The sequence below is a fragment of the Oceanospirillum sp. genome, assembly GCF_048265165.1.
GTDB lineage: Bacteria > Pseudomonadota > Gammaproteobacteria > Pseudomonadales > Halomonadaceae > Oceanospirillum.
This window is the reverse complement of the sequence record NZ_JBLXCD010000007.1, coordinates 57,672-173,014: the sequence shown is the minus strand read 5'-3', so window position 1 is coordinate 173,014 and position 115,343 is coordinate 57,672. Positions and strand designations below refer to the sequence as shown.

Annotated in this window: 105 protein-coding genes and 4 tRNA genes (2 of these 109 cut by a window edge); 66 read left to right on the top strand and 43 right to left on the bottom strand. The window is 48.5% G+C overall.

Translation table 11 applies throughout. The features are described from left to right. Positions 1-261, bottom strand: partial view of a protein kinase domain-containing protein gene (locus tag ACN0R8_RS13795; RefSeq protein WP_417598387.1) — the start only. The gene continues 1,464 nt to the left of window position 1, outside the view; the window shows 261 of its 1,725 coding nt (coding positions 1-261); the start codon lies at positions 259-261; the stop codon falls past the left edge of the window. A 361-nt stretch (positions 262-622) separates the two neighbouring features. Here ACN0R8_RS13795 and ppa point away from each other — a divergent pair, with 361 nt between their 5' ends. Next, complete coding sequence (gene ppa, locus ACN0R8_RS13790) at positions 623-1,156, top strand: inorganic diphosphatase (protein WP_417598386.1); 534 nt, start codon at positions 623-625, stop codon at positions 1,154-1,156. A 108-nt stretch (positions 1,157-1,264) separates the two neighbouring features. Here ppa and ACN0R8_RS13785 read toward each other — a convergent pair whose 3' ends face one another. Continuing rightward, a complete protein-coding gene (locus ACN0R8_RS13785; protein ID WP_417598384.1) occupies positions 1,265-2,335 on the bottom strand; it encodes an AraC family transcriptional regulator in 1,071 nt (356 codons plus the stop codon). A 224-nt stretch (positions 2,336-2,559) separates the two neighbouring features. Between ACN0R8_RS13785 and ACN0R8_RS13780 the strand changes: the two genes are divergently transcribed. Both ACN0R8_RS13780 and bktB read left to right on the top strand, forming a co-directional pair. After that, complete coding sequence (locus tag ACN0R8_RS13780; RefSeq protein WP_417598381.1) at positions 2,560-4,200, top strand: fatty acid--CoA ligase; 1,641 nt, start codon at positions 2,560-2,562, stop codon at positions 4,198-4,200. A 130-nt stretch (positions 4,201-4,330) separates the two neighbouring features. Next, the gene (gene bktB, locus ACN0R8_RS13775) at positions 4,331-5,509 is read left to right on the top strand and encodes a beta-ketothiolase BktB (RefSeq protein WP_417598379.1); all 1,179 of its coding nucleotides are present in this window, start codon (positions 4,331-4,333) and stop codon (positions 5,507-5,509) included. Positions 5,510-5,616: 107 nt separating this feature from the next. On the opposite strand, the gene ACN0R8_RS13770 is transcribed toward bktB, so the two are convergent. After that, complete coding sequence (locus tag ACN0R8_RS13770; RefSeq protein ID WP_417598376.1) at positions 5,617-5,997, bottom strand: hypothetical protein; 381 nt, start codon at positions 5,995-5,997, stop codon at positions 5,617-5,619. Between the two features lie 163 nt (positions 5,998-6,160). Continuing rightward, positions 6,161-7,219 (bottom strand): DUF2333 family protein, encoded by a 1,059-nt coding sequence (locus tag ACN0R8_RS13765; protein ID WP_417598374.1) that lies wholly within the window; start codon positions 7,217-7,219, stop codon positions 6,161-6,163. Positions 7,220-7,407: 188 nt separating this feature from the next. On the opposite strand from ACN0R8_RS13765, the gene ACN0R8_RS13760 reads away from it, so the two are divergent. From ACN0R8_RS13760 to ACN0R8_RS13700, 13 genes are all read left to right on the top strand, one after another. Beyond that, a complete protein-coding gene (locus tag ACN0R8_RS13760; protein ID WP_417598372.1) occupies positions 7,408-7,896 on the top strand; it encodes a protein-disulfide reductase DsbD domain-containing protein in 489 nt (162 codons plus the stop codon). A gap of 374 nt (positions 7,897-8,270) precedes the next feature. Next, positions 8,271-8,729, top strand: coding sequence for a type II 3-dehydroquinate dehydratase (aroQ, locus tag ACN0R8_RS13755; RefSeq protein ID WP_417598370.1), 459 nt, complete (start codon positions 8,271-8,273; stop codon positions 8,727-8,729). A gap of 109 nt (positions 8,730-8,838) precedes the next feature. Further along, positions 8,839-9,282, top strand: a complete 444-nt coding sequence (gene accB / locus ACN0R8_RS13750) for an acetyl-CoA carboxylase biotin carboxyl carrier protein (RefSeq protein ID WP_417598368.1) — start codon at positions 8,839-8,841, stop codon at positions 9,280-9,282. Between the two features lie 57 nt (positions 9,283-9,339). Further along, positions 9,340-10,680: an acetyl-CoA carboxylase biotin carboxylase subunit gene (gene accC / locus ACN0R8_RS13745; RefSeq protein ID WP_417598366.1), complete on the top strand. Its 1,341-nt coding sequence runs from the start codon at positions 9,340-9,342 to the stop codon at positions 10,678-10,680. A gap of 233 nt (positions 10,681-10,913) precedes the next feature. Beyond that, positions 10,914-11,813 carry a 50S ribosomal protein L11 methyltransferase gene (prmA, locus tag ACN0R8_RS13740; protein WP_417598364.1) on the top strand — a complete coding sequence of 300 codons (900 nt, stop codon included), beginning with the start codon at positions 10,914-10,916 and terminating at the stop codon, positions 11,811-11,813. A gap of 151 nt (positions 11,814-11,964) precedes the next feature. Beyond that, positions 11,965-12,918 (top strand): DUF3426 domain-containing protein, encoded by a 954-nt coding sequence (locus ACN0R8_RS13735; protein WP_417598362.1) that lies wholly within the window; start codon positions 11,965-11,967, stop codon positions 12,916-12,918. Positions 12,919-13,227: 309 nt separating this feature from the next. Beyond that, complete coding sequence (gene gdhA / locus ACN0R8_RS13730) at positions 13,228-14,580, top strand: NADP-specific glutamate dehydrogenase (RefSeq protein ID WP_417598361.1); 1,353 nt, start codon at positions 13,228-13,230, stop codon at positions 14,578-14,580. Positions 14,581-14,849: 269 nt separating this feature from the next. Further along, complete coding sequence (gene dusB, locus ACN0R8_RS13725) at positions 14,850-15,860, top strand: tRNA dihydrouridine synthase DusB (RefSeq protein WP_417598359.1); 1,011 nt, start codon at positions 14,850-14,852, stop codon at positions 15,858-15,860. Beyond that, the gene (fis, locus tag ACN0R8_RS13720) at positions 15,857-16,171 is read left to right on the top strand and encodes a DNA-binding transcriptional regulator Fis (protein ID WP_417598357.1); all 315 of its coding nucleotides are present in this window, start codon (positions 15,857-15,859) and stop codon (positions 16,169-16,171) included. Before dusB ends, fis begins: the two co-directional genes overlap by 4 nt. An 87-nt stretch (positions 16,172-16,258) precedes the next feature. Further along, positions 16,259-17,842, top strand: coding sequence for a bifunctional phosphoribosylaminoimidazolecarboxamide formyltransferase/IMP cyclohydrolase (gene purH, locus ACN0R8_RS13715; RefSeq protein WP_417598355.1), 1,584 nt, complete (start codon positions 16,259-16,261; stop codon positions 17,840-17,842). 182 nt (positions 17,843-18,024) lie between these two features. Next, positions 18,025-19,905 carry an ATP-binding protein gene (locus tag ACN0R8_RS13710; protein WP_417598353.1) on the top strand — a complete coding sequence of 627 codons (1,881 nt, stop codon included), beginning with the start codon at positions 18,025-18,027 and terminating at the stop codon, positions 19,903-19,905. 9 nt (positions 19,906-19,914) lie between these two features. After that, positions 19,915-20,655 (top strand): AraC family transcriptional regulator, encoded by a 741-nt coding sequence (locus ACN0R8_RS13705; RefSeq protein ID WP_417598351.1) that lies wholly within the window; start codon positions 19,915-19,917, stop codon positions 20,653-20,655. Positions 20,656-20,797: 142 nt separating this feature from the next. Continuing rightward, positions 20,798-21,682, top strand: a complete 885-nt coding sequence (locus ACN0R8_RS13700; RefSeq protein WP_417598349.1) for an EamA family transporter — start codon at positions 20,798-20,800, stop codon at positions 21,680-21,682. Between the two features lie 76 nt (positions 21,683-21,758). Here ACN0R8_RS13700 and hisD read toward each other — a convergent pair whose 3' ends face one another. The 9 genes from hisD to ACN0R8_RS13655 all read right to left on the bottom strand — a co-directional run bounded on the left by hisD (position 21,759) and on the right by ACN0R8_RS13655 (position 28,691). After that, a complete protein-coding gene (gene hisD, locus ACN0R8_RS13695) occupies positions 21,759-23,075 on the bottom strand; it encodes a histidinol dehydrogenase (protein WP_417598347.1) in 1,317 nt (438 codons plus the stop codon). A 108-nt stretch (positions 23,076-23,183) separates the two neighbouring features. Next, positions 23,184-23,831, bottom strand: a complete 648-nt coding sequence (gene hisG / locus ACN0R8_RS13690) for an ATP phosphoribosyltransferase (RefSeq protein ID WP_417598345.1) — start codon at positions 23,829-23,831, stop codon at positions 23,184-23,186. A gap of 18 nt (positions 23,832-23,849) precedes the next feature. Then, the gene (gene murA, locus ACN0R8_RS13685; RefSeq protein WP_417598343.1) at positions 23,850-25,112 is read right to left on the bottom strand and encodes a UDP-N-acetylglucosamine 1-carboxyvinyltransferase; all 1,263 of its coding nucleotides are present in this window, start codon (positions 25,110-25,112) and stop codon (positions 23,850-23,852) included. A gap of 28 nt (positions 25,113-25,140) precedes the next feature. Beyond that, a complete protein-coding gene (locus ACN0R8_RS13680) occupies positions 25,141-25,398 on the bottom strand; it encodes a BolA family protein (protein WP_417598341.1) in 258 nt (85 codons plus the stop codon). Positions 25,399-25,541: 143 nt separating this feature from the next. Continuing rightward, a complete protein-coding gene (locus ACN0R8_RS13675) occupies positions 25,542-25,886 on the bottom strand; it encodes an STAS domain-containing protein (RefSeq protein WP_417598339.1) in 345 nt (114 codons plus the stop codon). A gap of 2 nt (positions 25,887-25,888) precedes the next feature. Continuing rightward, complete coding sequence (locus ACN0R8_RS13670; RefSeq protein ID WP_417598337.1) at positions 25,889-26,554, bottom strand: MlaC/ttg2D family ABC transporter substrate-binding protein; 666 nt, start codon at positions 26,552-26,554, stop codon at positions 25,889-25,891. Positions 26,555-26,618: 64 nt separating this feature from the next. Next, on the bottom strand, positions 26,619-27,083 hold the full coding sequence (gene mlaD, locus ACN0R8_RS13665; protein WP_417598336.1) for an outer membrane lipid asymmetry maintenance protein MlaD: 465 nt from the start codon (positions 27,081-27,083) through the stop codon (positions 26,619-26,621). Between the two features lies 1 nt (position 27,084). After that, a complete protein-coding gene (mlaE, locus tag ACN0R8_RS13660) occupies positions 27,085-27,867 on the bottom strand; it encodes a lipid asymmetry maintenance ABC transporter permease subunit MlaE (RefSeq protein ID WP_417598334.1) in 783 nt (260 codons plus the stop codon). Then, the gene (locus tag ACN0R8_RS13655) at positions 27,867-28,691 is read right to left on the bottom strand and encodes an ATP-binding cassette domain-containing protein (RefSeq protein WP_417598332.1); all 825 of its coding nucleotides are present in this window, start codon (positions 28,689-28,691) and stop codon (positions 27,867-27,869) included. Before ACN0R8_RS13655 ends, mlaE begins: the two co-directional genes overlap by 1 nt. A 236-nt stretch (positions 28,692-28,927) precedes the next feature. Here ACN0R8_RS13655 and ACN0R8_RS13650 point away from each other — a divergent pair, with 236 nt between their 5' ends. The 12 genes from ACN0R8_RS13650 (at position 28,928) to mgtE (ending at position 38,875) form a co-directional block, all read left to right on the top strand. Next, complete coding sequence (locus ACN0R8_RS13650) at positions 28,928-29,887, top strand: calcium/sodium antiporter (protein ID WP_417598330.1); 960 nt, start codon at positions 28,928-28,930, stop codon at positions 29,885-29,887. 13 nt (positions 29,888-29,900) lie between these two features. Then, positions 29,901-30,866, top strand: a complete 966-nt coding sequence (locus ACN0R8_RS13645; protein ID WP_417598328.1) for a KpsF/GutQ family sugar-phosphate isomerase — start codon at positions 29,901-29,903, stop codon at positions 30,864-30,866. 110 nt (positions 30,867-30,976) lie between these two features. After that, positions 30,977-31,516, top strand: a complete 540-nt coding sequence (locus ACN0R8_RS13640; RefSeq protein WP_417598326.1) for a KdsC family phosphatase — start codon at positions 30,977-30,979, stop codon at positions 31,514-31,516. Positions 31,517-31,518: 2 nt separating this feature from the next. Next, positions 31,519-32,181, top strand: coding sequence for an LPS export ABC transporter periplasmic protein LptC (gene lptC, locus ACN0R8_RS13635; protein WP_417598324.1), 663 nt, complete (start codon positions 31,519-31,521; stop codon positions 32,179-32,181). Between the two features lie 2 nt (positions 32,182-32,183). Next, on the top strand, positions 32,184-32,756 hold the full coding sequence (lptA, locus tag ACN0R8_RS13630) for a lipopolysaccharide transport periplasmic protein LptA (RefSeq protein WP_417598322.1): 573 nt from the start codon (positions 32,184-32,186) through the stop codon (positions 32,754-32,756). Then, positions 32,753-33,478 carry an LPS export ABC transporter ATP-binding protein gene (gene lptB / locus ACN0R8_RS13625; RefSeq protein ID WP_417598320.1) on the top strand — a complete coding sequence of 242 codons (726 nt, stop codon included), beginning with the start codon at positions 32,753-32,755 and terminating at the stop codon, positions 33,476-33,478. Before lptA ends, lptB begins: the two co-directional genes overlap by 4 nt. A 25-nt stretch (positions 33,479-33,503) precedes the next feature. Next, on the top strand, positions 33,504-35,039 hold the full coding sequence (locus ACN0R8_RS13620; protein ID WP_417598317.1) for an RNA polymerase factor sigma-54: 1,536 nt from the start codon (positions 33,504-33,506) through the stop codon (positions 35,037-35,039). A gap of 84 nt (positions 35,040-35,123) precedes the next feature. Then, complete coding sequence (hpf, locus tag ACN0R8_RS13615) at positions 35,124-35,432, top strand: ribosome hibernation promoting factor (RefSeq protein WP_078320299.1); 309 nt, start codon at positions 35,124-35,126, stop codon at positions 35,430-35,432. Positions 35,433-35,454: 22 nt separating this feature from the next. Continuing rightward, positions 35,455-35,904: a PTS IIA-like nitrogen regulatory protein PtsN gene (gene ptsN / locus ACN0R8_RS13610; protein ID WP_417598314.1), complete on the top strand. Its 450-nt coding sequence runs from the start codon at positions 35,455-35,457 to the stop codon at positions 35,902-35,904. A 211-nt stretch (positions 35,905-36,115) separates the two neighbouring features. Next, positions 36,116-36,979, top strand: a complete 864-nt coding sequence (gene rapZ / locus ACN0R8_RS13605; RefSeq protein ID WP_417598312.1) for an RNase adapter RapZ — start codon at positions 36,116-36,118, stop codon at positions 36,977-36,979. A gap of 5 nt (positions 36,980-36,984) precedes the next feature. Beyond that, positions 36,985-37,269: an HPr family phosphocarrier protein gene (locus ACN0R8_RS13600; protein WP_417598310.1), complete on the top strand. Its 285-nt coding sequence runs from the start codon at positions 36,985-36,987 to the stop codon at positions 37,267-37,269. A gap of 250 nt (positions 37,270-37,519) precedes the next feature. Continuing rightward, positions 37,520-38,875: a magnesium transporter gene (gene mgtE / locus ACN0R8_RS13595; protein ID WP_078320295.1), complete on the top strand. Its 1,356-nt coding sequence runs from the start codon at positions 37,520-37,522 to the stop codon at positions 38,873-38,875. A gap of 152 nt (positions 38,876-39,027) precedes the next feature. On the opposite strand, the gene pmbA is transcribed toward mgtE, so the two are convergent. Beyond that, positions 39,028-40,416 (bottom strand): metalloprotease PmbA, encoded by a 1,389-nt coding sequence (pmbA, locus tag ACN0R8_RS13590; protein ID WP_417598308.1) that lies wholly within the window; start codon positions 40,414-40,416, stop codon positions 39,028-39,030. Positions 40,417-40,546: 130 nt separating this feature from the next. On the opposite strand from pmbA, the gene yjgA reads away from it, so the two are divergent. Next, positions 40,547-41,062 (top strand): ribosome biogenesis factor YjgA, encoded by a 516-nt coding sequence (yjgA, locus tag ACN0R8_RS13585; protein WP_417598306.1) that lies wholly within the window; start codon positions 40,547-40,549, stop codon positions 41,060-41,062. 105 nt (positions 41,063-41,167) lie between these two features. On the opposite strand, the gene tldD is transcribed toward yjgA, so the two are convergent. From tldD to ACN0R8_RS13550, 7 genes are all read right to left on the bottom strand, one after another. Continuing rightward, positions 41,168-42,601: a metalloprotease TldD gene (gene tldD, locus ACN0R8_RS13580; protein ID WP_417598304.1), complete on the bottom strand. Its 1,434-nt coding sequence runs from the start codon at positions 42,599-42,601 to the stop codon at positions 41,168-41,170. 20 nt (positions 42,602-42,621) lie between these two features. Further along, positions 42,622-46,593, bottom strand: coding sequence for a YhdP family protein (locus ACN0R8_RS13575; RefSeq protein WP_417598302.1), 3,972 nt, complete (start codon positions 46,591-46,593; stop codon positions 42,622-42,624). Positions 46,594-46,724: 131 nt separating this feature from the next. Further along, complete coding sequence (gene rng / locus ACN0R8_RS13570) at positions 46,725-48,200, bottom strand: ribonuclease G (protein WP_417598300.1); 1,476 nt, start codon at positions 48,198-48,200, stop codon at positions 46,725-46,727. 51 nt (positions 48,201-48,251) lie between these two features. Beyond that, complete coding sequence (locus ACN0R8_RS13565) at positions 48,252-48,851, bottom strand: Maf family protein (protein WP_417598298.1); 600 nt, start codon at positions 48,849-48,851, stop codon at positions 48,252-48,254. Between the two features lie 77 nt (positions 48,852-48,928). After that, complete coding sequence (gene mreD / locus ACN0R8_RS13560; RefSeq protein ID WP_417598296.1) at positions 48,929-49,393, bottom strand: rod shape-determining protein MreD; 465 nt, start codon at positions 49,391-49,393, stop codon at positions 48,929-48,931. Positions 49,394-49,395: 2 nt separating this feature from the next. After that, positions 49,396-50,271, bottom strand: coding sequence for a rod shape-determining protein MreC (gene mreC / locus ACN0R8_RS13555; RefSeq protein ID WP_417598294.1), 876 nt, complete (start codon positions 50,269-50,271; stop codon positions 49,396-49,398). Positions 50,272-50,455: 184 nt separating this feature from the next. Continuing rightward, entirely contained in the window at positions 50,456-51,496 is a 1,041-nt protein-coding gene (locus ACN0R8_RS13550; protein ID WP_078320287.1) for a rod shape-determining protein, read from the bottom strand. Positions 51,497-51,738: 242 nt separating this feature from the next. On the opposite strand from ACN0R8_RS13550, the gene gatC reads away from it, so the two are divergent. The 13 genes from gatC (at position 51,739) to ACN0R8_RS13485 (ending at position 65,795) form a co-directional block, all read left to right on the top strand. Next, a complete protein-coding gene (gatC, locus tag ACN0R8_RS13545; RefSeq protein ID WP_078320286.1) occupies positions 51,739-52,026 on the top strand; it encodes an Asp-tRNA(Asn)/Glu-tRNA(Gln) amidotransferase subunit GatC in 288 nt (95 codons plus the stop codon). 201 nt (positions 52,027-52,227) lie between these two features. Continuing rightward, complete coding sequence (gatA, locus tag ACN0R8_RS13540) at positions 52,228-53,682, top strand: Asp-tRNA(Asn)/Glu-tRNA(Gln) amidotransferase subunit GatA (RefSeq protein WP_417598291.1); 1,455 nt, start codon at positions 52,228-52,230, stop codon at positions 53,680-53,682. 73 nt (positions 53,683-53,755) lie between these two features. Continuing rightward, positions 53,756-55,216, top strand: a complete 1,461-nt coding sequence (gatB, locus tag ACN0R8_RS13535; protein WP_417598289.1) for an Asp-tRNA(Asn)/Glu-tRNA(Gln) amidotransferase subunit GatB — start codon at positions 53,756-53,758, stop codon at positions 55,214-55,216. 377 nt (positions 55,217-55,593) lie between these two features. Further along, complete coding sequence (gene proV, locus ACN0R8_RS13530; RefSeq protein ID WP_417598287.1) at positions 55,594-56,784, top strand: glycine betaine/L-proline ABC transporter ATP-binding protein ProV; 1,191 nt, start codon at positions 55,594-55,596, stop codon at positions 56,782-56,784. Positions 56,785-56,786: 2 nt separating this feature from the next. Beyond that, positions 56,787-57,881 (top strand): glycine betaine/L-proline ABC transporter permease ProW, encoded by a 1,095-nt coding sequence (proW, locus tag ACN0R8_RS13525; RefSeq protein WP_417598285.1) that lies wholly within the window; start codon positions 56,787-56,789, stop codon positions 57,879-57,881. A gap of 113 nt (positions 57,882-57,994) precedes the next feature. Next, entirely contained in the window at positions 57,995-58,996 is a 1,002-nt protein-coding gene (gene proX, locus ACN0R8_RS13520) for a glycine betaine/L-proline ABC transporter substrate-binding protein ProX (RefSeq protein ID WP_417598283.1), read from the top strand. A 308-nt stretch (positions 58,997-59,304) separates the two neighbouring features. Beyond that, a complete protein-coding gene (locus ACN0R8_RS13515) occupies positions 59,305-60,093 on the top strand; it encodes a DeoR/GlpR family DNA-binding transcription regulator (RefSeq protein ID WP_417598281.1) in 789 nt (262 codons plus the stop codon). Beyond that, the gene (locus tag ACN0R8_RS13510) at positions 60,090-61,091 is read left to right on the top strand and encodes an ABC transporter ATP-binding protein (protein ID WP_417598279.1); all 1,002 of its coding nucleotides are present in this window, start codon (positions 60,090-60,092) and stop codon (positions 61,089-61,091) included. Before ACN0R8_RS13515 ends, ACN0R8_RS13510 begins: the two co-directional genes overlap by 4 nt. Positions 61,092-61,095: 4 nt before the next feature. Continuing rightward, positions 61,096-62,409, top strand: a complete 1,314-nt coding sequence (locus ACN0R8_RS13505) for an ABC transporter substrate-binding protein (RefSeq protein ID WP_417598277.1) — start codon at positions 61,096-61,098, stop codon at positions 62,407-62,409. 52 nt (positions 62,410-62,461) lie between these two features. Beyond that, complete coding sequence (locus ACN0R8_RS13500; protein WP_417598275.1) at positions 62,462-63,325, top strand: carbohydrate ABC transporter permease; 864 nt, start codon at positions 62,462-62,464, stop codon at positions 63,323-63,325. A gap of 23 nt (positions 63,326-63,348) precedes the next feature. Further along, positions 63,349-64,158: a carbohydrate ABC transporter permease gene (locus ACN0R8_RS13495; protein ID WP_417598273.1), complete on the top strand. Its 810-nt coding sequence runs from the start codon at positions 63,349-63,351 to the stop codon at positions 64,156-64,158. Then, positions 64,158-64,997 carry an endonuclease/exonuclease/phosphatase family protein gene (locus ACN0R8_RS13490; RefSeq protein WP_417598271.1) on the top strand — a complete coding sequence of 280 codons (840 nt, stop codon included), beginning with the start codon at positions 64,158-64,160 and terminating at the stop codon, positions 64,995-64,997. Before ACN0R8_RS13495 ends, ACN0R8_RS13490 begins: the two co-directional genes overlap by 1 nt. A 12-nt stretch (positions 64,998-65,009) precedes the next feature. Then, positions 65,010-65,795: an HAD family hydrolase gene (locus ACN0R8_RS13485; RefSeq protein ID WP_417598269.1), complete on the top strand. Its 786-nt coding sequence runs from the start codon at positions 65,010-65,012 to the stop codon at positions 65,793-65,795. 157 nt (positions 65,796-65,952) lie between these two features. Here the strand turns inward: ACN0R8_RS13485 and ACN0R8_RS13480 are convergent, their stop codons facing one another. After that, positions 65,953-66,606, bottom strand: coding sequence for a peroxiredoxin (locus ACN0R8_RS13480; protein ID WP_417598267.1), 654 nt, complete (start codon positions 66,604-66,606; stop codon positions 65,953-65,955). A 119-nt stretch (positions 66,607-66,725) separates the two neighbouring features. Beyond that, positions 66,726-67,718: a cytochrome-c peroxidase gene (locus ACN0R8_RS13475; protein ID WP_417598265.1), complete on the bottom strand. Its 993-nt coding sequence runs from the start codon at positions 67,716-67,718 to the stop codon at positions 66,726-66,728. A 389-nt stretch (positions 67,719-68,107) separates the two neighbouring features. Between ACN0R8_RS13475 and ACN0R8_RS13470 the strand changes: the two genes are divergently transcribed. After that, a complete protein-coding gene (locus ACN0R8_RS13470; RefSeq protein ID WP_417598263.1) occupies positions 68,108-69,298 on the top strand; it encodes an RsmB/NOP family class I SAM-dependent RNA methyltransferase in 1,191 nt (396 codons plus the stop codon). Between the two features lie 75 nt (positions 69,299-69,373). Beyond that, entirely contained in the window at positions 69,374-70,057 is a 684-nt protein-coding gene (locus tag ACN0R8_RS13465; protein ID WP_417598261.1) for a DNA-3-methyladenine glycosylase I, read from the top strand. An 87-nt stretch (positions 70,058-70,144) separates the two neighbouring features. Here ACN0R8_RS13465 and ACN0R8_RS13460 read toward each other — a convergent pair whose 3' ends face one another. Next, complete coding sequence (locus ACN0R8_RS13460) at positions 70,145-70,768, bottom strand: LysE family translocator (RefSeq protein ID WP_417598259.1); 624 nt, start codon at positions 70,766-70,768, stop codon at positions 70,145-70,147. 229 nt (positions 70,769-70,997) lie between these two features. Here ACN0R8_RS13460 and ACN0R8_RS13455 point away from each other — a divergent pair, with 229 nt between their 5' ends. Then, a complete protein-coding gene (locus ACN0R8_RS13455) occupies positions 70,998-72,383 on the top strand; it encodes a PLP-dependent aminotransferase family protein (protein WP_417598257.1) in 1,386 nt (461 codons plus the stop codon). Positions 72,384-72,404: 21 nt separating this feature from the next. On the opposite strand, the gene ACN0R8_RS13450 is transcribed toward ACN0R8_RS13455, so the two are convergent. The 5 genes from ACN0R8_RS13450 to hemA all read right to left on the bottom strand — a co-directional run bounded on the left by ACN0R8_RS13450 (position 72,405) and on the right by hemA (position 77,443). Further along, positions 72,405-73,148 carry a HesA/MoeB/ThiF family protein gene (locus ACN0R8_RS13450; RefSeq protein ID WP_417598255.1) on the bottom strand — a complete coding sequence of 248 codons (744 nt, stop codon included), beginning with the start codon at positions 73,146-73,148 and terminating at the stop codon, positions 72,405-72,407. Positions 73,149-73,257: 109 nt separating this feature from the next. Next, on the bottom strand, positions 73,258-73,770 hold the full coding sequence (locus tag ACN0R8_RS13445; protein WP_078320272.1) for an Lrp/AsnC ligand binding domain-containing protein: 513 nt from the start codon (positions 73,768-73,770) through the stop codon (positions 73,258-73,260). Positions 73,771-74,125: 355 nt separating this feature from the next. After that, complete coding sequence (gene prmC, locus ACN0R8_RS13440; protein ID WP_417598252.1) at positions 74,126-74,977, bottom strand: peptide chain release factor N(5)-glutamine methyltransferase; 852 nt, start codon at positions 74,975-74,977, stop codon at positions 74,126-74,128. Positions 74,978-74,979: 2 nt separating this feature from the next. Further along, positions 74,980-76,062 (bottom strand): peptide chain release factor 1, encoded by a 1,083-nt coding sequence (gene prfA, locus ACN0R8_RS13435; protein WP_078320270.1) that lies wholly within the window; start codon positions 76,060-76,062, stop codon positions 74,980-74,982. Between the two features lie 118 nt (positions 76,063-76,180). Further along, a complete protein-coding gene (gene hemA / locus ACN0R8_RS13430; protein ID WP_417598250.1) occupies positions 76,181-77,443 on the bottom strand; it encodes a glutamyl-tRNA reductase in 1,263 nt (420 codons plus the stop codon). Positions 77,444-77,776: 333 nt separating this feature from the next. Here hemA and ACN0R8_RS13425 point away from each other — a divergent pair, with 333 nt between their 5' ends. The 13 genes from ACN0R8_RS13425 to ACN0R8_RS13365 all read left to right on the top strand — a co-directional run bounded on the left by ACN0R8_RS13425 (position 77,777) and on the right by ACN0R8_RS13365 (position 91,194). Next, on the top strand, positions 77,777-80,740 hold the full coding sequence (locus tag ACN0R8_RS13425; protein ID WP_417598248.1) for a transporter substrate-binding domain-containing protein: 2,964 nt from the start codon (positions 77,777-77,779) through the stop codon (positions 80,738-80,740). 142 nt (positions 80,741-80,882) lie between these two features. Further along, positions 80,883-82,727, top strand: a complete 1,845-nt coding sequence (locus ACN0R8_RS13420; RefSeq protein WP_417598246.1) for a tetratricopeptide repeat protein — start codon at positions 80,883-80,885, stop codon at positions 82,725-82,727. 56 nt (positions 82,728-82,783) lie between these two features. Next, positions 82,784-83,392: a lipoprotein insertase outer membrane protein LolB gene (gene lolB, locus ACN0R8_RS13415; RefSeq protein ID WP_417598244.1), complete on the top strand. Its 609-nt coding sequence runs from the start codon at positions 82,784-82,786 to the stop codon at positions 83,390-83,392. A gap of 152 nt (positions 83,393-83,544) precedes the next feature. After that, entirely contained in the window at positions 83,545-84,432 is an 888-nt protein-coding gene (gene ispE, locus ACN0R8_RS13410) for a 4-(cytidine 5'-diphospho)-2-C-methyl-D-erythritol kinase (RefSeq protein ID WP_417598242.1), read from the top strand. Positions 84,433-84,445: 13 nt separating this feature from the next. Continuing rightward, a tRNA-Gln gene (locus ACN0R8_RS13405) sits at positions 84,446-84,520 on the top strand. An 81-nt stretch (positions 84,521-84,601) separates the two neighbouring features. Then, complete coding sequence (locus tag ACN0R8_RS13400) at positions 84,602-85,546, top strand: ribose-phosphate diphosphokinase (protein ID WP_202931261.1); 945 nt, start codon at positions 84,602-84,604, stop codon at positions 85,544-85,546. A gap of 92 nt (positions 85,547-85,638) precedes the next feature. Next, positions 85,639-86,268 carry a 50S ribosomal protein L25/general stress protein Ctc gene (locus ACN0R8_RS13395; protein ID WP_417598240.1) on the top strand — a complete coding sequence of 210 codons (630 nt, stop codon included), beginning with the start codon at positions 85,639-85,641 and terminating at the stop codon, positions 86,266-86,268. Positions 86,269-86,300: 32 nt separating this feature from the next. Beyond that, positions 86,301-86,891 carry an aminoacyl-tRNA hydrolase gene (gene pth / locus ACN0R8_RS13390; protein WP_417598238.1) on the top strand — a complete coding sequence of 197 codons (591 nt, stop codon included), beginning with the start codon at positions 86,301-86,303 and terminating at the stop codon, positions 86,889-86,891. A 96-nt stretch (positions 86,892-86,987) separates the two neighbouring features. Continuing rightward, the gene (gene ychF / locus ACN0R8_RS13385; RefSeq protein WP_417598236.1) at positions 86,988-88,079 is read left to right on the top strand and encodes a redox-regulated ATPase YchF; all 1,092 of its coding nucleotides are present in this window, start codon (positions 86,988-86,990) and stop codon (positions 88,077-88,079) included. A gap of 89 nt (positions 88,080-88,168) precedes the next feature. Beyond that, a tRNA-Met gene (locus ACN0R8_RS13380) sits at positions 88,169-88,245 on the top strand. A gap of 164 nt (positions 88,246-88,409) precedes the next feature. Beyond that, a tRNA-Met gene (locus ACN0R8_RS13375) sits at positions 88,410-88,486 on the top strand. Between the two features lie 224 nt (positions 88,487-88,710). Continuing rightward, on the top strand, positions 88,711-90,927 hold the full coding sequence (locus ACN0R8_RS13370) for a CHASE2 domain-containing protein (protein ID WP_417598234.1): 2,217 nt from the start codon (positions 88,711-88,713) through the stop codon (positions 90,925-90,927). 191 nt (positions 90,928-91,118) lie between these two features. After that, positions 91,119-91,194 (top strand) — tRNA-Asn (locus ACN0R8_RS13365). 227 nt (positions 91,195-91,421) lie between these two features. Here the strand turns inward: ACN0R8_RS13365 and ACN0R8_RS13360 are convergent. After that, entirely contained in the window at positions 91,422-92,717 is a 1,296-nt protein-coding gene (locus ACN0R8_RS13360; RefSeq protein ID WP_417598232.1) for a M18 family aminopeptidase, read from the bottom strand. Between the two features lie 299 nt (positions 92,718-93,016). Between ACN0R8_RS13360 and ACN0R8_RS13355 the strand changes: the two genes are divergently transcribed. Beyond that, positions 93,017-95,080, top strand: coding sequence for a carboxy terminal-processing peptidase (locus tag ACN0R8_RS13355; protein WP_417598230.1), 2,064 nt, complete (start codon positions 93,017-93,019; stop codon positions 95,078-95,080). Positions 95,081-95,140: 60 nt separating this feature from the next. Here ACN0R8_RS13355 and ACN0R8_RS13350 read toward each other — a convergent pair whose 3' ends face one another. Beyond that, positions 95,141-95,848: a thiopurine S-methyltransferase gene (locus tag ACN0R8_RS13350; protein WP_417598228.1), complete on the bottom strand. Its 708-nt coding sequence runs from the start codon at positions 95,846-95,848 to the stop codon at positions 95,141-95,143. A gap of 420 nt (positions 95,849-96,268) precedes the next feature. Between ACN0R8_RS13350 and miaB the strand changes: the two genes are divergently transcribed. The 5 genes from miaB (at position 96,269) to lnt (ending at position 102,018) form a co-directional block, all read left to right on the top strand. After that, positions 96,269-97,612: a tRNA (N6-isopentenyl adenosine(37)-C2)-methylthiotransferase MiaB gene (miaB, locus tag ACN0R8_RS13345; RefSeq protein WP_417598226.1), complete on the top strand. Its 1,344-nt coding sequence runs from the start codon at positions 96,269-96,271 to the stop codon at positions 97,610-97,612. Positions 97,613-97,778: 166 nt separating this feature from the next. Further along, entirely contained in the window at positions 97,779-98,909 is a 1,131-nt protein-coding gene (locus ACN0R8_RS13340; RefSeq protein WP_417598224.1) for a PhoH family protein, read from the top strand. A 10-nt stretch (positions 98,910-98,919) separates the two neighbouring features. Next, positions 98,920-99,381 carry an rRNA maturation RNase YbeY gene (gene ybeY / locus ACN0R8_RS13335; RefSeq protein WP_417598222.1) on the top strand — a complete coding sequence of 154 codons (462 nt, stop codon included), beginning with the start codon at positions 98,920-98,922 and terminating at the stop codon, positions 99,379-99,381. Between the two features lie 45 nt (positions 99,382-99,426). Next, positions 99,427-100,275 carry an HlyC/CorC family transporter gene (locus tag ACN0R8_RS13330; RefSeq protein ID WP_417598220.1) on the top strand — a complete coding sequence of 283 codons (849 nt, stop codon included), beginning with the start codon at positions 99,427-99,429 and terminating at the stop codon, positions 100,273-100,275. 180 nt (positions 100,276-100,455) lie between these two features. Further along, positions 100,456-102,018, top strand: a complete 1,563-nt coding sequence (lnt, locus tag ACN0R8_RS13325; protein ID WP_417598218.1) for an apolipoprotein N-acyltransferase — start codon at positions 100,456-100,458, stop codon at positions 102,016-102,018. A 115-nt stretch (positions 102,019-102,133) separates the two neighbouring features. Here lnt and ccoG read toward each other — a convergent pair whose 3' ends face one another. The 5 genes from ccoG to ACN0R8_RS13300 form a co-directional block, all read right to left on the bottom strand. Beyond that, positions 102,134-103,579: a cytochrome c oxidase accessory protein CcoG gene (gene ccoG, locus ACN0R8_RS13320; protein WP_417598216.1), complete on the bottom strand. Its 1,446-nt coding sequence runs from the start codon at positions 103,577-103,579 to the stop codon at positions 102,134-102,136. A 486-nt stretch (positions 103,580-104,065) separates the two neighbouring features. Next, positions 104,066-104,836: an MBL fold metallo-hydrolase gene (locus ACN0R8_RS13315; protein ID WP_417598445.1), complete on the bottom strand. Its 771-nt coding sequence runs from the start codon at positions 104,834-104,836 to the stop codon at positions 104,066-104,068. A 101-nt stretch (positions 104,837-104,937) separates the two neighbouring features. After that, positions 104,938-105,951: a hypothetical protein gene (locus tag ACN0R8_RS13310; RefSeq protein ID WP_417598213.1), complete on the bottom strand. Its 1,014-nt coding sequence runs from the start codon at positions 105,949-105,951 to the stop codon at positions 104,938-104,940. Between the two features lie 17 nt (positions 105,952-105,968). Then, positions 105,969-106,850 (bottom strand): 4-hydroxy-tetrahydrodipicolinate synthase, encoded by an 882-nt coding sequence (gene dapA / locus ACN0R8_RS13305; protein WP_417598211.1) that lies wholly within the window; start codon positions 106,848-106,850, stop codon positions 105,969-105,971. Positions 106,851-107,060: 210 nt separating this feature from the next. Beyond that, positions 107,061-108,128: an arginine N-succinyltransferase gene (locus tag ACN0R8_RS13300; RefSeq protein WP_417598209.1), complete on the bottom strand. Its 1,068-nt coding sequence runs from the start codon at positions 108,126-108,128 to the stop codon at positions 107,061-107,063. A 347-nt stretch (positions 108,129-108,475) separates the two neighbouring features. Between ACN0R8_RS13300 and ACN0R8_RS13295 the strand changes: the two genes are divergently transcribed. Together ACN0R8_RS13295 and ACN0R8_RS13290 are read left to right on the top strand one after the other, a co-directional pair. Then, entirely contained in the window at positions 108,476-108,958 is a 483-nt protein-coding gene (locus ACN0R8_RS13295; RefSeq protein WP_417598207.1) for an Lrp/AsnC family transcriptional regulator, read from the top strand. A 111-nt stretch (positions 108,959-109,069) separates the two neighbouring features. Next, complete coding sequence (locus ACN0R8_RS13290) at positions 109,070-109,411, top strand: FKBP-type peptidyl-prolyl cis-trans isomerase (protein ID WP_417598443.1); 342 nt, start codon at positions 109,070-109,072, stop codon at positions 109,409-109,411. Positions 109,412-109,447: 36 nt separating this feature from the next. On the opposite strand, the gene ACN0R8_RS13285 is transcribed toward ACN0R8_RS13290, so the two are convergent. The 7 genes from ACN0R8_RS13285 to ACN0R8_RS13255 all read right to left on the bottom strand — a co-directional run. Further along, a complete protein-coding gene (locus ACN0R8_RS13285; RefSeq protein ID WP_078320240.1) occupies positions 109,448-109,732 on the bottom strand; it encodes a type II toxin-antitoxin system RelE family toxin in 285 nt (94 codons plus the stop codon). After that, the gene (locus ACN0R8_RS13280) at positions 109,722-109,961 is read right to left on the bottom strand and encodes a type II toxin-antitoxin system RelB/DinJ family antitoxin (protein WP_417598205.1); all 240 of its coding nucleotides are present in this window, start codon (positions 109,959-109,961) and stop codon (positions 109,722-109,724) included. Before ACN0R8_RS13280 ends, ACN0R8_RS13285 begins: the two co-directional genes overlap by 11 nt. Positions 109,962-110,114: 153 nt before the next feature. Next, positions 110,115-111,470, bottom strand: a complete 1,356-nt coding sequence (gene astB / locus ACN0R8_RS13275) for an N-succinylarginine dihydrolase (RefSeq protein ID WP_417598202.1) — start codon at positions 111,468-111,470, stop codon at positions 110,115-110,117. 24 nt (positions 111,471-111,494) lie between these two features. Then, positions 111,495-112,997, bottom strand: a complete 1,503-nt coding sequence (gene astD / locus ACN0R8_RS13270; protein WP_417598200.1) for a succinylglutamate-semialdehyde dehydrogenase — start codon at positions 112,995-112,997, stop codon at positions 111,495-111,497. Position 112,998: 1 nt separating this feature from the next. Continuing rightward, positions 112,999-114,039: an arginine N-succinyltransferase gene (gene astA / locus ACN0R8_RS13265; RefSeq protein ID WP_417598198.1), complete on the bottom strand. Its 1,041-nt coding sequence runs from the start codon at positions 114,037-114,039 to the stop codon at positions 112,999-113,001. Between the two features lie 148 nt (positions 114,040-114,187). Then, positions 114,188-115,252 (bottom strand): arginine N-succinyltransferase, encoded by a 1,065-nt coding sequence (locus ACN0R8_RS13260; RefSeq protein ID WP_417598196.1) that lies wholly within the window; start codon positions 115,250-115,252, stop codon positions 114,188-114,190. Next, positions 115,252-115,343 carry the 3' end of a hydrolase gene (locus tag ACN0R8_RS13255; RefSeq protein ID WP_417598194.1) on the bottom strand. It continues 1,150 nt past the right edge of the window, so only the last 92 of its 1,242 coding nucleotides appear in the window; its start codon lies beyond the right edge, outside the window — the gene reads right to left on this strand; its stop codon occupies positions 115,252-115,254. The genes ACN0R8_RS13260 and ACN0R8_RS13255 overlap by 1 nt, the downstream gene beginning before the upstream one ends.

Genomic DNA, 115,343 nt, shown 5'->3' with positions numbered 1-115,343 from the left:
CACTTTAGTCGCCGACGTTTTCACGTCCCAATTATCCGGCGTAGCATAGTAGTCCGCCAGAAATCCCCGGACACAGGTTTCTGCTGCTTGCTTAGCAATAACATTACGCCAGGTAGAATCCGCCACAACGGCAGACACACCTTTTACGGCCAGACCAGAGCCTTCTGGGATTCTGACCGACATTGTCGATCGTATTGAGTTTCTGTCCGGCGCAATAAAGGCCTGGCCATAACTGATTTTTAATTGACTATCTCGGGTCATTGCACCAACTCAGATCGTTTTCCGGTGAACTGCATATTTTTGCACTGCACTAGCGTATTCAGACGCCGGTCTGAATACTGCAGTTTAACTGATCGGATGATATGCAAATATTATGCAATAGTGTTTGTCGTAACAGCTATGCCATAGTGAGTATAAAAACTGTAACAGGGGAAATCTTCCCCCACAAAGATCACATCTCCTTCAACAGCTATAAAGACAGCCTGCCAGTGTGTTCTTTAGTAGGAATCTACGGTGTGATAATGGCAATCACAGGTGAGTGACTATATAATCCTGCCAGCTTTTAATGAGGGGATCTTCCCTGAATTTCCATTCAACGTTTTCTATTTCTGGGGTCAGAATAATGGATTTTGAAAAAATTCCTGCCGGTAAAGACGCACCAAACGATATCTATGTAGCAATTGAGATTCCTGCGCAAAGCTCACCGATCAAGTATGAGATCGAGAAAGACTACAATGCGATCATGGTTGACCGTTTCATGGCAACCCCAATGTTCTACCCTGCGAACTACGGCTTCATTCCTCACACTCTGTCTGAAGATGGTGATGCACTGGATGTTCTGGTGATTACACCTTACCCAGTTCTGCCTGGTTCCGTAGTTCGCTGCCGCCCGGTTGGCGTACTGAAGATGTCTGATGAGGCAGGACCTGATGCGAAACTAATCGCTGTACCTCATGACAAGCTGACCACCGTTTACAAAGAAATTCAGGATGTTGAAGACATCCCAGCCCTGCTACGTGAGCAAGTCTCTCACTTCTTTGAAAACTATAAAGATCTGGAAGAAGGTAAATGGGTTAAAGTTGAAGGCTGGGGCAATGCTGCCGAAGCCCGTGCTGAGATTGTTAAATCTATCGAAGCCTACAATAACAGCAAGTAAAAAGCTGTTATCACTCTGCCCCGCCATGTGAGCAGAGTTCTGATAAAAACGCTGGTTTATCCGGCGTTTTTTATTATCGGTATCACCGGACGGACGGCTCTCTCCCACCTAGTTCAGAAGATTTCTCCGTAGCTTTTTCGGTGTTTCATCGAACCAACGCTTAAAAGCCCGGGTAAAATTTGCAGGATGATTAAAGCCCAGCCGATAGCTAATCTCTCCTATTGTCAGATAGTTCAGCCGAACCCAATGTAAAGCCTGCTTCTGTCGAAGCTCATCCAGCACCTGCTGATAACTACTCCCTTTCTCCTGCAACCGCCTCTGAAAAGTACGTGGACTAAAATTCAGCTGAGTAGCGGCTGCCTCCAGAGATAAGCTTCCCATAGGCAAGTGATTCAATAAAAGAGATTCCAACCGGGTAATAAGGTCGCTTCTATCCAGTCGCGCCAAATAGTCAGCGACCAGAGCATCATTTTGTTCAGCAAGTTCAGGGCTGGCTGTCAGTAATGGCCGATACATAGCGGCAGCATCAAAAACAATTTTTTCGTAGGCGGCATTAAAAAAAACCGGGCATTTAAACAATCGCTGCCAGGGTGTTGGGTTCAGAGGCTGAGGACGACTCAGCCAAATACTTTTCGGCGAAAAATCGGGGTGATAAATATGACGGGCCGTCAGTACAGAGGTGCCGATAAAAGCATCCAGCTCCTCTGAAGCCAGCTGATCTCTGCGAAGGCCTGTTTTCAGTCGTACATTGACCTCAACATCAGAGCCAAAAGGCGTAACTGACATATCAGCATAATCTGCAAACATACGTAGGTTGTCTGCCAAACGGCGGAAACACTCCATCAAAGTATCACTGGACCAAATGGCAAAACCCAAAGCATGCCAGGATGTCGGCCTTACAAATCGTGCCACCGTCAGTCCAACAGCCTCATCACCGGATAAATTCCTGGCAAGTCGCCAAAGCCGGTCAATCGTCGCCAGGGAATAGCGGGTTTCCGGCTGATTTGCTACTGACTGGTCAATCCCTACCCGAGCTAAGAGCGCGCCGCCATCAATATGATATTGATCAAGAGCCCGACTAATCACTAAGGGCCAACTACCAATAACACTAACCTGATCCACTTGCCTGAACATATGCCTCCAAAGTGACTCATGGGTTTCGCAAAACGATGCCACCACTCTGGCTATCCTAAGACATAAAAACAATCATTTCACGCCATTAACCCATCTTAGTACGTCAAGACCTTGTTGCCAGGGCATGTTTCGCTCAAAAATCATACTTACCTCGTTCTTGTTTGATGCCTGCCCCGTTAAAACCTATGGGCGAAGAGGCATCAGCTCGTAAACAGTGCAGGGTGCAAACAGGCTCAGACAGTCAGAACAAAAATAATCGGAGATACAGTATGCCAACCAAAATACTACCGGGTGCTAAAGCCGCCGAATCTTATCCATTACTTATCAAGCAAATTTTTGCTTCTGCAGGTCGTTTTGAGCCTGATAACGAGATTATCTACCGGGGCGAAACTCGGTTCAGTTACCGGGGCTTCCGACAGCGGGTGCAACAGCTGGCCAATGCCCTGAAAGCAGCGGGTGTTCAGGCAGGAGATACCGTAGCGGTCATGGACTGGGATAGTCACCGTTATCTGGAGTGCTATTTTGCAGTGCCGATGCTGGGCGCCATTCTGCACCACGTTAATATTCGTCTGTCTCCGGAGCAGATCGCCTATACCATGAACCATGCAGAAGATAAGCTGGTTTTGGTGCATGATGACTTTATTCCCCTTGTTGAACAGCTGGATGGTCACCTGAGCACAGTTAATGGTTATATTCGGTTAACCGACCAGGCCAGTAGCCAGGCAGTGGGAAATATTTCCTTTGTCGGTGAATATGAAACCCTGCTGCGGGCGGAAGAGCCTGTATGTGAGTTTCCGGACTTTGATGAGGACAGTATTGCCACAACGTTTTACACCACAGGCACTACAGGCAACCCAAAAGGCGTTTTCTTCAGCCATCGCCAGCTGGTATTGCACACCTTGAACATGGTGGGCATGCTGGGTAGCTATGCTGGCCTGCCGCTATTACGCTCTGATTCTGTATATATGCCGATCACCCCGATGTTTCATGTACACGCCTGGGGGGTTCCCTATGCTGCCGTTATGCTGAACTGCACACAGGTCTACCCCGGCCGCTACGAGCCAGATATGCTGGTTAACCTGATCCATGAGCATAATGTCACCTTCTCTCACTGTGTACCTACCATTCTACAGATGCTGCTTGGCTGTGAGTCAGGAAAAGAAGCGCGCTTTGATAACTGGAAAATTCTGATTGGCGGTAGCGCTCTGCCCCAGGGGCTTGCAAAAACCGCCATGGACAAGGGTGCCGATATCTATTGCGCTTACGGTATGTCCGAAACCTGCCCACTACTCACTGTAACCCACCTGAATCAGGAACAACGTGCTCTACCAATAGACAAGCAACTGAAATACCGCACTCTGACCGGTGTTGCATCTAACATGGTTGACCTGACAATTACCGAGGCAAACGGTTCTCTGGCGGCCCACGATGGCGAGGCTGTTGGTGAAATCACAGTTCAGGCCCCCTGGCTGACCCAAGGCTACTTTAAAGAAACTGATAAACAGGAAGAGCTCTGGGAAGGCGGCCGACTACACACTGGCGATGTTGCCAGCATCCATGAAAACGGCTTCGTTGAAATCAAAGACCGCATCAAAGACGTAATCAAAACCGGTGGCGAGTGGCTTTCCTCCATCGAGCTGGAAAACCTGATTAGTCAGCATGAGGGTGTAGCCGCTGTCGCGGTAGTTGGCGTGCCGGATGACAAATGGGGCGAACGACCATTTGCAATGGTTGTACCAAAAAATGAGACGCTGACTCAGGAGGCATTACAGCAACACCTGATCCAGTATGTCGACTCTGGGCATATCTCTAAATGGGCGATTCCGGACCAGATTCGCATGGTCGATGATATTCCTAAAACCTCCGTTGGCAAGATCAATAAAAAAGAGATCCGCGCGCTGCTGGCATAAATCAAAGCTATCGGCGGACTCTACACATATGACCTGCGGATACGGCCATCATTAACAAAAGTACTCAAGGTATAAATACTCTCTCTGGCTGCTTAACAGGGTAGCCAGAGCGAATACTCAGGAGCAAAACATGACACAAAAAGTAGTATTCCTTAGCGGTGTACGTACCGCTATTGGTGGTTTTGGCGGTAGCTTAAAAGATGTTCCGGCCACAACTCTGGCCGCCTCAGTAACCCGTGAAGCGGTTACTCGCGCCAGCCTAAAACCAGAACAGATCGGCCATGTTGTTTTTGGTAACGTACTGCACACTGACCGTCGCGATATGTACATCAGTCGGGTGGCCGCACTTGAGGCTGGCCTGCCGGTGAATACACCCGCCCTGACTGTTAACCGCCTTTGTGGCAGCGGACTTCAGGCGATTATCTCCGCCGCACAACAGATTGAACTGGGTGTTTGCGATGCGGCCGTTGCCGGTGGTGCTGAATCAATGAGCCGTGCGCAATACTGGGTTCCGGCAGCACGCTTTGGACAACGCATGGGTGATGGCCAGATTGTAGACTCCATGACCGGCGCTTTGACCTGCCCGATGGAAAACTACCACATGGGTGTAACGGCTGAAAATATCGCAGAGAAGTGGGATATTAGCCGGGAGCAGCAGGATGCTCTGGCAGCACTCAGCCATCAGCGTGCCCAGGCAGCGACTGAACAGGGTCGCTTTAAAGATCAGATTCTGCCCGTTGAGCTTAAAACTCGTAAAGGCACCTCAGAATTTGTTACCGACGAGCATATTCGCCAGGATTGTACAGATGCCGATATGGGCAAGCTCCGTCCGGTATTCCAAAAAGAGGGGTCTGTGACGGCAGGTAATGCATCCGGCCTTAATGATGCCGCTGCGGCAGTCACCATGATGTCAGAGAGTGAAGCCCAGAAGCTCGGGCTGACACCGATGGCCAAACTGGTAGGCTATAGCTTTGCCGCCGTTGAGCCTCAATATATGGGGATTGGCCCGGTTCCGGCCATTCGTCAGCTTTTGGAAAAACATCAGCTATCCGTTGACGATATCGATGTCTGGGAAGTAAACGAAGCCTTTGCCGCCCAAGCACTGGCTGTGGCTAAAGATCTGGGCCTGCCGGAGGACAAACTAAACCCTAATGGCAGTGGTATCTCTCTGGGCCACCCGGTCGGAGCAACAGGAGCCATCATCACCGTTAAAGCGCTGTACGAACTGGAACGTGTACAGGGTAAATATGCCGTAGTCAGCCTCTGTATCGGTGGCGGCCAGGGCATCGCTATGCTTATTGAGCGCTAGGGGCAGGATCAGCTCAATCTATAAAAACCTTTAGCAACCAAAAAGGCTCCCGTGGGAGCCTTTTCAACATCAGGTCATAAAGCCTAAATCACTAAACCCAGCTCTATTTAATAAAAATCATCGCTGGCTTTTGTTTCTACCATCTCACCGCTAAACAATGATAACAGCAGCGCTGAAATTCGCTCATGCATAATCACGGTATGGTAGTTACCGCTTTCCTGCATATGGCCGCGAAGAGCATCCCGAACTGCTTTCACACCTGTCACATCGATAATAATGTCAATCTCAGTGCTATTCACCAACAGGTTATTCATATCTGTTGTGGTCAACACTTGGTGCTCTCGGGCCAATAGCATACCCGGAGCGTTTTCATTACTGTCAGCCACACCAATAATATCGACAAAATCAGCTTCAAGCAGCCTTTGTAGCAGCTCAATACCGGCATGCCCTGCACCGATAACGGCAATTTTAAAATGCTCCGTATTCATATTCGTATCCTTTCTTCTTTGTTTTATTGACTAAAACGCACCTCCGAGAGTGACAAAAAAACCGGCTGTTGCAAAGTATGCAAAGCCGGTTTCCGATGTGAGATAAATACTATTTATAATTACGTTGAGTCATATCATAACTCGCGACTCACTCATGCCCCGATCAACCTCTTGATAATAACTCCCGCAGATCGATAATCGCCGCATTGGCTCTCGATATATATGACGCCATCACCAAAGAGTGATTAGCAAACATACCAAAGCCACTGCCATTCAGAATCATAGGGCTCCAGAGTGCGTCCTGAGTTGCTTCCAGTTCACGAATAATCTGACGCAGGCTGACTTCTGCATTTTTGTCCTTCAATACGCCCTGGAAATCAGTCTCTACTGCTTTAAGGATATGAATCAGAGCCCAGGCCGTGCCCCGTGCTTCATAAAAGACATCATCAATCTCTGACCAGGCCGTTTTTACCTCCTGCTGATCTGGCTTACGGCTCGACTGAGTTGCCGAAGGGTCACCGGCCAGGTCAATATTAACCTGTGATTTACCCACACTGGCACTCAATCGCTGTGACAAACTACCCAGACGGGTTTCCACGTCCATTAGCCAGTTTCTTAAATTATCGGACCGTGCATAAAACTGTGCATCATTCTGGTTATCATCCACCAGACGATCACGGTAGCGAATCAATGCTTTAATGCCCTGGCGGTACTCTCCTTCTGAAGATGGGAGAATCCAGCTATTGCTGTCAAAATTAAACTGGGGCTCAGCAATCGTTAGGTCTTTATCTTCTGTGGATTGGGACTGTGAGCGTGATATATCCTTTCGTAAGGAGCGGCTCATATCCCGAAGCTGAATCAGGACGCCATATTCCCAACTGGGAATATTATCCAGCCACAGGCCAGGGGGGAAACGATCATTAGTGAGATAACCGCCAGGTTTATCCAGCAACGTTTCTGCAATACGGACTAACGTCGTTGTTGTAGCATAACCAATCGTACCGGCTTTATCCGTATGACCATGCAGCTGCGCCTCTGCCCTGGCATTCTCAGCGACAGAGAACGAGTCTGGTTCCTGGCTCCAGTACCAGCCCACACCGACAGCAACAACAAGATAAACCGCAAGACCACTACCAACCACTTTGCCCATCATACTACCAGGCATAAGGTCTCTCAGGTTATCCCATTGGTCAGCGACTTTCGCTCCAAGCTGCTTTAACATTTTATATTCCTCGTGCGTGCTGATAATTTCACTTTGGTCGGAACCCTGTGCAAGAGACAGAATCTTATTAGCCACCTGCTATTATTATGGGGCTTGTTTGGGTAAAACCCAATGCGCTGACATAAACACCTCAGCACACTATGAAATAGGGTTAGCCTTTTACGATCATAACTAAAGGAAGACTTATCTTGAACCTAAAACACTTTTTTTCACTACTGGCTTTTCTAATCGTGACAACACTTCCACTGAGTGCTGAAGCTGGCTTTTTTGACCAAAAAGCGGACGGTTTTGGCAGTGCGTCCGTCGATGGCTTTCTTCCCGTAGAGCAGGCGTTCCAATTGGAAGGCAACCTTAAAGGAACAAAATTAACCCTGACCTGGAGAATTGAGCCAAAGCATTATCTCTATCGCTCCCGCTTTAAAGTGTTGCCTGTTCTGCCAGAAAGTGCCGATCTGACCATTCTTGAAATTCCACGTGGTGAGCAGGTTGTGGATGAATTTCAGGGCAATGTCGAGATACTCAGGCACAAAGCAGTACTCAGCTATCAGTTCAATATGCCAGCCGAAGCTGTCAGGCAAGGCGTTGTTATCGAGGTTACCTTTCAGGGGTGTGCTGAAGCAGGCCTGTGCTATCCACCACACACCCAACAGCTCAATCTTGTACAGAATGCACTATAATCAGAGTCTTAAGCCGTCAGAAGTCGTAGTAGCGACCGGCTCGAAAAACAAGCCTGCGGAGCACTGTTTTCAGCCTGACAAGGTGGATCTGAAGCCAGAAAAGGGAAGTTTTCCCAAATTTGCTACAAATAGGTAAAATTCAGTAACACGCAGTAAAAAGCAGTCAAACAAAGCAGAACAGACGAAAACTGGACAAGATCTATCAAATTCGGCAAACTACGCTTAAACACAAGGAAGAAACTGCACTTTTATCATCATTTAACCGATATTATATACAGTTAAACTTCTTTTTACTGATTTTAGCAGCAAACAGACTCAAACAACTGTTTGCTTTTTGTTTTTCGCATTCTCGTCACTTGGATATTCAGTTAATTATGGCTTCCATTCTGGTGTTAAACGGCCCCAATCTGAACCTTCTCGGAACACGCGAGCCTGAAATTTATGGCAGCCAGACACTGTCTGATATTTCTGAACATCTGGCGGAAACAGCCGCTGAAAAAGGTCATCAGCTTGAATGCTTCCAGAGTAATGCCGAGCATGCACTAATAGACCGGATTCATGCCGCTCGCGACGAGAATACAGACTTTATCATTATCAATCCTGCGGCTTTTACCCATACAAGTGTTGCTTTGCGCGATGCCTTACTGGGCGTTCAGATCCCCTTCATTGAGGTCCATCTGTCCAATATTCATGCCCGCGAGCCTTTCCGTCATCACTCCTATCTGTCCGATGTAGCTCAGGGAGTGATCTGCGGTCTGGGAGCACAGGGTTACGACTTTGCCCTCTCAGCGGCATTAAAGCTTCTTAATGATAAAACACTAAAGATTGTCTGATTGGGCATCTCCCTGTCAGACCTGAAATTCTCTGCCTATGCAGAAAACCAATAACAGCCAGTGTATGACGCTGACTCATGTTCCACACACAAGTGAAAAGAGATTGATCATGGATATTCGTAAAGTAAAAAAACTGATTGAGCTGCTGGAAGAATCCAACATTGCTGAGATCGAAATCCAGGAAGGCGAAGAATCTGTTCGCATCAGCCGTAATATGAGCACTGCTCAGGTTCAGTATGCACCGGCTCCAATGGCAGCACCGGCCCCAGCAGCTCCGGCAGCGGCTGAGGCATCAGCTCCTGCTCCGGCAACCCCTGCAGGACACCTGGTAAAATCCCCAATGGTAGGTACTTTCTATCGTTCACCAGCCCCAGGCGCAAAAGTCTTCGTTGAAGTAGGTCAGAAGGTTAAGAAAGGCGATACTATCTGCATCGTTGAAGCCATGAAAATGATGAACCAGATCGAAGCAGATAAAGACGGCACTGTGGGCGAGATTTTGGTTGAAGATGGTCAGCCAGTTGAATTTGATCAGCCGCTGTTGTCTATCGTTTAAGTTTTGCCAAAACGACTGACATCTCTTTTTTGACTCCAGAATTCATAAGGCTCGATCATGCTTGATAAAGTACTTATTGCAAACCGGGGTGAGATTGCGCTACGTATTCTACGTGCCTGTAAAGAACTGGGCATAAAGACTGTAGCCGTTCACTCTGCCGCTGACCGCGACCTGATGCATGTTCGTCTGGCTGACGAATCTGTATGTATCGGCCCGGCATCTTCCACCGATAGCTACCTGAACATTCCTGCCATTATCAGTGCCGCAGAAGTTACCGATTCCGAGGGTATCCACCCTGGCTACGGTTTCCTTGCGGAAAATGCTGACTTCGCAGAACAGGTAGAACGCTGCGGCTTCAAATTCATCGGCCCTACTGCTGACGTTATCCGCCTGATGGGAGATAAAGTTTCTGCCATTGATGCGATGAAAAAAGCCGGTGTCCCTACGGTTCCGGGTTCTGATGGCCCGCTACCGGATGACCCTGAATTTGTCGTTCAGACAGCCCGCCGTATTGGACTGCCGGTCATTATCAAAGCCGCCGCCGGTGGTGGTGGTCGGGGTATGCGCGTTGTCCATACCGAAGCACACCTGGTCAACGCTGTGCAAGTAACGAAAGCAGAAGCCAAAGCTGCTTTCGGTGACGATACGGTTTACATGGAGAAGTTCCTGCAGAACCCACGTCACGTTGAGATTCAGGTGCTGGCAGATGGTCAGGGCAGTGCAATTCACCTGGGTGATCGCGACTGCTCATTGCAGCGTCGGCATCAGAAGGTTCTGGAAGAAGCACCAGCACCTGGTATTCCTGATGGTATTCGCCGTGAAGTGCAGGAACGCTGTGTGCGGGCCTGTGTTGAAATTGGCTATCGTGGCGCCGGCACATTCGAGTTTCTTTACGAAGATGGCGGTTTCTACTTCATTGAAATGAACACCCGCGTACAGGTTGAACATCCGGTTTCCGAGATGGTTACCGGCGTTGATATCGTGAAAGAACAGCTACGTATTGCCAGCGGCCTGCCTTTAAGTATCAAGCAGGAAGATATCGTGATTCGGGGCCACTCATTTGAGTGTCGCATCAATGCGGAAGACTCTAAAACCTTCCTGCCCTCACCAGGTAAAGTCGATCACTTCCATGCTCCCGGTGGCCTGGGGGTTCGGATGGACAGTCATTTATATGATGGCTACAGCGTACCGCCTTATTATGATTCCCTGATCGGCAAGCTGATTACCTGGGGTGAAACCCGCGAAATTGCACTAACTCGCATGCGCAGTGCTCTGGATGAAATTGTCATTGATGGCATTAAATCCAATATTGGACTGCAACAGGACCTGGTTCGTGACAGCGGCTTTATGGAAGGTGGCGTCAACATTCACTACCTTGAGAAAAAGCTGTCCCTGTAATCCATTCAGTTAATATCTTTTTGGATAACCAACCTCTGAAAACCGGAAGCCAGGTGCTTCCGGTTTTTTTGATATGAATACTAGAAAATCCCCTCTGCAGAGCAAACCCACCATCATTTGCGACCAACTTTTTAGAAACTCATTCTCCGAATCATTACCGAATTCAGTGTACAATGCACCACATAGAGCCAGTGTTGGCTCAGGAATTCAGAGATTCAGTCCCGGAGAAAACCATGCCCTGGCTTCAGATTAAGATTGATACCACACCTGCCCATGCAGAAGTTCTGGAAGAGTTACTGTTGGCCGCTGATGCCAATGCGGTAACTCTGGAAGACGGTGCTGACCAGCCTCTTTTTGAACCCATCAGAGGTACAACGCCTCTTTGGCAACAAACCCGTATTACAGGGCTGTTTGACGCTGAACAAGACAGTAAGGCCATGATTGAGGCACTGCAAAGTGGCTGGGCTTCTGTGTTCCCGGACCAGCCCTTTCCGGCATCCCGCCTAGAGATCCTCGAAGACAAGGACTGGGAGCGGGAGTGGATGGAAAACTTCCACCCCATACAGGTTGGTAACCGGCTCTGGGTTTGTCCAAGCTGGAAAGAAGCTCCAGACCCGGAAGCAACAAACTTGGTACTGGACCCGGGACTGGCCTTTGGCACCGGCACGCACCCCACTACGTTTATGTGCCTGGAATGGCTCGATCAACACGATGTATCAGGCCAAACGGTTATCGATTACGGCTGCGGTTCAGGTATTTTGGGAGTTGCTGCCTTGCTGTTAGGTGCCGAAAAGGCATATGGCGTGGATAATGACCCTCAGGCTCTGGTTGCCACCCGGGAAAACACAGATCGAAATAGCCTACCCGCAGAGAGCTTTGATGTTTATTACCCCGGAAAAATCGGGGATATACAAGCAGATCTGATGCTGGCCAACATTCTGGCTGGCCCACTGATCGACCTCGCCCCGACTCTTGCAGCCCTGGTTAAAGATCAGGGCAATTTGGTACTGTCTGGCATTTTGTCCCACCAGGCTGATGAAGTCATTGCCGCTTACCAGCCATGGTTTGACTTTGAGCCTGTACATCAGAAAGAAGAGTGGGTCTGCCTGAGCGCTACAAAAGTTCAATCCTGATCTCCCTAACCACGGCTTAAAACGAAAAAAGCACGCTTTGATCAATGACTTGAAGCTGTTATAAACAGGGAATCCTCGTCGAATGGGATTGCCTGTTTGCTTTCATAATCTTATGATGTAACTCAGACTCTTGTTGGAAAATGACAGACCGATGATGGATGACCGGCTTACTCGCTGCCCACACTGCTCAACCTGCTTTGTTATTTCTGATGCAGACCTGCAACAGGCCTTTGGCGTTGCTCGTTGCGGCCGTTGTAAGAAAATTTTCAATGCAGCTAACCACCTGTTTGAACTGGGATTAAAGCAACATACTGTCGCACCTCAGTCTCAGATAGAAGAGCCTGATAACGAAATACAGTCTGAAACCACATCACCGTATACGACAGAACAGGTCTACAGTCAGTCTCCCGAACACGTCCAGGCAGAAGATATTCCCTTGGGATCACCCTTAAGTGATGAAATCCCTACTACTGCTCATGAGGAAAGTCAGCTCTCGGATCATCTGCAGCCTAACGATGCAACATTGACAGCAGAGCGTGAAGACCTCCCGCCAATCAGCCCTGACCTACACTTTTCTGCACAAGTAGATACACCGCCTCAGGCCAAAAGAAAGGTGGAGATTCCGATCCCCCGTGGAGTCCCGTGGATTCCGGCCAGCGCAGCAGCAGGACTTGTGCTTCTGATTTTAATTTTACTCTGGAGTAATACCCGGGCACTCAGCCAATCTCCCGGGCTTTCAGGATTTGCCGAAGCAATTTGCAGTCTATCAGGCTGCGAACATTACCTCCCTTCAGACTTTGATGTACTGGAAGTATCCCAGCAAGCAATTAAAACAGAGAGCACCCAAACCAGTGCAGATTTGGTACTGAACAACCCAACGACTAATGAGCTGCCTTTCCCAGCCATTCTGTTGGAGCTGCGGGATGAACGCGGTAAAGCTATCGCCGAATTTATCTATCAACCTGAGACATATCTGCAAGGCAAACCTTTTGCTGATCAGATGCTGCCTCCTGACCTCCCCATCGCACTAACGCTCCCGATCCGAGTCAAAACAAGTACTCCTCACAACTTCAGCGTCCGCCTCTTCCCATCCAGCCGGCTTTAAAATGCCGGCGGGCTAGTAAGGACACATCTTCTTTTTAAGCGTAACAAATCTGCTTCAGCATCTACCTACCCTCCCTTCTTATCACCAAGATAAAGCACTCACGCACCAAAAAAATACAAAAAAAGCTATCAAACAGCTGTACTAGTCACCTTTTGCACCAAAATAAATCGGAATGACCACTTTTGGAGCATTTATGCCGACTCTATTCTTTATTATCATCACCCCATGCAAAAAAAGCATAAGCAAGTCGGTATCTTTCATAACGATCTGGAAGAGCTGCCATGATGATGCATTCAAACAGGGGAACCTATGCCGTATATCCACAACACTATTACTGGCTTAATGGCTTCAAGCCCGGCGCAAACTGAGTTCTATCAGGCCGTTGAAGAAGTACTGGAGTCACTGGAACCAGTATTAGAGCAAAGCCCGCAATACCGGAAAAACCATATTATCGAGCGAATGGTGGAACCTGAACGACAGATTATGTTCCGTATCCCCTGGGTTGATGATCAAGGTGAAATTCACGTCAATAAAGGCTACCGGATTGAATTTAACTCAGCACTTGGCCCCTACAAAGGAGGGCTGCGTTTTCACCCTTCTGTAAATGCCGGCATTATTAAATTTCTTGGTTTCGAGCAAATTTTCAAAAATGCATTAACAGGACTACAGATTGGCGGCGGAAAGGGTGGAAGTAACTTTGACCCTAAAGGTCGCTCCGATCAGGAAATCATGCGTTTTTGCCAGTCATTTATGACAGAGCTCTATCGCCATATCGGCCCAACAACCGATGTACCGGCAGGAGATATCGGTGTTGGTGCCCGGGAGATCGGTTATATGTTTGGTCAGTACAAGCGACTAACAGGTCGATATGACGGCGTTCTGACTGGAAAGGGTCTGCTGTGGGGAGGCTCTCTGGTACGTAAAGAAGCCACCGGTTATGGTTGTGTTTATTTTGCCCAAAATATGCTGGAATCTTCAGGCAGTAGCCTGGCGGGTAAAACCTGTCTGGTTTCCGGAGCAGGCAACGTTGCCATTTACACTATCGAGAAGCTATATCAGTTAGGCGCGAAGCCAGTAACCGCAACAGATTCATCCGGTACCCTTTTCGATGCAAAAGGTATCGACTTAGAGTTATTGAAAGAACTAAAAGAGCGAAAGCGGGTGTCTTTGCAGCACTATCTGGAAAAGCATCACCACGCGGAGTTTACCCCTATCAATGAATACCCGGAAGATGGTCATGCTGTCTGGCGCTATCAGGCGGATGCTGCATTTCCTTGCGCAACACAGAATGAGCTGAGCGAATCTGATGCAAAAGCTCTGATGTCCAACAACTGCCGTTGTATTAGTGAAGGTGCCAATATGCCTTCAACACCAGAAGCTGTAGAAATTTTTCTGGAGAATAAAATCCACTACGGGCCGGGAAAAGCCGCTAACGCAGGCGGAGTTGCCACCAGTCAGCTGGAAATGAGTCAGAATGCCAGTATGCAGCAACTTTCTTTTGAGCAGGTTGAAAGTCGCCTGAAAGAGATCATGCATGACATCCATCAACGCTGCAGCGAAACAGCTATAGAGTTCGGCCAGCCACACAATTTGGTACTCGGGGCAAATATTGCCGGTTTTCGCCGAGTGGCAGATGCCATGACCGAGCAAGGCGTTGTCTAGCGCCTGAAGATAGAGGCCATCATAAACAGCACAACGCCTACAGCTTTCCCACCAAACGATGCCCTGCGGTCGGTATGAATACAGCAGGGCTTTCATATCAGGCTGCAATATTGTATATATTTTGATCAACATTTCCTGAGTTCAGCTTTACACTAGCCGGATTCCTAGTATCATTAGCGCCCCTCGATTTACAATGCTTAGCGCTTTTTAGAGCCTAACGAAACTCTGCGCCAATATCATGGTGTAGCGTTTATATTTTACGGTTACCCATGGTTAAAATTGGTTCTTACACCTTAGACAGCCCGGTTATTCTTGCACCCATGGCTGGCGTTACCGATCGCCCCTTCCGGCAACTCTGCCGTGAAATGGGTGCAGGTCTTGTGGTGTCAGAAATGGTCACCTCTGATGTAAAGCTTTGGAATACCCGAAAATCCCGCTTGCGTATGAATCATAACGGCGAAGAGGAGCCCAGATCCGTGCAAATTGCTGGCGGGGATCCGGATATGCTAGCTGAAGCCGCCCGCCTGAATGCAGAGCAAGGCGCTCAGATTATTGATATCAACATGGGTTGCCCGGCAAAAAAAGTCTGTAATAAAGCCGCAGGGTCGGCTCTGTTAAAAGATGAAAAGCTTGTTTCCGACATTTTGGATGCGGTTGTCAGGGCTGTGGATATTCCGGTCACACTCAAAATTCGTACAGGCTGGGATCACGAGCATCGCAATGGCGTTACCATCGCTCATATCGCTGAACAAAGTGGAATTCAGGCGTTAGCTGTCCATGGCCGAACCCGTGCTGATGCTTACAAAGGTGAAGCAGAATACGACACTATTGCTCAAATAAAGCAGAGCATTTCAATTCCTGTATTCGCCAATGGTGATATTACATCACCGGAAAAAGCCCGTTATGTTATGGACTACACGGGGGCAGATGCCGTAATGATCGGTCGAGGTGCCCAGGGGCACCCCTGGATATTTCGACAAATCAGTCACTATCTGGAAACCGGTGAACATTTACCTGAACCTGACGCGGTGGCACGCCTAGACATTTTAAGTCGCCACCTGAACGAGCTTTATCAGTTTTACGGAGACGTGATGGGTGTCCGCATCGCCCGGAAACACGTCAACTGGTACCTTGGCGCACATAAACATGGCGCACATTTCCGTCGGTATTTTAACCGACTGGAGCAGCCCAAAGAGCAACAAGCAGCTATTAAGCACTTTATATTGAAACCGGATCAGGCACATGGCGTGTCTTCTTTTGTGGAAGAGGCTCTGTTGTGAATGCACTTAGCGATAAGAATATGAGCAGTAATACAGATATCTCCGATAACCCTCCTGAGATCATCACCCAGGCTCAGGCAGGCCAGAAAACACTGCGTACCAGTGTTGAAGAAGCGATGAGTAATTACTTTGCCCATCTTGACGGGCAACCGGCCAGTAACCTTTATCAGATGGTACTGGCTGAGATTGAAGCTCCTCTGCTGGAAGCAGTTATGGCCTACACAAAAGATAATCAGAGCCAGGCTTCTGATATTCTCGGCCTCAACCGTGGTACCTTGCGCAAAAAGCTTAAGACCTACGGCATGCTGTAACCCAAACCGACTTTTTGATGAAAGCGGCAGATCACCTCTGCCGCTTTCTGTTTTCTTACTCACCTATATAAGAGAAAAGAGCACATTATGTCTGCCAAAGCACAAAATCTGCCGGTTCGCCGGGCATTAATCAGCGTATCGGATAAAACCGGCGTTGTTGACTTTGCCAAAGCACTGACCGAGCGCGGTGTTGAAATTCTGTCCACCGGCGGCACGTACAAACTGCTAAAAGAGCAAGGCGTACCAGCAGTTGAAGTTTCTGATTACACCGGCTTTCCTGAGATGATGGATGGTCGTGTCAAAACGCTGCACCCTAAAATTCACGGTGGCATTCTGGCTCGTCGCGGTATGGATGATGAGGTGATGGCTGAAAACGGCATCCAGGGTATCGACTTGGTTGCTGTAAACCTTTATCCGTTTGAAGCCACTGTTGCCCGCGACGACTGCACCCTTGAAATGGCAGTAGAAAATATCGACATTGGCGGGCCAACCATGGTGCGCTCTACGGCAAAAAACCACGCTTTTGTTTCTATTGTCGTTGATGTAAATGACTACAGCCGTATTCTGACGGATATGGACGCTAATGGCGGCGCGGTTGCGCAGCAGACCCGTTTTGACCTGGCCATTAAGGCGTTTGAGCATACCGCCGCTTACGATGGCATGATCGCCAACTACTTTGGTCGCTTGGTTGAAGGTGGCAGCGAAGATTTTGCACGTACTTACAATGTACAGTACGAGAAAAAGCAAGAGATGCGTTATGGCGAAAACCCGCATCAGAAAGCGGCCTTCTATGTAGAGAAAAAACCGGTTGAAGCCAGTGTATCCACAGCCAAACAGCTGCAGGGTAAAGAACTGTCTTTTAACAACGTAGCAGATACCGATGCGGCGTTCGAATGTGTGAAATCTTTTGTTGAACCAGCCTGTGTGATCGTCAAACACGCGAACCCTTGCGGTGTTGCGATTGCTGACAATCCACTGCAGGCTTATGAACTCGCTTTCCAAACCGATCCAACATCTGCGTTTGGCGGCATCATCGCTTTTAACCGTCCACTGGATGCAGAAACAGCACAAGCGATTGTCGATCGTCAGTTTGTTGAAGTCATTATCGCACCGGGAGTTTCTGAAAAAGCCAGTGCAATTGTTGCGACTAAAGCTAACGTACGCCTGCTGGACTGTGGTGATAACTGGCCAGGTGAGCGTGATCACAGCTTGGACTATAAACGTGTAAATGGCGGCCTGCTGGTTCAGGATCGAGATCTGGGCATGGTGACCGATGAAGATCTGAAGGTTGTGACTAAAAAAGCACCAACCGAAGAACAGATGCGTGATCTGGCCTTCGCCTGGAAGGTAGCTAAGTTCGTTAAATCTAACGCTATTGTTTACGTAAGAAACGGTCAGACCATTGGTGTAGGTGCCGGCCAGATGAGCCGTGTGTACAGTGCTAAAATCGCTGGCATCAAAGCAGAAGATGAAGGTCTGGAAGTACCAGGGTCTGTTATGGCATCCGATGCCTTCTTCCCATTCCGTGACGGTATCGATGCGGCAGCTAAAGCAGGTATCAGCGCCGTGATTCAGCCCGGAGGCTCTATGCGCGATCAGGAAGTTATTGATGCAGCGGATGAGCACGGCATGGCGATGGTATTTACCGGAATGCGTCACTTCCGGCACTGAGATTGGGCGGCTGAATGTCGCCTGACCTGATATATAAAGACAGACCAAGCCCCGGGGAAACTCGGGGCTTGGTACTTTCGGGTCTGGAAAAGCCCGCTGAATACAGTTGCCACTACCTTATTCAGCCTTTATGCTGAAAATAATGCGTTAACCACATTTTTATTGAGTGACGGGTAGCCTCTATGCCGCTGTCGACTTCACACAAGCTTTCACGACATCCTTTTGCCAGTGTTATCGGTCGCAGGATTATTATTGTTCTCATCATAATCAGCAGCCTGATTACCCTAACCTCCACTCTGATTCAGCTCTATAGCGATTACCGCAAGGAAGTCAGTTCTGTCGAAACGCGGTTTCAGGAGCTAAAGGATGTCCATGTCGAATCACTAACAATTAATTTGTGGGAGTTTAATGAACACCAACTCAATATACGCCTTGAAGGTTTGGTTAAATTACCGGACATATCTTTTATAAGAGTGACCTCAGCAACCAGCAACCAGGTTTGGCAGGCAGGCAAAGAAGTAACCGGTGATAAGATGAGCCAGCTGATTCCTCTTCAATACAACGGTCAGGACAGCAGTCGCTTTATGCTAGGCCAGCTCTATGCTGAGTCTTCCTCGGAACGAATTTATCAACAACTTCTGCAAACATTCTTATCGACACTGATCGTCAATGGTATAAAGACATTTATCGTTTCAGGTCTGATTCTCTGGGTTTTTCAACTTAGCGTAAACCGGCGAATTCTGAGAATTCTGAACTACCTGGATCACTTCCTCCCCAATCAACCGCACAAAGCCATACAACTGGACCAAGTACCCTTTATAACTTCAGAGCATGATGAAATTAGTATACTGGCTCTTTCTGTTAATCAACTCAGTTACAACTTAAACCAGCTCTATGCAAAAATAGAAGCAGAAAGAGATCGCTTTACCGACTTTGCCAATTCAGCCTCTGACTGGCTCTGGGAAACGGACGCTGAAGGCAGAATTACTTTTGCCTCAGAACAGATGCAAGCTCAGTTAGGTATCACCGATAACCAGACGTACAGCCACAAGTTAACGGATCTTATTCCAAATAGAGCAATGGGTGAAGCGATACGCCAGGGCCATGACTTCAAAAGCGTAGAAGTCAGGCTAAATCTCCATGGTGAAGAGCGTAACTTTATCTTCCATGGCGCACAGGTACACCCTCGGTCTCAGGCTGTTAGCATGCGAGGCTCAGCGATTGAGATCACCTCCCGCAAGCGAGCAGAGCAAGCACTTCAGGAGCTTAATGAGACACTGGAAAAACGTGTTGTTCTGAGGACACTGGAGCTTGAGCAATCTCTTCATAAGCTTGAAATCACTCAAAGCCAGCTTATAGAGCGTGAGAAAATGGCGGCTCTGGCTTCACTGATCTCCGGTATCGCCCATGAAATTAATACACCTTTAGGGGTTGCCATTACAGCGGGCATGATGCTTGAACCAGACTCAGAGGAAGACCCTAACTACGAAGCCTACAAATTAATGCAAGCTAATCTGCAGCGGGTTGTTCGTTTGATACAGGTGTTTAAGCAGACTACAGCACAGAACGGGCAGGGCAGAGTTGAACCTGTTTATGTTAAACAACTGCTCGGTGATATTATCATCGGATTACAGCAAAAACTTCAGGATAAACAGATTAACGTTCAGCTCACCTGTGAAGATAATCTGAATTGGCCAACGATCACTCAAAGCTGGGTGCAAATATTTCACCAAATGATTAATAACAGTATTATCCACGGCTTTAAGTCCTCTGACCCGTCCAATAACATTGCCATCTCAATCAGGGAAACACCGGACGGGCTTTCGATCTGCTATCAGGATAATGGCCAGGGCATGTCACAGCAGGAACTTAATAAACTGTTTGAACCTTTTCATACCTCTAAGCGTGACAGCATCTGTATCGGCCTTGGTATGCATATCGTTTACAATCAGGTTTCTCAAGCCCTCGCAGGCAGTATTCAGACAGCATCCAAACCAGGTGAAGGGCTGAAGGTTATGATACAGCTGCCTCTTTTGCCTGAAACACTGTCTGTAGGAGGCTAAGTACAGACTGTGCAAACACGATTATCACTTCGGTCGTATACCCTGAATCCCAGAAGTCACCGGCATGAATATGCACAGGTTGTCATTCCTTTGCAGGGAAAAATTAGGCTGGCGCTTGGTTTTTCTGGTGCTAGTGAGCACCTCCCCTTCAGGTTTGAGTCAGAGCTAGGTGTAAAACAGGCAGTTGTCATTCCTCCGGGTCACATCCATCGATTTTCCTCCCACCAGGAATCCCGCTTTCTGGTTGCAGATATCCACAACCTCCCAGCGCACCTGACTCAACTGGAAAAACCTCTTCTAGCGCTCAGCAACCACTTCTTTGACTTCTGCCTTTTTGCAGAGCAGCAACTCAATAACCAGCTCGACCCAGATATCGAGCAACCCATGGGCCATATCTTTTATCACTTACTATCTCAACAGCAGCCCTACGCTCGGAAGGATAAAAGAATAGAGTTGGTCGTCGACTTTCTGAAAAAAGATCTCAGCCATACACCAGAGCTTAGCCAGTTATCGGATATTGCATGTTTAAGCCTGAGCCATTTCAAGCAGCTCTTTGTCGATATCTATGGTCAGCCTCCCTTGCAACACCTTAGGGTACTGCGTATGCAAAAGGCACGAGCACTGCTCAGCCATAGCGATACTCCTATAGCAATTATTGCTCAAAAAGTAGGCTATACCGATGCGTCAGCATTCAGTCGCAGCTTTCGTCAATACTGGGGGCAGCCACCTAAAGACTATCGCGCTCGCTAAGTCTCTGCTTTGCATACCTCTTCAAGAATCTCTAAATACCTATTCAAGAATAAAGTATCAGCTTTTCAGCACACTAAAGATCCTCAATTGGCTCTAAAATCCAGGTTATACCTTAGCGATTATTCAGTATGGAGTCAGCAACATGCCCACTTTCTTAGGCTTAATGGCTATCAGCTCATGGGGCATACTTGCCCTACTCGGCAGCCTGACCAGTGAAATCCCTGCATTTCAGCTGCTTTTTATCTGCTTTTCAATATCTGCGGTTTTGATGTTTGTAAAGCGTGGAGCCCAGCATACTGCACTTTTCGAACGCCCCGTTATGACTCTGCCTCAGTGGCTTATTGGCATAGCTGGTTTATTCGGGTTTCATTTTTGCTATTTTATGGCGCTTCGGTTTGCTCCGGCGATTCAGGTCAGTCTGATTGTTTATCTGTGGCCTTTGATTCTGACCTTATTTGTAGCTGAAAAGGGCAGGAAGAAACAGGCGTTATATGGTGGTCTGATCGGCTTTACCGGGGTAAGCCTGGTGATAAGCCAGCATCAGGGAATCTCAGCATTTTCTGATATATCTCCTGATTACCTGACCGGCTACCTGCTGGCTGCATCCTGCGCTTTAATTTGGTCGACTTACTCTTGGTATCTCTCGAAAAACACAGGAGGTGCCGACAATATTGGTTGGCTATCATTGGTCGTTGCCCTACTATCTCTGATCGCTCATTTTTTCTTTGAAACGCCTTACTGGCAGTTTTCCGCCACAGAAATTATGGGCGCTCTGCTATTAGGCCTCGGCCCGGTGGGGGGAGCCTTCTATCTCTGGGATATAGGAATGAAACAGGGCAACCGCTCTCTTCTGGCTATATCCAGTTTTGCAGCACCTTTAATCACCGCTTTTAGTCTGGTTTTAGCCGGTATCAGCGAATGGAGTTTTATTTTACTCGCGGCCTTGCTGCTTGTCGTAACCGGTGGTTTTATCGCCAGCCCTATGACACTCAGAGCCAAAGCAGTAATTAAACCCGATCAAATCTGAAAGTATTCTAGCGAACCTGCGTCAGTCCATAAAAAAAACCGGCCAAGGCCGGTTTTATGCAAGATGCAGATCGGGCTTAGTCTTTAATGCGGTACTCTGCCGAACGGGCATGTGCCGTTAAGCTCTCCCCACGAGCCAGAACAGAAGCAATTTTACCCATCTCAGAGGCACCATCTGCCGAACACATGATCAATGATGAGCGCTTCTGGAAATCATAGACCCCTAAAGGTGATGAAAAGCGCGCTGTTCCCGATGTGGGTAAAACATGGTTAGGTCCTGCACAATAGTCGCCCAGCGCTTCTGCTGTATAGCGCCCCATGAAGATAGCACCAGCATGGCGAACCCGGCCTACAACGGCTTGAGGGTCTTCTATGGAGAGCTCAAGGTGTTCCGGCGCGATACGATTCGTCACCTCAATCGCCTCATCCAGATCCTTCACCTGAATCAGAGCAGCCCGCTCCGCCATAGAGACCCGAACGATAGGCTCACGCTCAAGAGTTGGCATCAGTTTCTGGATACTGGCTTCAACCTGGTCGATAAAATCCTTATCCCAGCTCACCAGAATAGGCTGGGCATCTTCATCATGTTCTGCCTGAGAAAACAGATCCATGGCAATCCAGTCCGGGTTGGTTTTGCCGTCACAAACCACTAGAATTTCAGAAGGGCCGGCGATCATATCAATACCAACCGCGCCAAAAACCATGCGCTTAGCAGTCGCCACGAAGATATTACCAGGGCCAACGATCTTATCGACCCGAGGTACCGTTTCGGTGCCATAGGCCAGAGCAGCAACCGCCTGAGCACCACCAATAGTAAACACACGATCAACCCCTGAAATACAGGCAGCAGCTAAAACCAGCTCATTCAGCTCGCCATGGGGTGTAGGCACCACCATGATGATCTCTTCAACACCGGCAACTTTCGCCGGAATTGCGTTCATTAACACAGAGGATGGATAGGCTGCCTTACCACCAGGCACATAAACACCAACACGATCCATCGGCATCACCTGCTGTCCCAACAAGGTGCCATCCTCTTCAGTGTACTCCCAGGAGCCCTGGCCCTGAGCCTGCTTCTCGTGATAAGAACGCACGCGCTCAGCGGCACGTTCCAGAGCTGCCCGCCGCTCTGCTGGTAAGCCATCCAAAGCCTGCTGAAGACGCTCCTGAGTCATTTCAAGACTGGAAAAGTCCTCCACATGCAGATGATCAAAGCGCTCTGTAAATGCCATAACTGCTTTATCTCCCTGATGCTTAACCTGATGCAAAATATCAGTAACCGCTTCATTTACGGCGGTATCAGAAACTGATTCCCAGGCAAGTAAAGTATCAAGTTGTTGGGAGAAATCAGCTTGGGAGGAAACAAGACGTTTTACAGAGACGTTCGATGACATAGGGATTTTCCGGTTTAAAAAAGACTTGAGGAAAAAATAGCCGGAGGCAGAAGCTAACCTCCGGGAAAAGCACAGGGTAAGCTAAAAAAACTGAACCCTGTTTACGTCTTACCCGTTAACGGCAGAACGTAATTGCTCGATAATAGGCTGTATCAGCTGATGCTTCATTTTCATCGCGCCCTGACTAACCACCAATCGGGTGCTGATGGGAGCGATATCTTCACGGGCTTCCAGACCATTGGCTTTCAATGTATTGCCGGTATCAACGATATCAACAATTTCATCGGCCAGATCCATAATAGGCGCCAACTCCATGCCACCGTAAAGCTTAATCAGATCAGCCTGAACACCCTGTTCCGCATAATACCGTTTGGCAACATTGATAAATTTAGTCGCGACACGTATACGGCCTTCCGGTCGTTGCTGCCCCTTCATACCTGCCGTCATCAGACGACAACGGGCGATGTTCAGATCCAGTGGCTCATAGATACCTTTGGCACCATGCTCCATCAGTACATCTTTACCGGAAACGCCCATATCAGCAGCCCCCAGTTCAACATAGGTCGGAACATCCGTTGCGCGAATAATGATAAGTTTCACATGATCCAGGTTGGTATCGAAAATCAGTTTTCGGCTTTTACGGACATCTTCCAGCGGATAGATCCCTGCCTGCTCAAAAAGCGGCAGAGTTTCATCAAGAATACGCCCCTTTGACAGCGCGATAATCAGTTGTTGTGGCTCTTGCGATTGGCTCATAGTAATGAATAAAACCTGTTAGCTTGGGATTCGACGGATCTTAGCACCTAAAAGCTGCATTTTTTCTTCAATGCATTCATAACCACGATCAATATGGTAGATACGATCAACAAGAGTATCACCATCCGCAACCAGACCAGCAATAACCAGGCTTGCTGATGCCCGCAGGTCTGTTGCCATCACAGGGGCCCCTTTTAACCGTTCAACACCATTAATGATTGCAGTATTTCCCTGAACATCAATTTTCGCCCCCATACGCAGCATTTCCTGAACATGCATATAGCGGTTTTCAAAGATGGTTTCCGTGATACGGGAACTGCCTTCAGCCACTGCATTCATTGCAACAAACTGAGCCTGCATATCAGTAGGGAAAGCCGGATAAGGAGCCGTGCGTAAATTGACAGCTTTCGGGCGGTTACCGTTCATGTTCAGCTCGATAAAACCCTCACCGGTTGAGATGTGCGCACCCGCTTCTTCAAGCTTCAGCAGAACAGCATCCTGAATATCAGCCCGGGTATCCTTCACCAGAATACGCCCCCGTGATGCGGCGGCAGCCACCAGATAGGTGCCCGTCTCAATCCGGTCAGCAACCACATCATGCTGACAGCCATGCAGTGTCTCGACACCCTCAACCACAAGACGGTCGGTGCCCAAACCTGAAATATTTGCCCCCATCGCAATCAGACATTCAGCCAGATCGGTCACTTCCGGTTCACGGGCAGCATTTTCGATAACAGATGTTCCATCGGCAAGACAAGCTGCCATCAGGATATTCTCGGTCCCTGTTACCGTCACGGTATCAAACAAAATATTGGCACCTTTCAGCCGGCCATTAACCTTAGCTTTGATATAACCATCTTCAACTAAAATATCAGCACCCATGGCCTCAAGGCCACGAATGTGGAGATCGACGGGACGGCTACCGATTGCACAACCACCTGGCAGAGATACTTGAGCCTCACCGAAGTGCGCCAGCAAAGGGCCTAAAACCAGAATGGAAGCCCTCATAGTACGGACAAGGTCATAGGGAGCATGGCAATTGCGGATCGTTCTGGCATCCACTTCAATACGCATTTTCTCATCAACAACCGGCTCAATTCCCATGCAGCTGAGCAGCTCAATCATGGTCGTGATGTCGTGCAGGTGCGGCAGATTACCAATACGCACGGGCCCTTCTGCTAAAAGAGTTGCCGCTAAAATAGGTAATGCTGAGTTTTTTGCACCGGAAATACGGATGTCGCCATCAAGTGGGCGACCTCCGGTAATAAGTAGTTTATCCATCTGCGATCCGTAATAAATGTGTATGCGATTAACCTACGCGGAGTTGAGAGGCATCTTTCCATTGCTCAGGCGTAAATGTGCGAATCTGAACCGCATGAACATCGCCGGACGCAATCAGGTCATTCAGACCAGAATATACATATTGTTGTTTTTTTACTGGGGTCAGAGAAGCGAACACTTCACCAATAACAACAATCTCAAAGTGACGACCATCATCACCCTGAACAATTACTTCGCAGTCAGTCAGTTTGCTCTCTAAAGTTTTTTGCAATTCGCTGGCTTGCATTTTTGTCTCCGCGTTTGAGTTAAGCGCCACCTGATAAAGAGATGAGTTTTGATGATGACACACGCTTGATAAAGCTAAGAGGACAATATTATTAGAAAAGAGGACAAAAGGCGATTTTTGCCCATAATCATTTCAGATAAAGACTATTCACAACAGCGGTGGGGGCGCTCAAAGGAAAGGTGACCGGAAAGACCGGATACCGCGATAATCCGCTCAAGAAGGTCTGGTACTCCGGTAAAATGAATCGCTTTATCAGCCCGACAGGCGGCTCGCAGCCAACACATCATCAGTGAAACCGCAGCACTGCCCGATGCATGAACGCCAGAAAAGTCTACTTCGATACTTTCAGGCCCTTCCACTATCAGAAGTTCACCCTGTTTCCGCAGTGGTAAAATTGTTGAAAAATCCAACACACCACTAACCTGTAACACTCCAGGCTGGCTAGTGACGACGGCCGCTCTCTGGTTCTTTTCTGCACACGGCTTCATCGTTACTCGCTCGCTTCTTCAACGGAATCCTCTGAAATGACAGAGGCAGAATCGCTTTTTAACCAGTTTTCAATGACATAGTCAAAGTCACGGTTGTGGGCCTGCATTGCACTGTCAAACTGGTTCCGGAATGTTAGCCCTAAATTAATACCATTGACCGTTACATTGGTAATACGCCAGAGATCATCTTTTCCTTTACGCATGGAATAGATAATAGGGTAAACCGTACCATCAACCGCCACTACTTCCATTTCCACCATATCGCGATCAGGGTCACGGGATGGTCCTTTAGGCTCCAGCACCCGAATCTCTTCATTGGAGAAGGCCAGCAGTCCTTTGGCATAAGTCCGGATCATACTGCCTTTGAACACATCCAGAAAACGGCGCCGCTGATCCTTGGTCGCAATCCGGTAATATTTAGCCATTACGCCCGCAGCAAAACGACGCATATCGATTGCAGGCTCCAGGATTTGCTCAACATTATCATAAAAGCGTTGAGGGTCTTCATCGTAGTAAATACGGGCTTCTTCAATAATACCTAATAATTCATTGGCCGTTCGGGTTACCACTTCTTTTGGTGTTTCTACAACCGCTCTGGCAGGCATAACCACAGCAAGCACCAGAACTACAGATGCAAAAAAACTGAATATAGATCGCTGCGTCAGCATAATTTAACTCTTTAGGTTTATATTCTTTCCAGAAAGAACCGGATTTATATGTGAACCGATGTGCTTACTCTTTACCCATACTGGAAAGGAATTTGCCAATCAGATCTTCCAGCACTAATGCTGGCTGAGTATCACGTATTTCACCACCATCAGCCAACATCTCTTCTTCCGCACCGACAACCAGACCGATGTAGTTCTCCCCCAAAAGCCCGGAGGTAAGAATCATAGCCGTTGTATCCGTAGATAGTTTATTTCGCATACTGTTATCAATTTTCAGTGTCACTTTGGCATCATACCACTGTGAATCAATTTCCACGGCGGAAACACGGCCTATGGTAACACCTGCCATGGTAACCTTGGCTCTTGGTTTCAGGCCACCAATGTTATTGAAGTGAGCATAAACCGTATAAGCGTTTTTATCATCGCCACTCAGGTCAAGTCCGCTGACCTTAAAGGCCAGAAGTAATAGTGCCAGAGAGCCTGCGATGACAAAGCCACCCACACTGATCTCGATCCAACGAGTTGTCATATCAAAAATCCCCAAACATTAACGCGGTCAAAACAAAGTCCAGTCCCAATACGGCCAGCGAGCCATGCACCACTGTTTTAGTCGTTGCACGGCTGATCCCCTCTGATGTTGGCTCCAGGTCATAGCCCTGAAAAACAGCAATCCAGGTCACAACAAAGGCAAAGACCACACTTTTAATCACACCATTTAAGACATCATGAATAAAGCTAACCGAAGCTTGCATATTGCCCCAGTAGGAACCTTCAAAAACCCCAAGCCATTCCACACCAACCAACATGCCACCCCAGACACCAATCACACTAAACAAAATACACAGAAGTGGTAACGCGATAATCCCAGCATAAAGACGCGGTGCAATAACCCGTTTAATCGGATCGACACCAATCATTTCCATACTGGCTAATTGCTCTGTTGCTTTCATCAGACCGATCTCCGCTGTAAGGGCAGAGCCTGCACGTCCTGCAAATAGTAATGCAGCAACAACGGGACTCAGCTCACGAAGCAGCGTTAGTGCAACCATCTGACCCAGTGCTTCTTCAGCGCCAAAATCTACCAGAATAGAATATCCCTGAAGCCCGAGCACCATACCGATAAAAAGGCCGGACACGCCAATAATGGCAATAGATAAAACCCCTGTCACATAGACCTGCTTAATCAGAAGTCGGAAATTTTTCAGAACATAACCAACCCCAAGAAGCGCCGCTATCAGAAGCTGCGCTGAACGGCCTAACCCGGCAACAATGGAAAGCACCCTATGACCTATATGTTGCAACCAATCCAGCATTACACTGACACTCCACTCTTACCTGCGAATAGAATATCCTCAGCAAAATCAATCGCCGGATACCTGAAAGGCACCGGACCGTCCGGCAAGCCCTGTATAAACTGTTTTACTTCAGCCAGGTCACTTTTAAGAATCTCTTCAGGGGTTCCTTCCACCAATACCTGTCCACCGCTCAGCACACAAACATGATCTGCAATACTCAGACACTCATCAATATCATGGGAAACAAGCACTGTCGTCATATTAAGTGCATCATTCAACTGGCGAATCAATTTCACCAGAACCCCTAGCGTTATAGGATCCTGACCCACAAAGGGCTCATCATACATCATAAGCTCAGGGTCCAATGCAATAGCACGAGCCAAGGCGACACGCCTACCCATACCACCAGAAAGCTCTGAAGGCATTAAATCACGGGCACCACGCAGCCCAACGGACTCAAGCTTAATCAGTACCAGATCCCGTATCATATCGTCTGGCAGTGACGTATGAACCCTCAAAGGAAAAGCGACGTTTTCAAAAACACTTAGCTCAGAAAAAAGTGCACCACTCTGAAAGAGCATTCCCATTCGCTGACGAAGTTCGAACAACTGCTTACGGCTTAAACCCGGTACAGAGAGCCCATCAACAACAACGTCACCCCGGTCAGGCGTCAACTGCCCACCTATCAGGCGAAGCAACGTGGTTTTACCGGTTCCGCTGGGGCCTATAATCGCTGTGATTTTCCCTTTGGGTATACGCAGACTCAGCTCTGAAAAAATCGCACGTTTCTCACGTAAAAATGTGAGCTCGTTGATCTTAACCAAATTGGCAGTATCAGACATATAGAATAAGAAACCCTGTACGAAATGTGCAATTTTAAGAAGGCGGAACTTTACCGTAGGGGGCAAAGAAATACAGCTTTCATATTAATCAGTATCGTTTTATTGATCACTTTATCAATTTATGCATCCCTCTCACATTACAACTCTATACGCAGGTTTCACAATTTCAGACTTGCATTCAGCCACCGTAACTTCTTTAATTGCCCCCCGACACTTAACTGAATTAAACAGGCCTTATGATTCCCGAAACACTTCCCTTTTCAATAGCTGCTTTGATTATTGGCTTAGCTCTGCTGGTTTGGAGTGCCGACCGCTTTATTGCCGGTGCAGCTGCAACAGCAAAAAATCTTGGCATGTCACCTATGCTGATCGGTATGACCATAGTATCCATCGGGACTTCTGCACCTGAAATACTGGTATCAGCTATCGCCGCTATCGGAGGTAATCCGGGACTTGCCGTAGGTAATGCCCTTGGCTCAAACATCGCCAATATAGGTCTTGTACTGGGTATTACAGCGTTAATTGCACCTCTGCCCATTAATATGAAACTGATGCGTAAAGAGATTCCCTTGCTGCTTGGTATTACCCTGCTGGCGGGGGCTGTCATGATCGACGGTCAGATCACCCTTGTTGACTCTCTGATTCTGGTGGCAGCCTTGGTGCTTAGCCTGCTGTGGTTATTTAAAGGTGACTCTGACTCGATGGCAGACCAAGAGGAAGAGATCCCGGATATGCCCCAGGGAAAAGCAATTTTCTGGCTACTGCTGGGTCTGGCACTTCTGGTTGGCAGCTCACGCATGCTTGTTTGGGGCGCCATCAATATTGCAACATCTTTCGGCATCAGCGATGTCATTATCGGCCTCACGATTGTCGCCATTGGCACCAGCCTGCCTGAATTGGCTGCAAGTGTTGCCAGCGCGCTTAAGCGTCACCATGAAATCGCATTAGGTAACGTTGTTGGCTCAAATATTTTCAACCTTCTTGCTGTATTACCAGTTCCAGGCTTCTTTGCAACTGTGGTTATTGACCCAGACGTGATGGGGCGCGATTACCTAACAATGGCTGGACTTACTCTACTGGTGGCCGCTCTTATCGTTATTATGCGTAAAAAGGGCAAGCTGAACCGTCTTGAAGGCGGCATTCTGAGCCTCATTTATATCGGTTACCTCTATACCGTTTATCTGGCTGCAATCTGACGGAGATCTCTTCATGCATGACTATATCACCTCCGCACAGCGAACCATTAAACTGGAAGCCGAGGCCGTTACCGCTCAGGCTCGCCATCTTGATGCAAACTTCACGAATGCCTGTGAACTGCTACTAACATGCAGCGGCAGAGTTGTTGTCACCGGTATGGGAAAATCCGGCCATATTGGGAACAAAATTGCGGCCACGCTGGCCTCAACAGGCACACCGGCTTTTTTTGTTCATCCCGGAGAAGCAAGTCATGGGGATCTGGGCATGATCACCCGCGGAGATGTTGTTATTGCCCTGTCAAACTCCGGTGAAACCTCAGAAGTCACGACTCTACTCCCCCTTCTGAAACGCCAGGCAATTCCTTTGATCAGTATTACCGGATCAAAGAGTTCGACCCTTGCAAAGTTCTCAGAAGCCCACCTGTTTATCGATATAAAACAGGAAGCCTGTCCATTAGATCTTGCGCCAACCTCCAGCACCACAGCCGCGTTGGTCATGGGGGATGCACTGGCTATAGCACTTCTTGAGGCCAGAGGGTTCAGTCCTGAGGATTTTGCATTTTCCCACCCCGGTGGCAGTCTGGGGCGCCGCCTGCTTCTGAAAGTAGCCGACATCATGCATACCGAAGACCGTCTGCCACTGGTTAAAGCAGGCACAGTCCTGCAAACGGTTTTACTGGAAATAACCCAAAAAGGGCTAGGTATGGCGGGGGTTGTTTCTGAACAGGGCCAGCTGTCTGGTATTTATACCGACGGCGACCTTCGCCGGACGCTAGACCAAGGTTTAGATATCCACAGGGTCATCGTGGATGATGTAATGACGGCCAGCCCTGTAACCGTTTCAGCGGAACAGCTTGCAGCTGAAGCAGTAGAAATCATGCAGCAGAAAAAAATTAATGCACTACTAGTTACAGACACTGAGAATCGCCCTGTTGGTGCCCTTAATATGCATGATTTGCTGCGGGCAGGCGTTATTTAAACCGGTCTTCATCCAGGCCTCACGTGACTTAAATCTATCACGTGACTTAAATTTAAGTATAAAGCCCTTCTGTCATAGCACAGAATTCAGAGCCATTTTTGGAGCTTCTTATGTCATATATCGACACACCCAAAGATAAAGCCCGTTCTATTCGCCTTCTGGTACTGGACGTTGATGGTGTGCTCACGGACGGTAGCCTCTACTTTCATGCCGATGGCAGTGAGAGTAAGGTCTTCAACAGCCTTGATGGTCATGGCATCAAAATGCTACAGGCCAGCGGTGTTGAAGTTGCAATTATCACCGGCCGACGCTCTAAGATGGTTGAGCTGCGGGCCCAGGCGCTGGGAATTAAAACTCTGATCCAGGGCCGAGAGGACAAGCTGACTGCCCTGAAAACAATTAAGGAGAATAAACGCCTAGACTGGTCAAAAATAGCCTATTGCGGTGATGACCTGCCAGATCTGGCTGCAATCAAAGCCTCTGGACTGGGTATTACCGTACCCAATGCGCCTGAATATATGGTTCAGCATGCAGACATGTGTACTAACCGAAAAGGCGGGCAGGGTGCCGTTCGTGAAGTTTGCGACTTCATCATGCAGGCACAGGGAACGCTCCAGGACGCTCTTGATTACTATATTCTGGGTTGCTGAAAATGCTATTTGGTAAACGTCTGAAAAAACGTTTTATCAGCCTTATTGGCCTTATGGTACTGGGCGTTGCAGTACATTTCCTTGACGTACAACGCCCCCAGTCTTTTGACCTGTTTTCTGATGTGCCTGATGCCCCATCTGAGCCGGATTACTATACGGTTAACAGCACCTTTCTGGAATATAACGCCGATGGTGTGCTCAGCCGTTCACTCAGGAGTGAGCGCCTGCTGCACTATCCTGATATTGAAGAAACGGCACTGGTCAACCCTGAGATCATCAGTTATGGAAACACTGGTATGCCTCAGTGGCAAGCGATGGCCAATTCTGGTTTAGTCGAAGGTGACGGCAGTCATTTTCAATTAAATCAAAATGTTATAGTCTGGCAGATATCGGCAGAAAACCTGTCAGATACTAGGGTTGAGGCTCCTGTCGATATGCAGCTGAGCACGGAACAGCTGAATATTGATATGGACAAAAATCAGGCAACAACAGACAAGGCCATCGAGATTATCACTCAGGAAGGCATTACTTCTGCCATGGGCTTGTTTGCTGACCTTGCTACAAATCAAATCACGCTTAAAAACCAGGTCAAAAGCCTTTATCAGAAGCAAAACCTGCCCCTGATCCAAAAAACTAATGTACCGGAATCACAACAGGATAAATAAGCATGGCACAACCTATTCGTCATTTATCCCGTTCTTTTACTAAGGCACTCTATCGGCTCTTGCTGCTGATCATGGCAGGTCTTGTATTTACACCTGCATCAGCTCTGGAAAACGACGCCCAACAACCCGTCAGCGTCTTAGCGCAAAGCGCTGAGTTTAACCCTGATCAGGGCACCGCTATATACACAGGCAAAGTTGAAATAGAGCAAGGCAGTCTCAGGGTTAAAGCTCATAAAGTAACTGTTTATCGCAAATCAGACGGCGAAATAGACAAAATCATCGCTGAAGGCCTCAATGATCGCGTATACCTGCAACAACAACCTAAGCCAGAAGACCCTATTGTTAAAGCCTATGCGATGAAAATTGACTACCTTGCATCACAACAGCAGGTTGAGCTAACCCATCAGGCTGAGCTGGAAAATGGCCAGGACAGCTTCAGCGGTGAACGTATTCGTTATCATTTGCAAAGTAAGCGTATTCAGGCCTGGGGACAGAATAAGGCACAAAACGAACAGTCAACGGATGGGCGGGTAAAAATCATCCTGTTTCCGGGTGAAGGTGAGCAGGCACAATGAAAACACTGAAGGCCGGTCATCTGGCAAAAAGCTATAAAAAACGCCAGGTTGTCAAAGATATAAGCCTTGAGGTTAACCAGGGGCAGGTTGTCGGTTTGTTGGGGCCAAATGGTGCAGGTAAAACGACATCCTTTTATATGATCGTCGGTTTAGTTCGCTCCGATACAGGATACGTTACGCTGGACGGAGAGGATATAACACCTTTACCCATGCACGGCAGGGCACAAAAAGGGGTTGGCTACCTACCTCAGGAAGCCTCGATTTTCCGTAAACTCTCTGTTGAAGACAACATTCTGGGTATCCTGGAAACCCGAAAAGGCCTCACCAAAAAAGAACGCAAAGTGCATTTGGAGCGCCTGCTCAACGAATTCAGTATTACTCATATCCGAAAAAGCCTGGGGATGAGTCTGTCTGGCGGTGAGCGCCGCCGGGTTGAAATTGCCAGAGCCTTAGCCACAGAGCCCTCGTTTATCCTGCTGGATGAGCCTTTTGCTGGGGTCGACCCTATTTCAGTGAATGAGATCAAGTCGATTATTCGCCAGCTTAAAGCACGAAATATTGGTGTTCTTATCACAGACCATAATGTTCGTGAAACCTTGGATATCTGTGAGAAAGCCTATATCGTCAGTGCAGGACAGATTATTGCCGAAGGCGATGCGGCTAATATTATGGATAACCAACAGGTCCGGGATGTCTATCTCGGGAACGAGTTCAAGTTATAACCACTTTGGAAATAAGCCGTAATCTATGAAACCGGCCTTACAGCTTAAAATTGGTCAAAGCCTGACCATGACACCTCAATTGCAACAAGCGATCCGCCTGCTGCAACTGTCGACACTTGACCTTCAGCAAGAGATTCAGGAAGCCCTTGAATCTAACCCTATGCTGGAAGTTGAAGATGAATTTAACTCAGGTAGTGATACTGAGGACAATACTGACAGTAATAAAGAGGCGCAAAGTAAGCCTGAAAGTGAAGGCAATACCTCTGCTGAGTCCCAGGAGTCAGAGCTGGAAAGCTACACCGCCACCGCTGAAGATAGCTGGCAGGACTCCATACCTGAGGACCTTCCCGTAGATAGCGGATGGGACGATGTCTATCAGGAGAGCCTCTACACACAGTCATCCGCCCCCAGCGATGATGATGGTTCATACTTAGAGCAACGTGGTGTTATCACTGAAACTTTGCAGGATCATCTGTTATGGCAGCTTAATCTGTCCGGCCTCCCTGCTGGGGACCGTATGATTGCTGAAGCAATCATTGACAGTATAGATCCTGATGGCTATCTCTCCTCCCCTATCGAAGAGATTTATGAAGGCCTGCAAAGTAGAGAAGAACTGCAGTCCGGTGAGTACGAACTGGAAATAGAAGATGTTCAAGCTGTGCAAGGCTATATTCAGAATCTCGACCCTATTGGCTGTGGCGTTCAGGATCTGCAGGAGTGCCTTCTGGTTCAACTGGAAACACTGGATACCAGTGCTTTTCTGATGGAAAAAACCCGCAAGCTGATTACACTTTACTTAGACCTGCTGGGCAGTCGTGACTTCACTCAGCTGATGCGCCGTCTCAGAGTCAAAGAACCTGAACTGCAGGAAATTATTGAACTGATTCGTAGCCTGAACCCGAAACCCGGTTCATCGATCTCAACAGAGCACGCAGAATATATAGCTCCGGACCTGTTTGTCACTCGGGAAGAGGATCACTGGAAAGTCGACCTGAATCCCGATATTGCACCTAAGATCAGAATTCACGGGGCATACTCAGGGCTCATCAAGCGCGCAGATAATAGCCGCGATAACACCTTTATGAAAAACCAGCTCCAGGAAGCTCGCTGGTTTCTGAAAAGCCTGCATAGCCGTAACGAAACCCTGCTTAAGGTAGGCATTGAGATTGTTAAGCGCCAACAGGCATTTCTTGAGATTGGCGAAGAGGGGATGAAACCCCTCGTTCTGCACGACATCGCAGACGCCATTGGAATGCATGAGTCAACGATATCCCGGGTGACGACACAGAAATATATTCATACACCCCGTGGGATTTTTGAACTGAAGTACTTTTTCTCAAGTCATGTCGGCACAACGGCTGGCGGAGAAGCCTCTTCCACAGCAATTCGGGCTATGATTAAGAAAATGATCGCAGATGAGCCTCCCAGGAAGCCCTTCAGTGACAGCAAGCTGGCTAACATGCTGGCAGAGCAAGGAATCAAGGTTGCAAGACGCACTGTCGCCAAGTACCGTGAAGCAATGAATATACCGCCATCAAATGAACGTAAGAAATTGATTTAAAATCAATTTAGAAAAAACGCTTTGCAAATACCTGAAAAGCGATACAATCGAAATGGCAAGACCGCGAATAATAAGGAGCTATTTATGCAATTAAATATTACCGGTCAACATCTGGAACTAACTGAAGCGCTTCAAGAGTATGTTTCCACTAAATTTGAGCGCCTGGAACGTCACGTTGACAACATCACCAATGTACAGGTTGTTCTGAAGCTGGAGAAAGAGCGCCAGATTGCAGAAGCTACACTACACGTTGCTGGTGCTGATCTGCATGCCAACGCAGAAGCTGACGATATGTATGCGTCTATTGATATGCTGACGGATAAAATTGACCGCCAGCTGATCAAGCACAAAGAAAAAGCCCAGGCCCGTAAACAGGGTGCGACAGCCCGCTAATTATTGAGCATAACTGATATCTATGTTACTCAATTCTGTTCTGACTCCTCCGAGAACCCTTGATGGGGTTTCCGGAGGCAGCAAGAAACGCCTCCTAGAGTTCTTCAGTAAGTTTATCTCTCAACAGATTCCAACTCTGGAAAGTACTGAGGTGTTTGATAGCCTCATATCCAGAGAACGGCTTGGGAGTACCGGCGTAGGTGAAGGTATTGCAATTCCTCACTGCCGGGTAAAAAACTGCTCGGAAAGCATAGGTACGTTTATTCGTCTTAAAGACAAGATCGACTTCGATGCGATTGATGGTCGCCCGGTTGACCTGGTCTTTATTTTGCTTGTTCCGGAAGAGGCTACAGATACGCATCTGCAACTTTTGTCCGGATTAGCAGAAAAATTCTCTGACCCGGATTTTTGTCGTCAACTGCGTGAAGCAGTCAGCTCCGAGAATCTGTATGAACTTTGGATACGGGAGTGACAGCCTGAGCCCAACCGGTGTGAATAACGTTCTGATCACACCGTATTGATAGGGTCTGTTGTCATACGGCCGACCCTATCAATGTCTATCATCACCTCTGTAACGGATTAAACTTCACTGATAAGATCACCTGTTGTGGCTGCATTTACATGTCAGACCCTGTATAACTGCCTGCCACAGCAAAAACTGATTAAGCTGAAAGGGATGTGTCATGAAACTGGTTATTATTAGTGGTCGCTCCGGATCGGGCAAAAGTATTGCTTTGCATGTACTTGAAGATCTGGGCTACTTCGCCATCGATAATCTGCCAATCGGACTTCTGAGCCAGTTACCATCGAATCTCCCCGATTCGAATCCAATGGTTGCTGTCAGCATTGATGCCAGAAATATTGTTACCGACCCACAGGGTGTACAGCCTCACATAGAGAAATTGAAATCAGAAGGATATGACCCCCAGATTATCTATCTTGATTCTGATGATGGCACCTTGATTGATCGTTTTAATGCGACCCGGCGCAAACACCCGCTTTCATCAGAAACTGTTTCTCTCTCCGAAGCCTTAGCTCAGGAGGCCAACCTGCTTGAGCTGATCGCTGAACAGGCTGACCTGAGAGTCGATACCAGCAATCTCAGTATCTACGACCTGAGGGAGATCATCACTCAGCAGCTCGAAAATGCCTCTCACCAGAAAAATGTAGCCATCCAGTTTCAATCCTTCGGCTTTAAGCGGGGAACCCCTAAAGATTGCGACTTTATTTTTGATGTCCGCTGTTTACCAAACCCATACTGGGAAACACATCTACGTGGTTTTACAGGCCAAGATGCACCTGTCATCGGGTTTTTAGAGCAGGATTTCAGTGTACGAGCCATGATTTCTGATATATCCGGTTTTATGGATAAATGGCTCCCCAGCATTATAGCCAGTAGCCGAAGCTACATAACCGTTGGTATTGGCTGTACCGGCGGGCAACATCGATCTGTTTTTGTTGCAGACCAGCTGGCAGAAAAATTTAAGCATCAGCACCCGCAAACACTGGTAAGGCACCGGGATCTCAGCCTGGCCAATAAGGATTAACCGCTATGGCAGAGTTCACGGTTACCGTTAAGAACAGTAAGGGTTTTCACCTCAGACCAGCATCAAAATTGCTGGAACTGGCCAGCAGTTTCGAAGAAGCCAGTATCACACTTCGGCATCATGATTCAGGGCGTAGTGCAGACTGCCGTAACATGATGGCCCTGATGATGATGAGTTCACCTCAGGGTACTGTCTTTCATGTGGAGGTGAATGCTGATGATACACAGGCGTCAGAGATCGAAGCAGCCATAACTCAGCTATTTGCTAAAGGACTTGGTGACGGAGCTTAACTCAGCTACCCCATGCTGTTTGGCCATCGCAGAAAAATCCGGTTAATATCAATGCACTGAAATATTGATTAGAATCAAAAAGTACCGGAATCATAAAAGCTCCTGAATAAACCAGGTCTCAGGATAAAAATATATATTCATCACGCCATAAACACCCAGAGCGTTTTACCCGGCGAAAAAATCATCTTCTGCCCGATACAGCAGAATCGGCGGTAATATTAAGTAGACCTTCAGATAACCACGGTAATTTATGGCCAGCGAAAAACAGGATATCCCTCCAGTGCTCGAACGTCTGACCAATGCAATGGACTCAGGCGCATTCGCCCAGGTTCGCCGCATGCTCAACCGGGGCCTGCCTGCTCAGGACGTTGCACACCTACTTGAATCCTCTCCTCCAAAAGAAAGAGATCTGCTCTGGAACCTAATTGAACCTGAGTTTCAGGGCGAGGTTCTTCAGCATCTGGTAGATGATATTCAGGCAATTTATCTGAAACGCATGAAGCCTGAAGAGTTTCTGACAGCGACCGAAGGTCTGGAAACCGATGATATTGCCGACCTTCTTCAACAGCTGCCGGATACTCTGATCCAGGAGGTTCTGGTCTCCATGGATACCCAGGACCGGCACCGTGTTGAATCGGTACTCTCCTATCCTGAGGATACGGCTGGCGGTCTGATGAATACAGACACCATCACCGTTCGGCCGGACATCACCCTGGATGTGGTTATGCGCTATCTTCGTCGCCACGAGTCACTGCCAGACTCCACTGACTCGGTACTGGTGGTCAGCCGGGGCGACCACTTTATTGGCATGCTGCCCATTATTCGCCTACTGGTTTCAGACCCAAATATCACAGTACGTGAAGTCATGGATACTGACACCATTGTGATTCCCGCGGATATGCCGGATAACGAAGTCGCAAATTTATTTGAAAAATTCGATCTGATCTCAGCTCCCGTTGTCGATGATCAGGGAACTTTGCTGGGCCGTATTACTATCGATGACGTGGTCGACGTTATCAGGGAAGATGCCGATCACTCTCTGATGAGCATGGCAGGCCTGGATGAAGATGAAGATACCTTCTCACCTATTCTTCTGACCGCAAGACGCCGGGCCGTCTGGCTGGGCATCAATCTGCTGACCGCGTTTCTGGCGTCAGCCGTCATCGGGTTATTTGACGCGACAATTGAAAAAGTTGTTGCTCTGGCCGTTCTGATGCCGATTGTTGCCAGTATGGGAGGTATTGCCGGGAGCCAGACATTAACCGTAGTTATCCGGGGTATGGCCCTTGGGCATATATCATCCAGTAATACACCCTGGCTATTGAACCGGGAGTTTATCGTAGGACTTATCAATGGCGTCGTCTGGGCCTTGGTTGTAGCCGGTGTTGCCATACTATGGTTTGATGACGTCAAACTTGGTGCGATTATCGGCACAGCTATTATCATTAACCTACTGATTGCAGTTCTGGCGGGGGCTGCTCTGCCTCTGATGCTGAAATGGATGAAAATCGACCCGGCGCTGGCAGGAAGTGTGCTTCTGACCACCGTCACAGATGTCATCGGTTTTTTGGCATTCCTCGGACTTGCCACCGCTTTTTATCTTTAAGCCTCCTTTCAAATCGCTATTTACCAAAAAAACGGCATGACTTACCAGAGCAAACGGCACCCATTATCAAAAAAGCCGGATAGAGAAACTATCCGGCCTTTCTTTTTGCACAATGAATCAGGCGGTTATTGATTTCGCAGCCGCTTAAGCTCCTAGGCGCCAGCGACAGACATCTGCTCAATCAGAATCGAGCCAGTCTGTGTATTACCCCGGGTGTCCACATCTGAGCCGATTGCCACGATATGACTGAACATGTCCTGCAAATTTCCAGCAATAGTAATCTCATGTACCGGGTACTGGATCACGCCATTCTCAACCCAAAAACCTGCAGCACCGCGGGAATAGTCACCGGTGACCATATTAACCCCTTGGCCCATCAACTCGGTTACCAGCAGACCTGTTCCCAGTTTACTCAGTATCTGATCATAACTTTCACCGGTGGAAGAAACTCTGAGGTTACGGGCCCCTCCGGCATTTGCAGTCGTTTCCAGTCCCAATTTTCGGGCAGAATATGAACCCAGCATGTATTGCTGCAGAACGCCATCAGCAACAAATACGTTATCCCGGGTTGCAATCCCCTCCTGATCATAAGGAGCGCTGGCAACGCCACCCTTGAGATGGGGCTGTTCAAAAACAGAAACGAAATCAGGGAAAAGCTGTTCACCCAAACGATCTTTCAGAAAAGAGGCATTGCGGTAGAGACTACCACCGCTGATCGCCCCCATAAGATGGCTCAGCAAACCTGAGGCAACCTCTGCAGCAAATAGCACAGGTACCTTCCGGGTTGAGATTTTTTGCGGGTTAAGGCGCATCAGAGTTCGCTCTGCAGCCTTTTGACCAATGACCTCCGGCGAGCTTAAAAGATCCCATTGGCGCTGGCTGTCATACCAGTAATCCCGCTGCATCTGGTCCCCTTCACCGGCGATCAGTACACAGCTGGCGGAGTAGTTAGTACCCCATAATTGCCCCTGAAAGCCATGGCTGTTTGCATATAAGCTCGTACGCTCTCCAATATGAAAACCGGCACCATCAGAGTTCGTGATACGGCTATCTTGTCTACCAGAAGACTCACAAACCAGAGACAGGTCGACCAGTTGATCAACATCAAAAGGCTTTGGATAATAAAGCTCCGGGTCCTGCCAGGATTCCGCCATCAATTCAGCAGAAGCAAGACCCGCAAAGGGATCTTCTGCGGTATGCTCAGCAAAAGCCAGTGCCATATCGACCGCCTGCTCTAACGCCTGATCCGTTAGATCAGTGATAGAAACATGCCCTTTTCGCTGCCCCTGATACAGCGTCAGAGACAAACTCTGATCCTGATTAAACTCTACAGTCTCAACCTCAGACATACGGGCATTCACTGACAACCCTCTACTGGCTCCAACAGAAAGCTCCGCGCTGGTCGCTCCTTTCTGCTTTGCCAATTGCAGAACTTTATCAGCACAGGATGGCAACTGCTGTTGCCAGTTTTCCATCTGCTCACTGAGCTCAGTATTTGCTGCAGAGAACCTATTTTGACTTTGATTCTGGTCCTGACTCATAGCGGACTCCCATAAAATTCTGTTTTCTTTATAAAATGGCTCAAACACCTGTCAGTATTCCGCTCCGCATCGGCCTTAATTGCTAACTGTGTTAAACTTCCCGCAAGTAATAACTGTACAAGTGAAGAATATGACCGACGAGATTCAAGAAGACTACGAAGAGTTCGAAGAAGGCCCGAGCAAATCCCAGATAAAACGGGAAATGAAGGCACTTCAGGAAATGGGTGCAAAACTTCTGACCCTAAATGCAGATCAGGTAAAACAGTTGCCGCTTTCCGATGAGATGCTGGCGGCCATTGATGAATCTCGACGGATTCGCTCCCACGAAGCTCAGCGGCGCCATCTGCAATATATTGGCAAAGTGATGCGTCGGGAAGATACTGAGGCGATCGCTGAAAAAATTGCCCTTTTCGATACCACAAGCGAAGCTTATAACCGCCAGTTCCATATGCTGGAGCATTGGCGTGATCGCCTGATTGCTGAAGGCGATGATGCATTGAACGCGCTGGTTGAGGAAAAGCCAGAGACTGACCGGCAAATGCTGCGACAGCTGATCCGAACGGCCCAGAAAGAACTGAAAAATGAGAAACCTCCGGCAGCCGCCCGGAAAATATTTCGGAGTCTGCGGGAAATTTACGGCCTTTAAGCTGAGGTTCCAGGGCAAACCCAGGCATCCCAAAACCTGACTCAGAGTCAGATGGCACAGGAGGTCGCTTCAGACCTCTTATGCTCATGATAAACACCCGGAGTATCACTGACCTGTTCCGCCAACCGTCAGTTCATCAATCTTCAGCGATGGCTGACCAACACCTACCGGAACGCTTTGCCCATCTTTTCCACAGACACCAACGCCATCATCCAGTCGCAGATCGTTACCTACCATAGAAACATTCTGCATCGTTTCCGGGCCGTTTCCGATCAGAGTTGCGCCTTTAATAGGCGTTGTCACTTTACCATTTTCAATCAGGTAGGCTTCACTAGCAGAGAAAACAAACTTACCCGAAGTAATATCGACCTGGCCACCACCGAAGTTCACAGCATAGATGCCGTTCTTCACAATGGAGATCAGCTCCTCAGGGGCATGCTCTCCAGGCAGCATATAGGTATTAGTCATTCGGGGCATAGGAAGGTGCGCAAAAGACTCCCGGCGGCCATTTCCCGTTACCGACTGATTCATTAGACGAGCATTCATCTTATCCTGCATATAACCCACAAGACGGCCATTTTCTATGAGCGTCGTATTTTGCGTTGGCGTCCCTTCATCATCCACAGAGAGAGAACCGCGGCGATCCGCCAAAGTGCCATCATCAACAATAGTACACAGAGAGGATGCCACCTGCTCACCCATCCGGCCGGAGAAGGCTGAAGAACCCTTGCGGTTAAAATCACCTTCAAGGCCGTGCCCTACAGCCTCATGCAGAAGAACACCAGGCCAACCAGAACCCAGAACCACCGGCATATTACCGGCAGGAGCATCCACAGCCTCGAGATTCACCAGAGCCTGACGTACAGCCTCTTTTGCAGCAGACTCAGCCAGAGTTTTATCCATCAGGGTTTTCAGGTTGTAGCGCCCGCCTGCACCTGCCGAACCACGCTCTCTACGACCGTTTTGTTCTGCAATCACACTAACGTTAACCCGAACCAGTGGGCGAATATCTGCCGCCAGAGTACCATCGCTAGCAACAACCAATATTTGTTCGAAGTTCGCTGACAACGAAGCAGTGACCTCTTTAACTCTGGAGTCCTGATCGCGGGCAATGCTATCTGCCTGCTGCAGAATAGCCAGCTTTTCCTCGGAGCTTAAAGCTAGAATAGGGTTATCTGCAGCATATAGAGGTTTGAAATCCACTTTAGACAAGGCTTCAACTCTACCGGATTGCCCCTGACGAACAATACTTCGGGCCGCCTGCGCAGCCTGCGAAATAGCCAGAGCGCTAATATCTCCGCTGTAAGAAAAACCGGTTTTCTCACCAGAAACTGAGCGGACGCCTACGCCCCGGTCTGCACTGTATCCGGCATCTTTAACAATACCTTCTTCCAGAACCCAGCTTTCACTCATCGATTGCTGAAAATAAAGATCAGCAAAATCGATGCCCGGCCCCATCGCCTCAACCAGAAAACGATCCAGTTGATCAAGACTTACATTACCGGGCAATAAAAGCTCCCGGGAAACCTGTTCAATCATAATCTCTCTCGCAGAACGGATCAGAAAACCCGCTTCAGTTCAATTTGTGGATCATCCCATTCACCCCTGATGGTATATGTAGCCTGCGTAAACTTATCAAACAGATTACCAAATACCTTCTGGACGATGTAGATAGTGCCGCCAACCTGGGGAGCACCTGCTAAGATAGCCGCAAAAGGCAATGTCTCTCCAACAGGTAGCGTCACAACCATTTCCTGGTCAAACCTTTCCTCAACAAAGTCCAGCTCACCTGTCATTTCAAACTTTGTTGCCGTCCCTTCTACCTGGACAGGCTCACTGATAATCCCTATGCCATTTTTTATGTCAACACGACCAGTTACCTTGTCATAAGACAGCCCTTTACCGGACAGATCAGAGAAATCGAGCTGTAGTCGACGCACTAAAGATTCAAAATTAAGCAATGATAACAATTTTAATGCGGGAACTGACACGACCTGCTCAAAAGAACCTCGCTCCAAGTCAACGCTCACCTGTCCATTAAGCGTTTCAGATCGAACATCATGAGGAAGTCCCTGCCAGTTTAAACGGATCGTTGAATCTGATTGACTACTGGTTATCGCCGCAGGGATACTAAAGCCGGTTTGTATATCTTTTAAATCACCACCCTTAATATTCAGAATCAGGGAGGTCTGAGCATCAGTGTTATCTGCTGTATCTCCGATCAACCAATCGAGAGCACCTGAAAAATGAGCGCTGCCCTGGGATAAATTGGACAAACTAACCTGCCTTGAAGACCGTTCAGCTCTGTACGCTGCATCCAACTGCTGACCACTGACGCCATAAATAGAAAAGTCTGCAATTTTCAGGTCAAAATCAGGCCATTCAGACCTGAAAACCTGCTCAAAGATATCATGACGCTTTTCTTTAGCTGAGGCAGCGTTAGCGGGTTCCGAGGCTATATCCTGGGGAGATGCAATAAAAACACGTTGCATGTCTAACTGCAAAAGATCAGGTGTGAAGCTTGCAGCACCTTCCAGTTGCTGGCTTGCAAAGCGAGCATCCAGTGTCTTATCGTTCAAGACAGCATCAATGGCCAGATCATTGACCACAGTATCCTCATAGATAGCTTTTGCTGTTTCGAGGTGCATTCTGACCGGCTGTGTCTCCGCTGCCGAACTCTGTTCAGCCGGCCCCTGCCCACCTGAATCGATAACAGAGCTTGCCAGTGACTGGCGAGCAACCTCCGCAGATGCAAACTCAACCCAAGGGTCGACATTAAAAGTAGGCTCTTTAATATAAATATCAGTTCTCTGATTTGACACTGTCGGTAATCTGGCATGATCAGTCGCATCACCGTACCAGACGCCCACACCATAGCCCTGCTGATCACCACCCCAAATACCGTGACTGATCAAAAAACCTTCTGAGTCACGATGATCATAAGCCACAGAAAAGTAATTCGCTTCCGGTGTAAAGGTCATATCAATCTTGAGAGGGCGCTCTGTATTAGCCTCTTTTCCGATAGGTTCCGGCAAACTAACCACAACATCATTAAGCTTTGATGTTAAGTGTAGCTGGCTCTCTTTATTTAAATTCACACTAAACTGATAATCCAGTGTCCCACTCAGCCAAGAGGAAAATGGCATAGGCTGCCACTGGTTAATCGCTATCAGATCAGATTGCCCGGAACCGGCAACACGAACAGCAGCTGTTTGCCTATCCGTTTCCACATCGAAAGCTGTTTCGCCACCTAAAAACTCAGCGGTTGCTTTCCGGACAGAAAGGCCACGATCAATGTCATAGGTAATATCACCATTGAGCTGAGATACTGGAGTAGCAAGCTCAGGAATAAACAGCACCCCGTCTCGGGCCTGAACATTCACCTGACCACTCCCCTTGCGACCATCCACAGGAAAAATAAGATTCGTCGAAAATGCGAGCGGCTTACCAGAAAGCTGCCAATCAAGCAGGGATTCCGGAATGAGAGCACTCAATGGAGTCTCAGTGAGTACCTGCCAGCCCCACTCAGGGTAAACACGCCCATCAAGGTTTAAACCAACAACACTGCCAACACCATCATTTCTCAAAGTGACATCGCCAGAAATCCCTTCATTCTGAAGATAGCGACCAGAGTTCAGACTAACATCAAGATCCGTCCCATCAAGCCTGACCTGAGCATCAAGAGCTTCCGCAGCGGGCCACTCCGGCAGAAACTGAAGCTTACTCTTCTCAACATCCAGCAACAGAAGAGTCGCCACTTCTCTATCAGGACGGGATGAGTTGAGGTTTAGCGTGCCATCATAAATAAAACCACCTTGCTTAACCTCTGCAGACTTAATGCTACTGCCAAGCCAGTCGCTCAAAGTCCCCTGAATAATAAGATCAGGAACAAGTCTTAGCCCAAACGTTTCGTCCGCACCGGTCAGGCCTACATTCAGATAAAAAAGGTCATCGCCCTCTTTAGGTTGTAGCAGATCAAATTCACCGGCAATTTCTGTAGCACCACGATTTAACTGCAGATCCAGGCCAAATACCCGTAACATATCACCTATCTGCCAGTGCACCTCTCCTATCGCCTTATCAAACCACCAGCCACCGCTGTACAGTTGAGGGTAACCCATGAAAAACTCATCCGAGTGAAAACGGATAAAGCCATCATGGGCACTGCTTTGCACATAACCATTTACATTACGCAAAATCGGCGCACCGTAATAAGCATCAACGCTAACAGAGTCCACCTCGGTCTTAACCAGAAAACCGTCGCTCTCTGACTGGCTGACGCTCAGATTATGTAATTCCCCCCGGGGTTTTAATCGTACCAATGCATCCCGGGCTTTTTCCGGCAGATCCGGCCACTCAAGCAGGGTATCACTGATTTTTTCCAGATCCAGGTTCGATAACTGTACCTGCCAATCGTCATTTTTTTGCCGCGCAACAGCCTGCTTTAGAACGAACGGACGATTCTGCAAAGAAAAAGACAGGTTATCTGTAATCAGCTCCCAACCCGATGCCTGCCGTTGCCAAAAGAGTTCTGTATTAAGGTTTGCCAGATATACTTTAGGTTGATCCGGCAGATTCAGTTCCAGCTTACCATCCTTAAGGCGCCCCTTAAGGCTTTGCAATCGCCCGCCCTGCCAGTCACTCCATAATTCAAGACCACCATTAAGCTCAGGTATATCAAAAGGCAGTAGATGTTCTATTTTCTCCAGCCAAGAGCTCAATGACTGAGAGTCGGCCTGAAGATAGAGCTCTACGGTTAATGATTTCTGGTCAAATGGGTCGCCGGCAATCTCCAGAATAAAGCCGATCTGCTGAGGCGAACCTGGGTCCAGCTGCAGCTGCCCCTGAAGCCTGCGCTTCCCTTCGACTTCATAAACTTCAAGCCGACGACTATAGGCACGGTATTCACGGCCGAAACGGTCTGTTAATTCAAGCCAGACGTGCTCCATCTTTAAATGTTGCTGTCTCAGTAAGAACTCGAGAACATGGGTAATTGGGGCAACTTCATCCCTTAAACGATCACTTCTGCCGCGTTGGCGAGGGTCTGAATTTCTGTCAGATGGCTCTGCAATCTGATCAGTCTTATCTGAAACGCTATTCTGCTGATTCCAGCCATTGAGTAACCAACGGGCATCTTCTTCTTGTTTCAGGCGAAGCGTAACCCCCTGAATAGAGGCTTGGCGAATAACTGGAAACTGATATCGGAATGACCTGAAACTATCCAGCTCCAGGCTAAAGCTCCGAACCTCAAGAGCAGGCTTGATGCCATCCTTCGCATGAACCTGCGGGGCATACACTTCAACCTGATCAAGGTGGATATAGGGGTCAAAGTCATTCCACTGACCATGCAACTGATCAATCCGAAGATTGATAGCCAACTGAGCATTAGCCCAGGACGTAAGATCGTCGCGATAGTTTTCCAGCAGAGGAAAGAAATAGCGGCCAATACTGACATACAGGGCCAAAACAACCACCACCGGCAGAACCAGCCATATGATACTGTGATTAAAGATATGCCGAGGCAAAGACATAGGTTAAGTCCAATACCGGCAAAAAGGCGTTGATAACGAAAAAGAAACAGGCAAAGTAATCACTCTGTAATGGTCAGGACACATCAAATAAGCCTTCAGATAAAATGCCATCAAAAGGCTATTGAGGTCTGTTAAAGCAGAACAATGTCAAACTGCTCCTGACTATAGAAGGTCTCTACCTGAAACTTAATGGTTTTATTAATGAAGAGCTCCAGGTCAGCCACACTTGCGGACTCTTCATCAAGTAAACGGTCAACAACAGGCTGAGATGCCAGAACAAGGTATGTATCCGAACCATAAGCACGCTCCTCTCTCAGAATCTCCCGAAAGATCTCATAGCAAACGGTTTCCGGCGTCTTGAGAGTACCTCTGGCCTCACAGGTCGGGCAAGGCTCACACATCACTTGCTCAAGACTTTCGCGAGTGCGTTTTCGCGTCATCTGAACCAGCCCCAGCTCCGTCACCCCCGTCAGCTTCGTCTTAGCGTGATCTCGCTCCAGATTTTTCTCCAGCAGACGTAACACCTGACGCTGATGTTCAGGATCTTCCATATCGATAAAATCCAGAATGATAATACCGCCAAGATTACGCAACCTGAGCTGGCGAACAATAGCTGTCGCCGCCTCAAGATTCGTCTTGAAAATCGTCTCTTCCAGGTTTCTGTGCCCCACGAATGCGCCGGTATTGACATCGATGGTCGTCATCGCCTCAGTCTGATCAATAACCAGATAGCCACCGGATTTCAACTGCACTTTACGGCCAAGAGCTTTCTGGATTTCATCTTCGACGCCGTAAAGGTCGAAAATCGGGCGCTCTCCCGGATAGTACTCAACTTTGCTTTCCAGACTGGGAACAAACTCCTGCACAAACTCTTTTAGTTTGGCGTGATTTTCCCGGGAATCAATGCGGATTTTTTCAATTTCTGGCCGGACAAAATCACGCATAGTGCGCATAAAAAGCGGTAGGTCTTCGTAAATAATTGTCTTGTTTTTAGCACCTTTGCAACGACGCTCTACAGCACGCCAGAGCCTGTATAAAAAATGAGTATCAGCAAGAATTTCCTCTTCACCAAAACCTTCTGCAGCTGTACGGATAATAAAACCGCCCTGCTTACTAACGCCCTCTGTCTCACCATCAGGAGCAGCACTCTCAACAATTTGGCGCAAGCGGTCGCGCTCAGACTCATCTTCAATTCTTTGTGATACACCGGTATGGGGGGTATGCGGCATGTAAACCAAATAACGGGAAGGTATAGACAGATGTGTGGTCAGGCGGGCACCTTTGGTACCAATGGGCTCTTTTGTCACCTGAACAATGAGAGACTGCCCTTCATGCAGAAGACTGCTGATACTTTCAACCTCGGCGCCATTGGGTCTGTCTGCAGGTACAACATCGGCAGCATGAATAAATGCAGCACGTTCGAGCCCAATATCAACAAAAGCCGCCTGCATACCCGGTAAAACACGGACCACTTTACCCTTGTAGATATTACCTACAATGCCCCGGCGACGGGTTCGCTCAATATAAACTTCCTGCAAAACACCATTTTCAACCACTGCAACACGGGTTTCCATCGGTGTAATATTAATTAAAATCTCTTCACTCATCGCTTCTCTCCCCCGCGACAAACCACCCTGAGCCCCGAACCGGTGAAGCCGTTATGAAGGTTCGAGTACCCGTATACCAAATTGGTTCAGCAGCTCTGCTGTTTCAAACAAAGGCAACCCAACAACATTGCTGTAGCTTCCCGAAACGGAGCGCACAAATACAGCTGCCAACCCCTGAATACCATATCCCCCAGCTTTATCAAAAGGTTCACCGGAATCACAGTAAGCAAGGCACTCATCTTCAGTCAGAACCCTGAAGCAAACATCCGTCACGCTGATCAGCGACAGGATGCGACGGCCCTGGCATACAGCAACCCCCGTCATCACCTGATGGGTTTGCCCTGACAACTGCATCAGCATATCAACAGCATGGCGTTTATTTTTGGGCTTTCCTAGTATTTTCCCCTGATGCACCACTGAGGTATCAGAGCCTAATACAGGAAGGTTTGTACCCGATCGCTCCTGCCCTGCCAGAGCCTTCTGTTCTGCAAGTCGCATCACATAAGACGGAGCAGCCTCCCCTGGCAGAACACTTTCATTCAGATCAACCGGATATTTAAGGCATTTAAGGCCAATCTGTTCAAGTAATGCCTCTCGCCTCGGTGATGCCGAAGCTAGGCAAAGATCATAAGAGCTATCGCTATTTTGCATCTGTTTAAACGTTTCTTATCATAAAAATTGATTGATTCCACAAGGCGCAGAAAACACTCTGCCCCTGGAGCAGATTGTTAATGAATCTGAAACCGACGACGTATTGTACGCATGCCAATAAAAAACCATGGCCAAAGCAGCATGCTTGTGATTGCAGGCAGAAGGAATGCCAATGTATCGGCAGCAACACTGGTTAAGTTTTGCACCCACTGGAAAATCAGCAAGCTGATACTGATCAGCAACCCCACCATCAATGCCTGCTGTAAAGCGCCGTAGTTACGCATACGCTGATAAAGCAAAAGAGCAACATAAGCAATCACCGACATCGCCATTGCATTTTGTCCCAGCAAGGAACCGTCCAACAGGTCCATACACAAGCCAAGAAAAAAGCCAGCAAGTACACCAATGCGATGCGGTAAGGCGATACACCAGTAAATCAGTACCATCGCTGCCCACTCAGGCTGGACCCATAAAAAAGTATCCGGCAGAGGCATAGCCGCCAACAACAGGGCAATCACGAAGGTTAAAAGGATTACAAACATAATTACTCCTGCTCCCTCGTCTCCGGACTGGCAGAGCCCGTAACTGGCAGATTTGTATTATCAATCACATCAAGAGGGTTCAGCATTAACACGTATCGGCTCCGCTCCAGCTGAGCCAGCGGCCGCGCTGATACCGTTGCAAAAGGCTTTCCGGGCTCATGGCGGACAGTGCTGACCTCTGCAACGGGATATCCTTTGGGGAAACGACCAGCCAGGCCAGATGTAACCAGAAGATCCCCTGCACGAATATCTGCTGTATCCGGTACATGACTTAGCGTCAGCTCATCAATCAGGCCTGAGCCGATAGCGATCACGCGAAAACCGTTTCGATTAATCAGGACAGGAACTGCGTGGGCCGTATCTGCAGCCAGTAACACACGGCTGGTATAAGTGCTCACCGACACAACCTGCCCCATCAATCCTAGGGCATCAACAACCGCCTGCCCTTCATAAACCCCATCCCTGCGACCACGATTGACCAGCACCTGATGAGTAAAAGCATCCGCATCCAGGCCGATGACCTCCCCAAGCAAAAAACGATCTTTATTGGGTTTCTTAGCATTCAGAAGCTCCCGAAGACGCAGATTCTCTCCGATAAGATAGGCCATACGCTGGTTTTTACTGGATAGCTGTAGCGCCTGCTCTTTAAGCAGAGCATTTTCTTCCAATAAGGCATTACGATCAGAAAACGTTGCCGCACCCCAGGACCAGAGTCGATTGGGTAGGTCCACAGCCCATTGCAGAGGCGTTACAGCAACGGTCAAAAAAGAACGCACCTGATCCATATGCTGGTAGCGGTAATCTGAAAACATCAACGCCAAAGAAAGGATCAGACAAGCCAGTAATCGCAGCCCTAATGAAGGGCCCTTAACAAACAAAGGGTTAATTGCAGCCTCCTTAAGCCTGTCTTTTGTCCGAAGAACGCAGGTCAGACACCGATCTGTCAGGAAGGTCAAATCAGATCATAAATGGTGAGAAGTCAGTTTCAGGAAAGATTAAACAAAAAAAAGGCGGTATTCAAACCGCCATTTTTTAGCTGTGATTTAGGCTACCTGCCAGAATCTAACCTTCCGTTGATAGCAGATCAAATGTGTGCTGATCGATCATTTCAAGAGCACGACCACCACCGCGAGCCACACAGGTTAAAGGCTCCTCTGCAATAATAACGGGCAGACCAGTCTCTTCTGCGATCAGCTTATCGATATCACGTAACAGAGCACCACCCCCTGTCAGTACAAGCCCACGCTCAGCGATATCCGATGCAAGTTCCGGCGGTGACTGCTCCAAAGCACTTTTCACTGCCTGAACAATTGCAGACAGAGGCTCCTGCAAGGCTTCCAGGATCTCATTGGAATTGAGGGTAAAGCTGCGAGGAATACCTTCTGCGAGGTTCCGGCCACGAACATCAATTTCTTTCAATTCGCTACCCGGATAAGCGCAACCTACTTCTTCTTTAATACGCTCAGCTGTTGCCTCACCAATCAGGCTGCCGTAATGACGACGCACATAAGAAACAATGGCTTCATCGAACCGATCACCCCCAACACGAACGGATTGAGCATACACCACACCGTTCAGTGAGATAATAGCGATCTCGGTAGTACCACCACCGATATCAACGACCATAGAGCCGTTAGCCTCCTCAACGGGCAACCCTGCACCAATCGCAGCCGCCATAGGCTCTTCGATCAGAAACACTTCACGAGCACCCGCACCCATAGCTGATTCACGAATTGCACGACGCTCTACCTGAGTAGACATGCAAGGCACACAAACCAGAACACGAGGGCTTGGAGTCAAAAAGCTGTTTTCATGCACCTTATTAATAAAGTGTTGCAGCATCTTCTCTGTAACGTGGAAGTCTGCAATAACACCATCTTTCATAGGGCGGATGGCAGTGATATTGCCGGGTGTACGACCCAGCATACGCTTGGCGTCCAAACCAACAGCAGCGACCGTGCGCTGATTTCCATGATGACGGATAGCCACAACTGATGGCTCATCCAGAACTACACCGCGACCGCGGACATAGATCAAAGTATTTGCTGTACCCAAGTCGATGGACAAATCGCTCGAAAACAGTCCTCTGAGTCGTTTAAACATGTGATTTTTTTCACCTAAATCCAATTTACCCTGTGCTGGCAGAACTCTATCAACCGCAGCCCCCCACGGCAAGATACAAATGTGTCAGCAGCTCGGAAATATGTTAAATTGCGCGCTTATTTTGTTATTTAACCCAATCAAAATCACTCCACTGCGTCTTAACGGCCTGCAGAGACTCTGGTTACTGCACATAATAGGACCTTTGGCTGATTACTGGTTCAATCAGGGCAGGAAGAAACATCATGGCTCTAGAAAGATCCGATGTTGAAAAAGTAGCGCACCTGGCGCGACTCAAAATCGAAGACAATGATATCCCGGAATACACCCGTGATCTGACCAGCATTTTAGAACTGGTTAACCAGATGCAATCGGTTGATATTGACGGTACAGATCCTCTGGCACACCCTCTGGATGCGACCCAGCGCCTGCGTCACGACGAAGTGACCGAAAGCAATCAGCGCGAACACTTCCAGCAGAATGCGCCAGCCAAAGAAGCCGGGCTATTTCTGGTGCCGAAAGTTATCGAGTGATACCTCCTGGCCAAATACGTCAGAAACTAAAAAGTATTACCCAAAACTGTAAAAAGACTCTTTCCCTTAAATACCAGTTGTAGCTGCAAGCGTGCTTATCCAATATGCACCGGCATACACTGACAGCTTAATCGGAAGATTGATCTGTAAGTAAAGATTTTAAGGGAGCGGTATCAAACCGTAGCAAAGGACTTTATCTCCATGCATAACAAGACTATCGCTGAACTTGCCAAAGGTCTTGCCGACGGTGAATTTTCCAGCGTCGAACTGACCCAACATTTTCTGGGGCGTATTGATACCCTGGACAGCCAGTACAACAGCTTTATCACCGTGACGCCTGAACAGGCACTGGCACAGGCAGAAGCAGCAGACGCCACTCGCGCGGCCGGTAACGCCAAAGCCCTGACCGGCGTACCCGTTGCCCATAAAGATATCTTCTGTACCAACGGCGTGCTAACCACCTGCGCGTCTAAGATGCTGTCCAACTTTGTTGCGCCATACGATGCCACCGTAGTGGATAAGTTTAATAGCGCAGGCATGGTTTCTCTCGGTAAGACCAATATGGATGAATTTGCCATGGGTTCTTCCAACGAGAACAGTTTCTACGGTGCCGTGAAAAACCCATGGGACACAAATGCGGTTCCCGGTGGATCTTCCGGCGGTTCAGCAGCGGCTATTGCTGCACGTCTGGCTCCGGGTGCAACCGGTACTGATACCGGAGGCTCTATCCGTCAGCCTGCGGCGTTCTGCGGTATTACTGGTCTTAAGCCAACCTATGGCCGCGTTTCCCGCTGGGGCATGATCGCCTACGCCTCGAGCCTTGATCAGGGCGGCCCGATGGCACGCACTGCTGAAGACTGTGCGCTGCTGCTGAATGAGATGGCAGGTTTCGATCCAAAAGACTCCACCTCTCTGAAAAAAGCTGTTCCGGATTACACTGCCGATCTGAACCAGCCATTAAGCGGCCTGCGTATCGGTCTGCCAAAAGAGTACTTCGGCAAAGAACTCTCCGCTGAGATGTCTGATGCCATCATGACGTCGGTTAAAGAGTTCGAAAAGCTGGGCGCGACCGTTCAGGAGATCAGCCTGCCGAACACCATGCTGGCGATTCCATCCTACTACATTATCGCCCCAGCAGAAGCTTCCTCTAACCTGTCACGTTTCGACGGTGTTCGTTACGGCTACCGCTGCGAAAATCCGGAAAACCTGGAAGATCTGTACAAGCGTTCCCGTGGTGAAGGCTTCGGTAAAGAAGTTCAGCGCCGTATTCTTGTCGGTACTTACGCTCTGTCCGAAGGTTACTACGATGCTTACTACCGTAAGGCACAGCGCATCCGCCGCCTGATTCAGCAAGACTTCCTGAACGCCTTCAACGAAGTCGATCTGATTATGGGGCCAACAACCCCGACACCAGCTTTCGATCTGGGCAGCAACACCGACGATCCGGTACAGATGTACATGGAAGATATCTACACGCTGGCTGTTAACCTTGCCGGTCTGCCGGGTATCTCTGTACCTGCAGGTCTGGTCAACGGTCGCCCAGTTGGCCTGCAAATTCTGGCGGGACACTTTAAAGAGTCCCAATTACTGAATGCAGCACACCAGTTCCAGACAGCAACCAACTGGCACCAACTGGCACCCAGTGCTGGTCAGTGATCCCTCACAAAACACAGTGATATCACATTAAAAGCGAACCGTATTCAGACCTGTATACAGAGGTAAAAGCATTATGGAATGGGAAGCAGTTATCGGGCTTGAAATTCATGTTCAGCTCGCCACCCAGTCTAAGATTTTCTCCGGTGCCGGCATTGCATTTGGCGCGGAACCCAACACTCAGGCTTGCGCCATCGATCTGGGCCTGCCAGGCATTCTGCCGGTACTGAATGAAAGTGCCGTCGAGATGGCGGTAAAATTCGGCCTGGGCGTTGAAGCCGAAATCGGCATGAAGTCTGTTTTTGAACGTAAAAACTACTTCTACCCGGATCTGCCAAAAGGCTATCAGACGACGCAGAATGACCTGCCAATTGTCGGCAAGGGCATTATTGAAGTAGAGCCGGAAGAAGGCAAAATCCGTCAGGTTCGCATCCACCATGCTCACCTGGAAGAAGACGCGGGCAAATCTCTGCACGAAACTTTCACAGACGAAAATGGCCGCGGCATGACCGGAATCGACCTGAACCGTGCCGGTACACCTCTGCTGGAGATTGTATCCGAACCGGATATTCGCTCTGCCAAAGAAGCGATCGCCTATATCAAAGCGATCCACAGTATTGTGACTTATTTAGGCATTTCAGATGGCAACATGGCTGAAGGCTCCATGCGTTGTGATGCTAACGTATCTGTCCGTCCTAAAGGTCAGGAAGAGTATGGCACCCGCGCAGAGATCAAAAACATCAACTCATTTAAGTTTATCGAAAAAGCGATTAACCATGAGATTGAGCGTCAGATCGAACTGATTGAAGATGGTGGCCGCGTCATCCAGGAAACCCGTCTGTACGATTCTGAAAAGAACGAAACCCGTTCTATGCGTAGTAAAGAGGAAGCGAACGATTACCGTTACTTCCCTTGCCCGGATCTACTGCCGGTTGAGCTGGATGAAGCCTATATCGAGCATATTCGCTCTGAGATGCCCGAGCTGCCTAAACAGAAAAAACAGCGCTTTATTGATGAGCTCGGCCTGTCTTCTTACGATGCAGATGTTCTCTCAGCGACCCGTCCAATGGCCGAGTATTTCGAGCAGGTTAAAGATCGCTGCGGTGATGCAAAACTAGCGGCTAACTGGGTGATGGGAGAACTGGCTGGCCAACTGAACAAAGAGAGCCTTGAGATTGAGCAAAGTCCGGTTTCTTCAGTTCAGCTGGGCGATCTTGTGAAGCGCGTTATGGATGACACCATCAACGGTAAAGCCGCCAAGCAGGTATTTGCCGCATTATGGGCCGGCGAAGGCACATCTGCCGATGAGATTATCGAAGCCAAAGGTCTGAAACAGGTGACCGATACTGGCGCTATCGCAGCTGTCGTTGATGAAGTACTGGCTAACAACCCGCAACAAGTTGAACAGTACCAGGCTGCTCCGGAAGACAAACGGGGTAAGATGGTCGGCTTCTTTGTGGGCCAGGTCATGAAAGCCTCTAAAGGTACTGCAAACCCACAAATGGTGAACCAACTTCTGAAAGAGAAACTGGGCTAACCCATAGACTCAGACCGTCTTCAGTGACCAAACCCCGAGCATGTCAGCATGTATCGGGGTTTTTTTCGTCCGGCACATCGTCTTAAAAGCCAAAATATATCGGGTACAAATCTTATGCCCTGTACTGAAAAAGCCTGAAAAAACCGGCCACTAGACATTGGCAAAGCTCTGCATGCACCAAAACGGTGAACAAACCGTAGAAAAAAGGAGGTAAAACAGGCATTTACCATTTTATATAAACCTTGTATTGTTAAAAAAATCAATATAACTATAAACAAAATGATGACCCCCAAGCTTTCCAAGTACCAAAACGAAAGTTTTTTATTAGTGATCTAATGAAAGATGTCATCCACGACTCAGGAATCTTACAAAGATCTATGTCGGTAAAATTAGAAGTCAAAAACCTATATAAAATCTTTGGTGAAAATTCAGCCAAAGCCCTCTCCCTGCTCGATCAAGGCATCGACAAAGACGAAATTTTCTCCCGAACGGGCCAAACCGTTGGCGTTAAAGATGCAAGTCTCTCAATCAACGAAGGCGAAATCTTCGTTATCATGGGACTGTCCGGATCAGGTAAGTCGACCTTGGTACGCTTGCTCAACCGTCTTATTGAGCCAACCCGTGGCCACGTACTGATCGACGGTGAAGATATCTCGGTCATGAATGACGATCAGCTACGAAATGTGCGTCGCAAAAAAATCAGCATGGTATTCCAGTCCTTTGCGCTTATGCCTCATATGAGTGTATTAGATAATGCGGCCTTCGGTCTGGAGCTGGCAGGTGAAGCCGTCGAAATCCGGCATAAAAAAGCACAGGACGCTTTAGACCAGGTGGGGCTATCTGCCCATGCAGACTCCTACCCGGATGAACTCTCCGGCGGTATGCAGCAACGTGTAGGTCTAGCCCGGGCACTGGCTAACAACCCTGATGTCATGCTGATGGATGAGGCCTTCTCCGCATTAGATCCTCTCATCCGTACTGAGATGCAGGACGAATTGCTGAAACTACAAGCGGAACACCAGCGCACCATCGTCTTTATTTCCCATGATCTGGATGAAGCGATGCGTATTGGTGACCGTATCGCCATTATGCAGGGCGGCGAAGTCGTTCAGATAGGTACACCTGATGAAATCCTGCACAACCCAGCCAATGATTATGTACGCTCATTCTTTAAAGGTGTTGATGTCTCCAACGTCTTTAGTGCAAAAGATATCGCCCGAAAAACCCAGGTCACTATTGTTCGCAAAGATTCCAGCGAAGGTCTGCGCACCGGTCTTAAGCTGCTACAGGACAACGACCGGGACTACGGCTATGTCATCGACAAACTGGGGAAATTTATCGGCGTTGTTTCCGTTGATTCTCTGAAAGAAGTTATCAACACCGACCTGAAGCTGGAGCAGGCTCTACTGACGGAACCGGAACCCGTACCGGCAGAAACCTCCATCAGTGACCTGATAGGCTTAGTTGCCAAAACCGGCTATGCCATGCCTGTTGTAGATAGTGATAACAAGTACCTGGGTAATATCAGCAAAGGCCGTCTGCTGGAAACCTTAGACCGAGAGATATAACAATGAGCACTGAAAACAACCCTTTTGCCACTGATACTCAAGCCTCGGATACGGATAATCCATTTGCCAGTCCAGAGCCAGCCGACAATCCTTGGGGTAATGCTGAACGGTCTTCAGATGAGGTCACTAGTAGTGAGGCCTGGCTAAATGAGGACGTCGCTGCCGTTGTGGAGGACCAGGTCACCCTGGCCGACCCTTTTGCCCAGTCATGGATCCCTCTGGAGGGCTGGGTCGAAAATGCACTGGAGTGGGTCGTGGGTAACTTCCGCCCTTTCTTCAGCGCCATTAAAGCCCCGGTTGATGCCACACTAACTTCGATTGACACTCTGCTAAACTCCGCACATCCCTTTCTGATGATTCTGATTTTTGGCCTGCTCGCCTGGCAACTCGCTAATAAGCGACTGGCTATCGGCACCGTTATCAGCCTGATTATTTTGGGTGGTATCGGCGCATGGAGCGAAGCGATGACAACACTATCGCTGGTGCTGACCTCGGTCTTCTTCTGTGCTCTGCTGGGTATGCCCCTCGGCATCCTAATGGCCCGTAGTGAAAAGATTAATCGAGTATTACGCCCCACATTGGATGCGATGCAAACCACCCCTGCCTTTGTCTACCTGGTACCTATTGTCATGCTGTTCGGTATCGGCAACGTACCCGGTGTTGTAGTAACGATTATCTTTGCTATGCCCCCGATTATACGCCTGACCAACCTAGGTATCCGTCAGGTACCTGGCGACCTGATTGAAGCAGCCAACTCATTCGGTGCTAACCCTCGTCAGATGCTGTTTAAAGTACAGCTGCCACTGGCAATGCCAACGATTATGGCAGGCGTCAACCAAACACTTATGCTCTGCCTCTCTATGGTTGTCATTGCATCCATGATCTCTGTGGGCGGTCTTGGGCTAATGGTACTACGTGGCATTGGTCGCCTCGATATTGGACTGGCAACTGTCGGCGGTGTTGGTATCGTCATCTTGGCCATTATCTTAGACCGTATGACTCAGGCCTTGGGGCAGGACTCCCGAAGCCGTGGAGTTCGACACTGGTATGAAGCAGGCCCGGTAGGTATCGCTCGCCGTGCAATGGGTCGCTCATAAATACTTACATTGATGTCCGGTCAGCGACTTCACAAACCAGGCTCTGCCCTCTTCTCAGAAGCTGAGCCTGAACAAAATATTTATAAATAAGAAAAGAAAATGGAGATACACGTATGAAATCAATGAAGAAAAGCCTGTTGACGGCTTTAGCACTCAGTACAACCGTTGCCAGCAGTGCAGCACTGGCAGATGGCCACCTTCCTGGTGAAGGTATTAAGGTACAGGGTGTGCACAGCCCTATTGCAGAAGAGAAGTTCCAGACGGTTGTTGTTAATAAAGCACTGGAAAAGCTGGGCTATGATGTCCTGCCCATTAAAGAAGTCGACTACAGCGCAGGCTACACCGCGATCTCAAGTGGCGATATTACCTATATGGCAGTCAACTGGTTCCCTCTGCACAACGGTATGTATGCTAATGCGGGTGGAGATGACAAATTCTATCGCAAGGGTACCTATATCAGCGGAGCGGCACAGGGCTACCTGATCGACAAAAAAACGGCTGATAAATACGGCATCACTAAAATCACTGACCTGAAAGATCCCAAGCTGGCTAAACTGTTTGATACGGATGGTGATGGCAAAGCAGATCTGACCGGCTGTCAGGCAGGCTGGGGCTGCGAAGGTGTAATTGAACATCAGCTGACCGAATTTAAACTGCGTGACTCTATTACACACAAACAGGGTCAATACGCTGCCATTATTTCTGACACTATCGCCCGCTTTAACGATGGCGAATCTGTGCTGTACTACACTTGGACGCCATATTGGGTATCAGGCAAACTGGTTCCGGGTAAAGACGTCGTTTGGCTGGAAGTTCCATACTCCGCTAACCCGAACGGTACCGATACCGCACTGCCAAATGGCAAAAACTATGGCTTCGATATCAACGCTGAGCGCATTGTTGCCAATAAAGAGTGGGCAGAAGCAAACCCGGCGGCTGCAAAACTGTTCGAAATCATGAAACTACCGATCAACGCGGTTAGCGCTGAAAACATGATGATCAGCAACGGTCAGGATTCCGTTAAAGAGATCGAGCGTCACGCAGATCAGTGGATCCAGGCGAACCAGAAAACATTTGACCAGTGGATCAGCACTGCGAAGAAAGCAGCCAAATAAGATCTACAAGTCGGAGTTTTACTTTCTGGCGCAGTAAAAAAACTAAGTTTTTGATAACCCCTATCTCAGGATAGGGGTTTTTCTTTGATTTCTAAGAACGCCATTATTTATTTTTGAACACCTGTAATCCCACTCCCTTTTTAACGTTCTCTAAATCACCGATTAACTCTCGATACATCAGTCCTTTATTAACGCCAAAAGCCGCTATTAGAGAAACCGACACAAAACTGTCAAAAATCGTTCAACAAGCGTTCATACGAAACAAATAGTATTTCGATCGACAGATAAAATACATATTAGGGTTTCGTATGACAGGTCGCTTATCCATAAGACAAAAAGAGATTCTGGAGCTACTCAAAAATCACGGTGGCAAGGTGTCCAGTGCTGAGCTCACGGAACATTTTGATGTGTCAGTTCAAACCATACGTAAAGAGTTAAACCTTCTCAGTGAGTTTGCGTTGGTAAAACGCGTTCATGGTGGGATTTGCTTACCGGTACAGCGTAGTAATTTGTCTTTTTCCAATCGACAAATTATCCACCTGGAAGAGAAAAAGCAGATCGCCAGTCAGTTAGTCAATTACCTGCCGGAAGGTAGCAGTATCTTTTTAGGCATCGGCACCACTCCGGAGCAAATCGCTCGCCACCTGATTCATCACCCAGGGCTCACGGTCATCACGAACAACCTCAATGCCGCTATCGCTTTGTGTGAGAACCCTAATATCGAAACTCACATGGTCAGCGGTCGCATTCGTGCCACCGATCAGGACGTCGTGGGCGAAGACGCCACTCAATACCTCAGAAAATTTCAAGTTAATTACGGTATTTGTGGTGTCGGTGGCATTTCCAGCACTGGCGATCTGCTCGATTTCTCCCCCGAAGAATCCCATTTATCCCAAGCTATTTTGGATAATTGCGAACAGCGTCTCTTGGTGGCCGACCAACATAAATTCCAACGCAGTGCGCCTGTGAAAAGCAGTCATTTGAAAAAAATCGATATGTTTTTTACCAACCACATTGGTCATGAACTCCTGCAATTATGCGAGCAGCATGGCGTGAAAGTTATAACAGCAGATAACGCATCTGCGAGGTCATTATGAGCTTTTTAAACGTCTCTAACTTAACTAAAGAATATGCCAATCATTGTGTCGTCAATGATATTAGCTTCTCCATCGAACAAGGCGAGTTTATCTCCCTATTAGGGCCCAGTGGCTGTGGTAAATCGACGACTTTAAACATGATTGCAGGACTTGAGTCACCCAGCGCCGGAGAGATTCATCTTGGGAGCCAAAACATCACTCAATTACCACCGGGTAAACGTGGATTATCCATGGTGTTCCAGTCTTATGCGCTATTCCCTCACCTGACCGTGAAGGAAAACATCTTGTTTGGTTTAAAAGCGCGGCGAGTTGATAAGCAAGAGCAAATTAAACGACTAAAACACGCCATTGAACTGGTCGGCCTTGAAGAACATATCCAAAAGAAACCAAGCCAACTTTCTGGCGGCCAATGCCAGCGTGTGGCTCTGGCAAGAAGTATCGCGTCACAAGCCCCTCTGTGCCTGATGGATGAACCGCTTTCCAACTTAGATACCAAGCTTCGTAACGAAATGCGTAATGAGCTGCGTCAGCTACAAAAAAGCCTTGGTTTAACCCTCGTTTATGTCACCCATGATCAGATTGAAGCCATGAGTATGGCCGACAAGATCATCTTGTTAAATCAAGGTCAAGTAGAGCAACAGGGCACGCCGGAGAGCTTCTACCAGCAGCCTGAGTCGACTTTTGTCGCACGTTTTATTGGCCACCCATCGATGAACCTGATTCCCCATGGAGAACACATCATTGGTATTCGCCCTGAACATATCGAGCTCAACTCAGCAGGTCATGCCGCCAAGATCAATAGCTGTGACTATCAGGGGGCGACCACTGTCATCAACGTGGACATTGTAAATGGCCCTTATCAGGGCGCTAAAGACATTCAGTTGTCCCTAATGGGAAAACATCATTTAAGCACAGGTTCACAGCTCAACATCCTTTGGCCTGAGCAAGAACAACATCTTTTTTCCAAAACAACTGGCAAACGTCTTGCCGGGGTATAGCACGATGAAAACCAACCTGAATGGAGCGACTGTAATGCGTAAAAACCTGAAGAAACTTCTCACCGTAGGAGCAATAGGGCTGAGTTTTTCAGCGTTAGTGCACGCCAAAACAGAGTTAACCATGTACTACCCAGTCTCCGTTGGTGGTTCTTTAACCAAGGTAGTGGACTCGATTGTGGACGATTTTGAACAACAAAACCCAGACATTGACGTCAATGCGATCTATGCCGGCAACTACAATGATGCCCGAGTTAAAGCCCTTGCAGCACTTAACAGTGGCCAGCCCGCGCAATTATCCGTTATGTTCTCCATTGATGTTCATGAGCTCATGGATTTGGACGCTATCGTGCCATTTGATGACGTAATCAGTACACCTGAAGAAAAGACTTGGCTCAACAGCTTCCACCCCGCACTGATGGAAAACGGTATCGTCGATGGCAAAACCTACGGCATTCCTTTCCAGCGTTCGACCATTGTTATGTACTACAACAAAGACATGTTCCGCGCGGCAGGGCTTGATCCAGAAAAAGCGCCAAGCAACTGGCAAGAGCTGATCGACATGGGTCAGAAACTGACCAAGAAAGACAGCAATGGCAAAGTAACTCAATGGGGCGCGATGATTCCATCAACGGGTTACCCATACTGGATGTTTGGAGCCTTAACGAAAGAGAAAAACCATAAGCTAATGAATCAGGCGGGCGACAAAACCTACTTCGATGACCCAAAAGCGATTGCAGCTCTGGAGTTTTGGCAAGATCTTGGTGATAAGTACCAAGTAATGCCAAAAGGCACTATTGAATGGGGCACTTTACGCCAAAACTTCCTAGAAGAAAAAACGGCCATGATGTGGCATTCAACAGGCAATCTAACAGCCGTTAAGAACGCAGCGAAGTTTGATTTCGGTGTGGCGATGTTACCTGCCGATGTTGAGCGTGGCTCACCAACGGGTGGCGGTAACTTCTACCTCTTCAAAAATGCCACCAAAGAAGAGAAACACGCGGCTTTAGAGCTAGTGAAGTTCATGACATCACCGGAGCAAGCCGCAAAATGGAGCATTCAAACTGGCTACATGGGCATCAGCCCAGCGGCTTATCAAACACCAGAGCTAAAAGAGTATGTAAGCAACTTCCCACCTGCAGCTGTGGCGCGTGATCAGCTTAAATTTGCAACAGCTGAGCTATCGACCCACCAATCGGGTCGCGTGCGCAAACTGCTGGATGATGCGATTCAAGCGGTACTAAACGGCCAAAAAAGTGCTGAGCAGGCGTTAACGTCTGCCCAGAAACAAGCAGAACGTATTCTGTCTCGTTACCGTTAATTTTCAACTTGAATACAGCGGGGCCTTTATTGGCCTCGCACTGAGATAAAATATGTTTAAAACCTACAAAGCCCAAGCTTGGTTACTATTGGCACCCGCCCTAATACTTCTGGTCGCTTTTACCTACTTCCCTATTGGGAATACGGTATGGCGCAGCTTTTTCGGCTTTGGCGTACAAATGGGTGACTATTTTAGCGATGAGAACTATGCCCGTTTAATAGAGGACACTGTTTTCTGGAAAGTACTGAAAAACAACCTGCTCTATGCCTTAGTGACCGTCCCTGCCTCAATCGTGCTGGCGTTAGTTATGGCCCTATGGGTGAACAGCAAGATTGCAGGGCAAAGCTTTCTACGTCTTTCTTTCTTTACTCCGACCATGTTACCGATGATTTCTGTAGCGAATATTTGGTTACTGTTTTACAGCCCCGAAATTGGCTTATTTAACAGTATACTCGAAAGTTTTGGCGGATCAGGAATCAACTGGTTAGGGGACCCAGACACGGCTCTATACAGCCTAATGGCCATGACCATCTGGAAAGAAGCTGGCTTCTTTATGATTTTTTATCTGGCGGCATTACAAACCATTTCACCTGATTTATATAAAGCGGCTAAAACAGAAAATGCCTCTGTGTGGTACACGTTTAAACGTATTACTTTTCCATTATTGATGCCGACGACTTTATTTGTATTTGTAAACGCTTTATTAAACGCGTTTAAGTTGATTGACCACCTTTTTATCTTGACCAAAGGTGGGCCAAACAATGCAACCAACTTGTTACTTTATTACATCTACGAGAACTCGTTTGCATTTTTCGATACCGCTTATGCTTCGGCGCTTACCGTCATATTGCTGTTGGTATTAATCGTTATGGCGTTAATTCAATTCGGAGTTATTGAACGCCGTGTTCATTATTAATCCCCTAACCGTAGAGCCCCGTCATGAATAAATTATTCACCGCCTGCTCTTCTGGTGTCGCTTGGGTCTTCGCCCTGCTATGGGTATTTCCTTTGCTGTATGCATTTTGGGCCGCGTTTCACAGTGCAGACTATGCCACCAGTTTTCAGCTTTTTGCGCCATTGGAAATAAACAACTTTATCAAAGCCTGGGATCAGGCACCTTTCGTGCGCTACATGCTTAATACCTTTGCTATCAGTCTGTTGACCCTAATAGGGCAGTTAATCGTATGTACGTTAGCGGCCTATGCTTTAGCGCGTATTGAGTTTCGTGGCCGTGCATTGATCTTTAGTTTGATCATCATGCAGCTCATGGTGACACCGGAAATACTCATTGTAGAAAACTATCAAACTCTTGCACAGTTACGCCTTATTGATACCTACTTTGCAGTAGCTATTCCTTACATGGCCAGTGCCTTTGGCATTTTTCTGTTGCGCCAAAGCTTTAAGAGCGTACCGATGGATTTAGAAAATGCCGCCAAGCTCGAAGGTTGCAACCTTTTACAAATCATTTGGAAGGTTTATGTACCTCTCGCCAAGCCTACTTATGTGGCTTACGCCTTGGTTTCAATCAGTACCCACTGGAATAATTTTCTTTGGCCTCTGGTGGCGACCAATACAGAAAACAGCCGCCCATTAACCGTTGGCTTATCCATTTTTGGTGCGCCGGAATCAGGTGTGGACTGGGGCGTAATCTGCGCTGGCACCTTGATCTCTATCGGGCCTTTACTGGCGGTATTTATTCTTTTTCAGCGCCAATTTATCCAATCATTTATGCATGCCGGGATTAAATAATGCGGATACTCAGTTGGAATATTCAATCGACCAAGGGGTGTGATGATGTCTTTGATAGCGAACGAATTATCAGGGATATTAAAGCTTTTGGAGAGCTTGACGCTATCTGCTTGCAAGAAGTAGCACGCTACATTGAGCCTTATAGTAACAACGATCAGAAAAAAATATTTGAAGAGGCTTTTGCCAACTACCACAGCGCATGGGCACCGGGCTTTAGCCGTCCTTTGGATGCTCAAAGACGACAGGAGTTTGGCAATCTTACCTTGGTAAAACATGGCACCTTGTTAGATCAGCGTAGCCACCAGCTACCAATGCCCTGTGTACGACCAGCGATACAGATTCCCAGGACTTTAGTGGAGACTGTAATTCGCTATCATGATTCAAGTATAACCTTACTCAGTACCCACCTTGCTTATCACTCCGCCTTGGAGTCTCAGCAGCAGTTAGACTATTTGGCAAATTTAAAAGCTCAGATTCTTGGTCATGCATCGCCCTTGCTGACGCCTAACCCAGAAATTTTCGATCAAGATGCCTACCACAGTGCAGAAAAAGGCCACCATGTATTGCTGTGCGGCGACTTAAATGTCGCTCTCGACAGCCCCTCTTATCTGCAGCTTACTCAAACCGATGGCTGGCTTGATTGCGCCACACTTTCTACCAACAAAACACGCCAGCCAACCTGTGGTGTTCACGATCAAGCGCTTTGGCCTGAAGGCCCGCATACTCGGGATTACTTCCTTTGTAGCGCTACGTTACAAAACCTTATCGACACGTTTGAAGTGAACACTGAAACCATGGCTTCGGACCATCAACCTATCTGCCTTACTTTAAAAGACTAATGACTTATGACTATGCCCGAACAATTACCTAGCAATCTCAGCCAGAAAATCCGCGTCCTATTTACCGATGTAGACGACACCCTTACCTTCAACGGCGAAATACCATTCGAGACAATACAAGCCATACATCAGCTAAGAGCCGCTGGCATTTTAGTTGTACCCGTCACAGGCGCAAGTGCAGGTTGGTGTGATTGCTTATTAAAAACCTTGCCTATCAAATATATTGTCGGAGAAAACGGCGCATTTTATATGGAACAAGCTGAGGGCGGACATACAATCATTCACTATTTAAAAGCCGCAGAGCAGGTTGACCAGGACCTCGATGAACTTAAAGAGTTAGCGATAAAACTGAAAAAAACTTTCCCCGATATCGGCTTTACCCAAGATCAAAACTTTCGTATTAGCGATGTAGCACTGGATATCGGACAGGCAGTAAAGGTCGATTTTTTCAGAGCAAAACAAGCAACCGAATGGCTGAAATCTCAAGGAGTTAATGCCAAGCTTAGCTCTATTCATATCAACATCTGGATCGGCGATTACAATAAGGCCAGCGGTGCTATGGCGTGGCTGGAAACTCAGCAAATTGCTTTAGGTGAATGCGCTTTTATCGGAGACTCCACCAACGATGAGGCCATGTTTGAATCTATTCCGCTAACGGTAGGCGTGGCGAACGTACAAAGATTTTTGCCAACATTGAGTCATAAGCCCGACTATATTACTCAACAAAATGGCGGTTTAGGTTTTATCGAATTGGCCAATGCATTACTCGATAAAAAAATAGAATATAAAATTTATTAATTTATATGGGATATTGAGATTAAGGTAAAAAAATGCAAGCGGTAGCATCGAAGAAAAGCTGAACGCTATGCGGTGAATCACCACAGAAATACGGAAAAAACGTAAACTCTGGGTGATTCACTTAAATAATATTTCAGGCTGTAAACAGTCTGGTCAACTACAGCGTTTTAGTACAGAAATAGAAATCCACACACTCGTAATCACCGGAATTCATGCGCTCCTCAGCACCTTCAGCTGTTGCTGACGGCGGTACAATCACCTTATCACCTGGCTGCCAACCTTCCGGTGTTGCAACCTGATGCTCATCACTGGTTTGCATCGCATCCAGCATTCGCAAGAATTCAGGAATTGAACGGCCATTACTCATCGGGTAGTAAACCATAGCCCGCAGGATACCTTCCGGATCAATCAGAAAAGTTGCCCGAACCGCAGATGTATCAGCAGCTCCCGGATGGATCATGCCATAAGCGCGGGCAACATCCATTTTCAGATCGGCGATAATCGGGAATGGGATCTCAACACCAAACTTCTCTTTAATGTTGCGCATCCAAGCTATGTGCGAGTGATGACTATCAATCGAAAGCCCAAGCAGTTCACAGTTCCGTTTATTAAACTCTGGTGCTAATTTAGCGAATGCCATAAATTCAGTAGTGCATACCGGTGTAAAGTCGGCAGGGTGGGAAAAGAGTACCAGCCACTTCCCTTTATAGTCTTCCAGGGTTTTCACACCATCAGTGGTTGGAGCACTAAACGCTGGAGCAGGCTCATTTAATCGTGGTAAACCTGCAACTTGCTGTATGTTATTGTCCATTTAATTTCTCCGTCTTCATTCGTTTTGTATAACTCTAATTTAACACCTCCTAATAAAATAAACACAAGAAATAACCTATCAGAGCTATAGGTGAAACCTATAGCTCTGCGGGAAGGTTATTAGTCAAATGGTTGAGGTTTTGGAGTCTGGTCAACAGACGGCGGTAAAATCGGCATCATAAACTTAGGCTGATCACCAGTCAGGGTTTTCAGGAACGCAACAATTTTGGCATTCTCTTCTTCAGTAAACTTGCGGCCGAGTTGCAGACGTCCCATGATATCAGTGGCCTCTGTGAGGGTTTCTGCCTCTCCATCATGGAAGTAGGGGTAAGTCAGCTCCACATTGCGCAATGTCGGCACTTTAAACATAAAACGATCAGCATCTTTGCCGGTTACAGCCGCACGGCCTTCAACTTGATTATGAGTTTGGTAAGGCTCCATAATGCCCATTTTCTGGAATGAGTTCCCACCAACAGCCTCACCATTGTGGCAGGCTACACAACCACTACTCTTAAAGAGCTTGTACCCTTCAAGCTCGTACTGACTAATTGCACGATCATCGCCCAGCAACCAACGGTCAAACGGTGCATTTGGCGTTACCAGTGTTTTTTCAAACTCAGCAATCGCATCTGTAATACGGTCTATATTGACTGTACCGCTATCACCAAACACCTGCTTAAAGTCATGTACATAACCAGGAATAGAAGCAACAACATCGACAGCCAGAGTATGAGACGATGCCATCTCCCCGGGGTTTGCTATTGGGCCACCTGCCTGCTCTTTAAGATCTGCAGCACGACCATCCCAGAACTGAGCCAGACTCAGACTTGAGTTAAGCACCGTAGGAGAGTTAATTGGCCCTTGCTGCCACTTATGACCAATTGAGGTTTTAATATTATCCGTTCCCCCCATACTCAGGTTATGGCAGGAATTACATGAAATAAACCCAGAAGCTGAAAGCCTTGGGTCAAAATAAAGTTTTTTACCCAACTCAGATAGTGCAAGGTTAATTTCTTTTACCGGTGATACAGGCTCTACCGGCTCGCTACGCATATCTGCAACTGCAAAGGGGGCCAACCCTATAAAGGTCGCTGCAATAAGTAAATGCTTCATTAAACTACCTCTCAAGCTATGACGGACCATGCGTACAAGGATAACTTAACGCCAAATATCCATACAAAAAAAGGGGCTATATGTATGACTCAAAGCAATCACAATACAGCCCGCTACAACAAACATTTTTCTTAAACAAACCTGAGCCATTGCGGCTTGCCAGGCAAATACTTATGATGCCTGCCCTGTTTTACTCTTTACTATCCTGCCCTAGCCTGAACGAGTACCTTATGCCAGCTAAAAAGCCTTCACGATCGCCCAAAAGAGCCTCTGCAAAAAATGCTGGCCGTCCATCTGCCTCTGGCCACATTCATAAAAGCCGCAGCAGCACAGGACGCCCTCAACAAGGGGGCGGTCCCCGCAGTCGGGCTAATACACAGATGCCTTCAATGTTTAACACCGTAGTCTGTGCACTGCTGTCAGATGTTCTGCACAACAAAAAAGCCCTGGATCGCAGCTATGCCTATCATTTTTCCCGCAATGAGATGACACCCATTGAGCAGGGGCGAATTGTGAATGCTACCGGCGACATTATCCGCCGCCTGAGTTTTTATCTCTTCATTGCCGAACTGGATGATCCTGCCGATGAGAAAGCACCGGAACATCTTCTACTAGCATGGCTTACAGAGCAGGGTCGGGCACCGAAACAGCACAGCAAGGGCAGAAAAACAGGTTTCAGTATTGATCACCGCCGCATCGAAGAAGCCAATCAATGGCCGTTGTTGAAAGATGGCTGCCCCGAATGGCTCGATAAGATTGCTCAGCAACAACTGGGGCGGCGCTGGCCACAGGAGCGCGAGTTTCTGGCGCAAGCTCCGCTGCGTTACATTAGGGCCAATCAACTAAAAGGAACCCGGGAGCAATTACAGCAGCAGCTCAAAGCGGAACAAATTCCCAGCGAACCTGTGGATAAGCAACCGGATGCTCTGATTATTCGTGGCGATGTTCCTCTGTTTCGCAGCAAGAGCTTCCACGACGGCTGGTTTGAGCAGCAGGACCTGGGGTCTCAACAGATTGCCAGAATGCTCAATCCCAAGCCGGGCATGCTCACTGTTGACGCCTGCGCGGGAACCGGCGGAAAAACCCTGCATATAGCCGCACTGATGCAGAATAAAGGGCGTATCATTGCTATGGATGTGGAGCAACGTAAGCTGGATCAGTTGCGTAAGCGTGCTAAACGCACCGGCATAAACAACCTGGAAACCCGTCTGATCGAATCCTCCACTCAGATCAAGCGTCTGCGGGCCAGTGCAGACCGTGTTCTTCTGGATGTACCTTGTTCCGGCCTTGGTGTTCTACGCCGTAATCCGGAAGCCAAATGGAACCCTCTGTTTGACGATCTTGAGCAACTCTGCATAACCCAGCAGGATATTCTGCAGCGCTACAGCAAGATGGCGAAGGTAGGTGGCGAGGTGGTTTATGCCACCTGCAGCATTCTACCGATGGAGAATCAGGATCAGGTCGCTCACTTCCTGCAAAACTGCAGCGGTGCTTTTGAGTTGCTAGAAGAGACAACAATCTACCCGTCCGCTCTGAACAGTGACGGTTTCTATATGGCGCGCCTGAAGCGGGTTGCTTAAACCTGACGACTCACACAGGTACTCCGATAAAGCCTTAGCTCCGTAAAAAAGCGGCAAACTGACCGAGGAATCGATATGGAACGCTTTGACCAGATCTATCAGAGGGCTGCGGAACGCAAAGGTGGAGAAGCGGCTCTGGAAGCCCTACTCCCAAACTCCCTTAGCCGTGAAGCACTTGCGGCTCTGGATGACAGTCGCTATCTGGCTCAGTTCACCAAATCGGTGTTTCAGTCAGGATTTGTTTGGCGAGTTGTGGAACAAAAATGGCCAGACTTTGAAGAGCACTTTTTCAATTTCGAACCGGATACCCTGCTACTGCTCAGCGATGAGCAGTGGGAACAGAAAGCCAAAGACCCAAAAATCATTCGTAATCTGAGCAAGGTGATGACCATCAAGCACAATGCCCAGATGATCTACGACCTGCAGTTTGAGCACAAAAGCTTTGCCCGTTTTATTGCGAACTGGCCGGAAGAGGATATCGTTGGTCTTTGGCAATACCTGAAAAAGCACGGTAAGCGGCTGGGGGGCAACACTGGTCCTTACGCCCTGCGCCAGCTGGGTGTGGATACTTTTATCTTCACCAACGATGTCTGGGCTTATCTAAAAGCTCATAATGTGGTCACAGCCACCAGCCCAACCAGCAAGAAGGCGATGCAGGAAGCCCAGGATGCCTTTAACCGGTGGCGACAGGAGTCCGGTCGCTCCTTTGCCGCTATCAGCCGGACAATCGCCATGGGTGTTGGGGAAAACTACATCTGAGTGCAGATAAACGAGTATGGCTTAATAAAAAAGGTGACAATTTTAAATTGTCACCTTTGCTTTTAGCCATGGATTACCCAAAACCCTCTACCTAAGAATAAAGTACACTGAAAGTGCCGTTAAGGTCGCCATCAGCATATTAAAACGAACCCGAATCTGATCCGAAGTCAGTAGACGGCCAATGGCGCTGCCAAAGCCAGCCCAAGCGTTCTGAGTCATATTCATCACGGTAAAAGCTACCAGAATAATGAGCATAATCGACTGCCAATACACCTCGCCTGCAACTGAAAAAGCCGAAACCATGGATAAGTTCATCACCCAGGCTTTGGGATTCAGGTACTGAAACAGAGCCATCTGAATAAACCCTACCGGCTCCTGGCCTTCTTCCGCAGACATCTCCTGAACCGGACTACGCAGTATTTTCCACGCCAACCAGACCAGATAAGTCCCGCCAGCCATTTTCAGAAGAGTGTGCAGTACAGGCCATTGCTGGAAGAGGATACCGAGGCCAGCCGCAACCATAACAATCTGGCTGGCTGTCCCGAAAATAATGCCGTACACCCCAGGTAAGGATTTGCGAAAACCAAATCGGGCACCCGTAGCCGTCAGAATAATATTATTCGGGCCCGGTGTGCCTGCGGTGCTCAATACAAAGAGTGCTACCGGTAGATAAAACCCTTCCAAAGTAAATATAAGCCCTACTGCATCCATCTCCGATCCCCCTAAAAGTGCTTAATTGCAGCCGAAAATGCCACCGACTGTCTCTACGGCCGGCATACACTCCAAAATGATTATTGTCGCGATACAATTCAAACCTTAAACTCAGCTTTGTCTCGTTTGCATCCGACAGATTGTCACTATAGCCTTAGCAATAAAAAGCGATCAATCCTTTTATTGTCACCATTACAATAACCGTTAATAGCAGAGAACAAACAGCATCATGTGGATTCCAAAACTTGAACACTTTCACGGCCCTCGCTACATCGCGATTGCAGATGCGATAGCTGAATCAATTGCTCAAGGTGATCTTAATGATGGTGACCGGCTGCCAACTCATCGTGCTCTGGCGGATACGTTAGGCGTCACTGTCGGCACTATTACCCGTGCCTATGCAGAAGCAGAGCGCCGGGGCTTGGTAACCGCACGGGTTGGACGAGGCTCTTTTGTTACAACGCCTCATGCCCAGGGGCAAAGATTTATGATTCAGGGTGAGATCGAGCCAGACTGTGTTGACCTGCAGCTGAACCTCCCCATTGCCCATGACAGAGCTGATGCCCTGAGTCAATCGATGCAAGAGCTCGCTTCAGATGCCGTGAAAATGAACCGAATACTGAGCTACCAGCCGGATATTGGAATGCCAGAGCACCGGGAAGCGGCTGCCGAGTGGTTAGGACTAACAGGGTTACACACAAGCGCCGACAAGTTGATGATCACAGGAGGCGGACAGAATGCAATTATGCTGACACTCATGGCACTAACACGCCCCGGCGATATCATTCTGTCTGAAGCGATCACCTACCCCGGCTTTATGGCGGTCACCCATCAACTAGGATTACGTCCACAGCCCGTGGCAATGGACGAAGAGGGTGTAATGCCTTCTGCCTTTGAAGATGCGTGCAAACAATTTTCCCCCCGGGTACTTTATTGCACTCCTTCGCTGCAAAACCCTACCAACGCCATAATGTCTGAAGCACGACGCGAAGCAATTGCTGAGATTGCCCGTCGTTATCATGTTTGGATCATTGAAGATTCGGTAAATGCAAACCTCCTTGAAAATGCACCGCCGCCGCTGGCTGAGATCGCACCGGATAAAGTAATTTACATAAACAGCGCGTCAAAAACACTGGCAGCAGGTATTCGTGTTGGTTGGGTGGTTGCACCGGATGAGATTCACTCCCAGATATCAAATGCACTGAGAGCCTCTCAGTGGATGACCAGCCCCCTTATCGCAGAGATTTGCACCCGATGGATTAAAAGTGGTCTGGCAAGCCAGCTGCTTGAGGAACAAAAAAAAGAGCTAATACTACGCAACCAGCTTATGACTGAGTACTTGGGGGCATTCAACTGCCGAATTAACCCTTATAGTCTCCATGCCTGGCTTGAACTGCCGGAACCGTGGCGTAGCCGTGAATTCATCCAACAGGCGCAACGTCGCAATGTAAAAGTTATTGGTGAAGATAACTTTATTGTCGCTCAGTACCGGGCTCCCCAGGCGATTCGCCTGTCATCCAGCAGCGCGTGGTCGCAGAATCATCTGGAACGAGGCCTAAAGATTCTGGCAGAACTGCTACTCCAGGAGCCGGAACCTTCTTTGTCTGTTTTTTAAGTACAGAGTCTCATACACAATTTATGGCTGGCACACCGGGCAAGCGGGGTCTTTACTCAGGCTCATACTTCGCCATTGAGTATCAAGTGCATCAAAAATAAGTAAGCGGCCTGTGGCAGCCTTCCCTGCACCTGCAATTAACTTAATGGCTTCCAACGCCTGCAATGAACCTATCACTCCTACCAGAGGCGATATCACACCATTCTCTGCACAACGCATCGCCTCATCATCACTGTCATCATAAAGGCAGCGATAACAAGGGCTACTCTCCTCACGGGGGTCAAACACGGCTAGCTGGCCACCAAACCGGATTGCAGCCCCCGAGACAAGAGGTGTTCTCTCTGCAACACAGGCGGCATTGATGGCAAAACGGGTTGAAAAACGATCACTGCAATCCAGAACCACATCCGCCAGCCGAACCTGCTCCTGCAAAGCGTCACCCTCGAGCTTTGTTGGCAGGGTTACAATCTGACATTCCGGGTTCAACTCATTAAGCATTGTTTCGGCTGATACAACCTTCGGCTGACCGATACTATTTTGTCGGTGCACAATCTGACGTTGCAGGTTGGACAGATCTACTTCGTCAAAATCACTCAACACCAGGGTGCCAACCCCAGCCGCGGCACAATATAGTGCTGACGGTGAGCCTAAACCGCCCATACCGATAATCAGTACTCTGGCATCCAGTAAAGCCTGTTGTCCGGCAATGTCCACCTCCGGCAACATAATCTGACGACTGTAACGTAGTAACTGCTGATCCTGCATGGTCATCTTCTCTATCGCTGACAATGGTAGAACACGTAAAAAAATAGGGCTTCAGCAGATGCGAAAAGCCCTATCAGGTATTTTAACCCTTTGATGCAAAAAAAGATGATCAGGTCAGCTGATTTTCATCAAATTCATTCAAGTCCGGCACATAAATAGAAGTATCTTCTTTCACCTCTTCCATCACGACATAGCTTTTGGACTCTTTCACACCTGGCAAAGTCAAAACCACCTCTTCCAACAGTTGGCGATACGCCGACATTTCGGGAATCCGGCATTTCAGGATGTAATCAAACTGACCGGAAACCAGATGGCACTCCTGAATCTGAGGCTGTTTGGAAACAGCACGGCGGAACTCATCGAATACGGCTGAGGATTGAGTTTCCAGACTGATCTCAACAAACACCAACAGGTTAGCCCGCAGATATTTAGGATTCAGATGAGCTTTATAGCCTTTAATAACCCCGTTTCGTTCCAGGCGCTTCACACGCTCCAGACAAGGTGTCGTTGAAAGGCCAACCTGATTTGCCAAATCCACGTAGGATATACGGGCATTATCCTGCAGACAGGAAAGGATTTTCAGATCAATACGGTCGAGTGCACGAGGTTTAGAAGCTTTCATAGGGGAAATAAAATCTCAATAATCAGAAGGTTTTGCTAGTTATTATCTGTCTTCCAGCAATTATTGCTGATTAGAGCTTATAGCTAAGCGGTAGCAAAATTCAAGGGCTGAGCGGATTTATTGAGCCAGACCTTCTCCCGAGTACAAAAAATCTGCTTACTATTTTTCTGCCTTTGCTGGAAAAGGTATTACGCAAAGACCGCTTTCACAACATGGATATAAAGCAATTAATTTCTTGCGAGAAAACCGAAACCCTAGCCAGAAAAGACACGGGACATTACCGACCCATAAGTAAGAAAAGGCATACCAAACAATTCAATTCAACCCATGAAGACGATGGACGTCAGAGGGGAAGTTAAGGCCGTTGAGCAAAGCTCATACGATCAACCCCAGCCAGATCCAGAGCTGTTTGTGCATTCTGATAACCTGCAGCTGAAAGAATACCGCGCACTGCACTGGCCTGATTGTAGCCATGTTCGAAAATCAACCAGCCTCCGGGCCTAAGACAACCTGCAGCCTGCTGCGTAATCAGACGAATATCATCTAGGCCATCAGAACCGGAAGTCAAAGCGCTTAAGGGTTCAAAGCGCACATCACCCTGGGACAGGTGGGGATCATCATCTTCGATATAAGGCGGGTTACTGGCAATAAGATCAAAACCACCGCTTGCAACGGCATCCGTTTCCAGTGCCTGACACCAGTCCGATTGCAGTACAGTGACCTGCTCAAACCCCAGCGTCTTGCGATTCACTTCCGCAAGAGTAACAGCACCAGGATTAAAATCGCAGGCAGTAATTTGCCAGTTAGGCCTTTCCGAAGCCAGCGCCAGTGCAATGGCACCGGTGCCAGTACCAAGGTCGGCAACTTTCGCTTCTGCCTGAGGCATCAACTCCAGTACTTTAGCCACAAGATCTTCTGTATCCGGACGGGGAATCAGAGTGTCCGGACTAACTTTTAAGGTCAGCCCCCAGAACTCACGATACCCTAACAGGTATGCCACCGGCTCCCCTGTCTTACGGCGCTCAACCAGTTGCTCAAAACGCCGCCACTGCTCATCTTTTAATATTTTATCCGGCCAGGTAAACAACCAGGTGCGGCTCTGCCTGACACAATCCGCCAGTAGGCACTCACTATCTAATCGCGCGGTATCACTGGCAGCTAACGCTTCTACCGCCCAATCAAGGGCGGTCTGTACATCTGGCAGCATACTCAGTTACTCAACGCAGCCAGCTGGTCTGCTTGGTGCTCTGCCACCAGAGGATCAAGCACTTCAGACAAAGCACCTTCCATGATCTCGTCCAGCTTATACAACGTCAGATTAATCCGGTGGTCCGTCACCCGGCCCTGAGGATAGTTATAGGTACGGATACGCTCGGACCGGTCACCACTACCCACCAGACTCCGGCGAGCATCGGACTGCTCCTGAGCTGCTTTATCATCAGCAGCCTGCTGAATCCTCGAAGCCAGAAGAGACATCGCTTTGGCTTTGTTCTTATGCTGGGAGCGCTCATCCTGGCATTCCACCACAGTACCTGTTGGCAGGTGTGTAATACGGATCGCAGAATCCGTGGTATTAACGTGCTGACCACCGGCACCTGACGCGCGGAAGGTATCAATCTTCAGATCGCCTGGATTGATATCAATAGTACCGACCTCATCAGCCTCTGCCATCACGGCAACAGTACAGGCAGATGTATGAATGCGCCCCTGAGATTCCGTCGCAGGAACACGCTGTACACGGTGCGCACCGGATTCAAACTTCAGTTGAGAATAAACACGGTCACCTGAGATACGGGTGATAATCTCTTTGTAACCGCCATGTTCCCCTTCATTTTGGCTGATGATCTCTACTTTCCAACGCTTTTTCTCAGCAAAGCGAGAGTACATACGGAACAGGTCACCGGCAAAAATTGCAGCTTCATCACCGCCGGTTCCGGCACGAACTTCAAGGAAAACGTTGCGTTCGTCATTCGGATCTTTCGGTAGCAACAGCTTCTGTAACTCAAGATCCAGACGCTCCAGCTCATCTTTACCGGCTTCAATCTCTTCACGGGCCATTTCACGAAGGTCAGCATCACCATCCTGCAACATAGCTTCAGCTTCCAACATATCACCCTGAACCTGCTCATACTGGTTAAAGGTTTCTACAACGCCTTCAAGTTCGGAGTATTCCTGTGAGTAGCTACGAAATTTTTTCTGATCAGAGATAACTTCAGCATCACTTAACAGAGCTTGTAGCTCCTCAAAACGATCTTTAAGCAGATCCAGTTTAGCGTGGATGGATGGTTTCATATTTTTCTTCCCGACAGGGCTTTTATAAGCAATATTTTTGATGGGTTCCCGGCTTCGACAGTACCGGAGATGTGGACACAAATGCCCAGACAAGACTAAAAAAGCAGATTAAGCGTCGCTAATCCAACGCAAACAGAGTTCTGGCACCATTCAGCAGGTCATTGCGATTATCTGCTGACGCCTGGCGCAGCTGCACCATGGGCTCGTGTAAAACCTTATTCGTTAAAGACTGAGAAAAACGCTGGAGCACTTCTTCCGGATTCTGACCTTTCTGCAACTGCTGCAGTGCTTTTTCCAGCTCGGTCACACGGATATTATCGACCTGCTGTCGCAAGGTGCCGATCAGCTGACCTGCACCGCGCTCGCGCTGGGATTGCATAAAGTGGCCGACACCAGCAAGAACAAGTTGTTCCGCCTGCTCAGCAGCCTCCTGCCGGCTGCGCATATTTTCCTCGATCACCTCTTTCAGGTCATCAACACTGTAGAGATAAACATCGTCCAACTCACTCACCTGAGGCTCAATATCACGCGGCACCGCGATATCTACCATAAAAATCGGTTTGTGTTTGCGAACTTTTAAAGCACGTTCTACTGCGCCTTTACCCAAAATCGGTAGCTGACTGGCTGTAGAGGCTATAACAATATCGGACTTTTCCAGCTGATGAGGGATATCACTGAGAACAACGGCTTCACCATTAAACTCTTCAGCAACCGCCTGGGCTCTGCTCAATGTACGGTTTGCAACAACCATTTTACTGACGCCAGCATTACGCAAATGACGGGCAACTAACTCAATGGTCTCTCCTGCACCAATCAAAAGCGCTTGGCTTTTACTCAGGTCAGAAAAAATACGCTGTGCCATACTAACGGCTGCATAGGCTACAGAAACGGGGTTTTCACCAATAGAAGTTTGAGTACGCACTTGCTTAGCGACAGCAAAAGACTGCTGGAATAAAGGATTCAGCTCGCGGCCGACCAAACCTTTATCCTGTGCATTCAAATAAGCATCTTTAATCTGACCCAGAATTTGTGGTTCACCAAGAACCATAGAATCCAGACCACAGGATACACGCATCAGGTGTCGGGCAGCGTCTTCATTGGTATATTCATAGCTGTAACGGGCAAGGTCGGTCAGATCAAGATTGTGGAATTGGCTCATCCATTCAAGTACAGGCGTTGTATCCTGTCCATGGGCATCAGAATCGACCACACAATAAAGCTCGGTACGGTTGCAGGTGGACACCACCGCTACTTCGCTGATCTGCGGGTGCTGCCGTAACTGTTGGAACGCGCCATCCAGCTGTTCCGGAGTAAAAGCTACCCGTTCGCGGATTTCCACAGGGGCAGTTTTATGATTAATTCCAAAGGCAAGCAGGCTCATAGATAACGCTTCTGTCACGGTTCCAGCATTTTTGAGGCTGTGGATAATAGCACACCACAGCTTAAGGTGGCACTCAACCACATGGAAGATAAGGTGTTTTTTTAATTATTCAGATCATAAAAAGGTCAGTTTCTATCAAACTTCACTTGAACAGGCGAGTGCTCCCATTGCACTATGAGTTTTAATTAAAAAGTCATCTTCAAGACACGTTTCAAACCGGGTACAGCCCAGTTAAACGTGCTATACACTCTTTGCCACGTCAGGCATGTTCTTCGCCCTAAGCATTGGCTGACACTGGAGTATAGCGCACCGTTTCTCAGTAACGGGGATACCATGATCAGCAACCTAAAAGCACCTTGCGGGCATAGCCCCCTAAGACATAGCTTTTCTTTAACCATGCCGCTGCTGCTTTTCTGGGTTATTTCTTTGCTGATACAAAGCGCCCAAGCATCCACAGATCACTCTAAAGCCACAGTCCAAACTAAAACACCTGAAAGTCTGACTGTTGGCGTCGTTGCCGACAATGAGCCCTACTCCAGCATCGAAGGTCGTACAGCCAAAGGCTTTTCTGTCGATGTGCTCAATAAACTCGGTAAAACCTTGGGTATCCGCTTTGATTACCGGGTCGGTAGCTGGCCAGACATTTATGCTGCGTTTCGAAGAGGTGATCTGGATATTATCGATGAAATATCCTGGCGCGAAGACCGGGCAAAAAATATTCTTTTCACCAGTGCATACCATCTCCGTCAGACGGTTGTCATGCAGAACTGCGTACAACCCCTTCCCACCGTCAAAACGCTGGATCAGCTAAAACCATACCGGGTTGGCATTATGCGAGATATCTACTACCGAGATTACCTCGTTGAGCAGGGTATTAATGTTATCGAATATGACCTTCTGCCAAACCTGGTTCAGGCGCTGGCCTTTGGCTGGGTGGATACCATCATTGGCCCGGAAATCACGCTGAAGTATATGGCGCGCCGGGAAGGTTTCTTCCAGCTGGAAGTTAATACACTGGCCCCTCTTAAAGGGATGGAAATTGAAGACTTTCGATTGGGTACCCTCAAAGACAAGCCCGAACTTTTCAAAAAACTACAGGCGGGTCTCCAGTCTCTGCCCGCCGGATGGCTGCAAGAACTAAATGAGCGCTGGATGCAATACGATGGTCAGTCCACATTACGTCAGGAACCGATACAACTGACCCGAAAACAGCAGGACTATCTGGACCGCCTGCCTCCGCTCAGGGTCGGCCTGATGCGCGACTATGCTCCTTTCAGCTTTTCTGATAATGGCAAAGTACAGGGGCTGAGTGTTGATATCCTTTATCGCTTACAGGATCTGACCGGCGTTGAGTTTATACCTGTTGTTGATCAATGGAGCAATCTGTTCCAATTGTTTAAACGAGGTGAGCTCGACCTGATAGCCAATATCTCGGATATGCCGGAAAGACGCGCTTTTACCCGATTCACACAGCCTTACCATCGCATTCCCAATGTTGCCTTTACCCGAAATGCTAACTTCCGCCTGAATAAAGCATCTGATCTTTCAGGTTTGCGCATCGCCGTCGGACACGGTGTCTTTTACGAGGCCGCCGTGCGCAAACTTTTCCCGGATCAAGTGATCAGCTATACAGAGCAAGCTAGTATGTTTAAAGCCTTGATGGAGAACCAGGTCGACCTTGTTTTAGCCGCTCTGCCCAATGGCAACCATTGGATTCGGGAGCTAGGTATGACAGATGTTTGGATTGCCGGCGAACTCCGGCTGCCAGGTCTGATTGGCGAAGACCTACGGCTCGGCTTACAACCCGAACTCCAGCCTCTCACAGAGATTCTTGACCAAGCATTAGATGACATATCACAGATAGAAAAACGCGCCATAGAGAACCGCTGGCTGGGTGCAAAAGCAACATCAGGCAATGAAACCAGAGTCATTTTATCCCAGAAGGAGCAGGACCTTCTGGATCATTGGGACTACACCATTACCTACTGTGTGCATCCGGACCGCTATCCCTTGGAAAACAAAAACAGAGAGAACCGGCATGACGGCATGTCAGCAAGTCTGCTGACAATACTGCAACAGAAACTGGATAACCTGCGCTTTGAGTTTCTCCCTACGGGAAGCTGGCAGGACTCGTTAACCGCAATCAAAAATGGAGATTGCGTTATGACACCTATGGTTGTCCCCAGCCAGGGGCTTCAACAAAACCTGCTATTCTCAAATAGCTGGTATAACGCTTCCAATGTTATTCTCGGTACTCTAGGCAGTCCTTTTATAGACAGCATCAACGATCTAAGCGATAAGCGCATCGGCATCGGCCGCGACAGCAATCTTCAACCTATACTGCAACAACGCTACCCACAACTGAAACTCATACCCGTTGACAGCACCCTAAGCGGTATACAGCAAGTCAGAGAACATAAACTTTATGGCTTTATCGGAGGGTTGGCCGAAACCAGCCATCTGCTGCAACAGGAAAGTCTGGGGGACATTCGGGTGCTCGGGCGCCTGCCCGTGGACAGTAATTTTTCGACTGCGGTGCATCATCAGTACCCTCAATTGCTGACACTGATGAATAAACTCCTCTCTAGCCTCAGCAGCGCTGAACTCGATCAGATCGAAAATAACTGGCTTTCCATCAAACTGGAGCAGAAAACCGACTACACCAGACTCTGGCAGCTGGCAGCTGCATTCAGTCTGCTTTTTTTGGCACTTTTTTACTGGAACCGCAAGCTGGGCAGCCTAAATCAGCAACTACAAAAAGCCAATGAACAACTGGCTCATCTGAGTGTTACGGATCAGCTGACAGATCTTGGGAATCGTAACTATCTGAGCCAGACATTTGAGGCCTACATGGCACGCTGCCACAGGGATAACCAAGTCGTTGCCGTTGCTATGATAGATGCCGATCACTTTAAGCGGATCAACGATAACTACGGCCATGATGCCGGTGACCGCTGCTTGCAAGCTCTGGCTCAACAGATGAGAACACAGTTTAACCAATCGGACGATCATCTGATTCGCTTTGGTGGAGAAGAGTTTATCATTCTGACATCTGATTCGTGTACGGAACGGCTGGAGGCGCGTCTGCAAACCTTAAGGCTTGCCATTGCAGATCATCCGATTTTACAACAGCAACGACCACTGCATATCACGGTCAGTATAGGGGCCATGGCTGGCCCCGTCGGAGATAGCGAACAGCTGGATCTCTGGCTAAAGGAAGCCGATCACGCCCTCTATCAGGCAAAGAATAATGGCCGGAATCAACTCGTGATATATGATCGCGCGGCTTTGGTATGATCCGAGGAAACGTCATAAACCAACAGACGGACAACCGATAAAAACACGTTGATTAAAAAAGACAGTTTTTTCTGTAGTAGCAACAGGTTAAGCTCTGTTGCTATCAATATAAAGGTCTGCAATAGAGGGGCAGGGTGACACCATGCAAGGCATGCCAGCACTTATATCATCTTCACGTCTGACTAGGGCCAGCATACTGCTGTCTCTGCTCTGGCTATCCGGCTGTCAGCAGCAGATAACACAACCCGACGCTCTAACCTTATCACCCAAAGATCTGCGCTCTGAGGCTCAGATTACTTCGCCTCAGGTACAGCAACCTATTAGCGGTCTGGACGGCGAAGCCATTCAGGATTTATTGGCCGCAGAGATTGCAGGGCAGCGCAACCAGGTTGGCTTTGCACTTCAGCTTTATCTGGAGCAAGCTGCACGTCTGCAAAACCCGGAGCTTGCCCGCAGAGCAACCTATATCGCGCAATATGCCGGTGATAATCAAACAACTCTGGACGCCGCCGCACTGTGGAGTGAAACCGCCCCGGATAATGCCGAACCCCGACGGATCAGTAGTACACTCCTGATTCAGCAAGGTGACGTTCTCGGAGCTTTTGACTTCCAGAGCGAGCTATTGTCTATGGGTGAAGAAACACACTTCAGCTACCTTGCAGCCCAAAGTGCAGAAGCGGATGAATACACTCGAAATGAGCTTCTGTCGGCAATAAACAGTTTACATGATCACCACCCCGACAACCCGGATCTTCTGACCGCCATAGCTCAGCTACTCTATTTCTCAGGCCATAACCAGCGAGCCAATGAGGTGATTGATATATCACTGGGCGTCGCCCCTTTGAGTATCCGCAGCATCCTGTTAAAAGCCGATCTGGCCATTACTCAGCATGACCTAAGAGCAGGCATCCATATTCTTGAACAGGCGATCCTTAAACAGCCTGACAACCTGCGCCTGCAACTGGCCCTTGCACGTACACTGGTCAAAGATGGTGATATTGACCAGGCGCAGCAGGTATTTTCCAAAATTGCGAGTAGTCATCCCGAAAATGGTCAGCTGACACTATCTCTCGCCCTGATCCTGATGGAAAACGGCCTGCCTGAGCAAGCACGTAACCAGTTGAATAAATTACTGGAAAGAGGCTTCGAGATTGATGCGGCTCACTATTATTTAGGTCGACTTGAGGAGCAGGAAAACAACGTTCAGGCGGCAACAGATCACTATCGAATGGTTAAAGGTGGGAAAGACTTCCTTCAGGCCCAGGCAAGAGCCGCACAGCTATTGATCGCTCAGGGCGAAAACGATGAGGCGCGCGCCCACCTGGCAACACTGCGCCTGACTTCGCCTGAGTACAGAGTTCGCCTCTACCTGCTGGAGAGTGAACTTCTGCTTGCCCAGAACAAGCTTGACGACGCCCACCAGCTACTAACCGAAGCGATATTATCGGAAGGCTCGGACTATGAGCTCCTGTACAGCCGTGCAATGATCTCTTTGAAAGAGCAGGATATCCCTTCATTAGAGCGGGATCTGCGGGAAATTCTGGATAATGAACCGAATAATGCCATGGTTCTGAATACACTGGGCTACACCCTGACTGAGTACACAGACCGTTATTCGGAAGCTCTGCTGCTGATTCGAAAAGCTGCCGCCCTGAAACCCGGTGATCCTGCTATAACAGATAGTCTGGGCTGGGTTTATTTCAAGCTTGGGCAACTCAATGAAGCGACACGCTTTCTGCAACAGGCATACAACCAGCTGCAGGACCCGGAAATTGCCAGCCACTTGATTGAAGTATACTGGGTCTCAGGTCAACAGGACGAAGCCGTTGACCTGCTACTGGAAGCCAGACAACTCTTCCGGGATAGCTTATTACTCGACGCGGTTGAAAAACGCTTTCCAGAACTCAGCACTCAGGCCATACATCAGGAATCTGAGTACCCGACAGAGAACCCGGAGGAAACAGCAGACACACGTCCTGCTGAATAACAATGACACGCCGAAATATGAACAATAGCATCAGAGGTCTGCTTACAAGAGCTACTTTGCTTGTCCTGATATTACTGGCAGGCTGCAGCACAACAGAGCAGCTTAAACAAGCCTCTACTCCTTTTATGGATCAGCATATTCGCAACTTTTCTCAACTGACATACTTTCAGATTGAAGGGAAAATCCGTCTGAAAACAAAGGAAAGTTCAGACAGCGCCAATCTTCAATGGCAACAGCAAGGCGACAGTTACAACATGACACTGAGTGGCCCTTTTGGGCAAACCGGGGCACGCATGGAAGGCAGCCCCTATCAGGTTATGCTGACAATTCCTGACAAAGGGCGCTTTATCGATCAGAGCCCGGAAAAACTGCTGTACAACCACTTTGGCTGGGATCTGCCGATCAGCAGTCTTTTATACTGGATAAGAACACTACCTGCTCCTGGGTCCGGTTATCAATCAGAATTGAATCAGGCGCAACAGATTCGTCTTTTGCAGCAGGATGGCTGGAATATTCATTATGACCGTTATCACTCCGTATCCTCAGAGTCCCTTCAAAGCCCTGAACTGCCGGGTCGAATTAAAGTTAACAGAGGCCAGCTGGAATTGACGCTGATCATCAATCAATGGCAACTACCAGCTCATCAACTGGCACGTTTACAGTAATCTGCGTAACCACCTACTCTGATTGCCACATAAATGCCATTCGGCTAGCCGGTGGGTTATCCGATATAATCCATCTCGTTTCAGGCCCTGTTTCATCGCACCACAGGTAACGCCCTGATCAGACCAGCCCTATATATTCGGATTATCGAGCCATGCCGACACCCACCAAAATTGAAACACTAATACTACCCGCCCCCGCAAAGCTAAACCTTATGCTACATATTATCGGGCGACGACATGATGGCTATCACTTGCTGCAAACTCAGTTTCAGTTCCTCGATTTCTGCGACCAGCTGACATTCAGAAGGGGTAACCAGGCCTCAGAGCACCCTAAGATTAAACTAACCCCTCAGATTCCCGGAGTAGATGCGGCAGATAACCTCGTCTCCAGAGCGGCAAGCCGACTTATCCTTTTTTGTCGCGAAAAGGGTTTCAGCCAGCCACTTCCGGATATATCGGTTCAACTGGATAAAAAGATCCCCATGGGTGGTGGACTTGGCGGAGGCAGCTCGGATGCCGCCACAACACTACTGGGCCTGAACCATATCTGGCGGCTCGGCTGTAGTATCGATGAGCTGGCAGAGATAGGGTTAACACTCGGTGCAGACGTGCCGGTTTTTGTCAGAGGATTTGCCGCCTGGGCTGAAGGCGTGGGCGAAAAACTGACCCCCATTGAGCCAAAAGAAGCCTGTTATTTGGTGATTTGCCCTGAATGTCATATCTCAACTCAGGAAATTTTTTGCCATCCTGAATTGACAAGAGATACCGAAATCATGACAATTACGCGCGCACTTGATCAGGGCGGTCATAACGACTGCGAATCGATCGCACGAACAACTTATCAAGAAGTTGCTCAGGCAATCGATTGGCTTAGTCAGTATGGCAAATCACAGATGACCGGAACCGGTGCCTGTATTTTTGCAGGTTTTAACGACCAAAAATCAGCCGAGGCTGTGTTAGCGGCGTTACCGGATCAATGGCAGGGCTTTATTGCTTGGGGGAGAAACAGATCCCCGTTGCATGAAGCACTGGCAATCTGAGCTGGTATATAGTTGGGGTATCGCCAAGCGGTAAGGCACTGGATTCTGATTCCAGCATCCCCAGGTTCGAATCCTGGTACCCCAGCCACTTCTGTTTTCTGTTGATGCAATGAACTGCACTTCAGGCCCGCACTTACTCCCGTCAGACTGAATCCAAAGGTAGTTACACGTGTCAAAATTAATGGTGTTCACGGGGAATGCAAACCCCCAGTTAGCCAGCAAAGTTGTTGATTGTTTAGACATCCGTCTGGGCGATGCCACGGTTGGCCAGTTCAGTGACGGCGAGATGGCTGTTGAAATCAACGAAAACGTACGTGGTAAAGACGTTTTTGTAATCCAGTCTACCTGTGTACCTACTAATGATAACCTGATGGAACTTATCCTGATGGTCGATGCACTGCGCCGTGCATCAGCACAACGGATCACTGCTGTTGTACCTTATTACGGCTATGCACGTCAGGATCGGCGTGTTCGCTCATCCCGTGTTCCTATCAGCGCTAAAGTTGTTGCTGACATGATCGTCGCAGTGGGTGTCGATCGCGTATTAACTGTTGATCTGCACGCAGATCAGATCCAGGGATTTTTTGATGTCCCTGTTGATAACGTATATGGTTCTCCAATTCTTCTCGATGATATTGAACGTCAGAACTATCCGGATCTGGTTGTTGTATCTCCGGATGTCGGCGGCGTTGTTCGTGCCCGTGCGATTGCCAAGCAACTGAATGATGCAGATCTGGCCATTATTGACAAGCGCCGCCCGCAGGCAAACGAAGCCCAAGTGATGCATATCATCGGTGATGTTCAGGATCGTACCTGCGTACTGGTTGATGACATGGTGGATACGGCAGGCACACTGTGCAAAGCTGCCGAAGCACTAAAAGCACATGGCGCCAAACGGGTTGTTGCCTACGCAACGCACCCTGTACTCTCCGGCCCGGCCATCGACAACGTTCGCAACTCCGTTCTGGATGAGCTTATCATTACAGATACTATTCCTTTGACTGACGCAGCTCAGAAATGCGGAAAAATCCGCCAACTGACGCTTTCCGGTCTGCTAGCTGAAGCGGTTCGCCGTGTCAGCAACGAGGAATCTATCAGCGCAATGTTTCGCTGATTAAAGCGCCATAGCAAAACTGATTTTAACTGGGTACAGGTTTCTGGTCGCGGAAACCTGTACTGTCTTTATGTAAACCTGAGGAAGTAATCATGACTGATTTTACGCTGAACGCTGTAGTACGCAGCGACAAGGGGAAAGGTGCGAGCCGCCGCCTGCGTCGTCTGGAAAAAGGTACTCCGGCTATCGTATACGGACTGGGCAAAGAGCCTGTAGCCATCTCAATTGAGATGCGTGAGCTGTACAAGAAACTGGAAAACGAAGGTTTCTACACTCACATGCTGGAACTGAACATCGAAGGCGCAGATAACGAAAAAGTTATCCTGAAAGATATGCAACGTCACCCGTTCAAAGAAGTTATCATGCATGCTGACTTCCAGCGTGTTGATGAATCTACTAAAGTTTCTGTTAACGTACCGGTTCACTTTGTTAATGAAGCAGAGTGTAAAGGCGTTAAACTGGACGGCGGCATTCTGATGCGCCTGCTGACTGAAGTTGAAATCGCAGCACTGCCTCACCAGATCCCAGACGCGATCAATGTTGACGTAGCTGAGCTGGAAAAAGGCCAGACTATCCACCTGTCTGACCTGACACTGCCAGCTGGTGTTGACGTTGTTGCTCTGAGCAAAGGCGCAGACCACAATGACGGCGTTGTATCTGTTGCTACACCTAAAGGTGCTGCTGCAGATGAAGCTGAAGAAGAGGGAGCTGGCGAGGAGTAATCCTACGCTGACTTTCTGAACGGGGTTTCGGTATGAGTGAAGGTATTAAGCTAATCGTTGGCCTGGGGAATCCCGGGGCAGAGTATGAGCAAACCCGTCACAACGCCGGAGCCTGGTTCGTCGAGGCGCTGGCAAAGCACTGCGGTGTTAGCCTGCGTCCCGAAAAGAAGTACCACGGGCTCTATGCCAAGGCCCGCTTTGAAGGGTCAGACCTTCATCTGTTGATCCCCTCCACTTTTATGAATCGCAGCGGACAATCGTTAATTGCTGTTGCTGGTTTCTTCAAGATCCCTCCTGAAGCGATTCTGGTCGCACACGATGAACTTGACATACCTCCAGGTACTGCCCGTTTTAAACAGGGTGGAGGCCATGGCGGTCATAATGGACTGCGGGATATCATCAGCAAACTTGGTAACGAAAAAGGTTTCAACCGTTTACGGCTTGGAATCGGCCATCCGGGCAGTAGTGATAAGGTTACCGGATATGTGCTGGGTCGGGCGCCTAAGCCAGAGCAACAAGCTCTGGATGACTGTATCGATGAAGCCATAAGAGCCCTACCCGATGCAGTAGCTGGCCAATGGGCCGCCGCTATGAATCGCCTGCACAGTTTTAAGTCCGCCTGATCTCTTCTCCCCCACCGGTAATATTTTCTGCCGGATTCTGCCAACCCAATGGTTGGTGTAAGCGCCGGTTCATCCACGCATATCAGGATCATCATCATGGGTTTTAACTGCGGTATTGTCGGGCTGCCTAACGTAGGCAAATCGACCCTGTTCAACGCTTTGACCAAATCCGGCATTGACGCCGAAAACTTCCCTTTCTGCACCATCGAGCCCAATACAGGTATCGTACCGATGCCTGACCCGCGTCTGGATGCTCTGGCAGAGATTGTAAATCCCGAGCGCGTGCTGCCAACAACAATGGAGTTTGTGGATATTGCCGGCCTAGTGGAAGGTGCTTCCAAAGGTGAAGGTTTGGGTAATAAATTCCTGGCTAATATTCGTGAAACGGATGCTATCGCCCATGTTGTGCGCTGCTTCGACAATGAAAATGTGATCCATGTTGCTAACCGCGTTGATCCGGCCCAGGATATAGAAATTATCAATATGGAGCTGGCTCTAGCTGATATGGATTCTGTGGATAAGGCGATTCATCGCCTGACCAAGATCGCCAAAGGCGGAGATAAAGAAGCCCAGGCACAAAAAACAGTACTGGAAAAAATCCAGCCTCATCTGGCAGAAGGCAAACCCCTGCGCAGCTTTGGCTTGAACGACGATGAGAAAAAACTGCTTCGTTCGTACAATTTCCTGACCGTTAAACCCACCATGTACATCGCCAACGTTGACGAAGATGGCTTTGAAGACAATCCATATCTGGATATTGTCAGAGGCATCGCCGAAGAAGAAGGCGCCATTGTTGTTCCGGTCTGCAATAAGCTGGAGGCTGAGATCGCCGAGCTGGACGATGAAGAACGCGATATGTTCCTTGCTGATCTCGGCATGGAAGAAGCTGGGTTGGACCGGGTTATTCGGGCCGGTTACGGCTTACTTGGCCTGCAAACCTACTTCACTGCAGGTGTGAAAGAGGTTAGGGCATGGACAGTTAAAATTGGCGCAACAGCCCCGGAAGGTGCTGGCGTGATCCATACCGACTTCCAGCGAGGCTTTATTCGTGCTGAAGTGGTCAGTTATGACGACTTCATTGAATACAAGGGCGAGCAGGGCGCAAAAGAAGCCGGTAAATGGCGACTGGAAGGCAAAGACTATATCCTGAAAGATGGTGATGTCGTTCATTTCCGCTTCAATGTTTAAAGCGATCTTGCTTTAGTTTAAAAAAAGCGAAACTGCTAAATAATTACTTGCAGCAAGAGCAGATTACAGTATAATCTGCTCCCGCAATTGGCTATGTAGCTCAGCTGGTTAGAGCACAGCACTCATAATGCTGGGGTCGCAGGTTCAAGTCCCGCCATAGCCACCATATTTTAAAAAGCCGCTTCATATGAAGCGGCTTTTTATTTTGCAGGTAATTCTATCCTGTTGTTTTATTTATAGTTTTACAAGAAAACAGCTTGACAGAAAATCGAATTGCAAAGATAATCTGCGCCAGCTTCTTCCGGTTCAGTTTAATCGGAAAGCAGTTTTGGCTATGTAGCTCAGCTGGTTAGAGCACAGCACTCATAATGCTGGGGTCGCAGGTTCAAGTCCCGCCATAGCCACCATATTTTAAAAAGCCGCTTCTCATGAAGCGGCTTTTTTTGCCTTCATGTCACACTCAGCAGCACTATCCAGTCAGTACAGTAGCACGATAGCTGATCTCATATTTGTCTCCCAGACTAATACCCTACATCTGACATCTGTCACGAAAAACCACACCCGCTCTCTCACTGTATGCGGTTCTATAGTATGCTCAGAAAAAACAATCACCTGATGAAGAACCTCTTCTATGGATTCGCTAAAAAAAGCTCTCTCCCCACTGATTCGCCCCTTGGGTAGTCTGCTTATTCTTGCTGTATTTCTACTGCACGCCATTGGCTACTGGAATATTGGGCTGTTCAGTAAACTTGAGCAGATCGCTTACGATGTTCGCATCAATATGACACTGCCTAATGAGGGTGATTCTCAGATTCTGATTATCGATATTGATGAAGACAGCCTCAGAGAAATTGGGCAGTTCCCCTGGCCACGGGAGTATATTGCTGAGTTGCTGTACATTCTTTTTGGTGAATACGGTATCAGCACTTTAGGGTTCGATATCGTATTCCCGGAAGCAGACCAGAGAGGTGCAACAGAAGCATTAAAAGGGCTTCTGGCAGAAAAACCTGAATTGACCGAAACCCTCACACCTTTAATCGAGTCAATGGATGGTGACCGTCAACTGGCGGGAATACTCAACCAAACCCCGGCAGTATTAGGCTTTTACCTTGATCGCGAGCCAGAGATAGAAACCCCCTCCGTTGGTGTGCTGCCTGAACCGCTGCCGATCAAGAGCCCAATCTCCCCTGCATTACTCCCTATACCAAAAGCACAGCGCTTTTCCGGCAATCAGCCAATTCATCAGGCAAATGCTTTATCGGCAGGTTTCTTTGATAACCCACTGGTGGATCAGGATGGTGTTTTCCGCCGGGTTCCCATGATCCAGGAATATAAGGGAAATTATTACCAATCCCTTTCCCTGGCGGTCGTTCGCAGTGTTCTGGGGATGCCACCGGTGGAATTCATTATCAGTGGCGACAAGAACAATCCAACCTTAGAAGCTCTAGATGTGGGTGGCTTTCGTATCCCGGTGGATAACCAAACCGGGGCTCTGGTGCCCTACTATGGCGGCCGGGGTACCTTTGAATATATCTCTGTGACCGATATCTTTCAGCAGACCGTTGCCAAAGAAAAACTCGAGGGAGCTATCGTTTTGCTCGGTACCAGTGCACCGGGTCTTCTGGATCTGCGAACCACGCCGGTACAAAGCGTTTACCCCGGAGTGGAGGTACACGCCAACCTGATCGCGGGTATCCTGCACCAGTCCTTTAAACATCAGCCCAGCTATACCATTGGCGGAGAGATACTGCTCCTGGTATTTCTGGGGCTTTTGCTGACCTTTACACTCCCAAGGCTTAATCCTCTCCCTATTCTGATCGGATCCGTACTTATTTTTGCTGGTATCTGGTATGGCAACTTGCTTCTGTGGACAGACTATAAATGGGTCTTCCCTCTGGCAACCCCTGTTCTCCTGAGCGCCCTGATTATCGCTTACCAGCTTGCATACGGATACCTTGTGGAATCGCGCGGCAAACGCCAACTAACCCGTCTATTCGGCCAATACGTCCCACCTGAGTTAGTTGATGAAATGAACGAGAACCCTGCCAGCATTTCCCTGGAAGGTGAAAGTCGTGAAATGACAGTGCTTTTCTCAGATGTACGGGGCTTCACAACCATTTCGGAAGGCCTCAACCCGGAAGAGCTTACCCGACTGATGAATGCCTTCCTGACCCCCATGACAGGCGTTATTCATGAATACCGCGGTACTATCGATAAATATATGGGCGATGCCATCATGGCGTTCTGGGGCGCACCACTCAAAGATCCCCTGCATGCAAAACATGGCGTTGAAGCGGGCCTGAGAATGATTGAGATTATGAAAGAGCTGGGGCCTGAGTTTAGAAAAAGAGGCTGGCCGGAACTGAAAATTGGCGTCGGCTTGAATACCGGGCCGATGAACGTGGGAAACATGGGCTCCGAATTCCGCATGGCCTACACTGTTCTGGGTGATGCCGTCAATCTGGGCTCCCGACTGGAAGGCCTCACCAAGCAGTACGGTGTAGACCTTATGGTCAGTGAAACCACCGCAGCAGCAGCCGATAATTATCTTTATCGGGAGCTCGACTTGGTCAAGGTAAAAGGCAAGCATGAACCCGTCGCGATCTTTGAGCCTGTCGCATTAAAAGGCTCACTGAGCGACGCTGAGCTCAACACTCTGGATCGTTATCATCAGGCCTTAAAACACTTCAGAAATCAGGACTGGGGATATGCTGAAAGACTGCTATCGGAGCTGCTCTCTGAGGAAAAGCGTATGATCTATGACGTTTATCTGGACCGGATCAACCTGTATAGAGAGCAACCACCCGGTAAAGATTGGGATGGCGTTTTTACTCACACATCAAAATAACGAAAAGCTTATACTTTGACAGTAAACCTAATGCGCTCAACTCAGAGCGCTTAGAGACTGATACTCAAATCAAAAACAGAGTGGAATACAAAGTTTTGGATATAACTCATTAAAAAATAATCTTTTTTTCAAAAAAGGCTTGACCAAAATATTCTGATCTCTATAATGCGGTCTCGAAAGTTGAGCACAGTTCCCTGATAGCTCAGTTGGTAGAGCAGTAGACTGTTAATCTATTGGTCGCAGGTTCGAGTCCTGCTCGGGGAGCCAATTTTCTAATCCGGCTAAAGGCCGGTTTTTTTTATGCCTGAAATTCCTCACCTGCCTTCTTCTCAAGACACCGCTTTTTCAAATACTATATTTCTTCTCTCTTATCAGAAAAATCTACAGCCTGAACCTGACCGCTCGCTATTACAGACAAAATCCGAGATTTACTTCCGTAATAATACAGGATTGATCAGGCACATAAATCAGCCTGACCAAACCTGCAGTAAAACCTAGGAAATATCAGGCAGACTATTAAAGCATTTAAGAACCTGATAAAGCTTATAAGCATCCCGGCTTCCTGCCAGCTCACGCACCGAGTGCATAGCAAACTGAGGCACTCCTACATCAATCGTCCTCACGCCCAGCTCTGCCGAAGTAATCGGCCCTATCGTGCTCCCGCAAGCCAGATCACTGCGCATAATAAAGCTTTGCACCTCAACCCCAGCTTGTTGACAAGCAAGCCTGAACCAGGCAGAACTTTCACTATTTGAGGCATAACGCTGATTGGCATTCAGCTTGATAACAGGGCCGGCATTTAAAAGAGGAGCATGATTGTTATCATGGTAGCTGGCGTAGTTCGGGTGAATACCGTGTGCATTATCACAGGACACCATCATAGAAGCCGCAATCATCTGCTGATAACGCTCTTCATGTCCGGCGATGCGCTTCAGGACCGACTGCAGGAAAGGCCCCTGAGCCCCGGATGCACTCATACTGCCTACCTCTTCGTGATCATTACACACCAGAAGTGACGGAACCTCCTGCGGAGCATCCAACAAAGATTTCAAGCCAATAAAGCAACTCAGCAAATTATCCAGGCGAGCTGAGGCGATAAAATCATCTTTAAAGCCGATAACTGCAGCGGTTTGAGTGTCATAGGCAAAGCACTCATGCTCCAGAACTTCAGAAACATCGGTGACTCCCTGGGCTTCGAGCTGACCTTTTAGAAGATCATCAAAACTCTGAGCACCCTCTTCCTGCTGCATCAGAACAATGGGCAGATGATTCTGGGCATTAATTTCAACGCCCTTATTGGCCTCACGATTCAGATGGATTGCCAGGTTCGGCACCGTTCCTATAGGTCGCTCAAAGTTAATCAGCGCATGCCGGATACCATCGGACGAGTCCCGATATGAAACCCGACCAGCAACAGACAGATCGCGATCAAACCAGGTACTTAGCAAAGCACCACCATAAACCTCAACACCTAAACGCAAAAAACCCTGCCCCTTCTGGTCAGGGTTTGTTTTTACCTTCAGACAAGGGCTGTCGGTGTGAGCTCCCGACATACGAAAGCCCGTTGCTGTTGCATCTCCCTCTGCAGGCAATGTAAACGCAATGACGGAAGATTGATTGCGGGTGACCACATAACGCCCACCGGGCTTCAGCGCCCAGCTATTACGCTCTTCCAATACTTCAAATCCTGTCGACAAGCATGCCTCGACTATGTTTTTTGTTGCATGAAAGGGCGTAGGGGAAGCATCAAGAAAGGTTAAAAGCTGCTGGTTGAAATCATTCTGAGTCATGGGTACCCCGGCGACAAAAAAACAAAGAAGAAAGGAAACCGTCAGGCCTTTGCAGTTCTTAACTGAACCAAAACGAACGGCATGGTGTATTATAACAAATCATGACTTTTTAATAGCGTTCCCGAAAAAGGACGGCTTTCCTGGCAAATAGATCAGGTTTTATCGTACGACTGCCTTGATTCCCGACAAACAGTAACCATATTCTTTGCAAAGTCATAGAGTTAACTCAAACAATATCCATAAGATTACTTAACAGGTTTCCTTCAATTACGAAGCAAGCCTCCGGCCCGGAGAGTTGAATGATAACCACGGTTACCCGCCGCTTACTGGCACTGCTTTTAGTCAGCAGTCTTACAATCGGCACAGCACTGGCTGAAGTCCCTGATGCAATCGGAACTCTGGCACCAACAGAATCTCAGCAAAAAGCCGCTCAAGATATCGTTGAACGCCTGAATTATGGCCACTACCGGGAAGTTGAGCTCAATGATCAGCTATCCAAAGAGATCTATCTGCACTTTCTGGAAGAACTCGATGGAAATAAGGCCTATTTCACACAAACAGAAATCAACCACTTCAATAAATACCAGCATCGTCTCGATGATGGCCTGAAAGAGGGTGATCTGGCCGCTGCATTCGAAATCTACAACCTGTACCAGCAAAAGGTTGAATCCCGTATTCAAAGCCAGCTAAAGCAGCTGGATACGTTTTCGGACGATTATACCTTTGAGCGAAACGATGCTCTGATGATCGACCGGGAAGACTTTGCCTGGGCAGCAGATGAGAAAGAGCTTGATCAACTATGGAGCAAGCGCCTTGAAAACAGCCTGCTCAGCCTTAAGCTATCCGGCAAAGACCTTGCTGATGCAAAGAAAACACTGAAGCGCCGCCTTGAGAATCAACTGAAACGCATCACTCAAACCCGCAGTGAAGATGTCTTTCAGATCTATATGAATTCTTATACACAGTTATATGACCCTCATACTCAGTATCAGTCGCCCCGCAGTTCTGAAACTTTTAATATTCGGATGAAGCTCTCTCTCGAGGGTATTGGTGCACTTCTGCAAACAGAAGACGAGTTCACCAAAGTTGTTAGTCTGGTTCCGGGAGGCCCGGCTGCGAAAGCCGGCGAACTGAAACCGGCAGATAAAATTATTGGTGTCGGTCAGGATGATGAAAACATTGTTGATGTTGTTGGCTGGCGACTGGATGAGGTCGTTGACCTGATTCGAGGTCCTAAAGCCAGTACAGTTCGCTTGCAGGTGATACCTGCCAATGCCACCGACAACAGCCAAACTCAGATAGTTTCTATTGTCCGCAATACCGTTAAACTGGAAGACCAGGCTGCCAAAAAATCCATTGTCACGCTGAATGAGAATGGCGAGGATAAAAAGATCGGCATCATTGATATTCCTGCATTTTATGTAGACTTTGATGCCTGGCGACAGGGAAAAGAAGACTATCGCAGCACGACCCGTGATGTCTTACGCCTGATCAATGAACTACAGGCTGAAGATATTGATGGCTTGGTGATTGATCTGCGTAACAATGGTGGTGGTGCCTTACAGGAAGCCAACTCTCTGGTAGGCCTGTTTATCGAACGCGGCGCAACCGTTCAGGTTCGTAATGCAGAAGGTCGCATCGACATTCTGGGAGACCCGGATAAAAGCGTCGCCTACACCGGCCCTCTGGCGGTTCTGGTCAATCGCCTCAGCGCATCAGCATCAGAGATCTTTGCCGGAGCCATTCAGGACTACCAGCGCGGTCTCGTTATTGGTAGCCAGACGTTCGGGAAAGGCACAGTTCAGTCCGTCACCCCTCTGGATCATGGACAATTAAAGCTAACCCGGGCCAAGTTCTACCGGATCTCCGGTGAAAGCACTCAGCATATGGGCGTGGTGCCTGATATTCAGTACCCAAGCCTTGTGGACACCGAACAGGTTGGTGAAAGCGCACTGGAGTTTGCTCTGCCCTGGGATAAGGTTCAGGCCGTACGTCACAAAGAGTACAGCCCGTTATCCCTCTGGTTACCGCAGCTTAAAGAGCGCCATCAGGCTCGTGCAGAGCAAGACCCTGACCTGATGTATCTTGCCGCCCAACAAGCGCTGTTTGAACAGATGCGATCTGTCAAACAGATCAGTCTGAATGAACAAGCCCGCAAAGCCGAAAGTGATCGTATTGAAGCTCAACAATTAGCTTTAGAAAATAAGCGTCGCACCGCTAAGGGACTCAAGCAACTGGAAAAACTAAGCGATATTCCTGACAAGGAAGAAGACCCGAATCAGGATGTTGAGTTAGTGGAAAGTGGCCGTATCCTGCTGGATATGATTGAACTGGCCAACACAGCAATGGCAGATGTTGACTGATATAAAAAGGCCCTGCTGTCTGCCAGCAGGGCCTGCTTTTATTCTCTCATCATAGCAGAGCTATAAACCAACACTCTTACGCTTTCTGTCAGAAACCGATTTCAGCCCTTTCCGCACCATCCGGTACACCACATCCGTTACCTGGCGCTTATCTTCTTCAAGACGGGCAAGAGGTGTAATCTCAAAGTTAGCCCCGAAAAGCCACTCAATCTCAGTCGCATCCACTGAAAATGGAGGCCCTGCGGGCTTATCATGCTCAAGGCTGACCAGTAGCATTTCAACTGCAGGAGAGAGCATCTGAGCAAGGTGAAACGCATAGCGGTGGCGCTTTGCTTCAGGCAACGCTACCAAAGAAGCACGATCATAAACGGCCGTGACTGATACCATATGTTGACGGTGCAGATGGAACATATCACCACAATAGAGCAGATAAGGTCCAGCCTGGTAACTGGAAAGCTGGTCCGCCACCTGCGTATGAACCGGCGATAGCCCCTGAGCGATAAAGAAATCCGTCACCGCCCGCTCACTCAACTCGACGCCGATAACCTGCCACCCCTGGTCTGCCAGCCAAACCATATCATTACTCTTGCCACAAAGTGGCACCAAGACAACGCGGCGCTCTTTAACAGCTGCCTCGGAAAGGTCATCAGAAGCCAATAGTTTTTCAGGCACCGGATTCCAATACGCCGGCAAGGCAGGATGCACGTCATCCTGATGAAAACCAATTCGCCCTTCTTCCCAACGCTGATGCCAGAATGCCTTATCCATACCGAATCCTACTGTTTCAGGTCTGTTGTGCTAATAATATATCAGGCCCACACAAAACCGCTGATGTTTTAAACCAGCCTGCTATTGTGACTTCGATGAACCATCCAAAACTCCGATAATACAAGGTCTGCCTCAAATTGACAGGCTCTTCATAATCGTAATCTATGGAACTCAGGCCTATAAAGAGCATGACCGGCACGTAAAGCTTTTAGCTTGCACCCCGTTGGCAACTTCCCAAAGGCAGATGGACAGCATAGCCGCGGACAGAACACTCTATACCTACCCTTACTTAAGCGAGTTTTTCTATACCAGAGCTATGCGCTTGGCTTTTCGACTCGTATAATGGTGCGTTTTTTATCGGCAGCGACAACGACGCTACTGATCCTTATTTCCGTACCAAGAACGAACAGGTGTTTTCCCATGGCTAAAAAGTTATTCATCAAAACCCACGGGTGCCAGATGAATGAGTATGACTCCGCCCGTATGGCCGATCTTCTGGGTGAGAGCCATGAACTGGAGCTTACTGATAACGAAAACGAAGCAGATGTTGTCCTGCTGAATACCTGTTCGATCCGAGAAAAAGCTCAGGACAAAGTTTTTCACCAGCTAGGCCGCTGGAAAAAACTGAAAGATAAAAATCCCGATCTTGTGATTGGCGTTGGTGGCTGTGTCGCCAGCCAGGAAGGCGATAACATCCGTAAACGCGCCAAGCACGTCGACGTCATCTTCGGCCCTCAGACCCTACACCGCGTACCGGAAATGATTGATGCCTCTAAGCAGAATAAGATTTCGGTAGTCGATGTTACTTTTCCTGAGATTGAAAAATTTGACCGCCTGCCAGCCCCAAAAGTGGAAGGAGCTTCCGCTTTTGTTTCCATCATGGAAGGCTGTAGTAAATACTGCACCTTCTGCGTGGTGCCCTATACCCGAGGGGAAGAGGTTTCACGACCGTTTGAGGACGTCATCGCAGAGGTCGTGCATCTGGCAGACCAGGGTGTGCGCGAAATCAACCTGTTAGGGCAAAATGTTAATGCCTACCGGGGGCACAATGCAGAAGGTGAAGAGATTGACCTGGCCGAGCTGATTAGCTTTGTAGCTGCTGTTGAGGGTATTGATCGCATCCGCTTTACCACCTCGCATCCAGTGGAGTTCAGTGACAGCCTGATTGAAGCCTATAAAGATACCCCTGAACTGATCAGTCACCTGCACCTTCCGGTACAGAGTGGCTCAGATACGATTCTGGCAGCGATGAAACGCGGCCACACCCGTGACGAGTATATCAGCAAGATGGAACGTATCCGTGCTAACCGCCCGGAAATCAGTTTCTCATCCGATTTTATTGTTGGCTTCCCGAATGAAACGGATCAGGATTTTGAAGATACTATGAACCTGATCGCTCAGATCGGCTTTGATCACTCCTTTAGTTTTATCTATAGCCCCCGTCCGGGTACACCGGCCTCCGATATGGCAGACAACACGCCGGAAGAGGTGAAAAAGCAGCGCCTGAATATATTACAGGACCGAATTAACCAGCAGTCCATGCAGATCTCCCGCCGTATGGTGGGGAATACAGAACGTATCCTGGTAACAGGGTTTTCTCTGCGTGATCCGGGAGAGCTTCAGGGACGCACCGAGAATAACCGTGTGGTGAACTTTCGCACCGAAGACCCCATGGAGCTGATCGGGCGCTTTATCGATGTGAAAATCACCGAAGCTTTCCCAAATTCATTACGTGCCGAGCGTATTGATAACCTTAGCTACTGATCTGCAGACCATACCGAGGTATCCTGACCGTTTCAGCTGCAGCCTGATTGTATAGGCTTAAGCTGAAGCGGATTCGCTATACTGAATTCTGAACTCACGATGCTTTAAGCTTTTTGTCACACCTCGCAGGCAAGCTGATAAAATACTTAGCCTGAAGGGACACAAGATGCTGGCAACAACAGGTAACGCTTTGAACAGTAACAGCCAAACTCATATCCTGAAGCTCGACTTAGAACCCAACGATGCCCAGCGCCTGGCCAATCTGTGCGGCCTGCATGATGAGCATCTGCGTCTGATTGAAAGCCGGATGAATATCATCATCCGCAATCGCAGTAATCAGTTCCAGTTGGCCGGTGAACTAAATCTGGTAAAAGCGGCAGCCAGTCTTCTTGAGTCTCTGTACCAGGATACAGGGAAGAAAGAGCTGACCCCAGAATCGATCCACCTGCACCTGCAAAGCTCTGGTATTAGCGAGATGCTGAACGCCAGTCAGCAAAACAGCGAGGGCGCAGCTGATAAGCTGATTACCTTGCGAACCCCCAAAGGCACCATCCAGCCACGTGGGCCAAACCAGCAGAAATATGTACGCACTGTTCTGACCAATGATATCAACTTTGGTGTTGGCCCTGCTGGTACCGGTAAAACCTACCTGGCAGTAGCCTGTGCCGTTGAAGCTTTAAGCAATGATGAAGTCCGCCGTATTCTGCTGGTACGTCCGGCGGTTGAAGCTGGTGAAAAACTGGGTTTCTTGCCCGGGGATCTATCCCAGAAAGTCGACCCTTACCTGCGACCTCTGTACGACGCCCTTTATGAGATGCTTGGTTTTGAGCAGGTTGCCAAACTAATTGAACGTAATATTATTGAAGTTGCACCTCTGGCCTATATGCGTGGCCGGACACTGAATAATGCGTTTATTATTCTGGATGAAAGCCAGAACACCACCCGGGAACAGATGAAAATGTTCCTGACCCGGATCGGTTTTGGCTCAACAGCCGTGATTACAGGTGATGTTACTCAGGTGGATCTGCCAAAAGGTCAGAAATCAGGCCTGATACACGTGCTGGATGTTCTTGATGGCGTTGACGGTGTCGGTGTGACCCGCTTTGATTCCAAAGATGTGGTACGCCACCCGATGGTTCAGCGCATCGTTGAGGCCTACGATAAACATGAGGCCGAAGCTGAAATTAAGGAACAACAAGCCCGTCAGGCCCGTGAAGCTGCGCGCAAAGAGGCACTCAGAGAAGCGCTGTCTGAGGCCCATGAGACTCCGGAAAATACAAAAAAGACCGATAAGTAGCGAACCTCCAATGACTCAGGCACTGATTGATCTGCAGATTGCATGTGATAATAATAACCTGCCCAATGAGCCAGATCTGGCACGCTGGGTTCAGGTTGTTCTGGATGCCCACGAAGACACAGGGAATGAAGTCACCATTCGAGTGGTGACACCTGAAGAGAGCCAGCAGCTCAACCACCAATACAGAGGAAAAGAGAAGCCGACGAATGTCTTATCTTTTCCTTTTGAATCACCACCCGATCTTGCATTACCCTTATTGGGTGACCTGATCGTCTGTGCCGATGTTGTCGCACAGGAAGCGGTCGAACAACACAAAGCCCTGCAAGACCACTGGGCTCATATGATCATCCATGGATGTCTGCATCTGTTAGGTTATGATCATATTGCAGACGAGGAAGCCGAAGAGATGGAATCTCTAGAGATAGAACTTCTGGCAAGCCTCAATATAAAAGATCCCTACTATCTGGACTAAACCATCCACTTAGGACAGAAAACAGGGTACAAAGGAAACACACTGATGAGCGAAGACCGATCGAGCAACGGTCAGGGTCAACGATCCTGGCTTCAGAATTTTATGACATCCCTGACCGGCGAACCTAAGACACGCCGTGAGCTTCTGGAGTTTATCCGGGACGCAGAACAGCGCCTGCAGCTTGATGCTGAAGCGATGAACATCATCGAAGGCGCACTGCAAATCAATGAGATGCAGGTTCGGGACATCATGATACCTCGTTCGCAGATGGTTGCCGTTAAAGATGGTCAGCAACCGGAAGACTTTCTTTCTCTGATTATTGAGTCAGCTCACTCCCGATTCCCCGTCATTGGGGAGAACCCGGACGAGGTGGTCGGTATATTGTTAGCAAAAGACATGCTGCCGCTGATTCTTCAGAAAAACGCTCCCCCATTCAATATTCGCGACATTATGCGCCCGGCTACCTTCATTCCGGAGTCCAAGCGCCTCAACAGCCTGTTAAGTGAGTTCCGTGTTAAGCGCAATCATATGGCGATTGTCGTTGACGAATATGGCGGCGTCGCAGGCCTGGTGACAATCGAAGATGTTCTGGAACAGATCGTTGGCGATATTGAGGATGAGCACGATATCGAAGAAGATGATATGGATATCAGGATTATCAGCGATGGCCAGTTTATCGTTAAGGCTCTGACGCCTATTGACGACTTTAACGAGAGCTTTGGCACTCACTTCAGTGATGATGAGTTTGATACCATTGGCGGTATCGTTATGCAGCGTTTTGGACATCTGCCTAACCGCAATGAAACCACCATGCTTGAAGGCCTGGAGTTTAAAGTTCTGAATGCCGACAATCGCAGAATCCGCCTACTGCAGGTAATAACTCATTCAGGCTGAGTTTAAAACCTCATTACTATCTGGACAATACCGGTGCCCCGTTGCATCGGTATTTTTTTACCTGCCTCTTAGACTTGGCATTTTATTCGCTGATTTAACGGTTAGGAAATCTACATGTTTTCAGCAGGATAGCCTTTTGGTAGGCTGCGGCATACGAAAAATTGACGGGTTTTTGCAAGCATGGCACTGACAGGCGTTTTTAAGAATCTATCGAACAGACAGGGACTTCACCGCTATCTGCTTGCAACGCTCGCGGGTTGGCTACTTCCTCTCTCTTTTGCCCCTCATAATTACTGGTTAGTCACACCTCTGGCCGTTGCCTTGTTGTTGACCGCTATGAAAGCAGGTCGAACGGCGACAAAGCTAAACGGTAAATTCAAAGCCAACTTTACGCTGGGCTGGTTCTTTGGTCTGGGTTTTTTTGGTAATGGTGTTTCCTGGATTTACATCAGCATCCATGACTACGGGTATACCGGAGTTCCGTTAGCTTTGGTTCTGACCACTATCTTTGTTATGGCCTTATCTCTGCTTTCGGCTCTCCAGTACGGCCTTTATCAACGCTTCTTTTCTTACGTTTCACCGGTCTGGAGCTTCCCCGCACTTTGGGTGCTATTTGAATGGCTCAGAAGTTGGCTGTTAACTGGTTTCCCTTGGCTATACCTGGGCACAGGGCTGGTAGACTCCAGTATTTCAGGTTGGCTGCCTGTCGGAGGGGTTTATCTCGGAAGCTTTCTTCTGGTGATGACTGGCAGCCTGCTTTTTCAGCTGAGCCAGCAAAAACTGCGGTTACGGACATTTACTGCATGGTTGATCTTTATCTTTGCCGGAGGCCACCTGCTCAATAATATTCAGTGGACTCTACCCTCAACAAAAGGAACCGTAGAGGTCGCTCTGGTACAAGGTAATATTGACCAGAACGAAAAGTGGCAGCGGCAATATCGGCAGAAATTCCTGCAACTCTATTACGATCTGACACTGGACGTTCAAAACAATGGCCTGGTGGTCTGGCCGGAAACCGCGGTTCCTTTGCTATATCGCAACTCAGGTGCCTACTTTGACCAGGTGTTGGCAGATCTGCCTTCAGGTACGGCTCTTATTTCTGGCATCCCTCAGCAAGTAAACCCTGACTCAGGACAACCGGCACAGTTCTATAACAGCATTATGGTTAAAGGAGCCGGAGAGGGTTTATACCAGAAACAAAAATTAGTCCCCTTCGGCGAATATGTGCCTCTGGAGCACTTGCTGAGAGGCGCTATAAATTTCTTCAATTTACCAATGTCAAACTTTGTAGCAGGTTCACCAAACCAGCCGCTGCTTACTGCAAAAAACCTAAAAATTGCACCGTTTATCTGCTATGAAGTTGTGTACCCTGAGTTTGTCCGTCAACAGGCACAAGACAGTGACCTGCTGATCACCATTTCAAACGACAGCTGGTTTGGTCATTCCGTTGGCCCTCTGCAGCATCTTCAGATGGCTCAGGCAAGAGCAGCCGAAAATGGTCGTTATATGCTACGCAGTACCAATAACGGTATTACAGCTATTATTGATTCTAAAGGGCATATTCTTGCCAGTGCACCTCAGTTTGAGCAGGCTATAGTGCGAGGTGAGGTTTATAGCATGACAGGGCAAACTCCTTTTGCTCAAACAGGAAGCCAGCCTCTTCTGGTTTTCTGCGGGTTAATTCTGTTGCTACAGCTCCTACAAAGCCGGAAGCAGCAGCGTACTATTCATCTCTTTCATTAGGTGAAAATTAATCAGCCTAAAGCCAATTGCAAGAACAGCTAAAGCAACCTAGCTTCAGCTGTTCTTCATTATCCGGCTCTTTTGATATCCTCAGGTTTATTTACCAATGGCCCGATTATCGACCACCCGTCAAAAACGTCGTCACTTTCTCTACTCGCGCCAGAGGTAAGCCCTCTACCTGAGACTCCACAATAAACCTGATCTCCTGGGTTAACCCTTCAGGGTCAGGTGCACATACGCGATAGGCGCGCCAGCCCGCATTGTTATTATCCAGGCTTAACTTCTGATCTCCGTGTAAAATCATCCCCTCCATACCCTGAGCGCTGATCTTAACCTGATCAAAACCTTGCTTGTAGCCTTCAACTTTAACCCGATAGTGATTACAAACCTGGCTATCCCCCAACCGGGTAAAGAGGGCACCGCGGTCACGTCGAACCTCCAAAAGCAGATCCTTCGTCTGTGCAAAACCAAACGCCACGACAGATAGCGTCAGCAGCATAACCACGCCATAGCCAACTAATTTAGGCCGAAATCTGCTTTCCGGTTGAACTGTACCCGATAGCTCCTTCTCAGAAGCAAAACGGATCAGCCCTTTGGGCTTCCCTATTTTATCCATCACCTGATCACAAGCATCAATACAGGCACCGCAATCAATACAGGCCGCCTGAAGCCCATCACGAATATCAATACCTGTTGGGCATACCTGCACGCAAATCGTACAGTCGATACAGTCACCGGAAGGTTCTTTGCCCACTAAAGCCATGTCAGAGGCTAATTCTGCTGTCTCTGGCTCCAGTACAGCATGACGCCTTCCTCCACGCACACGACGGGGCTCACCTCGGACTGCATCATAACTGACCGTTCGGGTGTTTTTATCAAACATGACCCCCTGGAAGCGTGAATAAGGACAGGCATGCAAACAGATCTTTTCCCGAACCAAACCTGCATTCACATAGGTCAGTAGTGCCATGGAGATTAACCATCCCCAAACCGCTAGGGACAGTTCGAAACTAAAAAAACCTGAGAAAAGCTCACGCACAGGCAGAAAATATCCTGTGAATGTCAACGCAGTCAAAAAAGAGAACATCAACCATAGAAGGTGCTTTGCCAAACGCCGCAGTAACAGCATGCCTTTTAAAGGCTGCGCATCATTTCTCGCCCTTTGGCTCGCCTTGCCTTCCGTTAGCTGCTCAATGCGTATAAACAGCCACGTCCAGATACTTTGTGGACAGGCAAAGCCACACCAGACACGACCCCAGCCCACGGCCATAAAAAACAGCAAGCAGGCACCTGCAATCATTAACCCAGCCATAAGCGGTAAATCATGCCAGGCCAGCTGACCACCAAACAGGTAGATCCGGCGCTCCTCAAAAGAAAATAACAAAAGCGGCCTGCCATTCCACTGCAGCCAGGCTAAAAGAAAGAACGCTGCAATCATCGGCCCACTGGTCAGCCGTCTTATATTTTGAAAACGACCCTCTGTCAGGCGTACATGAAATTTATGTGGCCCTTCAATCATCTCCGAGTCTGAGCGGACTCGGCTAACAGGAATTTGCTGCATGACTTCATCTCAAGTTTATCCAGATGGCAGCAGCATACTCAGGAAGAACAATAAGGATCAGGTCTAAAAAATTATTTTTTTATAGGTACAGATAGCCATGCCTTTTACCACCTAATAAATCTACCCATTAGTGCACATACAGCATACGCTTCGCACCATCCGAGGGCATAAATATAAGTAGTGAAGCTACTTTTATAGCCCAATACATAGACATCAATACTTTGGTCGAACAACAGGCATGTAACCTATTGATATTAAAGAACTATAAAAACATGGCATGTACACTGCATTATAAGAGAAGTCCAACGCAGGACTTGGTTGTTAGTACTTAGCTTATTATTCGAGGCGTTTGCCTTTTGAATCCGCGTTTATCGACACTGCTTTCAGTGTTGATAAACGCTTTTTTTTGCCTATCGATCGAGGAAATTGAGGTAGGGTGTAAAGCGCAAAAAAAGTGACGATATAAAGGAGGTCAACAACTCACTTCTAAAATGCAGAGCGCAAACTGACCCAGTGCAACCCCTCTTCCTGGTCAATTGAAGGTACATCTTCGACACTGCATCCGAGAACACGACTCAGACTTTCCTTAGCGAGATAATCCGTATTATTTTTATCACTGATATGCGCCGCTACCACATGCTGTAATTTATCGTGTTGCAACTCCTGCAGCAGAGCCTGAGCCTGACCATTACTCAGATGACCATAAGCACCGCCAACCCGACGCTTTAGCTTTGGTGGATAGGGTCCTTGCTGCAGCATCTGAGGATCATGATTGGTTTCAAGAATCAGGCCTTCGCAGCGGGCATAACACTGGCGTATATGTGGAGTTATACTGCCAAGGTCTGTCAGCACCCCCAGTCGGGTATCGCCGTCCCCTACTACATACTGAATGGGTTCTTTCGCATCATGGGGAACAGGAACTGGCTCAATCTCAAGATCACCAATGGCAAACTTTTTATGACTGCTAATCAAACGCAGGTCTGGTACTTCACCTAAACGCCCGGTCAGGTAAGTGCCATGACTGCAATATACAGGAACACCGCAGGCCCGAGCGACACGCCCTACCCCTCCAATATGATCTCCATGTTCGTGAGTGACCAGCACTCCGTCAAGATCATCAAGGCTTAACCCCAGGCGCTCTAAACGCCCCCGCGTATCTTTTACACCGAAACCACAGTCGATCAGAATACGGGTACTCTTTTTTTCAATCAGGGTCGCATTACCCCGGCTACCACTGCCAAGGGAGGCAAAACGCATTGCAGTCACAAGATCATCCGAAGCAAAAACGCCCCGCAACCTAAGGCTCGGGGCGCTGTATAACAGCAAAAAGATTAAACCTGATATCAGGTTCAGTCTATCTAGTTCAACAGTTTACGAACACTCATCAGAATTTGACGGGCTTCCCGCGGATTAACAGCTTTTCCGTTCTGCTGAACACGTATAGAAACAGGAGATGACCCCGTCAATACCAACTGATACTGAGATTCAGGGCCGGGCTTACTCGCCCAGCGGGTAAGGAAGCTACTACGCTCCTCCTCCGGCAACCAAACAATTGTAAACTCTCGTTTGACAGCATCGGCGTTAAGCAGTCTTTGTTCATCTTCGCTGAACTGCTCCATCAGTAATAGCTCAAGGCCAATCCAGGTACGGTCTGCATCAGTCCCTAACATCAAAACGGGATCCTGCCCTCCAGCAGCCTGAAGCACAATCGTTTTTTCCCGGCTGATATTCTGAGCCAATAACGAGACACTTTGCGATGTTAACTCCTGACCGAAAAGCCGGGCATTTATCTGGCTCAGCAGTGCTTTTGCAGCACTATCTGTCCGCACACCACCCTGTCGGCTCAACAGTTCCAAATCACTGAAACCACCACGAATTCCCTGCCGTAATACTGCCAAAACAGGCTGAGCATTTAGCTGATTATCAGGAACAAACGAGATACGTCCTGTAGATGGGTTTGCAGTTTCAACCCTCCAGTTAAGTTGCTCAAACTGGCTCTGCAGCATCGGCCAGGCAACCGCAGGAGGGTTAGAGATTGACAGCCAAAGGCGCGAATCAACGCCTTCTGCAGCAGTAAACTCCTTCAGCTCAGAGGGCGGCAGATCTTCATCGACAACAGGCATAGCGTCCGGACGTGGAACAGTAAACTCGTCATCAAGCTGCTCCTGGTCCGTAATATCCGGCAGAGGCATCGCTTGATTAAGTTGGCGCACACCAGCAGAGTCTGGCAGAGAAATAGCCGGATACTCTTTTGCCTCTGCATAGTCTGCTTTACGATCATAGTAATAGCCGGAGGAACTACAGCCAGCTAACAGAAAGCCGGTTAGCACAAGGCCACCGGCTGTCAGTTTGTTCAAGCCCTTTCTGGACATTGTGACTTCCCGATCAGTTATCCGATAATTCCGGCATGTTGCAGAGCTTCACGAACGGTTGCATGGTACTGATCGGAAAGAACAGTCAGCGGTAGACGAATACCCGTTCCCATCATTCCCATCTCAGCAACAGCCCACTTAACCGGAATGGGGTTTGATTCAACAAAGAGTGCACGATGCAACGGCATCAAGCGAGTATTGATCTGGTGTGCAGTAGAGGCATCGCCATTCAAAGCAGCAGCACAAAGCTCAGACATCTGACGCGGTGCAACGTTCGCAGTAACCGAAATGTTGCCATCACCACCCTGCAGGATAAAATCAGCTGCAGTCAGGTCATCACCGGAAAATAGCAGGAAGCCCGAACCTTCAAGACGCACCATAAGCTCTTTTCCACGCTCAACATCACCGGTAGCATCTTTCAAGGCCACAATGTTCTCAAGCTTGCTCAGACGAACAACGGTTTCATTGTGGAGATCAACAGCGGTTCGTCCTGGCACATTATACAGAATCACCGGCAGGTCACTGGCCTCAGCTACAGCTTTAAAGTGCTGAAACAAACCTTCCTGAGTTGGCTTATTATAGTATGGCGTGACGGACAGACAATAATCGGCGCCGACTTTCTTAGCGAATTTACTCAGCTCTACCGCTTCTGCCGTGTTATTTGCACCAGTCCCGGCAATAACAGGTATGCGACCATTAACCTGTTCAACCACCTTTCGGATGACGTCAAAGTGCTCTTCAAATGACATCGTGGTGGGTTCACCTGTGGTGCCCGCTGCAACAATTGCATCGGTACCGTTTTCCAGATGGAACTCAACCAGACGATGCAGTGCTTCCCAATCGATAGCTCCCGAGGTAGTCATTGGGGTTACCAATGCAACAATACTGCCTTTGATCATCTGTTGTCTCCGAAAAAAACGCGAAAAAAGCGAAAACCCAATGTTACTTTTGCCCTAGCCTGAACACAAGCACTCGCTTGGGGATATACGCGAATTCAACAGCAATCACTACACACACTATTTACCAGAGGATCAGGCCACAAGCCAACCATAGATACAACAAGACAGATAAAAGGGTTTGGGGCACTGGCCTTAGAGATTACTTAACGGTCACGCAGCATAAGCAGCCGTATGTGATTTCTGGGAGAACGGCATAAAGCGTACTTGTGCGGAGCTGAAGTCATGATCGGTATCCAGTATCAGCGCATCCGCTGCAGCCTGTTGAATCAGCAAAGTACCATCCGCCGCTAAACGTGCCGGAGCCAGTACAACACGATAATCCTGCTCACTGCCATTACTCAACATAAAGAGTGCATCATCATCTTTGACATGATGACTGACACGCACATCACCGGTAATGCTTTCCCGTACAGTATGGATCTCATCACGGGCGCACTGAACCGATGGCCCGCCATCAAACAGATCCACGTAACCGGCAAACTGGAAACCTTCTTTTTTCAGCATATGCAGCGCAGGGGCAGAAGAGTCATTAGGTTTTCCGATGACGTCACGAGCCTCCTGGGGCAGAAGGTCAATATAGATCGGATATTTCGGCATAAGATCAGAGATAAACTGCGTGCCTTTCAGTGCGACGGTGTTGACCGCTTCCTGAAAATCAATACCGAAGAACTGCCGACCAAGATTTTCCCATAGGGGCGAATCACCGGCCTCATCTTGCCAGCCACGCAGTTCAGCCATCACCGTATCGCTAAAGCGTTCAGGGAAATCAGCCATCGCCAGAAAGCGAGCACGGGATAAAAACTGGCCCATACCCGGCTTACGATATTCTGGGGAAACAAACAGAGAACCCACTTCAGTGGCGCCGGTATAGTCATTCACCATGCTCAATACTCGAGCCTGACGAGTTACAGCCAGATCATTACAGCTGCTGACCAGTGTGGATATTTTATAAGAATAGAAGGGACGATCCAGGCCGATACCGGTATAAATAGCCGTTGAACCGATCACATGACCAAATTCCGGGTCTTCCAACACCATAAAGTAGGTGCTCATCGGGTCTTTTTTACCCTGTTCAGAAAAAGCGCGCTCGGTGGCTTCAATCTTTTTCAGCCAAGCCTCACGATCTGCAGGCATAGAGGTCATTCCCCGCCCCACGGCTTGAGACAGAGCCATTAGATCATCAAGATCTGCCCGTTGGCATGGACGAATAATCAACATAAGCCTTCCTTTCCTTCTCAGGTCTGCTATCCGGTAAAACAGACCCGACAACAGTGTTCTTAATCTATTGTTATATGCTGGCATCCCAATAAAAACATGCCGCTTCTATGATCCTAATTTTAGTTTCGAAGTAACAAAATGAGTTGTTTGATTTCGGGGAAAAAGTGCAGATATTGCAGAATATATTCCAGATCACAAAATAAAATTCGGCATTATTAAAAAAGCTTGCGCCGTTTGCAGCAGAAACGCAAACTACACCACAACCGCTACAGCACTGGCATTACCAGGCTTAAAGTGTGTAATTGGTAATAAAAACAACTGTCATCGCTGCTAAAAGAACCTATAAAATGCAACTGGATAAGATAAGTCGAAATATTCTTTCGACCCTGCAAAAAGAAGCCAGAATTACCAACCAGGAACTGGCCGATCGCGTGGGATTATCACCCAGCTCCTGTCTTAACCGAGTCAGAAAGCTGGAAGAAGCTGGCCTGATCGGCCCTTACCTGAGCACTGTCAATCTGCCAAAAATCTGCCGAAGTGTAGAGGTCATTGTCACCGTCAGCCTGAAAGACCAAAGCACAGAGGCGTTCAGAACATTTCAGGCCGCAGCCCAAAGCCATCCGGAAGTGGTGGAATGTTACACCGTTAGCGGCAGCTTTGACTTTTTTCTACGCATCGTCGCACCGGATATGATGCGCTATAACGAAATCAACGATCAGCTGTTAGATGTATTACCCGGTATGGTGAACCTGAGCAGCCATGTGGTCTTAACAACGGTTAAACCTTTCCGAGGGTATCCACTGAATGCCCTGATGGATGAAAATTGCTAGCTATTGATTTCAGGAAAGTCACCCGCAAGCTTAAAAACCGGCAGAGACATAATCTGCGAACGCTTTAAAACAGATAATATGGGAACCTCCATGACAGAACTTGAACAGCCGATGACCGAGCACCTGTTGATCGAAGACCTTATTGAAGGCACTGGTACTGAAGTAAAAAAAGGCGGAGCCTTGGTAACGGCGCACTATCGCGGCTGGCTGGAAGATGGCACCGAGTTTGATAACTCCTACGACAAAGGCCAGCCGTTCCAGGTGGTACTCAGCCGTAAAAAAGTGATTGCCGCTTGGGTAGAAGGCTTAAAAGGTATGAAAGTCGGCGGAAAACGCAAACTACAAGTCCCCGCAGCATTAGGCTATGGTGAACGCGGCTTTGGTGACAAGATTCCACCCAACAGCAATCTTATTTTTGAGATTGAACTGCTGGAAGCGCTGAACCGGGAGTAATGCGCAGAAAAACAGGAAGAGACTGACGCAACGACTCTAAAGCCGCTTCGAGGCTCGTTGATAGACTTCGTCTTTTTCCCGTTTTCCAATAGCCACAACAAAAACCGTCACCGTATCATCGATAACCTGATAAATCAGGCGATAACCCGAAGCACGCAATTTGATTTTATAACAATGATCCAATTCCCGAAGCTGGTTAGCAGCAACATGGGGGTTTTCGAGTACCTCTGCTAACTTCTTCTTAAACTGCTGGCGAACACTATCACCTAACTTGTGCCACTCCTTTAGCGCCCGACGATCAAAGTCGAGGTTATAAGTCATCCAGACTGACCCTCACAGGCTGTGGATTCTTCAGACGTTCCCGCACTTCGTTCAGAAGCTGCTCATCTTCATCCGTCATCAGTGCTTTTTTGAATGGCAGACGTCCTGTCTCCGCAACATATTCCAAAGTTTGCCGTAATAGTTCTGAAGGGGTGACCCCCAACTCCTGTAGCGCCTGATAGGAACGCTCTTTAAGCTCATCATCAACCCGAAACGTGACATTGCCCATTTCTTACACCTCGCACTACAAATGTAATGACAATTGTAGTACAAGCTATTTATTTTAACGACAAAAACCTGACCATTTCTGATCAGGAGTAAGAATGTACAAAAAGAGAACATCAACAGCTCGGGTTAGAAGCGCGCTTTCGAGTTAAATCGATCAAACCCGCTGAAATGGATACACAGAACCCAATTGCAAAATCTGAGTCAGCTCATCCAGTGCGGTACGAGATTCGATCAGCAACTGAGGATCAGCCAGATCGGCGTCCACAATGCGATCACGGTAGTGACGCTCGACCCAGCTATTCAGCGTATCGAACAACTCATCACTCATGCGGGTGGCTGGATTAAAGGCCGCCAGTTCCGCTTCGTTCATTGCCACACGCAGACGTAAGCAAGCGGGGCCGCCGCCATTACTCATGCTTTGTTTCAGATCGAACACTTTGAGTTCATCGATCGGGCTGTTGCCATTGACCAGCTCAGACAGATAGCCCCAAACCCGTTCGTTGTTCTTACACTCCTCCGGTATCACCAGCAGGGTGCGGCCATCCGGCAGGCTCAGCAGTTGGCTGTTAAACAGATAGCTCTGAACTGCATCTTCTACGGATACACGATTCGCGGGAACTTCCACAACCTGGAAGCGGCCACCCATGGCATCGGTCAGTTGTTGTTTAACCGCCGCCTGATCCAGAAACGCCTGTTCATGGCAGAAGAGCGTATCCCGGTTGCCTACCGCGATCACATCGTTGTGGAAAACTCCGGCATCAATCACATCCGGATGTTGCTGTGCATAAACCACATGGCTAGCGCTCAGGCCGTGCAGACGGGCCACCGCCTGAGACGCTTCCAGCGTATGACGCGCTGGGTACTTTATGGGTTCTGGACAGTTCTTGGCTTCTGGATAACGACTGTCGAAAGCACTACGACCGAAAACAAAAAACTCAACCCCCTGCTCGCCGTACTCATAGCAGAAACGGGTATGGTTCGCCGCACCTTCATCACCAAAGTGCTCCACACCCGGTAGCGCCGGATGGTGGGCAAAGTGGTTTTCATCAGCAAAGGTCGCCCGCAAAATACGGCCTGTGGTTTCATGTTCAATCGAACGGTGAAACTTGTTAGTCAGGTTCGCCGGTGTGAAATGCACCTTGCCATCAGCTGTGTCCGCACTGGGGGAGACCGTAGCGGCGTTAGCCGTCCACATACTGGATGCAGAACAACAGGCGGCCAGAATACGTGGTGCTTCTTTTGCCGCCTGCGCCAGCACATCAGCATCGGAACCGGTAAAACCCAGACGGCGCAGGGTAAACAGATCAGGACGCTCCTGGGGTGCCAGTATCCCCTGAACCAAGCCCATATCGTGCAGGGCTTTCATTTTTTGTAAGCCCTGCAACGCCGCTAGCTTTGGGTTAGATGCATGAGCTCCGTTACTCTGAGATGCGACGTTTCCAAACGACAAGCCGCTATAGTTGTGCGTTGGCCCCACCAGACCATCAAAGTTTGCTTCAAATGCTTTCATTATCCACCTGCTATTGAATACGTTTTATTTGATGGTCAGACCCGGAGATAAATTCTCCGGCAATACCAGATGATCCGCTTCCATCCCTGCAACAGGGTAAGAGCAGTAATCTGCCGCATAGTAAGCACTGGCACGATGATTACCACTGGCGCCCACACCACCAAACGGAGCACTGCTTGCTGCGCCGGTCAGCTGTTTGTTCCAGTTCACGATACCGGCACGGATACGGTCATAGAAATAATTAAAGCGCTCTTCACTGTCGCTAAACATACCCGCAGACAGACCGTATTGAGTATTATTGGCCTGACGGATCGCCTCATCAAAATCGCTGAAACGGATCACCTGTAGCAGCGGGCCAAAATATTCGTCATCCGGCAGCTTGTCCGCCTCAACCAGGGCGGTCACATCGATCAGACCCGGTGACAGAAAACCAGTACCCGGCTTCAGCTTTTCAAGCTTAACCAGAGGGCTGGCCCCTAGGGACAACAGGTTCTGTTGTGCGGCTACCATACCATCGGCTGCAGCTTCGGAGATCAGGCTGCCCATAAAAGGTGCGTCTTCATCAAACTGACCGCCCACTTTGATCAGGCTAACCGCTTCCTGCAGCTGAGCAATAAACTGGTCACCCCACTCGCCAACAGGTACAAACAGGCGACGGGCGCAGGTGCAGCGCTGACCACTGGTGATATACGCGGACTGAATCGTCTCGTGTACCGCAGCCTTCATATCGGTAACTTCATCGATGATCAGCGGGTTGTTGCCACCCATCTCCAGCGCCAGAATTTTGCCCGGATGACCGGCAAACTGCTCATGCAGGATATGACCCGTGCGGGAGCTGCCGGTAAAGAAGAGGCCGTCGATATCGTTGTGACCCGCCAGTGCGATACCGGTATCTTTCTGGCCCTGCAGTAGGTTTAAAACCCCCGCTGGCAGTCCGGCTTTCTCCCACAGTTGCACCATAAATTCTGCAACGTGCGGCGTCAGTTCACTGGGTTTCAGCAGCACGGTATTACCCGCCAACAGTGACGGTACGATATGACCATTCGGCAGATGACCGGGGAAGTTATAAGGGCCAAATACCGCAACCACACCATGAGGCTTATGACGCAGAACAGCGCGGGCACCGGCAACGTCACTGACACGGCTGCCGGTACGTTCGTTATAAGCGTTTACCGAGATCGCGATCTTACCGATCATGGCTGCGGCTTCGGTACGAGTTTCCCAGATCGGTTTACCGGTTTCCGTAGCGATAATCGTCGCCATCTCTTCTTTGTTTTCGCCCAATAGCTCAGCAAAGCGACGCGCAATCGCTTCACGGTCAGCAAAAGATGTCATCGCCCAATCGACAGATGCCGCACGCGCGGCTTCGATTGCGGTATTAACCTGAGCTGCGGAGGCTTCTCTGCCCTGCCAAACCACTTCGCCGATGGCGGGGTTCAGTGAGGTAAATTCAGAGCCTTCACCCGTCTGCCATGCGCCATTGATAAAACATTGGCCGGTATTGCTACTTGAAGTACTTGCAGTCATTTTAGAATCTCCTTCCAGACGCCATAGGTACAATGCGTACCGTGGTGCCTTCTGTAATCTGAAGTGCGTCGGCTACAGCTTTTGGCAGGCCGACTACATGGTTGCCAAAAACATCCACCGCCGTCATACAGCAGCGGAAGTTGGCAAAGTCAGTGGTACTGACCAGATAAAGTTCGCCTTCTGGCTGATGTTCTGTTTTCTCATCAACCACATGGGCCTTAACGTAGCGGCTTTCCTGCACAGCCCGCAGGTCATTGGTGCGGGATACCAGGGTTGGCCCACCATCAAACATATCGATGTAACCGGTATAGCGCATACCTTCTGCTTCCAGCAGTTTGCGGGCCGGTGTCGTCGCCTCATGGGTTTTACCGATCGCTTCCTGAGCATCTTTTGGCAGCAGGTTGGTGTAGATGGTGTTCTTTGGCATCAGCTCAGCAATAAACACCTTATCCATAGAAGACAGGGTGTCGGCTTCGGCAAAGTCCAGAGAAAAGAAGTGACGACCCAAACCTTCCCAAAATGGAGACACACCCTTGTCATCGGAATAACCGCGCATCTCGGCAATCAGATATTCGTTAAAACGCTGGGGAAACTCCGCCAAAAACATAAAGCGGGACTTAGACAGCAAAGCTCCATTTTTACTGTGGCGCGCTTCTGGACTCAGGAACAGGGTACACAATTCAGAATAGCCGGTGTGATCATTAGAGATGGTCAGAGTATGAATCTGGTTATAAACATTCAGCTCACGGGAAGCATGTACCAATGTACCGACCCGATAGTTGTACCAGGGTTCGCTCAGACCTACTGCCGCTTCAATACCGCAAATGCCCACCACGTCGCCGGTATCTGTTTCTTCCATGACAAACAGATAGAGGGCTTCATCGGGGATACTGTTGGGTTTAAACGCTTCCAGAGCGCTCTCGATTTTTCCAGCTACCTGCTCATCATTATCCTGCAGGGAGGTAAAACCCGGGCCGGTTTTGCGAGCAAGTTCTCGCAGGGCTGCATGATCTTCAGCCTGAATTGGACGAACCACCATCATGGCGGGTTGCTCCTCAAAATTTCAGAAAGGTAGTTTGTCAGTTATGGGGTACTGACGTTTGTTATCATTTTCAGCTTCCTGCCTGAACACTTCCGTGACCTTCAGTCTGGTGCAGACGTATTACAATTCGCACCGACCAGGCTCTGCTTTACAGCCAAAGTAACCGGGCACTGTCGCCGGAAGCCAACTGAAGCGCCTCAGCCTGAGCTTCACTCAGCATCGGCTGCTCTGGGTTAATAGGTGCCATAATGCAGCGATAATTATTCAGTTGATTATTGCTGATAAGAGCCAGAGAATGACTGCTGGCTATATCGCCATTTCCGACACCGACATCTCCCACATCGCTATCTCTTACACCAACCACCACAGGCATACAGCGACTTTGGCTAACAGAGCGAACATATTCGGTTCGGGCTTCTAACGTTGGGCCTGCATCAAAAATATCCACATAGCGGCGATACTCGAAACCTTCTTCTTCGAGCAGCTTCTGCACATCACGCATATCCGCTCGGGCTTTCCCCAGAACGGCCTGAGCATCAGGGTTCAGCATAGGAACGTACACCGGATAATGCGGCATCAGATCGGCGATAAAACCTTTGGAGTTAATGCCGGTGAGATAATTGGCTTTGTTGAAATCCATATTAAAGAAATGACGGCCCAGACATTCCCAGAACGGTGACTGATTTTTCTCATCCGCCACGCCTTGTAATTCAACAATCAGCCGGGGAGAAAAGCGCTCAGGGTGAGCCGCGATAAACAGCATACGGGCGCGGGAAAGCAGATGAATATTCTCAGGCTGACGATACGCCTTGCCTAAAAGCTGATCATCCATAAACAGGGTATACAGCCGGGAGGCACCGGTATAATCCTGACAAAGATGCAGAGCCGGCACCCGGTTATGGATCTGTAGCTCGCTGGAGGCATGAACCACATCATCGATACGGTAGCTGTAAAACGGCGAGCTAATCCCCACCGCCGCTTCAATACCGGAAACGCCGACGACTTCACCGGTCTCAGTATCTTCCAGCACAAAGTGATAGCTCTCACCCGCCGGACGCTCAACCTCTTTACGCAACGATTGCTGGGTATTACTGATCAACTGACTCAGATGATCACGGTTGTCCGGCAGGGTGGTCATACGACCACCAGAGATCACCGCAAGGCGTTCAAGCCCTGCCAGATCATGAAACGCTAAAGGACGCAGTACCAGCATCAACCTTTCTCCTTCTGAACACCCAGCCAGCTCAGATCATCTGCGGTGGCCAGCTTCATCAGCATCAGCGCACTCAGCTTAGCCCGTTTGG

Coding starts and splice junctions, on each gene's coding strand:
- pmbA (WP_417598308.1), bottom strand. CDS start 40,416: ATGAGTCAGGACCAGAATCAAAGTCAAAATAGGTTCTCTGCAGCAAAT.
- ACN0R8_RS13450 (WP_417598255.1), bottom strand. CDS start 73,148: ATGCAGGATCAGCAGTTACTACGTTACAGTCGTCAGATTATGTTGCCG.
- ACN0R8_RS13420 (WP_417598246.1), top strand. CDS start 80,883: ATGCAAGGCATGCCAGCACTTATATCATCTTCACGTCTGACTAGGGCC.
- ACN0R8_RS13280 (WP_417598205.1), bottom strand. CDS start 109,961: ATGGGCAATGTCACGTTTCGGGTTGATGATGAGCTTAAAGAGCGTTCC.
- tldD (WP_417598304.1), bottom strand. CDS start 42,601: ATGATTGAACAGGTTTCCCGGGAGCTTTTATTGCCCGGTAATGTAAGT.
- accC (WP_417598366.1), top strand. CDS start 9,340: ATGCTTGATAAAGTACTTATTGCAAACCGGGGTGAGATTGCGCTACGT.
- ACN0R8_RS13680 (WP_417598341.1), bottom strand. CDS start 25,398: ATGCAAGCCAGCGAATTGCAAAAAACTTTAGAGAGCAAACTGACTGAC.
- astB (WP_417598202.1), bottom strand. CDS start 111,470: ATGAAAGCATTTGAAGCAAACTTTGATGGTCTGGTGGGGCCAACGCAC.
- ACN0R8_RS13350 (WP_417598228.1), bottom strand. CDS start 95,848: ATGGATAAGGCATTCTGGCATCAGCGTTGGGAAGAAGGGCGAATTGGT.
- mgtE (WP_078320295.1), top strand. CDS start 37,520: ATGGCCAGCGAAAAACAGGATATCCCTCCAGTGCTCGAACGTCTGACC.
- ACN0R8_RS13780 (WP_417598381.1), top strand. CDS start 2,560: ATGCCAACCAAAATACTACCGGGTGCTAAAGCCGCCGAATCTTATCCA.
- bktB (WP_417598379.1), top strand. CDS start 4,331: ATGACACAAAAAGTAGTATTCCTTAGCGGTGTACGTACCGCTATTGGT.
- ACN0R8_RS13425 (WP_417598248.1), top strand. CDS start 77,777: ATGATCAGCAACCTAAAAGCACCTTGCGGGCATAGCCCCCTAAGACAT.
- ACN0R8_RS13770 (WP_417598376.1), bottom strand. CDS start 5,997: ATGAATACGGAGCATTTTAAAATTGCCGTTATCGGTGCAGGGCATGCC.
- ACN0R8_RS13465 (WP_417598261.1), top strand. CDS start 69,374: ATGGAACGCTTTGACCAGATCTATCAGAGGGCTGCGGAACGCAAAGGT.
- ychF (WP_417598236.1), top strand. CDS start 86,988: ATGGGTTTTAACTGCGGTATTGTCGGGCTGCCTAACGTAGGCAAATCG.
- hisD (WP_417598347.1), bottom strand. CDS start 23,075: ATGTCATCGAACGTCTCTGTAAAACGTCTTGTTTCCTCCCAAGCTGAT.
- ACN0R8_RS13495 (WP_417598273.1), top strand. CDS start 63,349: ATGAATAAATTATTCACCGCCTGCTCTTCTGGTGTCGCTTGGGTCTTC.
- ACN0R8_RS13735 (WP_417598362.1), top strand. CDS start 11,965: ATGATGGATGACCGGCTTACTCGCTGCCCACACTGCTCAACCTGCTTT.
- ACN0R8_RS13460 (WP_417598259.1), bottom strand. CDS start 70,768: ATGGATGCAGTAGGGCTTATATTTACTTTGGAAGGGTTTTATCTACCG.
- gatA (WP_417598291.1), top strand. CDS start 52,228: ATGCATAACAAGACTATCGCTGAACTTGCCAAAGGTCTTGCCGACGGT.
- hisG (WP_417598345.1), bottom strand. CDS start 23,831: ATGAGCCAATCGCAAGAGCCACAACAACTGATTATCGCGCTGTCAAAG.
- ACN0R8_RS13310 (WP_417598213.1), bottom strand. CDS start 105,951: ATGTCCAGAAAGGGCTTGAACAAACTGACAGCCGGTGGCCTTGTGCTA.
- ACN0R8_RS13490 (WP_417598271.1), top strand. CDS start 64,158: ATGCGGATACTCAGTTGGAATATTCAATCGACCAAGGGGTGTGATGAT.
- purH (WP_417598355.1), top strand. CDS start 16,259: ATGTCTGCCAAAGCACAAAATCTGCCGGTTCGCCGGGCATTAATCAGC.
- ACN0R8_RS13565 (WP_417598298.1), bottom strand. CDS start 48,851: ATGCAAAATAGCGATAGCTCTTATGATCTTTGCCTAGCTTCGGCATCA.
- mlaD (WP_417598336.1), bottom strand. CDS start 27,083: ATGACAACTCGTTGGATCGAGATCAGTGTGGGTGGCTTTGTCATCGCA.
- proX (WP_417598283.1), top strand. CDS start 57,995: ATGAAATCAATGAAGAAAAGCCTGTTGACGGCTTTAGCACTCAGTACA.
- ACN0R8_RS13645 (WP_417598328.1), top strand. CDS start 29,901: ATGCATGACTATATCACCTCCGCACAGCGAACCATTAAACTGGAAGCC.
- ACN0R8_RS13290 (WP_417598443.1), top strand. CDS start 109,070: ATGACCGAGCACCTGTTGATCGAAGACCTTATTGAAGGCACTGGTACT.
- ACN0R8_RS13675 (WP_417598339.1), bottom strand. CDS start 25,886: ATGAAGCCGTGTGCAGAAAAGAACCAGAGAGCGGCCGTCGTCACTAGC.
- aroQ (WP_417598370.1), top strand. CDS start 8,271: ATGGCTTCCATTCTGGTGTTAAACGGCCCCAATCTGAACCTTCTCGGA.
- ACN0R8_RS13550 (WP_078320287.1), bottom strand. CDS start 51,496: ATGTTTAAACGACTCAGAGGACTGTTTTCGAGCGATTTGTCCATCGAC.
- ACN0R8_RS13260 (WP_417598196.1), bottom strand. CDS start 115,252: ATGCTGGTACTGCGTCCTTTAGCGTTTCATGATCTGGCAGGGCTTGAA.
- ACN0R8_RS13515 (WP_417598281.1), top strand. CDS start 59,305: ATGACAGGTCGCTTATCCATAAGACAAAAAGAGATTCTGGAGCTACTC.
- proV (WP_417598287.1), top strand. CDS start 55,594: ATGTCGGTAAAATTAGAAGTCAAAAACCTATATAAAATCTTTGGTGAA.
- yjgA (WP_417598306.1), top strand. CDS start 40,547: ATGACCGACGAGATTCAAGAAGACTACGAAGAGTTCGAAGAAGGCCCG.
- ACN0R8_RS13355 (WP_417598230.1), top strand. CDS start 93,017: ATGATAACCACGGTTACCCGCCGCTTACTGGCACTGCTTTTAGTCAGC.
- ACN0R8_RS13295 (WP_417598207.1), top strand. CDS start 108,476: ATGCAACTGGATAAGATAAGTCGAAATATTCTTTCGACCCTGCAAAAA.
- ybeY (WP_417598222.1), top strand. CDS start 98,920: ATGACTCAGGCACTGATTGATCTGCAGATTGCATGTGATAATAATAAC.
- ACN0R8_RS13600 (WP_417598310.1), top strand. CDS start 36,985: ATGGCAGAGTTCACGGTTACCGTTAAGAACAGTAAGGGTTTTCACCTC.
- dusB (WP_417598359.1), top strand. CDS start 14,850: ATGGTTAAAATTGGTTCTTACACCTTAGACAGCCCGGTTATTCTTGCA.
- astD (WP_417598200.1), bottom strand. CDS start 112,997: ATGACTGCAAGTACTTCAAGTAGCAATACCGGCCAATGTTTTATCAAT.
- ACN0R8_RS13640 (WP_417598326.1), top strand. CDS start 30,977: ATGTCATATATCGACACACCCAAAGATAAAGCCCGTTCTATTCGCCTT.
- ACN0R8_RS13655 (WP_417598332.1), bottom strand. CDS start 28,691: ATGTCTGATACTGCCAATTTGGTTAAGATCAACGAGCTCACATTTTTA.
- ACN0R8_RS13315 (WP_417598445.1), bottom strand. CDS start 104,836: ATGCGTTTTGCCTCCCTTGGCAGTGGTAGCCGGGGTAATGCGACCCTG.
- ACN0R8_RS13700 (WP_417598349.1), top strand. CDS start 20,798: ATGCCCACTTTCTTAGGCTTAATGGCTATCAGCTCATGGGGCATACTT.
- ACN0R8_RS13340 (WP_417598224.1), top strand. CDS start 97,779: ATGCTGGCAACAACAGGTAACGCTTTGAACAGTAACAGCCAAACTCAT.
- ACN0R8_RS13330 (WP_417598220.1), top strand. CDS start 99,427: ATGAGCGAAGACCGATCGAGCAACGGTCAGGGTCAACGATCCTGGCTT.
- hemA (WP_417598250.1), bottom strand. CDS start 77,443: ATGAGCCTGCTTGCCTTTGGAATTAATCATAAAACTGCCCCTGTGGAA.
- rng (WP_417598300.1), bottom strand. CDS start 48,200: ATGAGTGAAGAGATTTTAATTAATATTACACCGATGGAAACCCGTGTT.
- ACN0R8_RS13505 (WP_417598277.1), top strand. CDS start 61,096: ATGAAAACCAACCTGAATGGAGCGACTGTAATGCGTAAAAACCTGAAG.
- gdhA (WP_417598361.1), top strand. CDS start 13,228: ATGCCGTATATCCACAACACTATTACTGGCTTAATGGCTTCAAGCCCG.
- ACN0R8_RS13670 (WP_417598337.1), bottom strand. CDS start 26,554: ATGCTGACGCAGCGATCTATATTCAGTTTTTTTGCATCTGTAGTTCTG.
- ACN0R8_RS13485 (WP_417598269.1), top strand. CDS start 65,010: ATGCCCGAACAATTACCTAGCAATCTCAGCCAGAAAATCCGCGTCCTA.
- ACN0R8_RS13480 (WP_417598267.1), bottom strand. CDS start 66,606: ATGGACAATAACATACAGCAAGTTGCAGGTTTACCACGATTAAATGAG.
- dapA (WP_417598211.1), bottom strand. CDS start 106,850: ATGATCAAAGGCAGTATTGTTGCATTGGTAACCCCAATGACTACCTCG.
- accB (WP_417598368.1), top strand. CDS start 8,839: ATGGATATTCGTAAAGTAAAAAAACTGATTGAGCTGCTGGAAGAATCC.
- mlaE (WP_417598334.1), bottom strand. CDS start 27,867: ATGCTGGATTGGTTGCAACATATAGGTCATAGGGTGCTTTCCATTGTT.
- gatB (WP_417598289.1), top strand. CDS start 53,756: ATGGAATGGGAAGCAGTTATCGGGCTTGAAATTCATGTTCAGCTCGCC.
- ACN0R8_RS13285 (WP_078320240.1), bottom strand. CDS start 109,732: ATGACTTATAACCTCGACTTTGATCGTCGGGCGCTAAAGGAGTGGCAC.
- ACN0R8_RS13300 (WP_417598209.1), bottom strand. CDS start 108,128: ATGTTGATTATTCGTCCATGCCAACGGGCAGATCTTGATGATCTAATG.
- rapZ (WP_417598312.1), top strand. CDS start 36,116: ATGAAACTGGTTATTATTAGTGGTCGCTCCGGATCGGGCAAAAGTATT.
- ACN0R8_RS13620 (WP_417598317.1), top strand. CDS start 33,504: ATGAAACCGGCCTTACAGCTTAAAATTGGTCAAAGCCTGACCATGACA.
- hpf (WP_078320299.1), top strand. CDS start 35,124: ATGCAATTAAATATTACCGGTCAACATCTGGAACTAACTGAAGCGCTT.
- proW (WP_417598285.1), top strand. CDS start 56,787: ATGAGCACTGAAAACAACCCTTTTGCCACTGATACTCAAGCCTCGGAT.
- ACN0R8_RS13360 (WP_417598232.1), bottom strand. CDS start 92,717: ATGACTCAGAATGATTTCAACCAGCAGCTTTTAACCTTTCTTGATGCT.
- ACN0R8_RS13470 (WP_417598263.1), top strand. CDS start 68,108: ATGTTTAACACCGTAGTCTGTGCACTGCTGTCAGATGTTCTGCACAAC.
- lptB (WP_417598320.1), top strand. CDS start 32,753: ATGAAAACACTGAAGGCCGGTCATCTGGCAAAAAGCTATAAAAAACGC.
- lnt (WP_417598218.1), top strand. CDS start 100,456: ATGGCACTGACAGGCGTTTTTAAGAATCTATCGAACAGACAGGGACTT.
- gatC (WP_078320286.1), top strand. CDS start 51,739: ATGGCTCTAGAAAGATCCGATGTTGAAAAAGTAGCGCACCTGGCGCGA.
- ptsN (WP_417598314.1), top strand. CDS start 35,455: ATGTTACTCAATTCTGTTCTGACTCCTCCGAGAACCCTTGATGGGGTT.
- ccoG (WP_417598216.1), bottom strand. CDS start 103,579: ATGCAGCAAATTCCTGTTAGCCGAGTCCGCTCAGACTCGGAGATGATT.
- ACN0R8_RS13765 (WP_417598374.1), bottom strand. CDS start 7,219: ATGTTAAAGCAGCTTGGAGCGAAAGTCGCTGACCAATGGGATAACCTG.
- mreD (WP_417598296.1), bottom strand. CDS start 49,393: ATGTTTGTAATCCTTTTAACCTTCGTGATTGCCCTGTTGTTGGCGGCT.
- ACN0R8_RS13455 (WP_417598257.1), top strand. CDS start 70,998: ATGTGGATTCCAAAACTTGAACACTTTCACGGCCCTCGCTACATCGCG.
- ppa (WP_417598386.1), top strand. CDS start 623: ATGGATTTTGAAAAAATTCCTGCCGGTAAAGACGCACCAAACGATATC.
- lptA (WP_417598322.1), top strand. CDS start 32,184: ATGGCACAACCTATTCGTCATTTATCCCGTTCTTTTACTAAGGCACTC.
- ACN0R8_RS13475 (WP_417598265.1), bottom strand. CDS start 67,718: ATGAAGCATTTACTTATTGCAGCGACCTTTATAGGGTTGGCCCCCTTT.
- ACN0R8_RS13445 (WP_078320272.1), bottom strand. CDS start 73,770: ATGAAAGCTTCTAAACCTCGTGCACTCGACCGTATTGATCTGAAAATC.
- ACN0R8_RS13510 (WP_417598279.1), top strand. CDS start 60,090: ATGAGCTTTTTAAACGTCTCTAACTTAACTAAAGAATATGCCAATCAT.
- prmA (WP_417598364.1), top strand. CDS start 10,914: ATGCCCTGGCTTCAGATTAAGATTGATACCACACCTGCCCATGCAGAA.
- ACN0R8_RS13575 (WP_417598302.1), bottom strand. CDS start 46,593: ATGTCTTTGCCTCGGCATATCTTTAATCACAGTATCATATGGCTGGTT.
- ispE (WP_417598242.1), top strand. CDS start 83,545: ATGCCGACACCCACCAAAATTGAAACACTAATACTACCCGCCCCCGCA.
- lptC (WP_417598324.1), top strand. CDS start 31,519: ATGCTATTTGGTAAACGTCTGAAAAAACGTTTTATCAGCCTTATTGGC.
- ACN0R8_RS13710 (WP_417598353.1), top strand. CDS start 18,025: ATGCCGCTGTCGACTTCACACAAGCTTTCACGACATCCTTTTGCCAGT.
- miaB (WP_417598226.1), top strand. CDS start 96,269: ATGGCTAAAAAGTTATTCATCAAAACCCACGGGTGCCAGATGAATGAG.
- ACN0R8_RS13650 (WP_417598330.1), top strand. CDS start 28,928: ATGATTCCCGAAACACTTCCCTTTTCAATAGCTGCTTTGATTATTGGC.
- murA (WP_417598343.1), bottom strand. CDS start 25,112: ATGGATAAACTACTTATTACCGGAGGTCGCCCACTTGATGGCGACATC.
- ACN0R8_RS13395 (WP_417598240.1), top strand. CDS start 85,639: ATGACTGATTTTACGCTGAACGCTGTAGTACGCAGCGACAAGGGGAAA.
- ACN0R8_RS13500 (WP_417598275.1), top strand. CDS start 62,462: ATGTTTAAAACCTACAAAGCCCAAGCTTGGTTACTATTGGCACCCGCC.
- astA (WP_417598198.1), bottom strand. CDS start 114,039: ATGATGGTGGTTCGTCCAATTCAGGCTGAAGATCATGCAGCCCTGCGA.
- prfA (WP_078320270.1), bottom strand. CDS start 76,062: ATGAAACCATCCATCCACGCTAAACTGGATCTGCTTAAAGATCGTTTT.
- prmC (WP_417598252.1), bottom strand. CDS start 74,977: ATGCTGCCAGATGTACAGACCGCCCTTGATTGGGCGGTAGAAGCGTTA.
- ACN0R8_RS13370 (WP_417598234.1), top strand. CDS start 88,711: ATGGATTCGCTAAAAAAAGCTCTCTCCCCACTGATTCGCCCCTTGGGT.
- pth (WP_417598238.1), top strand. CDS start 86,301: ATGAGTGAAGGTATTAAGCTAATCGTTGGCCTGGGGAATCCCGGGGCA.